This window comes from Bradyrhizobium sp. Unk1, from assembly GCF_059512345.1.
This window is the reverse complement of sequence record NZ_JCAMOP010000005.1, coordinates 1-115,343: the sequence shown is the minus strand read 5'-3', so window position 1 is coordinate 115,343 and position 115,343 is coordinate 1. Positions and strand designations below refer to the sequence as shown.

98 protein-coding genes and 7 pseudogenes (1 of these 105 running past the window's edge) are annotated in these 115,343 nt (G+C 59.6%); 60 read left to right on the top strand and 45 right to left on the bottom strand.

The annotated features are described in order from the left end of the window. Nucleotides 1-467 (top strand): annotated as a pseudogene (gene hemC, locus AC5ZFO_RS08060) (hydroxymethylbilane synthase) (its annotated part extends 497 nt beyond the left edge of the window); the annotation flags it as partial. Nucleotides 468-487: 20 nt separating this feature from the next. On the opposite strand, the gene hemE reads toward hemC (AC5ZFO_RS08060), so the two are convergent. Then, nucleotides 488-1,534: a uroporphyrinogen decarboxylase gene (hemE, locus tag AC5ZFO_RS08055; protein ID WP_496121913.1), complete on the bottom strand. Its 1,047-nt coding sequence runs from the start codon at nt 1,532-1,534 to the stop codon at nt 488-490. 180 nt (nt 1,535-1,714) lie between these two features. Between hemE and AC5ZFO_RS08050 the strand changes: the two genes are divergently transcribed. The 7 genes from AC5ZFO_RS08050 (at nt 1,715) to AC5ZFO_RS08020 (ending at nt 7,201) form a co-directional block, all read left to right on the top strand. Continuing rightward, nucleotides 1,715-2,002: a hypothetical protein gene (locus tag AC5ZFO_RS08050; RefSeq protein ID WP_496121976.1), complete on the top strand. Its 288-nt coding sequence runs from the start codon at nt 1,715-1,717 to the stop codon at nt 2,000-2,002. Between the two features lie 73 nt (nt 2,003-2,075). Then, nucleotides 2,076-2,357, top strand: a complete 282-nt coding sequence (locus AC5ZFO_RS08045) for a hypothetical protein (RefSeq protein ID WP_496121912.1) — start codon at nt 2,076-2,078, stop codon at nt 2,355-2,357. A 105-nt stretch (nt 2,358-2,462) separates the two neighbouring features. Next, nucleotides 2,463-3,227: a DUF3095 family protein gene (locus tag AC5ZFO_RS08040; RefSeq protein WP_496121911.1), complete on the top strand. Its 765-nt coding sequence runs from the start codon at nt 2,463-2,465 to the stop codon at nt 3,225-3,227. Nucleotides 3,228-3,390: 163 nt separating this feature from the next. Next, complete coding sequence (locus tag AC5ZFO_RS08035) at nt 3,391-3,699, top strand: hypothetical protein (protein WP_496121910.1); 309 nt, start codon at nt 3,391-3,393, stop codon at nt 3,697-3,699. Nucleotides 3,700-5,307: 1,608 nt separating this feature from the next. Further along, a complete protein-coding gene (locus AC5ZFO_RS08030; RefSeq protein WP_496121909.1) occupies nt 5,308-5,559 on the top strand; it encodes a hypothetical protein in 252 nt (83 codons plus the stop codon). Continuing rightward, nucleotides 5,556-5,765 (top strand): hypothetical protein, encoded by a 210-nt coding sequence (locus tag AC5ZFO_RS08025; RefSeq protein WP_496121972.1) that lies wholly within the window; start codon nt 5,556-5,558, stop codon nt 5,763-5,765. Before AC5ZFO_RS08030 ends, AC5ZFO_RS08025 begins: the two co-directional genes overlap by 4 nt. A gap of 386 nt (nt 5,766-6,151) precedes the next feature. Continuing rightward, nucleotides 6,152-7,201, top strand: a complete 1,050-nt coding sequence (locus tag AC5ZFO_RS08020; protein WP_496121908.1) for an SAM-dependent methyltransferase — start codon at nt 6,152-6,154, stop codon at nt 7,199-7,201. Nucleotides 7,202-7,247: 46 nt separating this feature from the next. Here the strand turns inward: AC5ZFO_RS08020 and AC5ZFO_RS08015 are convergent, their stop codons facing one another. Continuing rightward, nucleotides 7,248-12,110: a trifunctional serine/threonine-protein kinase/ATP-binding protein/sensor histidine kinase gene (locus AC5ZFO_RS08015; RefSeq protein ID WP_496121907.1), complete on the bottom strand. Its 4,863-nt coding sequence runs from the start codon at nt 12,108-12,110 to the stop codon at nt 7,248-7,250. 644 nt (nt 12,111-12,754) lie between these two features. On the opposite strand from AC5ZFO_RS08015, the gene AC5ZFO_RS08010 reads away from it, so the two are divergent. The 5 genes from AC5ZFO_RS08010 to AC5ZFO_RS07990 all read left to right on the top strand — a co-directional run bounded on the left by AC5ZFO_RS08010 (nt 12,755) and on the right by AC5ZFO_RS07990 (nt 17,599). Then, entirely contained in the window at nt 12,755-13,411 is a 657-nt protein-coding gene (locus AC5ZFO_RS08010; protein ID WP_496121906.1) for a response regulator transcription factor, read from the top strand. A 94-nt stretch (nt 13,412-13,505) separates the two neighbouring features. Continuing rightward, nucleotides 13,506-13,904 carry a response regulator transcription factor gene (locus AC5ZFO_RS08005; RefSeq protein WP_282520735.1) on the top strand — a complete coding sequence of 133 codons (399 nt, stop codon included), beginning with the start codon at nt 13,506-13,508 and terminating at the stop codon, nt 13,902-13,904. 52 nt (nt 13,905-13,956) lie between these two features. Beyond that, a complete protein-coding gene (locus AC5ZFO_RS08000) occupies nt 13,957-15,750 on the top strand; it encodes a GAF domain-containing sensor histidine kinase (protein WP_496121905.1) in 1,794 nt (597 codons plus the stop codon). Between the two features lie 519 nt (nt 15,751-16,269). Then, nucleotides 16,270-16,803: a PAS domain-containing protein gene (locus AC5ZFO_RS07995; RefSeq protein WP_282520737.1), complete on the top strand. Its 534-nt coding sequence runs from the start codon at nt 16,270-16,272 to the stop codon at nt 16,801-16,803. 193 nt (nt 16,804-16,996) lie between these two features. Then, the gene (locus tag AC5ZFO_RS07990) at nt 16,997-17,599 is read left to right on the top strand and encodes a sulfite oxidase-like oxidoreductase (RefSeq protein ID WP_496121904.1); all 603 of its coding nucleotides are present in this window, start codon (nt 16,997-16,999) and stop codon (nt 17,597-17,599) included. Nucleotides 17,600-17,839: 240 nt separating this feature from the next. On the opposite strand, the gene AC5ZFO_RS07985 is transcribed toward AC5ZFO_RS07990, so the two are convergent. From AC5ZFO_RS07985 to AC5ZFO_RS07970, 4 genes are all read right to left on the bottom strand, one after another. Continuing rightward, entirely contained in the window at nt 17,840-18,232 is a 393-nt protein-coding gene (locus AC5ZFO_RS07985; RefSeq protein WP_282520739.1) for a response regulator transcription factor, read from the bottom strand. 355 nt (nt 18,233-18,587) lie between these two features. Next, entirely contained in the window at nt 18,588-19,244 is a 657-nt protein-coding gene (locus AC5ZFO_RS07980) for a response regulator transcription factor (RefSeq protein ID WP_282520882.1), read from the bottom strand. 646 nt (nt 19,245-19,890) lie between these two features. Continuing rightward, complete coding sequence (locus tag AC5ZFO_RS07975) at nt 19,891-21,120, bottom strand: helix-turn-helix domain-containing protein (protein ID WP_496121903.1); 1,230 nt, start codon at nt 21,118-21,120, stop codon at nt 19,891-19,893. 448 nt (nt 21,121-21,568) lie between these two features. Next, on the bottom strand, nt 21,569-21,814 hold the full coding sequence (locus AC5ZFO_RS07970) for a transposase family protein (RefSeq protein ID WP_496121971.1): 246 nt from the start codon (nt 21,812-21,814) through the stop codon (nt 21,569-21,571). A gap of 698 nt (nt 21,815-22,512) precedes the next feature. On the opposite strand from AC5ZFO_RS07970, the gene AC5ZFO_RS07965 reads away from it, so the two are divergent. After that, entirely contained in the window at nt 22,513-23,199 is a 687-nt protein-coding gene (locus AC5ZFO_RS07965; protein WP_496121902.1) for a redoxin domain-containing protein, read from the top strand. On the opposite strand, the gene AC5ZFO_RS07960 is transcribed toward AC5ZFO_RS07965, so the two are convergent. Next, nucleotides 23,183-24,214, bottom strand: a complete 1,032-nt coding sequence (locus tag AC5ZFO_RS07960; protein ID WP_496121901.1) for a LysR family transcriptional regulator — start codon at nt 24,212-24,214, stop codon at nt 23,183-23,185. The two genes, AC5ZFO_RS07965 and AC5ZFO_RS07960, sit on opposite strands and share 17 nt — an antisense overlap. A gap of 478 nt (nt 24,215-24,692) precedes the next feature. Here AC5ZFO_RS07960 and AC5ZFO_RS07955 point away from each other — a divergent pair, with 478 nt between their 5' ends. The 8 genes from AC5ZFO_RS07955 to AC5ZFO_RS07920 all read left to right on the top strand — a co-directional run bounded on the left by AC5ZFO_RS07955 (nt 24,693) and on the right by AC5ZFO_RS07920 (nt 31,814). After that, entirely contained in the window at nt 24,693-25,649 is a 957-nt protein-coding gene (locus tag AC5ZFO_RS07955) for a helix-turn-helix domain-containing protein (protein WP_282520743.1), read from the top strand. Nucleotides 25,650-26,378: 729 nt separating this feature from the next. Continuing rightward, nucleotides 26,379-27,149, top strand: a complete 771-nt coding sequence (locus AC5ZFO_RS07950; protein WP_282520744.1) for a heme ABC transporter permease — start codon at nt 26,379-26,381, stop codon at nt 27,147-27,149. Beyond that, nucleotides 27,052-27,312, top strand: coding sequence for a heme exporter protein CcmD (gene ccmD / locus AC5ZFO_RS07945; RefSeq protein WP_496121900.1), 261 nt, complete (start codon nt 27,052-27,054; stop codon nt 27,310-27,312). The genes AC5ZFO_RS07950 and ccmD overlap by 98 nt, the downstream gene beginning before the upstream one ends. After that, entirely contained in the window at nt 27,309-27,932 is a 624-nt protein-coding gene (locus tag AC5ZFO_RS07940; RefSeq protein WP_282520746.1) for a DsbE family thiol:disulfide interchange protein, read from the top strand. The genes ccmD and AC5ZFO_RS07940 overlap by 4 nt, the downstream gene beginning before the upstream one ends. Nucleotides 27,933-28,147: 215 nt before the next feature. Beyond that, nucleotides 28,148-28,846, top strand: a complete 699-nt coding sequence (gene ccmI / locus AC5ZFO_RS07935; RefSeq protein ID WP_282520747.1) for a c-type cytochrome biogenesis protein CcmI — start codon at nt 28,148-28,150, stop codon at nt 28,844-28,846. A gap of 3 nt (nt 28,847-28,849) precedes the next feature. After that, entirely contained in the window at nt 28,850-29,302 is a 453-nt protein-coding gene (gene ccmE, locus AC5ZFO_RS07930) for a cytochrome c maturation protein CcmE (protein WP_496121899.1), read from the top strand. Between the two features lie 41 nt (nt 29,303-29,343). Next, nucleotides 29,344-31,341, top strand: coding sequence for a heme lyase CcmF/NrfE family subunit (locus AC5ZFO_RS07925; RefSeq protein WP_282520749.1), 1,998 nt, complete (start codon nt 29,344-29,346; stop codon nt 31,339-31,341). Next, nucleotides 31,338-31,814 carry a cytochrome c-type biogenesis protein gene (locus AC5ZFO_RS07920; protein ID WP_282520750.1) on the top strand — a complete coding sequence of 159 codons (477 nt, stop codon included), beginning with the start codon at nt 31,338-31,340 and terminating at the stop codon, nt 31,812-31,814. The genes AC5ZFO_RS07925 and AC5ZFO_RS07920 overlap by 4 nt, the downstream gene beginning before the upstream one ends. 96 nt (nt 31,815-31,910) lie before the next feature. Here the strand turns inward: AC5ZFO_RS07920 and ccmB are convergent, their stop codons facing one another. The 4 genes from ccmB to AC5ZFO_RS07900 all read right to left on the bottom strand — a co-directional run bounded on the left by ccmB (nt 31,911) and on the right by AC5ZFO_RS07900 (nt 35,585). Continuing rightward, nucleotides 31,911-32,573, bottom strand: a complete 663-nt coding sequence (gene ccmB, locus AC5ZFO_RS07915; protein WP_282520751.1) for a heme exporter protein CcmB — start codon at nt 32,571-32,573, stop codon at nt 31,911-31,913. Nucleotides 32,574-32,703: 130 nt separating this feature from the next. Beyond that, the gene (gene ccmA, locus AC5ZFO_RS07910; RefSeq protein WP_282520883.1) at nt 32,704-33,330 is read right to left on the bottom strand and encodes a heme ABC exporter ATP-binding protein CcmA; all 627 of its coding nucleotides are present in this window, start codon (nt 33,328-33,330) and stop codon (nt 32,704-32,706) included. Between the two features lie 467 nt (nt 33,331-33,797). Beyond that, nucleotides 33,798-35,033 carry a 5-aminolevulinate synthase gene (gene hemA, locus AC5ZFO_RS07905; RefSeq protein WP_496121970.1) on the bottom strand — a complete coding sequence of 412 codons (1,236 nt, stop codon included), beginning with the start codon at nt 35,031-35,033 and terminating at the stop codon, nt 33,798-33,800. A gap of 333 nt (nt 35,034-35,366) precedes the next feature. Next, nucleotides 35,367-35,585 (bottom strand): hypothetical protein, encoded by a 219-nt coding sequence (locus AC5ZFO_RS07900; RefSeq protein WP_282520752.1) that lies wholly within the window; start codon nt 35,583-35,585, stop codon nt 35,367-35,369. Nucleotides 35,586-36,209: 624 nt separating this feature from the next. Between AC5ZFO_RS07900 and AC5ZFO_RS07895 the strand changes: the two genes are divergently transcribed. From AC5ZFO_RS07895 to AC5ZFO_RS07870, 6 genes are all read left to right on the top strand, one after another. Continuing rightward, on the top strand, nt 36,210-36,848 hold the full coding sequence (locus AC5ZFO_RS07895; RefSeq protein WP_282520753.1) for a cytochrome P460 family protein: 639 nt from the start codon (nt 36,210-36,212) through the stop codon (nt 36,846-36,848). A gap of 11 nt (nt 36,849-36,859) precedes the next feature. Further along, complete coding sequence (locus AC5ZFO_RS07890; RefSeq protein WP_282520754.1) at nt 36,860-37,423, top strand: cytochrome P460 family protein; 564 nt, start codon at nt 36,860-36,862, stop codon at nt 37,421-37,423. Between the two features lie 71 nt (nt 37,424-37,494). Further along, nucleotides 37,495-38,583 (top strand): hypothetical protein, encoded by a 1,089-nt coding sequence (locus AC5ZFO_RS07885; RefSeq protein ID WP_496121898.1) that lies wholly within the window; start codon nt 37,495-37,497, stop codon nt 38,581-38,583. 815 nt (nt 38,584-39,398) lie between these two features. Further along, entirely contained in the window at nt 39,399-39,677 is a 279-nt protein-coding gene (locus AC5ZFO_RS07880) for a hypothetical protein (protein WP_496121897.1), read from the top strand. Between the two features lie 317 nt (nt 39,678-39,994). Next, the gene (locus AC5ZFO_RS07875) at nt 39,995-40,540 is read left to right on the top strand and encodes a carboxymuconolactone decarboxylase family protein (protein WP_282520757.1); all 546 of its coding nucleotides are present in this window, start codon (nt 39,995-39,997) and stop codon (nt 40,538-40,540) included. A 47-nt stretch (nt 40,541-40,587) separates the two neighbouring features. Further along, nucleotides 40,588-40,998: a DUF488 domain-containing protein gene (locus AC5ZFO_RS07870; protein ID WP_282520758.1), complete on the top strand. Its 411-nt coding sequence runs from the start codon at nt 40,588-40,590 to the stop codon at nt 40,996-40,998. A 177-nt stretch (nt 40,999-41,175) separates the two neighbouring features. Here AC5ZFO_RS07870 and AC5ZFO_RS07865 read toward each other — a convergent pair whose 3' ends face one another. From AC5ZFO_RS07865 to AC5ZFO_RS07835, 7 genes are all read right to left on the bottom strand, one after another. Next, nucleotides 41,176-41,550 (bottom strand): hypothetical protein, encoded by a 375-nt coding sequence (locus AC5ZFO_RS07865; RefSeq protein ID WP_306664321.1) that lies wholly within the window; start codon nt 41,548-41,550, stop codon nt 41,176-41,178. Continuing rightward, nucleotides 41,547-42,434, bottom strand: a complete 888-nt coding sequence (gene hemF, locus AC5ZFO_RS07860; protein WP_496121896.1) for an oxygen-dependent coproporphyrinogen oxidase — start codon at nt 42,432-42,434, stop codon at nt 41,547-41,549. The genes AC5ZFO_RS07865 and hemF overlap by 4 nt, the downstream gene beginning before the upstream one ends. Nucleotides 42,435-42,441: 7 nt before the next feature. After that, on the bottom strand, nt 42,442-42,936 hold the full coding sequence (locus AC5ZFO_RS07855; protein ID WP_496121895.1) for an OsmC family protein: 495 nt from the start codon (nt 42,934-42,936) through the stop codon (nt 42,442-42,444). Nucleotides 42,937-43,376: 440 nt separating this feature from the next. Then, nucleotides 43,377-44,063 (bottom strand): antibiotic biosynthesis monooxygenase family protein, encoded by a 687-nt coding sequence (locus AC5ZFO_RS07850; protein ID WP_496121894.1) that lies wholly within the window; start codon nt 44,061-44,063, stop codon nt 43,377-43,379. A gap of 855 nt (nt 44,064-44,918) precedes the next feature. Beyond that, the gene (locus AC5ZFO_RS07845; protein WP_282520762.1) at nt 44,919-45,233 is read right to left on the bottom strand and encodes a DUF1003 domain-containing protein; all 315 of its coding nucleotides are present in this window, start codon (nt 45,231-45,233) and stop codon (nt 44,919-44,921) included. 439 nt (nt 45,234-45,672) lie between these two features. Further along, nucleotides 45,673-45,936, bottom strand: a complete 264-nt coding sequence (locus tag AC5ZFO_RS07840; protein WP_496121893.1) for a (2Fe-2S)-binding protein — start codon at nt 45,934-45,936, stop codon at nt 45,673-45,675. A 61-nt stretch (nt 45,937-45,997) separates the two neighbouring features. Further along, a complete protein-coding gene (locus tag AC5ZFO_RS07835) occupies nt 45,998-46,771 on the bottom strand; it encodes a caspase family protein (RefSeq protein WP_496121892.1) in 774 nt (257 codons plus the stop codon). A 1,973-nt stretch (nt 46,772-48,744) separates the two neighbouring features. Here AC5ZFO_RS07835 and AC5ZFO_RS07830 point away from each other — a divergent pair. The 5 genes from AC5ZFO_RS07830 (at nt 48,745) to AC5ZFO_RS07810 (ending at nt 52,675) form a co-directional block, all read left to right on the top strand. Continuing rightward, complete coding sequence (locus tag AC5ZFO_RS07830; RefSeq protein WP_496121891.1) at nt 48,745-49,620, top strand: ATP-binding protein; 876 nt, start codon at nt 48,745-48,747, stop codon at nt 49,618-49,620. A gap of 31 nt (nt 49,621-49,651) precedes the next feature. Then, nucleotides 49,652-51,598, top strand: a complete 1,947-nt coding sequence (nhaA, locus tag AC5ZFO_RS07825; protein WP_496121890.1) for a Na+/H+ antiporter NhaA — start codon at nt 49,652-49,654, stop codon at nt 51,596-51,598. A gap of 62 nt (nt 51,599-51,660) precedes the next feature. Further along, nucleotides 51,661-51,894 (top strand): DUF6894 family protein, encoded by a 234-nt coding sequence (locus AC5ZFO_RS07820; protein ID WP_282520768.1) that lies wholly within the window; start codon nt 51,661-51,663, stop codon nt 51,892-51,894. A 339-nt stretch (nt 51,895-52,233) separates the two neighbouring features. Then, entirely contained in the window at nt 52,234-52,443 is a 210-nt protein-coding gene (locus AC5ZFO_RS07815) for a hypothetical protein (protein WP_496121889.1), read from the top strand. After that, nucleotides 52,415-52,675: a hypothetical protein gene (locus AC5ZFO_RS07810; protein WP_496121888.1), complete on the top strand. Its 261-nt coding sequence runs from the start codon at nt 52,415-52,417 to the stop codon at nt 52,673-52,675. Before AC5ZFO_RS07815 ends, AC5ZFO_RS07810 begins: the two co-directional genes overlap by 29 nt. A 331-nt stretch (nt 52,676-53,006) precedes the next feature. Here the strand turns inward: AC5ZFO_RS07810 and hemC (AC5ZFO_RS07805) are convergent, their stop codons facing one another. The 4 genes from hemC (AC5ZFO_RS07805) to AC5ZFO_RS07790 form a co-directional block, all read right to left on the bottom strand. Next, nucleotides 53,007-53,942 carry a hydroxymethylbilane synthase gene (gene hemC / locus AC5ZFO_RS07805; protein WP_496121887.1) on the bottom strand — a complete coding sequence of 312 codons (936 nt, stop codon included), beginning with the start codon at nt 53,940-53,942 and terminating at the stop codon, nt 53,007-53,009. A gap of 117 nt (nt 53,943-54,059) precedes the next feature. Continuing rightward, nucleotides 54,060-54,473: a hypothetical protein gene (locus AC5ZFO_RS07800; protein ID WP_282520772.1), complete on the bottom strand. Its 414-nt coding sequence runs from the start codon at nt 54,471-54,473 to the stop codon at nt 54,060-54,062. 870 nt (nt 54,474-55,343) lie between these two features. Continuing rightward, nucleotides 55,344-55,505 (bottom strand): hypothetical protein, encoded by a 162-nt coding sequence (locus tag AC5ZFO_RS07795; RefSeq protein ID WP_282520773.1) that lies wholly within the window; start codon nt 55,503-55,505, stop codon nt 55,344-55,346. A gap of 1,474 nt (nt 55,506-56,979) precedes the next feature. Then, on the bottom strand, nt 56,980-57,834 hold the full coding sequence (locus AC5ZFO_RS07790) for an SDR family NAD(P)-dependent oxidoreductase (RefSeq protein WP_496121886.1): 855 nt from the start codon (nt 57,832-57,834) through the stop codon (nt 56,980-56,982). 654 nt (nt 57,835-58,488) lie between these two features. Between AC5ZFO_RS07790 and AC5ZFO_RS07785 the strand changes: the two genes are divergently transcribed. After that, entirely contained in the window at nt 58,489-59,037 is a 549-nt protein-coding gene (locus AC5ZFO_RS07785; RefSeq protein WP_496121885.1) for a hypothetical protein, read from the top strand. Between the two features lie 998 nt (nt 59,038-60,035). Beyond that, the gene (locus AC5ZFO_RS07780) at nt 60,036-60,437 is read left to right on the top strand and encodes an SPW repeat domain-containing protein (RefSeq protein ID WP_496121884.1); all 402 of its coding nucleotides are present in this window, start codon (nt 60,036-60,038) and stop codon (nt 60,435-60,437) included. Between the two features lie 288 nt (nt 60,438-60,725). Here AC5ZFO_RS07780 and AC5ZFO_RS07775 read toward each other — a convergent pair whose 3' ends face one another. From AC5ZFO_RS07775 to AC5ZFO_RS07755, 5 genes and pseudogenes are all read right to left on the bottom strand, one after another. After that, the gene (locus AC5ZFO_RS07775) at nt 60,726-61,742 is read right to left on the bottom strand and encodes an AraC family transcriptional regulator (protein WP_496121883.1); all 1,017 of its coding nucleotides are present in this window, start codon (nt 61,740-61,742) and stop codon (nt 60,726-60,728) included. A 389-nt stretch (nt 61,743-62,131) separates the two neighbouring features. Then, nucleotides 62,132-62,425, bottom strand: a pseudogene (locus tag AC5ZFO_RS07770) ((2Fe-2S)-binding protein); the annotation flags it as partial. A 292-nt stretch (nt 62,426-62,717) separates the two neighbouring features. Beyond that, complete coding sequence (locus AC5ZFO_RS07765) at nt 62,718-63,173, bottom strand: DUF3788 domain-containing protein (protein ID WP_496121969.1); 456 nt, start codon at nt 63,171-63,173, stop codon at nt 62,718-62,720. 1,407 nt (nt 63,174-64,580) lie between these two features. Beyond that, nucleotides 64,581-65,957 (bottom strand): site-specific integrase, encoded by a 1,377-nt coding sequence (locus tag AC5ZFO_RS07760; protein WP_496121882.1) that lies wholly within the window; start codon nt 65,955-65,957, stop codon nt 64,581-64,583. A 350-nt stretch (nt 65,958-66,307) separates the two neighbouring features. Next, nucleotides 66,308-66,586: a hypothetical protein gene (locus AC5ZFO_RS07755; RefSeq protein ID WP_028153140.1), complete on the bottom strand. Its 279-nt coding sequence runs from the start codon at nt 66,584-66,586 to the stop codon at nt 66,308-66,310. A 599-nt stretch (nt 66,587-67,185) separates the two neighbouring features. On the opposite strand from AC5ZFO_RS07755, the gene AC5ZFO_RS07750 reads away from it, so the two are divergent. Further along, the gene (locus AC5ZFO_RS07750; RefSeq protein ID WP_496121881.1) at nt 67,186-67,908 is read left to right on the top strand and encodes a c-type cytochrome; all 723 of its coding nucleotides are present in this window, start codon (nt 67,186-67,188) and stop codon (nt 67,906-67,908) included. 38 nt (nt 67,909-67,946) lie between these two features. Here the strand turns inward: AC5ZFO_RS07750 and AC5ZFO_RS07745 are convergent, their stop codons facing one another. Further along, nucleotides 67,947-68,303, bottom strand: a complete 357-nt coding sequence (locus tag AC5ZFO_RS07745) for a c-type cytochrome (RefSeq protein ID WP_038944690.1) — start codon at nt 68,301-68,303, stop codon at nt 67,947-67,949. A gap of 150 nt (nt 68,304-68,453) precedes the next feature. Continuing rightward, a complete protein-coding gene (locus AC5ZFO_RS07740; protein WP_028153137.1) occupies nt 68,454-68,906 on the bottom strand; it encodes a pyridoxamine 5'-phosphate oxidase family protein in 453 nt (150 codons plus the stop codon). A 155-nt stretch (nt 68,907-69,061) separates the two neighbouring features. Here AC5ZFO_RS07740 and AC5ZFO_RS07735 point away from each other — a divergent pair, with 155 nt between their 5' ends. From AC5ZFO_RS07735 to AC5ZFO_RS07725, 3 genes are all read left to right on the top strand, one after another. Continuing rightward, on the top strand, nt 69,062-69,340 hold the full coding sequence (locus AC5ZFO_RS07735; protein WP_354113104.1) for a hypothetical protein: 279 nt from the start codon (nt 69,062-69,064) through the stop codon (nt 69,338-69,340). Between the two features lie 26 nt (nt 69,341-69,366). After that, nucleotides 69,367-69,717 carry a c-type cytochrome gene (locus AC5ZFO_RS07730; protein WP_496121968.1) on the top strand — a complete coding sequence of 117 codons (351 nt, stop codon included), beginning with the start codon at nt 69,367-69,369 and terminating at the stop codon, nt 69,715-69,717. 256 nt (nt 69,718-69,973) lie between these two features. After that, nucleotides 69,974-72,262 carry a heavy metal translocating P-type ATPase gene (locus AC5ZFO_RS07725; protein WP_496121880.1) on the top strand — a complete coding sequence of 763 codons (2,289 nt, stop codon included), beginning with the start codon at nt 69,974-69,976 and terminating at the stop codon, nt 72,260-72,262. 18 nt (nt 72,263-72,280) lie between these two features. Here the strand turns inward: AC5ZFO_RS07725 and AC5ZFO_RS07720 are convergent, their stop codons facing one another. From AC5ZFO_RS07720 to AC5ZFO_RS07705, 4 genes are all read right to left on the bottom strand, one after another. Beyond that, complete coding sequence (locus AC5ZFO_RS07720) at nt 72,281-72,472, bottom strand: DUF3240 family protein (protein WP_496121967.1); 192 nt, start codon at nt 72,470-72,472, stop codon at nt 72,281-72,283. 390 nt (nt 72,473-72,862) lie between these two features. Then, nucleotides 72,863-73,174 (bottom strand): c-type cytochrome, encoded by a 312-nt coding sequence (locus tag AC5ZFO_RS07715; RefSeq protein ID WP_063982735.1) that lies wholly within the window; start codon nt 73,172-73,174, stop codon nt 72,863-72,865. A gap of 209 nt (nt 73,175-73,383) precedes the next feature. Further along, the gene (locus AC5ZFO_RS07710) at nt 73,384-73,680 is read right to left on the bottom strand and encodes a c-type cytochrome (RefSeq protein WP_496121966.1); all 297 of its coding nucleotides are present in this window, start codon (nt 73,678-73,680) and stop codon (nt 73,384-73,386) included. Nucleotides 73,681-73,733: 53 nt separating this feature from the next. Further along, entirely contained in the window at nt 73,734-74,567 is an 834-nt protein-coding gene (locus AC5ZFO_RS07705) for a universal stress protein (protein ID WP_496121879.1), read from the bottom strand. A 123-nt stretch (nt 74,568-74,690) separates the two neighbouring features. On the opposite strand from AC5ZFO_RS07705, the gene phbB reads away from it, so the two are divergent. Continuing rightward, nucleotides 74,691-75,416, top strand: coding sequence for an acetoacetyl-CoA reductase (phbB, locus tag AC5ZFO_RS07700; protein WP_496121878.1), 726 nt, complete (start codon nt 74,691-74,693; stop codon nt 75,414-75,416). 342 nt (nt 75,417-75,758) lie between these two features. Beyond that, a complete protein-coding gene (locus AC5ZFO_RS07695) occupies nt 75,759-77,588 on the top strand; it encodes a PHA/PHB synthase family protein (protein WP_496121877.1) in 1,830 nt (609 codons plus the stop codon). Between the two features lie 9 nt (nt 77,589-77,597). Here AC5ZFO_RS07695 and AC5ZFO_RS07690 read toward each other — a convergent pair whose 3' ends face one another. The 4 genes and pseudogenes from AC5ZFO_RS07690 to AC5ZFO_RS07675 all read right to left on the bottom strand — a co-directional run bounded on the left by AC5ZFO_RS07690 (nt 77,598) and on the right by AC5ZFO_RS07675 (nt 80,015). Then, nucleotides 77,598-78,581 carry a zinc-dependent alcohol dehydrogenase family protein gene (locus AC5ZFO_RS07690; RefSeq protein ID WP_496121876.1) on the bottom strand — a complete coding sequence of 328 codons (984 nt, stop codon included), beginning with the start codon at nt 78,579-78,581 and terminating at the stop codon, nt 77,598-77,600. Between the two features lie 190 nt (nt 78,582-78,771). Continuing rightward, nucleotides 78,772-79,182: pseudogene (locus AC5ZFO_RS07685) on the bottom strand (helix-turn-helix domain-containing protein); the annotation flags it as partial. Nucleotides 79,183-79,494: 312 nt separating this feature from the next. Then, the gene (locus tag AC5ZFO_RS07680) at nt 79,495-79,770 is read right to left on the bottom strand and encodes an Hsp20/alpha crystallin family protein (protein WP_496121965.1); all 276 of its coding nucleotides are present in this window, start codon (nt 79,768-79,770) and stop codon (nt 79,495-79,497) included. Nucleotides 79,771-79,772: 2 nt separating this feature from the next. Continuing rightward, a complete protein-coding gene (locus AC5ZFO_RS07675) occupies nt 79,773-80,015 on the bottom strand; it encodes a hypothetical protein (protein WP_496121875.1) in 243 nt (80 codons plus the stop codon). A 695-nt stretch (nt 80,016-80,710) separates the two neighbouring features. Here AC5ZFO_RS07675 and AC5ZFO_RS07670 point away from each other — a divergent pair. From AC5ZFO_RS07670 to AC5ZFO_RS07655, 4 genes are all read left to right on the top strand, one after another. Beyond that, nucleotides 80,711-80,980, top strand: coding sequence for a DUF2312 domain-containing protein (locus tag AC5ZFO_RS07670; protein ID WP_496121874.1), 270 nt, complete (start codon nt 80,711-80,713; stop codon nt 80,978-80,980). Between the two features lie 766 nt (nt 80,981-81,746). Further along, nucleotides 81,747-82,574 carry a universal stress protein gene (locus AC5ZFO_RS07665; RefSeq protein ID WP_496121873.1) on the top strand — a complete coding sequence of 276 codons (828 nt, stop codon included), beginning with the start codon at nt 81,747-81,749 and terminating at the stop codon, nt 82,572-82,574. Between the two features lie 1,979 nt (nt 82,575-84,553). Beyond that, the gene (locus tag AC5ZFO_RS07660; protein ID WP_496121872.1) at nt 84,554-85,168 is read left to right on the top strand and encodes a tetratricopeptide repeat protein; all 615 of its coding nucleotides are present in this window, start codon (nt 84,554-84,556) and stop codon (nt 85,166-85,168) included. A 594-nt stretch (nt 85,169-85,762) separates the two neighbouring features. Next, complete coding sequence (locus tag AC5ZFO_RS07655) at nt 85,763-88,978, top strand: ATP-binding protein (RefSeq protein WP_496121871.1); 3,216 nt, start codon at nt 85,763-85,765, stop codon at nt 88,976-88,978. Between the two features lie 410 nt (nt 88,979-89,388). On the opposite strand, the gene AC5ZFO_RS07650 is transcribed toward AC5ZFO_RS07655, so the two are convergent. Together AC5ZFO_RS07650 and AC5ZFO_RS07645 are read right to left on the bottom strand one after the other, a co-directional pair. After that, nucleotides 89,389-89,589 carry a DUF6494 family protein gene (locus tag AC5ZFO_RS07650; protein ID WP_028156512.1) on the bottom strand — a complete coding sequence of 67 codons (201 nt, stop codon included), beginning with the start codon at nt 89,587-89,589 and terminating at the stop codon, nt 89,389-89,391. 635 nt (nt 89,590-90,224) lie between these two features. Beyond that, the gene (locus tag AC5ZFO_RS07645; protein WP_496121870.1) at nt 90,225-91,391 is read right to left on the bottom strand and encodes a serine hydrolase domain-containing protein; all 1,167 of its coding nucleotides are present in this window, start codon (nt 91,389-91,391) and stop codon (nt 90,225-90,227) included. A 220-nt stretch (nt 91,392-91,611) separates the two neighbouring features. Between AC5ZFO_RS07645 and AC5ZFO_RS07640 the strand changes: the two genes are divergently transcribed. The 5 genes from AC5ZFO_RS07640 to AC5ZFO_RS07620 all read left to right on the top strand — a co-directional run bounded on the left by AC5ZFO_RS07640 (nt 91,612) and on the right by AC5ZFO_RS07620 (nt 95,887). Next, on the top strand, nt 91,612-91,986 hold the full coding sequence (locus tag AC5ZFO_RS07640) for a hypothetical protein (protein ID WP_496121869.1): 375 nt from the start codon (nt 91,612-91,614) through the stop codon (nt 91,984-91,986). Between the two features lie 81 nt (nt 91,987-92,067). Next, entirely contained in the window at nt 92,068-92,439 is a 372-nt protein-coding gene (locus AC5ZFO_RS07635; RefSeq protein WP_282520858.1) for an amidase family protein, read from the top strand. Nucleotides 92,440-92,968: 529 nt separating this feature from the next. Next, entirely contained in the window at nt 92,969-94,363 is a 1,395-nt protein-coding gene (locus AC5ZFO_RS07630; RefSeq protein ID WP_282520859.1) for an ammonium transporter, read from the top strand. A 74-nt stretch (nt 94,364-94,437) separates the two neighbouring features. Further along, nucleotides 94,438-94,782, top strand: a complete 345-nt coding sequence (locus tag AC5ZFO_RS07625) for a DUF8820 family protein (RefSeq protein WP_282520860.1) — start codon at nt 94,438-94,440, stop codon at nt 94,780-94,782. Then, nucleotides 94,760-95,887: a DUF6745 domain-containing protein gene (locus AC5ZFO_RS07620; RefSeq protein ID WP_496121868.1), complete on the top strand. Its 1,128-nt coding sequence runs from the start codon at nt 94,760-94,762 to the stop codon at nt 95,885-95,887. The genes AC5ZFO_RS07625 and AC5ZFO_RS07620 overlap by 23 nt, the downstream gene beginning before the upstream one ends. A 14-nt stretch (nt 95,888-95,901) precedes the next feature. Here the strand turns inward: AC5ZFO_RS07620 and AC5ZFO_RS07615 are convergent, their stop codons facing one another. Next, entirely contained in the window at nt 95,902-96,432 is a 531-nt protein-coding gene (locus tag AC5ZFO_RS07615; protein ID WP_135178336.1) for a hypothetical protein, read from the bottom strand. Nucleotides 96,433-96,767: 335 nt separating this feature from the next. Here AC5ZFO_RS07615 and AC5ZFO_RS07610 point away from each other — a divergent pair, with 335 nt between their 5' ends. The 4 genes and pseudogenes from AC5ZFO_RS07610 to AC5ZFO_RS07595 all read left to right on the top strand — a co-directional run bounded on the left by AC5ZFO_RS07610 (nt 96,768) and on the right by AC5ZFO_RS07595 (nt 100,299). Beyond that, the gene (locus tag AC5ZFO_RS07610; RefSeq protein WP_282520862.1) at nt 96,768-97,748 is read left to right on the top strand and encodes a catalase family peroxidase; all 981 of its coding nucleotides are present in this window, start codon (nt 96,768-96,770) and stop codon (nt 97,746-97,748) included. A gap of 311 nt (nt 97,749-98,059) precedes the next feature. Beyond that, nucleotides 98,060-98,152: pseudogene (locus tag AC5ZFO_RS07605) on the top strand (CBS domain-containing protein); the annotation flags it as partial. Between the two features lie 69 nt (nt 98,153-98,221). Continuing rightward, nucleotides 98,222-98,440 carry a CBS domain-containing protein gene (locus AC5ZFO_RS07600; RefSeq protein ID WP_496121964.1) on the top strand — a complete coding sequence of 73 codons (219 nt, stop codon included), beginning with the start codon at nt 98,222-98,224 and terminating at the stop codon, nt 98,438-98,440. Nucleotides 98,441-98,733: 293 nt separating this feature from the next. Beyond that, on the top strand, nt 98,734-100,299 hold the full coding sequence (locus AC5ZFO_RS07595; protein WP_496121867.1) for a winged helix-turn-helix domain-containing protein: 1,566 nt from the start codon (nt 98,734-98,736) through the stop codon (nt 100,297-100,299). Nucleotides 100,300-100,674: 375 nt separating this feature from the next. On the opposite strand, the pseudogene AC5ZFO_RS07590 reads toward AC5ZFO_RS07595, so the two are convergent. Beyond that, nucleotides 100,675-101,576: pseudogene (locus tag AC5ZFO_RS07590) on the bottom strand (epoxide hydrolase family protein); the annotation flags it as partial. Between the two features lie 518 nt (nt 101,577-102,094). Here AC5ZFO_RS07590 and AC5ZFO_RS07585 point away from each other — a divergent pair. After that, complete coding sequence (locus AC5ZFO_RS07585) at nt 102,095-104,878, top strand: UPF0182 family membrane protein (RefSeq protein WP_282520865.1); 2,784 nt, start codon at nt 102,095-102,097, stop codon at nt 104,876-104,878. Nucleotides 104,879-105,080: 202 nt separating this feature from the next. Here the strand turns inward: AC5ZFO_RS07585 and AC5ZFO_RS07580 are convergent, their stop codons facing one another. Further along, entirely contained in the window at nt 105,081-105,293 is a 213-nt protein-coding gene (locus tag AC5ZFO_RS07580) for a hypothetical protein (RefSeq protein ID WP_282520866.1), read from the bottom strand. A gap of 310 nt (nt 105,294-105,603) precedes the next feature. On the opposite strand from AC5ZFO_RS07580, the gene AC5ZFO_RS07575 reads away from it, so the two are divergent. Continuing rightward, a complete protein-coding gene (locus AC5ZFO_RS07575; protein ID WP_038945713.1) occupies nt 105,604-105,813 on the top strand; it encodes a cold-shock protein in 210 nt (69 codons plus the stop codon). A 769-nt stretch (nt 105,814-106,582) separates the two neighbouring features. Then, nucleotides 106,583-106,741, top strand: a pseudogene (locus tag AC5ZFO_RS07570) (ATP-binding cassette domain-containing protein); the annotation flags it as partial. Between the two features lie 102 nt (nt 106,742-106,843). Here the strand turns inward: AC5ZFO_RS07570 and AC5ZFO_RS07565 are convergent. The 3 genes and pseudogenes from AC5ZFO_RS07565 to AC5ZFO_RS07555 all read right to left on the bottom strand — a co-directional run bounded on the left by AC5ZFO_RS07565 (nt 106,844) and on the right by AC5ZFO_RS07555 (nt 110,674). Continuing rightward, nucleotides 106,844-107,025 (bottom strand): annotated as a pseudogene (locus AC5ZFO_RS07565) (hypothetical protein). Nucleotides 107,026-108,066: 1,041 nt separating this feature from the next. Then, nucleotides 108,067-110,010, bottom strand: coding sequence for a M48 family metallopeptidase (locus AC5ZFO_RS07560; RefSeq protein ID WP_282520867.1), 1,944 nt, complete (start codon nt 110,008-110,010; stop codon nt 108,067-108,069). 67 nt (nt 110,011-110,077) lie between these two features. Then, nucleotides 110,078-110,674: a LemA family protein gene (locus tag AC5ZFO_RS07555; protein ID WP_404979766.1), complete on the bottom strand. Its 597-nt coding sequence runs from the start codon at nt 110,672-110,674 to the stop codon at nt 110,078-110,080. A gap of 984 nt (nt 110,675-111,658) precedes the next feature. Between AC5ZFO_RS07555 and AC5ZFO_RS07550 the strand changes: the two genes are divergently transcribed. From AC5ZFO_RS07550 to AC5ZFO_RS07540, 3 genes are all read left to right on the top strand, one after another. Next, nucleotides 111,659-112,852 (top strand): aspartate kinase, encoded by a 1,194-nt coding sequence (locus tag AC5ZFO_RS07550; protein ID WP_282520868.1) that lies wholly within the window; start codon nt 111,659-111,661, stop codon nt 112,850-112,852. 26 nt (nt 112,853-112,878) lie between these two features. Continuing rightward, the gene (locus tag AC5ZFO_RS07545) at nt 112,879-113,715 is read left to right on the top strand and encodes a glycosyltransferase (protein ID WP_282520869.1); all 837 of its coding nucleotides are present in this window, start codon (nt 112,879-112,881) and stop codon (nt 113,713-113,715) included. Nucleotides 113,716-114,401: 686 nt separating this feature from the next. Continuing rightward, nucleotides 114,402-114,821, top strand: coding sequence for a hypothetical protein (locus tag AC5ZFO_RS07540; protein ID WP_282520870.1), 420 nt, complete (start codon nt 114,402-114,404; stop codon nt 114,819-114,821). Nucleotides 114,822-115,343: the final 522 nt, after the last annotated feature.

Genomic DNA, 115,343 nt, shown 5'->3' with positions numbered 1-115,343 from the left:
AAAAGCAGCGGCTGCCGGACGGCGGCGCGGTCGGCCCTGCGGATGGACTGATCATGGCGCGCTCGGGACTCGAGAGCGTCGGTCTCGCCGATCGCATCGCCTATGAGTTTTCACCTCAGGAGATGCAGCCCGCGGTGGGGCATGGCATCGTCGCGCGGTCGAATGCGTCGCGCGGGGTTGACCAACGCGGCAGATTCTTGCGCTGATCGACGATCAGACGGCGCACCGATGCGCCAATGCCGAGCGCGAAGTAATCTGGGTGCTCAATGGTCACTGCAAATTCGCTGGTCGCCGGATTTTTCCACTATTGCGGGCGAGCGGATATCAGCGACCGTGCTCGATCATGCGGGTGGTGTGTTCATCGAAGCATAGCGTTCGGACCTGCCGACAGGCCGCGCGAGCTCGGCCGCGCCGTCCGGCTTAAGCTGCTGCAAAAAGGCGCGGCCGACATCATCGAGCGCGGTCGGCGGTTTGATTGTCGCGAAGCTCAGTTCTTGTATGCCCGCACTCGTTTCAGCATCTGCTCGACATGGGCGATCGGCGTCTCCGGCAAGATCCCGTGACCGAGATTGAAGATCAGCCGTCCCTTGGCATAATCTGAAAGCACGTCGTCGACCGCGCGATCGAGCGCCGCGCCGCCGGCGATCAGGACCAGCGGATCGAGATTGCCCTGAATGGCGGCGCGGTTCTGCACGCGCTCACGGATCAATGAGGGCTCTGCGGCCCAGTCAATGCTGGCGGCGTTGACGCCGGTTGCTTCCACATACGAGGGCAACAGTGCGCCGGCGCCGCGGGGAAATCCGATGATCTTGGCGTCCGGTGCCTTCGCCCGCACGCCCGCAATAATGCGGCGCGCCGGTTCGATCGACCAGCGTTCGAATTCCCGAGGCGGCAGCACGCCAGCCCAGGTGTCGAAAATCTGCAAGGCGTCGGCGCCGGCCGCGAGCTGTCCGAGCAGATATTGGATCGAATTCTCGATCAGCACGTCGATGATGCGGGCGAAGGCATCCGGATGCTGATAGGCCATCATCCGCGCCGGCGCCTGGTCGGGCGTACCCTGTCCGGCCACCATATAGGTCGCAACCGTCCACGGTGCGCCGCAAAAGCCGATCAGCGCAGTCGTCGGATCGAGCTCGCGGCGCACCCGCCGCAACGCTTCATAGATCGGCTCGAGTTTCACAAAATCAGCTTGCGCTGAAAGCGCGCGGGCCTTTTCCGGCGTGTCCAAGGGATCGAGCCGTGGACCTTCACGCTCCTCGAAGCGCACCTCGCGGCCGAGCGCGTAGGGGATGACCAGAATATCGGAAAAGATAATCGCGGCGTCGAAATTGAAGCGGCGGATCGGCTGCAGCGTGACCTCAGTGGCATATTCCGGCGTGAAGCAGAGATCGAGAAAACTTCCCGCCTTGGCGCGCAATTGCCGATATTCCGGCAAATAGCGGCCGGCCTGCCGCAACATCCAGATTGGGGGAATTGGTTGTCGTTGTCCGGAAAGGACTTCGATAAAAGGCTTTATGGCAGGGCTTTGGGTCAAAGCGGATCCATGCTGATCAAGAAGCTTGCGGGTGCTTCTGATACACGACGGGCGCGACCTCGCCAAGTGTTGGGAGTGTCAGCCCATGCCACCTGAAGGCGCGCAGTCTGCAATCTCGCCCAGTGCCGCCCGCAACTGTCACCGCTTTTGCTACGGTGGGATGCGGAGAAGCACGAAGTTGTGCAGTACCGCCTGGAACGTGACCTCGGGATTTTCTGCCAAGGCATTGCGCAAGGCCAGCGTTCGGTGCGCCGTCAGTTCGGCGATAGAACCTACCCTGCAACGGCCTTGCCGCGTCCTCTTTATCTTCTTCGGACGGCGGCGCGCGCTGGCACGCGCAACCTCGATTGGTCCAATGGCGGCAACTGGTTTAGACGTCTCCAGATGCAGCTGGTGGCATTCCTCGCCACGTTATCACACGGCGCGGCGGCTATAACGACCTTCTATCGACTCTTTGGCGAGAGGTGATTTCCCTCGCCGGCGTTGCAAGGTCATTCTCGTCGGGCGCTGGATAGTCATCTTTACACGAACAGGAGCTGCCATGAAGATTCAAGTCCGCAGCCTCGCGATTGCGCTCGCAATTGCTGTTCCTATCGCGGTGGCTGCCACGGCCGAATCGTCTGCTGCTCCGATCAATGGCACGTCGATCAAGGCGGCGGTACCAGCCGTTACGACGGACGTGCGCTATCGGGTGCGGCGAGGTTATTCCACCTATAATTTGCACCGGGGCTATCCGACCTATAATTCATATTGGAGCTATCCGACCCATAACTACTCCTATCCCGGCTACGCGTACGGGGGTGGTGACTACGGCTGGTGGTGACGCCAATGTTCGGCGGCGTGCGTTGGAGCAAGCTGAGAAGAACTCGGCGCGAGCGTATGGTTTCTGCCTTATCCTTGCACCAAGCGCAGTGCTGGTTATTCACCGATGTGGGATGTTCAGCTGGCCGAGTGGTCTAAAGAGGCTATCGCAAAGAACCAACGGAAGCTCATCACTGACGGTGACGGCGTGGTAGCTAAGAGCGAAACAGGCTTATTGGTAAGCTCGCGCACGCATATCGATCTCGTTGGCAGGGTTGGGGATAAACAACAAAGGAGCGAGCAAATGACTTCGCCCCAAGATAGCTTGACGGGCAAATCAGCTCATGAACTCGGCTTCTCAAGCACGAACACGGAAAGCGCGAGTACAGAGCATTTCTACGCCGATCTGAAGCCGTTCGATAACTTCTCGCAACTAACGCATTTCGACCGCTATCTTCCCTTGCCGGACGATTGGTTCATCGGAATTGCCGATGTCGTCCAATCGACGACAGCGATCAAGACCGGCCGATACAAAGCCGTCAACACCGTGGGCGCTGCGGTGCTGGTCGCCATAACCAACGCGTTGCCCGAACTCTGCTTTCCCTATGTTTTCGGCGGCGACGAAGCGACCGTAGCGATCCCCGGCAAGTATCTTGACGAAGTGAAGCCGGAAATCGCAGATGCTATCGAGGCTCGGCTGGTTTCGGCCCAGCTCTCTGGCGTTTGTGTAGCGGGCACACATCGTCAGACGAGCGCGCATCTCACCTGTTACGTGCCTTCAAACATCCGGTCAGATCACGTCCACTTCGTTGATGGGGCCGACGGAGGTTATGCCGCGGCATCGGCCAAACTCAAAGCAGGCAGGACGGCTGTCATGGCAGGCGTGGCATGACTTTTGGGGGGAGCCGAAGGCCGATTTTCCTAACTCAGATCATTTTGGGCTGCTGACCGACACCAGATTTCGCCCTCCATCGCCGCATGCTGGCTAATGCAAGTTTTCGGTATGGTCATTTTGAGCAACCGCCTGATCGGGGAACGTTCCGCATGGGCTATCGATGCTGGAGCAGCTTCATTGCAGCATAGACGTCAGCAAGAAGATGGCGGCCGATCAAGCCGTTCTCGACGGGGAGCAACAAAAAGCTCGACGAAATTTTGAGGAGAACATGGCTACTGCACAGCGCGCGGCATCTCGCTCTCAGGAGCCAATCATCGTGCAGGTCCCCCAAGCCGCTCTGGAGCCGGCACTCCCTGAGGCGGCGAGCCATCAAAACAGGTTGCCGGCGTATCTCGACTTCGATTTCGGGCCGCAAGGAAAAGGGCCGCAGGGCGCAAGCGACGACGCGCGAGGTCACGCTGACCTATAACGTTGTGCACACAACGATTGCGCGGTTGAGGACGGCAGAAGCCTGGCCCCTGGGGGCTTAGAGAACCGGGCGTGGACTTTCTATGATCGCTGCATGGGTTTGTGTGCGCCAGTCGATACCCCGAAATACGCCCCTATAGTGATCGACAGTTGTCGATCCTAAAGTTCGATGACCATCTGTCCGGGGACCTCAAGGGCCGTCGGATCGCAGCCCAAACGAAGGAGTGTTGCCCAAGTAGCATGTAGGACGAATTAGGCTTCTCATGATGCAGTTTCGCGTAATGAACCTTGTGCGAAACAAGATGCCGACGAGTGGCGCCCTTGTTGTGCCCGCAGATCTGAATCGAGTCATTCAAGGGGGAATCGAGTCGGTCTCCCGTTCGGCTGAAGGCCGGTCAAAGAAGGAACGAGAGGGTCCTTTCTTGCCGATCGTCTACCTTGAGCGCGAACAGATCGTCGGCGCGCGTCCTGCCCAAGATTGGCGGCCGCGATGGGAATGCTGAGCCGACCAACTACGCCTCAGTGCGACAAGGGTTTGAACCGCGAAGCGACAAATCATCGCAACGCTTGCGATTGCGTGACCGCGATCCCAATCCACAGCGTCACCCGATTGGACATGGATCAATCCTCGCCAACTGTATGCAATCGCAAATGGCATCGTACAAAAGCTTGGGACACCAGTCCTTGCCGTTTCAATTGGTGACGTGTTGTTTTTGATGGCTGCGGCCCCGATGCGGCCGCTATGTTTCGATCTGCGTTCGCTACCTTCTACAATACTTCGAAAATACGAAATTGGACTACGCGGGTAACGACCGAGTTGTTCTTGCACACTCAGGTCTGGTGGTGGCACGAAGCCAACTCCTCCGAGCCCCAACTAGATTCGAGCTCGACCGGACGCGCTACGCCGAGCCTTTTGCCCATAGCGGATTATCAGAGGGACTGCTGGCGACGTCGGCTACTGACCCCATTGCGGAAGTGCTCGGCTTTAAGGGGAGCGCCTTAAACCTTCGTATCGTTCCGTGACACCATTTAGATGACGGGACGACTACTGATGTTCAATTGAGTTGCTGATCGCGATCGTCCTAGGCTGCATGCGTTGGAAAAGCGCACGAAGTCATGAAGTGCGATTGTGAAAAAAAGGATGATCGAAGAATAGCTGCGATAGAGCCAAGAGGAGACTACAATGCCCAACTGCTCCGAAAGTCTTAGATCTGGAAGTGCCGCGCGATGCGCAGTTTGTGATGGCAAGTTTGGTCTCGTCCGGCACTACTCGTGGCGAGCGTCTCTTTGTTCCAAGAAGTGCGTCGATCGCTTCAGATCTCGCAGGGAAAGCGACCGGAATTGGGTGGGCTTGCTCCAGATCACCTTCAACCAGCTGCCAGAGAATCGCGTGAGGGCTTTGTGATGATCCAGATCTCACAACGAGGCAAGGCATGTTTAGAGACGGCACGGACTTTGCTCCGCGTAGCCCAAACCATGACCGACTCAGCGATTGCGGGTCAGCTTAAGGCCCTTGCCGACGACTACGAGCGGCGAGCTGAGAAAGCTTCGCACGTTGATGCGGCCAAAGCATTGGCCCGATCTGCTCCTAGCGCTGAAGGCGAATGGCATGCATGACCGGGTGGGCAGCTTCAACATGTTCCGCGAGTTCTGTACCATTGAAGCGCTGAACCTGCGCCCCGGCTCAAAGGAGCTGGAGGCATTCAACGTCGAGCGTGTGCGCGGCTACCTCGAGTGCAATCTCGGTTGCAAGAAGAAGGAAGTGATCCAAGCGCTCGGCCTGAATCCGCGAACGGTGGCCAAGGCATTCAAGATCATCCGGGCAAATGCTCCTCGCAGCGATGAGGCTCTCCAGTGGTGATCAAGATCATCGCCGTGCTCTGCAATCTCTCCTCTCCGGCAAATTGCCACGAGCAGACCATCACCACCTCGGACCTCGCCGACGTCTCGATGCAGTCGTGCCTGATGGGCGCGCCGCAGGTCGCCGAGTGGATGAACCTGCATCCGGCAGAACGCCTGGCGGGATGGCGCTGCGCGATCGGCAAACAGGACGGCAGGCGAACTTAGGGTGGAAATCCTCGCTACGGCATCACGCGGCGCGGCGGGGATAACGATCTTCTATCGAATCTATGGCGAGAGGTGATGTTCCTCACCGGCGTTGCAAGGTCATTCTCCTCGGGTGGTGGATAGTCTTCTTTTACACGAACAGAAGCTGCCATGAAGATGACCGACAAACGTCGAGGGTGATACCAAGAGGAGGCTACCGTGCCCTACTGCTCCGAGATCCCTAGATCTGACAGAGCCGCGCGATGCGCAGTTTGTGATGGCAAGTTTGGTCTCGTCCGCCACTACTCGTGGCGTACCCAGCTTTGTTCTAGGAAGTGCGTTGATCGCTATGATTCGATAACTGCAATTCGAGTTCGTAGAATGTTTCAGCTATCACAGGAGCAACAGTGAATATTGTTCTAATATCTCAGTTGGCAGCGGCCGTCATCGGTGCATTGTTTCTGGCATACAACTTGTTTCACTATGTACTGTTTCTTTTGGTGACCCGACCGAAGGACGCGAGCAAGATCGGCCACCAACTGAATGAATTCGAACAGCGCCAACTGATTGAGTGGACACCAAAGCCGAGCGACTTTCTCAAACATGACGACGAAAAGCGCACATACGATGACGTGTTCGGCACGTATCGCGACGAGCAATCGAACTACAGCACGTGTGTGTTTCCCCGATTGGCATTTTCGCACCCCTACGAGGCCGAATATGCACTTTTGAAGCCGAGAGACGGGATGCGGTTCCTGGATCTCGGATGCGGCTCCGGCGCAGCAGCCGAATACCTGGCCGGACGGAGCAATATCGAAATTGTGTGCGTGACCAATTCATCTGTTCAGGCGGAGATCTGCCGACGGAAATTTGCGAGACTTGGCGGGCGTGGACAGGTGATAGTCATGGACTTCGACAGCCTCGATCTCCCGAATGAATACTTCGATGGCATTTATGCGCTCGAGTCGATTGGCTACACCAAAGACCTGGACGCGTGGCTAGCAAGGTGCTGGCGGATGCTCAAGCCGGGAGGACGGTTGCTGATCCATTCGCCGGGGTCGCTGGATCATTGTCGCCGTACCACGGATTACCTGAGTGTCACCGCCTTCTTCGAGAATTGGCGCTACAATTTTGTCGGAGCCAATCTTCTCGTCTACAAGATGCGCCGACTTGGCTTCAGTCCAATCCACTATCGGCGACTACCATTCTTGGCCTGGGGAGTAACCTGGAACTTCATTCAACACATGCTGTTGTGGAAGTACCGACTAAAGATGCGCACTTTCGTGGAACTGGAGCGAATCATTTGGCGCACGTCGAAGGTGTTTGTGTTTGGCAATCCTTACAACACGGTGCTGGCCACCAAACCCACGGCACTATCTTGCTCCCAAACTCATACATCGGAAGCGGTGGCCTCATTGGCGATGACAAATGTTCCGCCTATTACACACACCGGGTAGGCAATCTCGCCGGCGGCGGGGGAGAATTTCTGAATAGTAGTGAAGATCACGCCGCCGGACGCGCGGATGCAGTCGCTTGATCGTTGATCGGCACAGTGAATTGCACGGTGATGCCTGGCCCGACGTTCGGGGTGGCCCATATTCGTCCCCCGTGAGCTTCGACAATCGAACGGCAGATTGATAGCCCCATGCCCATGCCGCCGGGCTTTGATGTAATGAAGGCGTCAAAGATGCGGTCGAGGTCCAGTGAGCTCAGACCTGGACCCGAATCCCGCACTTCGACAAGCACGCCGTCCGGCTCACCTTTAGCGGTGGTGATGACTAGTTCTCGTGACCTCTCGCAGACCGAGCTCAGCGCTTCGATCGCGTTGACGATCAGGTTCATGATCACCTGTTGCACCTGGACCCGATCTCCTTGAATGAGCGGCAAGCCCTTCACGAGGTGTGGCCGCACCGAAATGCCATTCTTCACGACTTCGCCACAGGTCAGGGCTATAACCTCAAGGATTGCTCCGTTGATGTCCACGTCTTCTTTCCGGAGAGGTGCTTTTTTGAAGAGCGCGCGCATGCGGTCGATGATCTCGCTGACGCGATTGCCGTTTGCAAAGATCCGGTTGAGAGCCGTTCGAGCTTTCTCCAGATCTGCCGGTTCTTTGCTCAGCCAGTGCAACGCCGCAGAGGCGTTGTTGAGCGTCGCCCCGATCGGCTGGTTGACTTCATGGGCAATCGAAGCCGAGAGCTGCCCCAGTGTTGCGACTCGATTCGCGTGCACGAGCTCCATCTGCACCTCGCTGTAACGCCGCTCGCTTTCGCGAATTTCCTCCTCCGCCCGCTTGCGCTCGGTTAAGTCGACCACGAAGGCCACGCCCTGGTCGTGACGCCCGCCGAACGTCGCTGCCCCAACCAGCACCGGCACGCGGCCGCCGCTTTTCAGGAAGTACTCCTTCTCATAGGGTTGCGTGATTCCGGTCGCCTCCAGATCCGCCACACGTCGGTCGTCAGCATCGCGCCATTCGGTGGGCGTCAGATCCCGCCAGCGCAGTTGACCGGAGACGAGATCGTCGCGGCCGTATCCGACGATGCGGAGAAAAGCTTCATTGGCATCGATGATCCGACCGTCAAGATCCCAGACGAAGATGCCGATGATGTTGGCATCCACTAGCCGTCGGATCCTGGCCTCCCGCTCAGCTAGATCGCGGTACAGGCTGGCGTTCTCTATTGAGATAGCCGCCTGGGAAGCGAGCAGTGTGAGGACCACCATTCGAGCTGGAGTAAACGCGCCAGTCGTAAGGTTGTTCTCCAAGTACAGCATCCCGATCAACCTGGTCTGCTTAAGTATCGGCAGGCAGAGCACTGACCGTGAGCGGTGGTCGCGAATATAGCCATCCGCTGAAAACGAGTTCTGACTGGACGCATCGTGCAGGAGAACGCTTTCTTTTGTCCGAAGGACGTAGTGAAACACAGACTTCGGTAGATCTGCGGCCGTGACGGGTGCCTGTTTCAGGACCACGTTCGCGTTGTCACTGCTGGTTGTGGCCTCTGCTTCTATTAGATATTCGTCGCCTCGGGGAAGAATCAAGAGACCTCGATCGGCGCCCGCATGTTCAATTGCCAAACTCATGAGCGTGTTGATTAGCTTCTCGAAAACGATCTCGCCTGACACTGCTTCCGAGACTCTGATGACGGTAGCTAAATCGAGCCGCTCGATGGGTGTCACTATCGTCGTCGTGGAATCCGGGATCGACTTGTCCACTTTGAGATGCGGATAAAGCCGCTCGAGTTGGCGAACCTTTCCGTCGGCTCCCCAGCGCAGGTAGCAGGCCCGCGCGGCCCGCAAATAGGTCCCCGCGATCTTCTCGTGACCGCGCTCTGCGTAGAAACGCCCGGCAATCTCGTTGGCAATCGCCTGGTTGTGCACGAACCCGTGTTTGTGAGCTTCGTGGATAGCCTTGTCGTACAGCTCCTGAGCGTTCAGTACGCGGCCCTCAATGCGGGCGATCTCGGCACCGACCAAGGCAGCGCGGTTCTCGAAGGTTTCGGGGTCGACCTCCGCCCATACTTGGAGCTGCCGGTGGTGGTCCAGTACAGAATCGAAATGCGTCGGTCTCTGCTCGGGTGTAGCGTGATCCCAGACCGCCGCATGCGCCAGCGCGCCATAGAGTTGATACTCGGCTGACTCGAACATTGCCGCCGACGTCCAAAGGAGCGGTTCTGCGTGCAGCGAGGCGTCGACCGCCGAGGCAAGGTCTCCGGCGAAAAAGTGCGCCTGCAGCTTTCGCGTCCAGTAATAGAACTCGGCGAGCACCAGGTCGGGGCTATTGGCCAAGCGGTGTTCGGTATCAAGTTCGCTGTATCCCTGGTGATCCAGGCACCCGAACGTCGCAGTCAGCCCGCGCAAGGTTAGGATCAGACCGAGTTGTGCTTCGCAGCGCTCGATGACCAGGCCGAAACCCACCCGTCTAGCGAATGCCAGGCCGTTCTCGCATTCCTTTTGCACTTCGGCGAGTGGATCCCCGGCAGCAAGGCAAACTGTGACGGTCAGCAGCTCGCACTCCGCTGTCAGATACTCGATCGAGAAGATGAGCTGGGGATTACGTTCCTTAGTTTCTTCTGCAAGAAGGGTCCTGCCGGCCCTGAGATACGTGAGCGCCGAGTCGTATGCTGTCGAGAGTTTCGCGCGCCGGCCCGCGATCAGATTCAGTTCTGCGACGCGCTCGCGATCCTCGACAGAGGTGATGAGATGGGAGCCCCGGTTGAGTTGATTGACGATCTCAAATATCGCCTCCTCACGTTTTTCGGCGGGCGTGCGCTCGACGAGGAGCAATCCGATGCGCAGGTGAGCCTCGGCACGCAGCTCCGTCGGGATCAGCGAGTAGGCGGCTTCCTGAACGCGATCGTGCAGGAACCTGTAGGAATTGTCCGCACGGAAGATGAGGCCCGATCGCACGGCCTCCCAGAGATGGTCGTGCATGTCCTCGACCGAGCCCTGATACCCCATCCGCAGCATGTCGAACTCTGCACTGTTGCCCATGCAGGCGAACTGCTGGAGTACCTTCCGGGTTTCTGGCGGAAGGCGCTTCAACTTCTCGACCATCAGCTCTATAATATTGTCCGTGAAGCCTTTGGCACGAATGCGGAGTAGGTCCCATACCCAACGCCGCGCGCCGTAATCGAATGTCAGCAGGCGATCGTCCGCCAGAGTAGAAATGAACTGGTTTGCGAAGAACGGGTTGCCCGTGGTCTTTTCGTGAATCAAGTCTGCCAGTGGGGCGGCGCGCTCCACTTGGCAGTGAAGGGAGTCGACAAGCAGTTTACCTAAATCGTCGCGACTAAGTGGTGTGAGAACGATGTCCTGCACTGCCGCGCCGGCCCGACGGATCGCTTCCAGCTTACGTACCAGCGGATGGGTGGCATTGACCTCATTGTCCCGATACGCACCAATGAGCAGTAAGTGCTGCAATTCGTTGTGGGTCAGCAGATCTTCGAGGAGGTCGAGTGTGGCGACATCCAGCCATTGCATGTCATCGAGGAAGAGCGCCAGCGGATGTTCAGGTCGCGCAAATACGCTGATGAACCGTCGAAGTACGATCTGAAAACGTCTCTGCGCTTCCCGCGGCGGCAATTCTGGCACGGGCGGCTGCTCGCCAATGACATGCCTCAATTCCGGGACGAGATCGACGAGGAGCAGCCCGTACGGACCCAGCGCCTCACGAAGTGCGTCCTGCCATTCGCGCAGGTCTTCCTCGTTCTGGCTGAGGAGCCGCCGGATGAGGCTCTGAAACGCCTGGGCCAGCGAGGCATGCGGAATGTCGCGCTTGTACTGGTCGGATTTGCCTGACGCAAACAAGCCGCGTGGCGGCACGAGTGGTTTGTGGAGCTCATTGACGACTGCGGATTTGCCGATCCCGGAGTATCCGGAAACCAGCACCAGTTCCGCCCGGCCACCGCCAACGATGCGGTCGAAGGCGGTGAGCAGAGTGTCAACCTCGCGGTCCCTCCCGTACAGCTTCTCGGGGATCATGAGGCGATCCGGGGTGTCGCGAACGCCAGGAGTGAAGTCATCGATCCACCCTTGGGACTCCCATTCGGACAGGCAGCGCCGAAGGTCGCTCTCAACTCCCACTGCTGTCTGATACCTCTCCTCCGCCGTCTTGGAGAGCAACTTCATCGTAATCGCGGAGACCGAGGCCGGCACGTTTCCCACCCGCTCACTGGGTGCGGCTGGTTGTTTCGCGATGTGACAGTGCACCCATTCCATCGGTTCGGAGGCCGCGAATGGCAGACTCCCGGTCAGCATCTCGTAAAACGTCACTCCAAGTGAGTAAAGGTCGCTCCGAGAATCGATCGAACGGTTCATTCGTCCCGTCTGCTCGGGTGCCATATAGGCGAGCGTCCCCGCGGTGAACTCGGGAGGTTCGTGGGAGTGGCGCTCGCGTGGAAGTTGGGACGCAATCCCGAATCCGGTGAGCCACGCGTTGCCGGCGTCGTCGACGAGTACATTCGCAGGCTTGATATCCTTATGTATGAGGCCCTGCTGATGGACTTGACCGAGTGTTCTTGCCAACCCAATGGCCGTGCTAAGGAAGCGAGTCAGGTTGAGCGGTTGCCCCTGGTCACGCTCAAGAATCCGATCCAGCGGCTGACCGCCAGGGTCCGTGAGTAAAAGGATCGTCCGGCTTTCGTGACGAGTAATGGCCAGAGGCTTGGCAGCCCACGCCGGATCGAGTTCGGCAGCGAACGAGTATTCGTGCATGAGCCGCCTGATACTCTGAGGCGACGGCTGTTCAAAGAGTGCGATCGCTAGGATGGGCGAGGGGTCGTCGTGCTTTCGGCCGCGGTAAAGGGTAAAGTCCGCGCTTTCCCGCAGGGGCACCAGCACGTACCCCGAGAGCCCCGGGATAGGTGACATTCTTGTCGCCACGGCATCACCACTTCGGAGTATTCATTTGGACAGGACGCCAGAAGGATGCTCACAGGAACGAAGTATCAATGGCCAGCCGTAGAGTTGGTTCAATCTTTCTAACGAACTGAAACTTTTTGACGAGAACAAGCCAAGCAGGGTGGCAACGGCCTAATGCTTTGGGAGCCGTCATTCTTAGGATCATTGTTGTATCGACGGCGTTGGGGAGAGCCACGACAAAGATCTTGACACAGACATCATCTCTGACCTGCAGGACTCAGCCGCGCCAATCCCTTGGGAAATTCGCCAAAACGAGCGATCGCGCGGCGCGCGCGGCATGGTCACATGCATTCTCCAAGTCGGCGATGGCGGCGCCGCAACAAATAACCCTCGACGTAATGGAAGTAGAGCTGAGCCATCTTACCGCACCATGATTTGCCCACTATCAGTAGCCTCCATCAAAGCACGTAGTCCCAACGGGCAGGGTCGTCCGTAAAATGGAGCCCGTCATCTAAACTAGCTTGTTCAGTTCTGTCGCAGGTGTAGCGATAGTGCTATATTTTGCAGAAAGGCGCACCGTACGGCCGATGCGCGGTGGGAGCCGAGATGGCTTCTCTTCGCATGAACGCTCAATTGTGAAACGGAACTCGCGTATGAAAGAGGGCGTGCTTAGCAGGGTTCCAGCTTTAGAAGACCCGATCGTATTTGTGATCGATGATGATCCGCTCACTCGTGGATCGCTCAGCAGCTTGTTCCGTTCAGTCGGATTGAGTGTCAAAGCGTTGGCTTCCGCAACCGAGCTGCTTGAAAATCCATTACCCGCCGTTCCGAGCTGCCTCGTCTTGGATGTGAGACTTCCCCAGGTTAGCGGTTTCGAGCTGCAAGCGGAACTCGGCCGCTTAGGCATTGAAATACCCATCATTTTCATTACTGGTCATGCTGATGTTCCGATGTCCGTCAAGGCCATGAAGGACGGCGCGGTTGACTTCCTGACCAAACCGCTTCGCGACCAGGAGATCCTTGATGCGGTCACAGGGGCGCTCGAGCGAGATCGAAGACGGCGCAGCGACGAGAAATCCAAGTTGGACAGGCGAGCCCGATTTGAATCGTTGACGCCCCGCGAGCGCCAGGTCATGTCGCTGGTGACGGCCGGCCTTATGAATAAGCAAGTGGCTGCGCGGATCGGAATAAGTGAAATGACGGTAAGGATTCACCGTGGCCACGTCACGCGAAAAATGGGCGCCAAATCACTGGCCGACTTGGTCCTGATGGCCGAAAGCCTCGGCGTTCGTGGACGACGTGACGACTGACTAGCACACACGTAGTATTTGCGACAAACCCGTTGGGTGGCATTGTGCGGTTAGATCACTGGTTATTTGCTGTATCCAGAGTGGGAATAGACGATTGAAAGAAACTCCGCTCATAGCGATCGTCGACGACGACGATTTGTCTCGGACTGCCGTTGAGTCGCTCGTAAGATCACGCGGATTTACAGCCTGTACATTCGCGTCGGCTGAATCATTTTTGCGGTCACCCTTGGTGAAGAAAACCGAGTGCTTAATTGCAGATGTGCAAATGCCGAACGTGGACGGTCTTCAGTTGCAGCAGCATTTGTTGCTATTGGGCTTAGATACGCCGATCATTTTCTTAACGGCGTATCCGGACGATGCCATTGAGGCGCGGGCGTTGAAGGCAGGTGCTGTCGGTTTCCTGCAAAAGGGGCGCGATATCTGGGGAGGACGCTTTTTCGCCTGTTTACAGAAGGCGTTAGCAAATCGAGGAGTTCCTGCGTCAAACTCGTAATCACTAGGCGAGTACTCAGTTCGATTTAGACCTCTTGTGTGGAGGTGAAATCTTGACCAACCATGCTCAATCGAAAAGCGATGTGGATGCGCCGACACTAGTTGGTGCTGCTCCCCTGGATTCGATACTGTGTACGGAGGAGTTGATTAGGCGCCCATCGCGTCCCATTGATCACGAGAAGGAAAATTCGGCACTCTCGGCGCTGGTTCGTGCACTCGCCGACTCCCCGCACACTATACTGCAGACGTTGGCTGACAAGGTTCTCGAGGTCTTGCAAGCTGATTCCGCCGGCCTAAGTCTGCTGACGAAAGATGAAAAGAGGTTTTACTGGGCGGCTATTTCCGGCGAATGGCGGCCTCACATCGGCGGTGGCACCCCGCGCAATTTCGGCCCATGCGGCGATGTGCTCGACCGCAACATTCCTATGCTATTCACTCATTGGGAGCGGCGTTATCCCTATTTGAGCTCAGCGACGCCGCTTGCTACCGAAGGATTGCTTGTTCCATTTCATGTAAAAGGTAGAGCGGTCGGTACGGTTTGGGTGATCTCTCACGGGAGCAGCCGAAAGTTTGATGCCGAGGATCTGAGGCTGCTCGAAAGCATGGGTCGTTTCGCGTCTGGCGCGTATCACACTGTGCAGTCCATTGAGGATCTCAAAGTCGAAATCGCCGCGCGCGAGAAGGCGGAGGCGGCGGTTCGCGAAATGGCAAGTGGATTGCAAGCCAAGATTCGACGTTTGGTCGACGCCAATATTATTGGTATCTTTATCTGGGCCAGTGACGGTGGGATCATTGATGCCAACGATACCTTTCTCAGTATCGTCGGATACTCCCGCCGGGATCTCGCATCCGGCAGCCTCAACTGGAAGAAATTGACGGCTGCCGAATGGCGTGCTGCCGACGAGAAGCGTGTCCACGAGCTGGAGGTCACAGGAATCGCCCAGCCGTATGAGAAAGAATATCTACACAGGAGCGGCGACCGCGTGCCGGTGTTGGTCGGTGCGGCAAAGTTCGAGGGCGCGACGGACGAAGGCGTTGGGTTCGTGGTTGACCTGACTGATCGCAAAAGGGCGGAAGTGGCCGCTCGTGAGATTGAGCGACGGTATCAAGAGGTGCGTCAGGAGTTGGCGCATGCCAATCGTCTTGCGACAATGGGACAACTGTCGGCCTCGATTGCCCATGAAATCAACCAGCCGATCGGTGCGTCAATCACTTACGCCAATGCCGCTTTGGCCTGGCTGCGCGCTCAACCGCCAGATGTGAAGGAGGTCGGGCAGGCGCTCGACCTCATCGTGGAGAGTGGCCTTCGAGCCGCAAAAGTGATTGACCGCATCCGTGCGCTTGTCAAGAAGGCCCCGCCCCGAATGGAGAACGTCCAAATCAACGAAGCGATTTTAGAGGTAGTAGCACTAGCTCACGGCGAAATTGCCAATAGGGGGGTTTCGGTGGAGACGCAACTTGCGGAGAGGCTGCCGGCTCTCAAGGGAGATCGCGTCCAACTTCAACAAGTGCTTCTTAATCTACTCGTCAACGCCACGGAGGCAATGAGCGGAATGCGCGAGGGCGCTCGAGAATTGCTGATTAGCACAGCAATGAATAACTCGGATCACGTGCTCGTCACCGTGCAGGATACGGGTCCCGGCTTGGCTCCCGAGGGCCCAGATCGACTTTTCGAAGCCTTTTACACAACCAAACCTAACGGTTTGGGAATGGGACTTTCGATCTGCCGCTCAATTGTTGAGGGTCATCAAGGACGGTTGTGGGTAACCGCAAACAAGCCGCAAGGAGCCGTTTTTCAATTCATGTTACCCACACTCGCACGGCGAGAATGGCAACACCCGAGCTGAGTTTGGACGTGCGCCTTCCAAGTGACGACCGCATATATTGTGGAGCAAACATCTGTGATCAGACCATTGCGCATCTAAATCAAATCTTTGCTCGGAACGAAAAACGCAAGAATCCCTCCTGCAACCGTGCTCAGAGTGTTGAGTCTAATCGCTGCCTCGTCATCTCGGTTTGCCCGAGATGTGGGCGGCGCGCAAATCACACTTCCGGGCCCCTTCTTAGGCGATAGGTTGCGCGGCTCAGGTCTTGTCTTTGACGGACCGAAATATCGCTGCCTGTTCGACGATCTAAGAAGGTTCTCTCCCTTAGTGCTCGGTTCGCCAAGCTCAGCAAACTACTGGTGCTGTCTGTCCTGCCCCGCACCCTGCCGACGTCAGGTGATGTGCCGCGGTAAGGACGACCCCTACTTAAACGAAGCGAAAACGAACTATCGTTTTAGTTTAGAAAGATAGAAGAAAACGAGATAGAATTCCGCAAGCCCAGGTCTTATGAACAATGTGGCAATGCAAAGGAGGTTGAAAATGGCAGCGAGCGCAACAAGCACGATGATTTTGGATGGCGACTTCGACAAAATCGACTTCCGAGGAGAACTCGTCGACGGGCACCTCGTCGCAAAAGGAATTCTTGCAGACCAAGCGGCAATGGATTCTATCCCAGTAGGGATATACGTTCTCGAAAAGGATGCCACCGTCGTTAAGTGCAATAAGGCTGCAATCGCGGGTTGGGGACGCACGCCTTCTCTGGGAACCTCGGAAAAGTTTTGCGGGTCACACCTTCTTCGTTACCCCTCAGGAGAAGTGATGCCGCACGAACTTGCACCACCTTCCGTGGTGATCAACAACGGCGGCACCGTTCGGAACGCTGATGTGATTTGCGAGCAGCCCAACGGTAATCGTCTTCTGGCGCTAGTTAATGTCTTTCCAATTCGTGACCACGAGGACGAGGTGATCGGAGCCGTCAACATTTTCCGTCACAATACGAGCAAGACTGTTCCTGGCTTACTCTCCGAGTCTGCAAGTAGTTCTAACTCCAAGATCGGTGAGGGGGAGCAGTGAGGCTCCCCCGTCGTCGCTTCGGGCTGGACTAGCGTCTTGATAGGTCTGTTCTCGGGGTGGGGTACCAGAACCCAATGTTTGGTAATGTCCGCCGCAACCCGGCTGACCGCGTTTCAGGCCCGAAAATTACTACGTGCGCCAACTTGGCCGCGCTATACCTTTGCGCGCGCTATACCTTGCGGTGGAGCTATTTGTGCAATCGAACGAGCGACGCGAACGGGAGCGTGAGATGCGTGCAGCTGGGCGGCTGCCCCCGGGACAGTCGCTGACGCTCAAGTGGCCGGTGCTGCATGTGGGCTCGGTGCCGCTCTTTCGTCCCAGGACGTGGGATTTTCGCGTGTTCGGCCTGGTGGAGGAGCAGCTGCGGCTTTCGTGGGAAGAGCTCTCCAATCTGCCGCAGAGCGAAGTGTTTGCTGACATGCACTGCGTCAACGCCTGGAGCCGGTTCGACAACCATTGGGGAGGATTGCTCGCCATAGAACTGATGAAGCGAGTGAAGTTGCGGCCAGAGGCGCGGCATGTGATCGTCCATGGCGAGAACAACTACACGGCAAATCTGCCAATTTCGGATTTTATGCGCCCGACGACGATTTTCGCCCTTCGACATGACGGCGAACCTCTTACGGCTGAGCATGGCTACCCGCTGCGTCTCGTGGTGCCAAACCTCTATGCGTATAAGAGCGTGAAGTGGGTGCGCGGGATCGAGTTGTTGGATCGCGAAGCGCCAGGCTTATGGGAATTTAACGGATATCACATTTACGGCGACCCGTTCAAAGAGCAACGATCTTCGAGCTGAAGGGGCACGACCCGCGCTCCGCTATTTCGGCGGCTGTCGCGACAGAACGATACCCTCGTCGATGACAATCGCTCGATTGCCTGATCATTATTGCTGCAATTCGAATGTCCTTGCGAAGCTCGTGCCGCCTAGTGAAGGCAGATACGAATCCAGCTGTCCGAAGGCGGCATATTTCACGATCGTGGGGCCCGAACGCGAACCACAAGTCTCCTGGCCGGGCGCCGGCAGCTGATTGAGCGGTCATGACGGATTTTCATCCGATTTGGCGCGCCGCAGAGCCGATTCGACGCATCCGAGCAGAACCTTCTCGTCGATGGGTTTGGTCAGGTAGCCAACGACGCCCTGACCCAGAGCCCGAGCTCGCGCGCTGTCATCGGGGTAAGCGGTAATCAGAATTGTTGGTATCTCATAGCCAGATCCCACCAAGCGGCTATGCAACTCGGTCCCAGTCATGCGTGGCATGTGGACATCAACGATCAAACAGGAGGTATGGCCGAAGTTGGGAGACGCCAAAAAATCCACCGCGGACGGGAAGGCCTCAATCGTGAAACCCATTGCCTCCATGAGACCCGCTAACGCCGCGCGAGATTGCTCATCATCATCGACGATCGAAATTTGAATCTCGCTAGACATATCCCCACCTTGATTACTGGGGATGCGGTCCGCCGCATCTCGCGTTCCGTGTCCATCTCAAGAAGGGCATTGCGCGGCTATCATCGCACCGTAACGACAAGGGTCTGAACTGGCGATTATACGGTGGACGGCCGATGCCATACTTCGGAAGCATCGATGCTATACTTTGGAATAGCTGATGCAGAACTTCTGAATAGTTCAACCCGGTTCGGGTCACGTCCGAACGCCTGCGCTGCTGCCAGGTGGTTGCGCTCGACGCGGCAGCAGGGCCTTCCGGCAACGATTAAAAGCATGAGTTGGTTTGCGCAAGCAACAACCGTCTTCGCTGATGGATCCACGTGCCATCACGAAGCGATCAGGACCGCGGCGACTTTATGCCGAGCGTCTCCGCTATTTTGACAAGCTCGGCTAGAGATTGCGCACCCATCTTTTGCATTACGTGGCCGCGGTGCGCCTTCACAGTGATCTCAGCGACCTTCAGCTGGAAAGCGATCTGCTTGTTCTTTAAGCCAGTGGTTACGAGAGCCAGCACTTCTCGCTCGCGCGGGCTCAAACGGTCGAGACGCGAGTTCAGGTCCGTGAGCCGCTGCTCGGCCTTCCGCCGCGTCCGATCGCGCTCCAGCGCGATCGCCACCGCGTCAAGCATATCTTGATCGCGGAACGGCTTGGTCAGAAAATCCACAGCGCCCGCTTTCATCGCCCTGACCGACATCGGAATGTCGCCGTGGCCGGTCATGAAAATGATGGGAATGGAAGCGTTCCCTTTCGAAAGCTCGGTTTGGAAATCGAGACCGCCCACCCCCGGTAATCTGACGTCAAGTACGAGGCAACCAACCACGTCGGGTAACACTTCGCTTTCGAGCAGCTCCGTGGCCGACCCAAACAACTTGACCTTGAAGCCGACCGAGTTGAACAGATCTCCGAGTGAGTCGCGGAAGGCCTTGTCATCGTCAACGACGACGATAGTTGGCTCCTCGGCTACCGTACGCTTTTGAATAGAATGCTGCGCCACGAGATACACTTCTGTTCCGCGACAATTTGGTGCAAAAATATCACCTTCACGAAGGCCCTTCAACACATGACACCGCGCAAGTTCCAGCGTGGAACGCCTTGGTTCGTGACGGCGAGGAGTTCGCCACTTCGGTGGTCCTCAGCACCCTTGCTGTAGGCCGGCCGATGAAATGTCAGCTCATCCCGTTCACGCTCCATTAGCAGCGACAGATTTGCGCAACGCCCCTAGGATCGCTCTATGGCCTTGCGCCGCTTCAGCTTTCGGTCGCGGTTGCCGAAACTCGCGGCGGGCTTTCTGCCTTCTATTCGCTAAGAGCCTTGCCGCTCGCGGAGCCAAGATGCAAAATCAGTCTTAGCCGGTCGCCGGCGAGCGATGGGAGCACCGAGTTGGCCAGATCTCCGATTTGCCGTGTGTTAATAGGTTCGGCGGCTTAAAGACCGAAATGATCCGTTTACGTGCGATACCGTGCTCACCGCTACGGTTGCGAGAACGGATTCCGCTAGAGCCATCACTTGTAGATGATGTCTTCTTCAGGCTCGCGAGCTGCTTTCTTCGCGGGCATCGAAAGCCTGATCGTCCTCATCGCAATGCGAGGCCGAGATGCCTCCACCTTCTGAATAGCAAAAGTTGGTCGCGACGTCGCAGGTCATTCATATGTCATGAGAGGAGCCACGCTTCGGCGGTAATCCGTGGGGGTAATTCCCGTCGTCTTCCGGAACGCCGTGGCGAACGCGTTAGGACTGCCGAAGCCTACCGCCCGACCGATTTCCGTCATCGAGCCTGCTCGGTTTGCCAGCAGTAACTTGGCGTACTCAACACGACGGTTGGTCTGGTATCGATGTGGCGGCATTCCGAGCGATCGCTTGAATACCCGGCAGAAATGATACGGGCTCAGACGCGCGAGCTTCGCCAGCGTGCAAATCGGTATCCGCTCATTGAGATGTTCCTGGATATAGGCGGTGACGATTCGTTGCTGCCACGGTGCAAGGCCACCTTGGAGTTGAGGTTGAACGCTGGGCATCCCGCAAGTGAAACGCGCAACTTCATGTATGAGCAGAGTACCGAGACTCCCGAAGTAGATCGGGTCTCCCGCGGGGCTCTCGACGAACGTCTTCAGCTTGAGTGCGGTGTGCCACAGCGTTTCGTCTTCGAATAGAAGGCGTGGAGCGTCCGGTAGGTCGGTGATCCCACGCTTAGAAAGAGCATTCAGCTTCTCAGGTTCGAAGTAGAAGTACATGAGCCGCATGTGCGACCCCTGCGGCTCGTGCCAATCGTGAAATTCGCGGCCAGCCGGCACGAATGTCAGCTTCCGCTCAAGGTTCCGGAGCGATGATCGCGGCAAACCTTCCACAAATGTCTCTCCGTCGCGGCGCTCCCCCTTCTCGTACATCACGAGCATATGCATTCGAGCCCGATAATGATGTTGGATTTTGCCTCGGCTGGTGGATCGCACAGATTCGGCGGCCATGCCGTGCCCTGTTACGGTGAGGCGTGCCACAGCCTCGGAAGGAGAGATTTCCACGACGGGATGGATCGCGTTCGCTGCGACGTCACCATTCAATTGGCGAGCTGGATCGAAAGCGGAGGAGTCATGGTCGCCTCCAATGATCGGGGATCGAGTTATCGGAGGCGACACTTGCGATCCCGAAAGTTGCTGCAGATCTTCAGGGCCATGCCGCGAATCGCGTGGCTTCGAAAAATTCTTGCGTAAACGGACTTGCCGGAGCTCGGCTCGCAGCTTGAAGGGCAAAAGTAGTGGGCGGCCTTCTGCCATCGCTTCTCCCGTTCGCTTGAATTGGAGTCGTGCTGTCAACTGATCGTCATCGGCTAGACGCATGGGGTCGAACTCCGGGTTCCTATACAGGATTGCGTTCATCCATTCCGTTGTCGCGATCGTGGTGCCCGTGCTGGGGCTAGTAGGGCCCGCGGCGGGCCAAGCGGCAGCTTCCTTCGCCCGAAAGCTGCTACAAGCGATGCGTGGTGAGCCTGCCCTGCGATACGCAAGTCCTCAATTGCACTCGCATTTGCGCGTCTGACAGGAAGGGCGAAACGGGGTTAGACTTTGGCAGAGCAGGGCTGCGACTTTTGGATATCCCGGTTTCGACTTAGTTGGCGCGGGACGTCACTTCGCCGATTCTGATTTCTGAAACGTCACGCGCGCGGACCCAATTTGATGAGGTCTCCCTCAACGTCGCGTGCATGCTACAACGCGCCTGACAGGCCGGAAGGCTGGTCCTGCCAGTCCTGCCCGCAACGACTGTTCTTCCACCGCCCGTTATTCGGCCTGCAATATTGGTTCTGACGCATTTTTGGTGCAGCTCCGCTTATCCCGTGCCGATTAGTCTGACCTGAAGCAAACGAGTTTTCCGCGCCCGTACATGGAGCCAATACGTCGTCGGCGAAGGGGCGTCGCAGCGGAAGCGCCGGGCAGTGACCACGAGCTGAACATTTCGTCCCCACAGCGGCGGATCAGTCACATGGCGGCGGTAATGGTTGTGCACCCACCAGGGAACCGTGCCGCACGACCGAAATCTCCAAGGGCAGACCGTGATAAATGGCCCGATCGGCATCTTGTTGAGTACTTTCGACAACAAAACCACTCAGCACCAGACTAGAGCGCTTAAACGATTGTTGTATGGCGTTGAGTCTCTCCGAAAATGCACTACGCGAATTCAAACTGCATCAAAGCTGAGTTAAAGCCCAATATTGCCCCCAAAGCTGGGGTCGGCGCCCAAGTTTTGAATGCCGATTGACACGCGCGTTGGGTATCGTCGAAGCGACGGCTGGAGTGGCCCAACAGGGCGGTGTGCGTGTTTTGCTCTGGTGAAGAGCCGGAATCTTCGCGCGGTCCGCAATGCGAATTGTCCGTGATCGATTAGATCGCGCGCATGCGCTATCAGCAACAACAGATGTTCGCCATGATCATGCTGCGGCGACATGCCGCGCATTCTGATCGCTACCACGCCGCTCGTATCAGTTCGTTCCGCTCCATGGTTGGCGTATGCCTCATGCTGTCGCTCGGTACGCGGGTGCACGGGCGTGGTGACTATGAGATGCATCGCTCGCGGTGTCTTCTGCGGAAGCGGCGCCTGGTGCTTCGTTTGCCCGCGGCACATCCCGATATTTGGGGCCGCCGACTATTCCCAACGATTATTCGTCAACGACTAACATTCCAAAGTTGAATTATCGTTTTTTAGAACGCACGGCCACCATGCAAGAAACATAAGCGGACAGGTGGCGCGAGGGGCGCCGTTGGGGGAGAACTAGAATGGACGACGAAGTTTCGAAGGGGCGCCCAGTTAATACGCCGATCAAACCCATCGCGGAGACCTTGAGTGGCTTTCGCATGCTAGACATCCGAACCGACCGGCTGCTTTCATCGTGGCTGCGAGAGGCGGGCGTTCCTGACGCCGCCCTGAAGGCGAACGAACTTGCCCCCGATTTCCTTCTCCCCGAGGTAAATGGAAAGCTCGTTTCATCTATGCAATTGCGGCAAACTGCACCACTGATCGTCACCTTCGTTTACGGGACTTGGTCCCCATTGTGCGCAGCTGGTCTACGCGCTCTTCATGAGGCCACCCCTAGTATCCGCGCTGCCGGCGCCAGAGCAATTGCCATAACGCCCGAGTCTGGAGACTTGCTACGCAATATCAAACGCGATCGCCGACTGGATCTGGAAATCCTTTCAGACCTAGATCTTGGGGTGAGTCTTTCGTTCGGCCTGGTGTCCGTGGTGCCGGCGGAGATAGAGAGCCGTCTCTTGCGGCGCGGCGTTGATCTCTGCGCTTCCCATGGCTTCCCCTTTTCCATGTTGCCAACGCCGGCCACCTATGTCCTCGACCAACGAGGGATCATCCGTCGAGCGTGTGTCGGGCCGGACTCCATCACGGGAGCGAAGACCGAAACCATGCTTGCTGCCCTGTCCGAATTGGATGGGCCTAAGCCTCGCCCTTAGAGTCGCACTGGAAATGAGACGAGTGACGGGGGCCCGTGATTTGGATCAAGGAGCCTGCACCTTGTGCGTCATCGTTGCGAACATTGTCGTTGTTCGAGGCAGGGGCAGACGAGTGGCGGAGTTCGTCCAGCGCACTCGTCCAGTCGCGAACACGAGCAACTTTGATAAAGGCGTCGAGCGCCGGCGAATACTGCCTCCCCGCCACGGCCAAAAGCTGCACCTCTCGCCGGACGGGGTCGCCCTCAATTGGAATAGCGGTGAGCGACGGCAGTCTGGGAGCGTGCTCTGGCGCCAAGATGGCTCCAAAACCAGCGGATGCCATCTGCTGAAGATGCCCTTCCTGATCGCTCCTGTGCACAACTTTAGGGCCCGGATGGTCAGCAAAACAAGCGTGCTTGAATCGGCCTGCGACGTCGCATCCGAGTCTTTCGAGAAATACCACCTCATGCAAGTCTTGGAGCGGGATAACGGTTCGCCCCGCCATCGGATGTTTCCGAGATAGAACGAGCACGCACCGCTCCTCGAAGAGCGGCCAGCGGTCGATACGTTCAGGTAGCTCCACGGCGTCACCGACGAGTGCAGCATTGATCTCGCCATCCAAAAGCATCGCAACGAGCCCGTTGGCATCCGCCTCGCGCAGATCGACCCGAAGGTCCGGCATGATCCTGGCGAGCTCCAGGAGCAATTCCGTAATGAGCGCGGCGGAGACGGACGGCACCAGCCCAATCTTGAGCGGGGCGATTGTCTTCTTTTGATAGCCTCGCGCCTGAAGCCGTACGGCCTCCGCGGCAGCAAATATTTTCTCCAGCGTGGGCAAAATCATCTTGCCCAGCTCGGTGAGCTGGGTGAGGTGACGTTCACGATGAATCAACGCGCCACCGAGTTCTTGCTCGAGCTTTTGTATCGCCTTTGTCAGCGCCGGCTGGGTCACATTGCACTGCTCCGCGGCCCGCGTAAAATTGAGCGTCCTTGCTAGGGCTAGAAAATATCGCACCTGATAAAGCTGGAGTTGCATATTCATACTCGAAAGATTTGCCGCGGTTCGGCGCGTTCCAGTTCGTTGCCATAGTACGCATCGATGGCCAAGCGGTCTGTCGCGGAGCTTCCGCGGAAGCAGATATTGTGCGTCCGCTCGGAATTGTCGACTCGCGTCTTGCAGCAAGTGTTCTCACCGATGGTGTTTGCTATTAACGTCGCGGTTGTAGGCGAGACAGTTAAATGTCAGGGTTCGCATCGGGATCGGCTCTGCCATCTTTTCATCAAGTGTTTTCTGCTCATTTAGGGATCTCCTAACGTCTCGGTTCTGGACGGTTGGAATGGAGGCCGTGGGAAGCGCGGCGCGCTCACGCTTGTAAAAGAGGTTCCCAGCTTCCGCCCAGGCCGCCAGTCATGGCGAGCAAATGCCCACGGTCCTAGCCATGAAGGAGCACCAAGATTTGCAATTGTCCTGTCTCAAGACTAGGACACCAGCTCAACCCGAGGGTCCGAAACACATGTCCGATAGTCCAGATCTTGCATTGCCTCGATCCGATCTCGATGTGCTGATGGCAACCTTGGATGTCGACGTCATTGGGCTCATCGAGTGTTTGATCAGTCCAGGTTGGCGCCTGTCATTCGGGAGTGCGGTCGCGCCGGCTATCCACTACAATCTTTCCGGGACCGGACGAATGGTAGTGGGTGGCTTCTCCGCATTTCCTCTGTTACCTCACACACTTGTCATCACACCGGCCAAGAAGCCGTTTCACATCGAAGTCGATGACCGCACAGCGGCCACGACAGTGAATGTGGTTGAAGCGCAATGGGATCCGCGCTTCGGCGAGCGTATTCAACGATTTGTCGCCGGGGACGTCGACCCAATGGTCATGCTGATCTGCGGGTACTTTCGCGCCACTTTCGGTTCGTCGATCGACCTCTTTGCGGGCCTTTCCACGCCGATTGTCGAGCGCTTCGAACCCGAAGATGAACTGGGGTCAAAGTTGCAGGCTGCGTTGGCAGAAATCAGCGGCCGGCAGGTTGGAATGCAGGCGATGACGACCGCCATCCTGAAGCAGGTGCTCGTCACGCTGGTCCGTCGGAGCCTAAAGTCGACGAGCGTTTGGCTCGAACGCTTTTCTATTCTGAGTGACCGTCAAATCGCTGTTGCGTTTGCCGATATGTTGGCGCGACCATCGGCCGATCACTCCGTCGTGGCCTTGGCGCAGAAGGCCGGCTTGAGCCGATCCGCATTCATGGCGCGCTTTGTGCGCGCGATAGGATGTTCGCCAATGGTCGCGCTCCGGCAAATTCGGATGAAGCGTGCAGCCGATATGCTCGCCGCGAAGACATCTTCTGTCGAGCAGATCGCGCGGGCGGTCGGTTATGGGAGCCGCAGCAGCTTTCTCCGAGCCTTTCGCCAAGTGCATGGATACTGCCCAGCAAAATCCGAGGGTGATGGACAGAACTCAGATTGAAGATACGGCGCATGGTGACGGCATCCGCAGTGGGCAAGGCCGCCGCGATGCGATCGCGTCTGAATTCAGGACTATGATAGATAGTTGTCGGATAGATAGTTACGGGACATTTCCTCTATCCGGCGGCGACGGGATCCTCTGACTAATTCGCAGTATGCGTTTGAGGCTGCTGTGCTTCCTGTGCTGCCCGCGCGCGGCACGGTGGCTCGGCGCAATAGCTTCCATCCTTGTCGAGCGGCCGCGCGTGCTCGGGCGGCCAAATGAACCTCACGATCGGACGCCGCCGACGAAATTAGAAACTCCCTTTGGACATGCATTCTTTCGGTGGACTACGGGATTGTACGCATCGCGCGTGAAGGAGGTTGCTCACGCTGATTGAGGCTAACGCAGAAGGAACCTGCAGATCAGGGTGGAGGACGCTAAACTGCTCGAGCCAACGAGAGAAAGCCTTGCCGACGACCTTCCGTGAGCCGCCGGCGAGCTGTCGTCGAGAGCACCGGCCGCGATGATTGTGTTGTCATCTGCCTCACCACGCGATGGAGATGTCGAAACTCTGGGCGCCCACTGAACATCGAAACGATAACCGACAGTAATTTGTGAGATCGTCTCTGGTGTGATGCAATACTCATCGGCTTGCAGACGCTCCAATGGCAAAGTCCTTCGTCTCGAGCCGCAGTCGGAAGCGAGCTGATTCCCGGCTTTCGGGCTGGCTTCGAGGAGATCGGAAAGTTGAAGTTGAGCGTCACCGCCTACAGCAATCCTGGTAATTTCTTGCGTATCGCCGCAAAGCTGTTGCCTTGGCTTTGGGGGGCGACAGCCTTCGCCTTCGCGCTTGGTCTCTTTGGAACATTCGACGCGCCACCCGACTACCAGCAAGGCGAGACCGCGCGCATCATGTACATCCACGTCCCCGCCGCCTGGACAGCAATGCTTGCCTACACGCTCATGGCGACGTCTGCGCTCGGATCCTTGGTTTGGCGTCACCCACTTGCCGATGCAGCACAAAAGGCGGCTGCGCCGCTTGGCGCAGCTTTCACCTTCATCTGTCTCGTCACGGGCGCCCTGTGGGGCAAACCAATGTGGGGCACATACTGGGTCTGGGACGCTCGTCTCACCTCTGTGTTGGTTCTGTTTCTCATCTATCTCGGTCTGATTGCGCTCTGGCAAACGATCGAGGACCCGAGTAGGGCGGGACGAGCAGTCTCGATCATGACCTTGGTGGGCTTCATCAACATCCCGATCGTGAAGTTCTCGGTTGATTGGTGGAATACTCTCCACCAGCCCGCTTCGGTGTTCCGAATGGAAGGCTCGGCGATCGCTGGCTCGATGTTATGGCCGCTAATCGCTATGGCGCTCGCATACACGCTTTTGTTCGCGACCCTCCACATAATGGCGATCCGTAATGAGATCATGCGACGCCGCGCCCGGCGCCTTGCAATCACGTTGGCGGCCGTGGGCGAATCCGCGATGGCTAGCATGCCGCCTGCCGAAGCGTCCTGAGCAGATCATGGTGCAGCATGGCGGAGTCATCATGGCGGCGTTTCTGGTGACGGGCATCGTTCTGACCGGAATGATCGCGGCGGTCTTCATCGACCATCGCGCTCAGCTCCGCACCTTGCGTCGTCTACTACCTGAACTCTCGGATCGGCGCAGATGCGTATGAGCAAAATCCCAGCCTCGGTTCACTTCCCAGCGAGCGTTGCGGTCCCTCGACGCGCACTGGCGCGCCTGCGAGTGATAATCCCGCTTCTGGTATTCTTTGGAATTGCGGCATTACTCTTGGTGCGGCTTGGCTCCGGAGACCCATCGCTCGTGCCCTCGGCTCTGATCGGCAAGCCAGCACCGCAGTTTGCGCTGGAGCCCCTCGATGGGCTTTCGACGTCCGGTCCACCAGGCTTGTCGAGCGCCGATCTGCGGAGAGGACACGTGACCATCGTGAACGTGTTCGCGTCATGGTGTGCTGAGTGCCGGGAAGAACACGGGGCCCTGATGGCATTGGCGAGCGACCGGACGCTGCAGCGACGGGGGGTGGAGCTTACTGGCATCGTTTACAAGGACGATCCCAGAAACGCGCTAGCCTATCTCACAGCCAACCGGAATCCCTTCGCACAGGTTGGCACTGACCGGTCCGGCCGAACGGGGATCGATTTCGGCGTCTATGGCGTCCCCGAGACTTACGTGATCAAGGGCGATGGCACAATCGCCTACAAGCTGGTTGGTGGCATCTCGGAAGCAAATCGACCTGCTTTGATGACCGCAATTGCCGAAGCAGAGCGTCCATGACGACTGCCTTGCAGGCTCCCCATCCCCGCCCGATGGATGCAAGAAGGTGTTTTATTGCCTCGGCGGCATGGAATTCCATCGACTTAAATAATTCAAGAGTGAGCGATCAGACCATGGAATTGGCACACTCAGGCGCAGTCCGATTGTCAAGGGCGGCGAATGTCCGACGACGTGGTGCGTTACGCAGTGGCAAAAACGGGCGGAGGCCTTGAAACGTGCTTTGGGCGGTCTTTGCAATGATGACGTCCGCGGTCGTGCTGGCGCTGACTCGGTCGCTCTCTGAGCGGTGCGAGGGCCTTGGTGCTCACGATGTCGATGTCGCCTTCTATCGAGGCCTTCTGGCTGAGGCCGATGATGACGTCCGTTGTGGACTGGTAGCACCCGAGGATGCCGTGGCAACGCGTTCCGAGATCGGGCGCCGGCTGCTCGTGTCACTTAACTCGGCGTCGGAGGTGCGGCCGCGTTTGTCGTGGCGCTGGCAGTCAAGACGCATCGTTGCAGCCTTGGCGATCGTCCTAGTGCTGCCACTCGTCGGGCTCGCGTCGTACCTTAAAGTCGGCGCTCCCAGCCAGCCTGACATGCCGATCGCCTCGAGGCGCAGGGGCGGTGACGTCACCCTCGCTGCCGCCGTTCCTGACATCCACGCCGGCCAAACTTGGTCTGACATCGCAGCGCTTGCTCCTGAGCAGCGAAGCGACGCGATCCGCGGGATGGTAGGAGGGCTAGCCGAGAATCTCTCGAAGAATGGCCATGACCTTCAGGGATGGCTGCAACTGATTAGGTCTTACGACGTATTGGGTGAACGCCAAAAGGCCGAGGCGGCCGTCGCAAGCGCACGTTCCCAGTTAGCAGACGATGCGGAAGCGCCGGCACGCATCGACGAACTCGTCAGGCAGCTCGGTTTGAAGGGATAGACCTTGACCAGAAAAGGCGCGCGGCTCGCTATCATCAACGCAGCAGGCTTCACTTTGGCCATCGCGGTCGGGCTCATCCTGTTTGCGTTACGCGAAAGTATCGTTTTCTTCTACGGGCCGACCCAGATGGCCGAAAGGGCGCCGCCGCGAGGAACACATCTGCGTATCGGCGGCCTGGTGAAACGTGGCTCACTTACCCGCGATGGATCGTCGACTGTCGTCTTCGCGGTGACCGACCTGAAGCACGACATCAAGGTCAGCTACACTGGATTGCTGCCGGATCTCTTCCGCGAAGGACAGGGCGTCGTGGCCGAGGGCACGGTGGAGGGACCGGATCTTTTTCATGCTGATACCGTGCTCGCCAAACACGACGAGCGATACATGCCCAAGGACGTAGCCGACAAACTCAAGCAACAAGGCGCTTGGAGCAACGAAAGATCCGCGCGAGCGGAATAGCGCCGCGCTCCACGAAACATTGCTGCCGATGGGACCGAAGGATGATCGTCGAAACCGGACATTACGCGCTTGCTTTGGCTCTCGCAGTCGCGCTGCTTCAGTCAGTTCTGCCGTTCTGGGGGACCCGCAGTGATGATTCTAGAATCGCATCCACTGCAGTCCCTGCCGCAATCACCCAGTTCCTTTTGTTGGGCTATGCCTTCGCGGCACTGACTTACGCCCATGTGGTGTCCGACTTCAGTCTCGTGACAGTCGCCGAGAACTCGCTCACGACCAAACCACTTGTATACAAAATCGCGGGCGTTTGGGGCAATCATGAGGGATCAATGCTGCTTTGGGTTCTGATCCTCGCGGCCTTCGGAGCGACCGTGGCGATTCTCGGGCGCGGCATGGCGAACGAATTGCGAGCTAATACGCTAGCAGTCCAGGGCTGGATCTCCCTTGCGTTCCTCTGCTTCATCCTGTTCACCTCCGATCCCTTCGGGCGACACTTTCCGGCGCCTTTTGAAGGCCAGGACCTCAATCCGCTGCTACAAGACCTGGGCCTCGCGATACACCCGCCGCTCCTTTACCTCGGTTATGTCGGTTTCTCGATCGTGTTCTCGTTCGCGGTGGCGGCGCTGATAAGCGGCCGACTAGACGCCACTTGGGCTCGCTACGTTCGGCCTTGGGTACTGATTGCCTGGATCTTTCTGACGCTTGGCATCGCCATGGGCTCGTACTGGGCCTACTATACTTTAGGCTGGGGCGGGTTCTGGTTCTGGGATCCAGTCGAGAACGCGTCGCTTATGCCCTGGCTTGCGGGTACAGCGCTTCTGCATTCGGCCGCCGTCATGGAGAAGCGCGAAGCCCTCAAGATCTGGACGCTGTTCCTGGCGATAGTTACATTCTCGCTATCGCTGCTCGGCACATTCCTCGTGCGCTCAGGGGTACTGACCTCCGTTCATTCCTTCGCCAGCGACCCGGCGCGCGGCGTCTTCATCTTGGTCATCCTGACTGTGTTCATCGGCGGCTCCCTCGCGCTTTATGCCTGGCGAGCGCCTTCCCTGAGCCAGCGTAGTCTGTTCGCTCCTGTGTCACGCGAGAGCGCGCTCGCCGTTAACAACCTGCTGCTCACCACCTGCTGTGCTACGGTCTTGACCGGCACGCTCTACCCGCTCGCGCTTGAGGCTCTGACCGGGGAGAAGATCTCGGTCGGCGCACCGTTCTTTAATTTAACGCTCGGTCCGCTAGTGGCGCTGATCGTGCTCCTGATACCGCTCGGTCAGTCGCTCGCCTGGAAGCGTGGCGACCTGCTCGGTGCGGCGCAACGGGTGACGGTCGCGGCCTTGGGTGGCCTTGTTGTCGCCCTTGTGCTCGTTGCTATCATCCAAGGCGGCCCTGTCCTCGCCGCGGTCGGTCTCGGTCTCTCCGTCTACCTCATCGTTGGTTCGTTCGCCGATGTAGCGTCGCGTATCTGGGCACGTGGGCAGCCCGCTCGAGTGATGTTCGCCCGCGCGGTCGGGCTACCGCGCTCCGCCTGGGGGGCGGCGATCGTTCACGCTGGCTTTGGCGTGACACTCATGGGCTTGGCGGCGACCGGTTGGGGTGTGGAGCGGATCGCGACCGTCAAGCTAGGCCAGGGGATTGATCTCGGCCCCTATCAAGCCACCATCGAGAATCTTCGATCGCGGCAGGGTCCGAACTATTCCGAAGTCCTAGCCTATACCGTCATCAGCCGGGGCGGCGGCGCCGTGGCTACCGTCGAGCCCGCCAAACGCAGCTTTCCCGCGCGACAGACCACCGTCACGGAGGCAGGCATCGTGACGCTGGGTTTTGGCCAGATCTACATTTCGCTCGGGGACCAGCACGCGGATGGTTCGATCGACGCGCGCATGTTCTGGAAGCCGCTTGTGACAGCCATCTGGATCGGCGCAGTCATTATGGCGTTCGGGGGGATCGTGTCGCTGTCCGATAGACGCTTCAGAATCGGCTTCACGCGCCGCGCGGCTCGCGTCCGCGCCATCGCCAACCCCGCAGCGCCGGAGCCCGCCGAATGACTTCGCTTCGTCGCATTCTCCTGCTTTCGATCGTACTCGCAGGCCTCGCGCCCAGCTTGGCAAGGGCGGTGCAGCCGGACGAGGTCCTGCCCGACCCAAAACTTGAGGCGCGCGCGCGGGCTATTTCAGCCGGGCTGCGCTGCCTGGTGTGCCAAAATCAGTCGATCGACGATTCGAACGCAGAGCTCGCGCGGGATCTCCGACTGCTAGTGCGCGAACGCCTTAATCTCGGCGAGAGCGACGAACAGGTCGGCGCCTTTCTGGTGAAGCGTTACGGGAACTTTATCCTGCTGAAACCACCGCTCGATTTGGATACCGCCTTCCTCTGGGGAATGCCGCCTTTGGTGCTCGTAGCGGGCGGGATCGCTCTCCTGTTCGGTTTGCGCCGCCTGCAGTCCACGCCGGCGACGCCCTTAAGCCAAGCCGAGCGGGATCGGCTCGCGGCTGTATTAGACGCTGATACTCCGCTGTAGGCATTTCCTGATGGTCAAGCGGTCTTAGCTGCGGAGGTGTTCGGAGTCGTTCCAAGGCTGCGCCCCCTGAGCAAACTCTTTCCTCTGCATCTCTCGTCATTCTCCCGCGCCGCGGAGTGCTGCGGCTGCGGCGATTGGTGCGAGGGCGACGGATGCGAGTCCGAGCGCGCAAAGGATCAGGAAGGGCGTCAGAAAGGGCACTGTGCCACTCTGCGCCGCGGAGACACCGAAGATCAGCACCGGTACGGCTAGTGGCACGACGAGGATCGACAACAAGAGACCGCCGCGCCGAAGCGTGACGGTAAGGGCTGCACCGATTGCTCCCAGAAAGGTGAAAGTCGGCGTACCCACCAACAACGTCGCTGGCACCGCCCAGAGCGCCGGGCCGTCCAAGTCCAACATCAGGCCAAACAAAGGCGAGAGCAAAGCGAGGGGCAGCCCCGTGACGGACCAGTGGGCCACGCACTTCAACAGAACAATGAGTTCTAGGGGCGCCGGCGACAGCAACATCTGGTCCAGCGAACCGTCCTCGTGATCCGCCTGGAACAGACGGTCAAGGCCCAATAGAGTCGCGAGGAGCGCCGCTATCCACAGAATGGCTGGACCGATGCGCGACAGCAAGCGCAAGTCAGGTCCGATCGCGAAAGGTACGACCGTCACGAGACTGAGGAAGAAGACCAGACCGAGAACCCCGCCTCCACCGATGCGGCGCGCCAGCATGAGGTCACGAAGAAAAACGAGGAGGAGAATACGGGTCATGGCCCCCATCCAGCGTCGCAATCGCGTCGAGACAGCTCCTTGGAAATCGAAAGAGCGGCATGACCTCTTCTCTCCCGACTTTGAGACAGGCGGCTACGGAGGTGCGCGCCGGACCCCAACGGGACGACCTTCACCTCGCTTCGAGCCTGACTTGGATTGTCCCCGGTAGACCGAGTTGTTCGTGGGTTGCGGCGAGCATCAATCCTCCGCTTCCGATATGGTCGGCGACAACAGCCTTCAGCAAGGCGCGTGCATGTCGGTCGAGTGCGGTTAGCGGTTCGTCGAGCAGCCATAGAGGGCGATCGGTAGTCAGGAGCCGGGCCAATGCGACGCGGCGGCGCTGTCCCGCGGAGAGATAGCCGACAGGCAGATCGAGAACGTGGGCTAACTCCATGCGGTCCAGCGCCTCTAACGGGGTTAGCCGACCTCGCCCTAAAAGTCCCCGGCCGATGTCGAGGTTTTCGCGGGCTGTCAACGCCGATTTCAGCCCGTCGAGATGGCCTACGTAGTGGATGCGCTCCGCCAGAAGCGCCGAATCCGTGGCTTCGGACTCCACCCATGATATACGGCCGGATCCCAGCGGCAAGAAACCGGCGATCGCACGCAAGAGTGTGGATTTGCCTACGCCATTGGGACCCGTCACTTCGGCGATTTCGCCCGAGCCCAGTCGCAAAGACACCCCACCGAAAACCACGCGCTCGCCGCGCGCGACGGACAGATTCTCGAGCAGGAGATAGCACCGCTGCGCAATATCCATTTTCATTTTCGCTCGCCCGTTGTCTCGTTCGGATCGTTTTCGAACGCGCGGTTGGAGTGCTCATCGAAATGAACGATTGTGGATCAGCATGTTCGAGAGAAAGGCGGCGCCGTTGGGGAGAACCGCCCAAGAAGATGAGGCAGTTCAGTTCTTCGGGGCTGCCCACTCGAAGGATGCGAGCCCGATTGTGATCGTCGTCAGCAAGATGCGCCATGCGATGACCCATGCAAACTAGCCGCGTGATAGAACCACTGGATTGAGGCGCATCACATCCTTATGTTGAAAAAGGGGCGGGTATGCCCCCAACGGTTTCGTCGGATGGTCCATAGTCCCAACTTGGCTGCCTCGGCCGTAACCTGGGACACGCGACGGCTTGCCAGCTTGGTCTGCGCCCGCCGGGGTAGCCGACGCGCCTTTCGATGCAGAATCCGGGGGCGGCGGCTGCGATGGGGGCCCAAGCACGCCTCTCAGGCAAGAGAGAGGGTGTCCCAGGTCTCCGCGAGCGCAGCAGCGAGCTCAGCTATGTGGGCATCCCCGTGATATGGCGACGGCGTGATGCGAAGCCGCTCCGTCCCGCGGGGAACGGTCGGATAGTTGATCGGCTGGATATAGATGGCATGGCGCTCTAGAAGGCGATCGGCTGCCGCCCTGCACAATTCCGCGTCGCCAACAATCACAGGCACGATGTGGGTTTCGGTCGAGAGGACCGGAAGCCCGGCGGCTTGGAGCGCCTGCTTCGTTGCAGCGGCTTGCCGTTGGTGTGCTTCGCGCTCGGCAGACGAGTGCTTCAGGTAACGAACTGACGCACGGGCTGCGGCGGCAATTGACGGAGGGAGTGCTGTCGTGAAGATGAATCCAGGCGCGAAGCTGCGCACAGCGTCGCAGATCGATCGCGACGCTGAGATATAGCCGCCAACACAGCCGAATCCTTTGGCGAGGGTACCCTCGATCACGGTCACGCGGTGCATCACGCCATCACGCTCGCTGATCCCGCCCCCGTGAGCGCCGTAGAGGCCCACAGCGTGAACTTCGTCGAGGTAGGTCATCGCGCCATACCGGTCCGCAAGGTCGCAGATGGCGCCGATCGGTGCCACATCGCCATCCATCGAATACACGGACTCGAACACGATTAGCTTGGGGCGGTTTCCCGCCTCGCGCAGCAGCGCCTCAAGGTGACCGAGATCGTTGTGGCGGAAAATCCGCTTTGCGCAATTTGATTGACGGACGCCTTCGATAATCGAATTGTGGTTGGATGCATCAGATAAGACCACGCAGTCCGGGATCAGCTTACCGATCGTCGAGATGCTGGCCTGGTTCGATACGTAGCCGGAGGTGAAGACGAGGCTCGCTTCCTTCCCATGCAGATCAGCGAGCTCGCGCTCTAAATCGACCAAGGGTGAATTATTTCCGGCGATGTTGCGCGTTCCACCCGCTCCCGCGCCGCAGCGGTGAGCCGTTGCGGTCAGCGCGCTCACGACCTCTGGATGCTGTCCCATGCCGAGATAGTCATTCGAGCACCAAACCGTGATCTCCGTAACGGTGCCGTCAGACCGGCGCCATTTGGCGGCTGGGAAGCGGCCGGAGATGCGCTCGATGTCAGTGAAGACGCGATAACGCTGCTCCCCGTGCAGGCGCTCAAGAGAGTCGTGAAAATGACGTTCGTATACTTCGGCCGCGCAATTGCTCTCGTCCGTAGCGAACATCCGGTTGGACGATGTCAAAGCACCTTGTCCCGGCACTACATCCACACACAAATGTCTATTACCTACGCTTCCGTGTCCCGGATGCCTTGCTTGCCACCTTGCCGAGTCCAGACCATCCATCTCAATCTCTCCTGACCATCGCTCGACCGTAGCTCATCACGCAGAGGACTTCGCGCGCGTCTCAGCTATCATTTGCATGACCCCCGGTTATGGCCGGGCGCCGTCTGAGACAGCTCAAATTGGCCTGCGTCTGAGGCCCATTCCGCAAACCTACGCCCGATTCCGATGGAACTATCATCGAGGCGGCTTTGCCGTCCCCTCCATGAGAGTGGCTTAATTGCAGGACTGATAATCGGGCTGCCTTGTGAGGTTCGAATGCAATCCTCTCGACGCTGCGGCTATTTTCATCACAACGATACGGTCCGCCTCTTGCGCGGTGGCGAACCGATGAGCAGTCACGATGGTGGTGCGTTGATCCGCCATGCGATCGAGCGACGGCAGCCCCAGGCGTCCGCTCTCAGCCTCGAGCGCGGAAGTCACGTTACCAAACATCGGCGCCCGTGTACCGAAAGAGCTCCTTCGACGCTGCAGAAATCTGAGAGGCGAGAACATGTCGGTCCGGGTACGACATCAGGCCTTCTCGAAACGAAGTGCCTTTGGACGATGGATCACGCTATCCCGTACTTCGCGGTGAGGTGACAATCGCGCGGATTGGATTGGTCAGCTTCATAGTCTTTCAATCCCATCGGGTGGCGGCCTTGCGCCGATTCCGTACAGAAGCGAGACCCCGACGAGTGGACGAATGACCGATCGAGCGCCGTTACAGAAACGAAGCATCGAAACCAGCATGTGACGCAGCCAGCAAAGCGACGCACGAAGCAGTGTCGATCGGAGGGCGGTTTTCGAGATTGGTATTGCCTGTCCGTGGCGATCGCGGCCGTGAAACTGACGCCGCCTCAATGGGTATAGCCGCGAGGAACCAGAACCTCCTATGACCAAACATCGACAGTTCGAGAAACGTCATTCCCGACCGGCATCAATTGCATGCCCCTTCGTTGCTTCCGCATACAGGCACCCGCGTTTAATCTGACCTGTGCGTAGTTAACGAGACCACCTGCGCACAAATGTCGTCACTGCCTCATTCGGTGACATACAGCTGGTCAGAGGAGAGAGATCATGAGACGAACAGTATTGGCACTTGCCGCCGTCCTCGGCGCTGGCGCTATGGCAACCGCAGTCTTCGCACAGCAACCACAGCTTCCACCGCCTGACGATTGGCACGCCACCGGCCGCTATCTTCCCGAATACACGAAAGATGGCGACCTAGTTCTGCCAAAGAATTTTCACGAGTGGGTTTATGTCGGTTCGCCACTGACGCCCAATTTTTTGAATCCGCCTCAAGCAAACTTCCCTGAATTTCATAACGTATATATCGAGCCTGGTTCTTACGAGATCTACAAGAAAACGGGCGTCTTCCCTGAAGGAACAATCTTCGTGAAAGAACTGCAGCTCATGCAGCCCGCCACTCATCCGGACGGTTCGAAAACCGCACCATCGGGGAAGGGATTCTTCCCGGGCGCCTTCAACGGGGCGGATGTGACTGTCAAGGACACCGTGAGATATAAGGCGACCGATGGCTGGGGCTATTACAACTTCAACCACCATGAACCCAAGGCGGCCACCGCCAAAGTCCGGCCGATCGAGGAATGCGCCTACTGTCACATTGCAAGTGCGAAACGGGATGACGTATGGACACAGTTCTACGCGTTGCTCGACCAGGTGCCGGTGCCGCCCGGCCAAACTGTAAAACAGTAGGAGGAACTGTGATGAAATTCCTCAGAGGTACGGCCGTGGCGTCCTTCATCGTCGCGGCCGTCGGGTGCCTTGCTTCGCAGCCAGTGGATAGCCAGCCCGCACCAGCGCAGGAACAACTTGTTGATGCGGCAGGCAACATGCATATCCCAAAGGACTACCGAACCACCTACGAATTCCTTGGGAGTTGGTCTGTCGCAGGTGACAACGGTGCTAAGGAGATTCACGCCGTCTACGCTTCGCCAGGATCTGCGGTCGCCTATCGCGCGATGGGCAAATTCCCCGAAGGTTCGATCCTGGTGAAGGAGGTTTACGGAGCGGCCACTTCGGAGATGACGACTGGGACGGTCAGCCATCAAGACAGTCTCAAAGGCTGGTTCATGATGGTGAAGGACAGCAAGGACAGTCACCCCAATAATAAGCTGTGGGGCAATGGTTGGGGTTGGTCTTGGTTCGACGCGCGTGACCCGGTGAAAACGACCTCAACGAATTTTCGCTCGGATTGCCTAGGCTGCCACATCCCAGCCAAGGCGACCGACTGGATCTATGTGCAAGGCTATCCCGGTTTGAAGAAATGACGACCAGAGGCAACCCAGGCTTGAATGTTGCGTGGGTGAAACCGGGCGAGATGCGGATAAGAGGTAGGGTCATGAAGCCTAGCAAAAAGTTCAGCAGATGTATTTGTGGATCGATGATGATCTTTGTAGTGTCGTTATGGGCACCTCAAGGGAGTCTAGCGGCCACTGCCGAAAAAAAAATCACGAAGCAGTTCCTTATGTCGGGCCAAGTGGACCTCGTACGAGAGGTGGTGACGCTGCCGCTCCATCGCGGGCGTCTTTCTTCGGGAGAAACTGTTTGGTTCGTTCTCACCGACGTGAGCGATTTTGCTACTTCGAATAAGATGGGGCTCACTTGGGCGCCGAGTCTCAGTAAGGCCAAAGACCTGACGAGCACTCGGGTTGCGGAGATGGACGACTCGGGTAACTTCACGTTCAAATCGGGCCGGATCGATTTCTCACCGCCCCAGACGTTAGTGGCGGGCGAAGCGCCCAATTTGTTCCCTCCTAAAACGGCCCGAGCCGGGTCTGTCGGGGATGCGCACTACAGCCCATTGGTTCGGGTTACGAACAATAAGGACCTTGTCTTTAATGCTCCGGTCATCGCGTTCAATGTCGGACCCGAGAAAATCGCGTTTTGCAACGGTAGTCCTGATTACTCGGTCGTGACGGACTCCGTGGCGAGCATCTGTCCTGATAAGGGCACCGTTGACTTGAAACTCCGGTTTGGCTTCGCGAGCGGCAAACACCTGCGTTATCTTAGTTTTGACGCAAATTCCGAGGAGTCGGCGACCCTCGAGTCCTCCACCTTTGCGCCGGCAGAAAGTGACATTCTTCAGAGTGGCGCGACTGAGGTGATTTATACGATTGTGAACGGCAAGATGGGAGCGAAAGATCCGAACCGGCAGGGGCTCAACAGCGCTCTCAACGGAGAGGGGCCCTCGCTCGACATCCTCGCGAACTTCAAGGAGATCAGCGCGGGATACTCTCCGATGTGGGACGTACGTCCGGCCGAGTGGACTAAGGACGCTATCTCGAAGGATCAACGGAAACTGATCACTGACGGCGACGATCTCGAAGCCAAAAGTGCGTCGGGCTTACTGGTGAGCCCTGCGGGGGGACCGGTGAAGACGACGGGGAATCTCGTGAATTGTCCGGTCGTAGGCTTCACCAATGAATGATCTCCTGGCCGAATAACTGCGCTTCCCCGGTCCATGCGGGGGAGCGCAATCGGTCTCTGAGCCACCGACGCTCCCCCACGTCGATGCGAGTTCGATGAGCGCGCTCGAGCCCAACGCCCTCTCTGTTTGTAGGCGTCGTCGATGATCTGGTGGCCCTCGCAACCGATGCTGCCACGTTGAAGGACAAGGTCGCCGTCCAACCTGGACTCTGCTCCGACGGAAGCTGCGAGCCGATTGGCGATCGCGGTAGCGACGCCGGTAGCGCCGCTGCACTGCCCTGGTCGCCATGCCGATGCCTTCGTCGACAACATCTCTGTACCCGAGAGTATCGTCGGCTTTCGAGGCGATCGTGGGATTTGTCGTGCCGTCGACCGGCTTGAGACGGGTCACCACGCCAAGATCGCCCGCGTCGGCGACCACCGCATAATAACGCGTAGTTGATCCAGCTTCGACGCTCAGGCTGTTTCCACTCGATGCCGTATCAAGCTCTAGCGTGCGGCAGGCGATGCAAATCCGCTTTCTTGTCGCCGCCTCGCGCTCTTCTATGCATTGCGCACGGTTATGGTCATCGGGCCTGCTTTCGAACGAAGCGGATCACCGTGCCGGTATGCCTCGGCAACAGTAACAGAGGCAAGGGCCGACGCGGACGTGCTTCCGAACGCGCATCCGAGCGCAGCGACAGAGACGAGGCCGCCAAGTCGCTAGTCTGCATTGTTCATCCACCCGAACGCGATAGCTTCTACCCGGCCATTGTCTCGAAGAGTGCCTGGTCTTACGTGCACCACAGGGGTGGGCCGCCCGGATTCGACTTCAACTTGCTCAACGACAAGAAGCTCGGCTTCGCGAGCGTCCAAGCAATGGGCAGTGCACCGGAATCGGCAACGCCGGCGCCAACGACCGTGCCGCGCTTGCTGATGAACTACCCGAACCGTTGGCGGCTCAAGCTCTTCGCGCTTGTGGAATTGAGAGAGTTGAAGGACGACGCCGATCTGACGCGGCGGCTGGCTACAAAGCGAAGGTCGAGCGCGTTGTCTTGCTCCGGATTGAATTGCCCGCAGCACATGCCTCGCTTCACCGAGCCCGAATTGGAGTAAACGTTCGAGCCTGACAGGGAGCGCTTCTTAGACCTGGAAAGCGAGATGAGTGAGCTGCCGGTACACGTCGGTCCGCGGGGCGAGTCGGCGCAGTTGGGAACGAAGTCCGGGACACGTGACATCAGTGCGCCGGTCGGTGCTCAAACTATGACCTGCTGTTATCGATTGCATGATCAAGAAACATGATCGCCGCGGCGCGACGTGCCCTAATCTTCGAGGCAGTCCAGTGACCACCACTGGCCGAGATGATTGGCGTCGGTGACGGCCTGCATCGTCACGGACCCGATGAACGTTTGCGAACTGCAGCAGGAGGTCAAGTGCCCCGTATTGCCATTCCGAAGCGCGAGGACGCCCTCGCGGGGTCCAAGCCTATCCTCGACAACATCGACAAGATACTGGGCTTCGTTCCCAACCTGCATCGTCTCATGTCGATCAGCCCGAACGCGATCTCAGGCTGGGCTGCCCTAATGGGATCGCTTGCGAAGACGCTGGACGTCAAAACGAGAGACGGCATCGCACTGGCAGTGTCGGAGGCGGACGGTTGCGACTACTGCCTGGCTGCACACAGCTTCACCGCGGCCAACCTGGCCAAAGTCCCCGTGGACGAAATCGAGCTGAACAGAGAGGGCCGCTCGAGCGATCCCAAGCGCCAGGCTGCGGTTGCCTTCGCGAAAGCACTCATCGAGACGCGCGGTAAAGTTTCGGACGCCCAGTTTGCGGCGGTCAGGGATGCGGGGTGGACGGATGCAAACATCGTCGAGATGATCGCGTTGACTGCCCAGTTCCTGTTGACCAACTTCATGAACAATGCGGTGCAGACCCCGATCGATTTTCCCGAGGTCAGTCCCGCGAAGGCACGCTGAAGCGAGGTCCCCCTCGTTTCTTTGGGGAGGGGCGCCTGGAGAACCCAATGTCTCGACGGCCCCTGCGGCCTAGTGTCAAGCGCGTCTACGAGCCGCCCCAGGCCTCGGACGGCACGAGGGTGCTTGTCGACCGCATCTGGCCACGCGGGCTCACGAAGGAGCAAGCCAGCGTCGACGTGTGGCTGAAGGACATCGCACCGAGCGCCGGCCTCAGGACCTGGTTTGGCCATATCCCGAACCGCTGGCGTGAGTTTCAGAAGCGATACTTCGAGGAGCTCCGCTCCAATCACGCCGCCGTCGATCACCTCACGGAACTTGTATCGGCGGGCAAAGTCACGCTGCTCTTCGGCGCGCACGACGCCGAGCGTAACAACGCCGTGGCACTCGCGGACTATCTCGCGGCAGGCGAGTCGAAGTCGATGCTTGGGATCGGAAGCTCGCTCAGGTCGTCGTCATAGTTTGCCGCGGGCCCGACGCCGACGTTCGTTCGTGCGGATGTCGGCGCTGAGGCCGAGCGTCGACCCGACGGGAAACGTGTTCGCGGCCTGTATTTGGGCGCGCTCCTCGCCCCCAAGGGTTTCTTCGAGCCTTATGGGGCGCCCGAAGGAGTCGCGGCCGCCATCCCGGGCATGACGCTACGACGCGGCTACCGCGACATGGAAAGCGGGATTCTCCGCCTTCGCACCAGCAGCCGTATCGTCATCGCCGTGCACGATCGCACGATCGTCGGACAGTGCGGCGAGGCCGCTTGCCGCGAGCGCGGCAAAGCCGCCTTTGACGGAGGGACGCCGCGCCTCGCCAAGCTTGAGCCGCCACACACGTTCGGCCATCGACCAGAAGTTTCGCGTAAAGGCGAGAATTGCGGATGCGACCTCTCGCGACGAAGACGGTGCCAGCTCGGGCGCAAATTCGCTCGCGACCCTAGGCCATCTCGGCCGGCCATGGGCCGACAGGATGGTGTCCTCCAGATCGGTCAGCATCGCGTGCGGCAGTCTGGTCGTCGGGTTCAAGGCCATTTCACCTCGGGCGGCATCGACGACAGGATCGAATCGATATTGCCGCCGGTTTTTAACCCAAACAGCGTACCGCGGTCATGCAGCAGGTTGAACTCGACATAGCGCCCGCGCCGAATCAGTTGCTCCTCGCGGTCCGCCGCCGTCCAGGGGGTAGCAAGGTTGCGCCGGACCAGTTCCGGAAAGATCTTCAGGAATGCGCGGCCGACGTCCTGCGTGAAGGCGAAGTCGGCGTCCCAATCGCTGGAATCGTAGTAGTCGTAGAAGATGCCGCCGATGCCGCGCGCTTCCTTCCGGTGCGGCAGGTAGAAATAGTCGTCGCACCATTTCTTATATTTGTCGTAGGACCCAACCGCCGCATGCGCGTCGCAGGCCGATTTCATTGCCGCGTGAAAGGCGATCGCATCCGGATCGACCTGGGTGCGGCGGCGATCCAGCACCGGCGTCAGATCCGAGCCGCCGCCGAACCAGGATTTTGTCGTGACGACGAAGCGGGTGTTCATATGCACCGCCGGCACATGTGGGTTGCGCATATGTGCGATCAGGGAAATGCCGGAGGTCCAGAAGCGCGGGTCTTCGGCCGTGCCCTCTATCTGCGCGCGGAGTTCGGGCGAGAGCGCGCCATGCACCGTCGAGCAATGCACGCCGACCTTCTCGAACAGCCTTCCGCGCAGCATCGACATCACCCCACCGCCACCGGCGGCCCCGCTATGGTCGGTGCGCAGCCAGGGCGTGCGCACAAAGCGGCCAGCGCGACCGGGGTAAAGCGAGGCGGGCGCCTCGTCCTCCAGCCGCTCGAACGCCGCGCAAATGTCGTCGCGCAGCGACTCGAACCAGGCCCTGGTCCTCCTTTTGCGCATTTCAGTGACGGACGTGTCCATGCGGGTACTAGTCCGGGTCGATGTTCAGGATCGGAAGCTCGCTCAGGTCGTCGTAATAGCTTGCCGCCGGCCCGACGCCGACGTTATCGGTCGTGCGGATGTCGGCGCTGAGGCCGAGCGTTCGCCCGACGGGACACATGCTCGCGACCTGCATCAGTTGGGCGCGCTCCTCGTCACCAAGGTTTCCTTCGAGTCTAATGGAGCGCTCGAAGGAGTCGCGGCCGCCATCCCCGCCATGGTGATACGACACGGCCACCTCGACGTGGGAAAGTGGGATCTTCCGCCTTCGCGCCTGCAGCCGTATCGTCATCGCCGTGCACGCGGCGAGCGACGCGCTTAGCAATTCGTAGGGGGTCGCCCCCGCGATGCCGGCCCGGCCGTCGGGGCTGCCGATCGAGAACACCGATGCGCCGGCACGGCCGTTAAGCGTGCCAGCGTCGTCAAGGTCGCCGGCCACCACAGCCTGTGGGCGGAAAGCTCCATCATTTTTCGAATTCGTCATCGTGCTTTCCTTTCAAAGTTTGACAGGGCTCTCGGCTGGCCCGTCAGAGGAAGTCATGGCAGTCGATCAGTTGACACGGCATCTTTGGGGGGTCTCCGCGCGCATCGGCGCAGTCTCACGCTCGCTGATAGGATGAGAACGCAATAGCTGATCACCCACTGGACGACAGCGAAGGACGCTTCGAGCGACCGTCCAATCCGAGGCAGCGAGACCGCTATGATGTTTGAGCCGAGCACGAAGAGGGACGAGACGAGCGACTCCGTTAGCAGAACCCAGAAATTCCGCGATGCATCGGCCACTGTGCTCGTCATTTCGGCGGGTCTCCTTGATCGTGTTCGACGCTATCACCTCGCGAGAGCGACCCTCGCTCCTCCAAGGCTCGCGACTTGGCGAGCGCCGGTCGAACTCGCAGCAGGCCGGCGCTTCCCGACGGAGCGGTGTCAGGCGTGGGGGGTCTGGCCGCCCTTTGCGTCTGCGTAGTACTGAGGCGCCTCGCGACGGTCGTATTTCCCGTAGTCGCGTACGATCCGTACTGTCCGGACCCTTACCTTGTCATTCGGCGCGGAAGCGTCCTCGTAGGCCTGCGCAGCGGCGGCGTCCTTCCAGGATATGAGCAGCATCAGGTCGCCGGGCGTAAGTACGGCGTCGAAGATGTCCCAGGACGTGCTGTCGGCGGCCCACGGGTTCAGGCCAAGCCACTCGGCGCAATCGTACGGGTTGTTGGTTTGTTTCCACTCCGCGGGGCGCGTCGCATTGATCAATGTGACCGTCGTTCCATCCCCGAATTCGGTCTCGTCGAGCCTCTGCTCCGTGAGGGCGTACCCCATCGGCACCTGATTGTCGGCGGTGATCTGGCCGATGCGCAGGTGGTAGTCTGCAAGGATTTCATCGCGGCCCTTCTGCTGAACCTCGTGATGGCGCCTGCGGGAACGCCAGCGGACGAGCGACTTCTCGTCCCGCCAGTTCGAAAGTGAAAGGATCCAGCCCGAGCGAATCAGGCTCTTGTATCGGATGTTGTCGACGAAGCCCTCGACCTGCTCCAGCTCGGGGCGCAGCATCTCGGCGTCGTCGAAGTCGTCATCCCAGCTTTCTTTGTTGGGGAAGATCTCGAAAATCACTGAAAACATGCTCGTTTTCCCTCCTAGAGTGCTGTGACGCAGTCGTCTCGATGTCGAAGGGCCCCGGCGATCGAGTAGCTCGAATGGCAGTGTAGCCGCTGGGGCGCACAATCAGCAGCATGTCAACGTGCTCTGCTGCCGTGTAGTCGAACGTTTTGGAAAGGCAAGAAACAGCTCTTAATAGCCGGCGTCCTCGTCGCCACCTCGACAGTCGCGTAGCTCTGCCAGCGTGCCGCCGCGGCAATCGCTTCAGTCAGTAGAGATGCTGCACGACGAGCAGGGCGCCGGCCCCGGTGGTCGCGCGGCGGACCGGGACCATTGCCCTCCCAGTCGTGAGGTCCGCGAGTGGCACGTTGGTGGAGCATCCGTCGTTGGCATGTGTGAGCGCTAGCGGAGTGGGCGCGGTTAATGCCAGCGTCGGCGAGGACGTCGTTGACGGCTACGCCCTCCCAAGCGATGTTGGGTTTAGACAACGAGGTCACGCCGTGGATGTCTCGTGTGATCCCGGTTCGTGGGAGTGCGATGAAGTCAGACCAGCTCCAAGCTTTGACCGGGCAAGGCCCGACCTTCAACATGAAAGTCCAGTCCCGGGGATCGATCCGAGGCGTGGGTCCGGCCGAGTGCACCGGCAAATTGTAGACGAGGTGCTGTCCCCGAGGAATCCGGTCCGATAGTTCTGATCCGGTTTGGCGGCCTATGAAACCGCGAGCGATCATGGCGGCTTTCCTTCCGCGGGTGAAAGGAGCGTCGTCCCGCGCAACACGCTGAACGGTTCTGCGCCGGATGAGCAAGGCACCGCTAAAGCATGCAACTTCGCGCGGCGAATAGAAAATAACGTCATGCCATGAAGTCGATAATCGCGCGTTATGACGGCCGTCCGCTCTCCGTATGGGACTCGCGTGCATCCGACGCCAACTGCCCCAGCAGCTCGGTCAGCATCCTGACGGCCTCCGTTAGCTTGAGGATTTCGCGCTCGCGCGGTTGGTCGATCTGCTGATGCAGCAACTCTATCTCAAGCTCCGCCTTTACGTTGATCCGGTAGTTATTCTCCGCAGCCCTGCGATCGATGTCCTGTCGCCGGTTCTGGCTGATCATGATGGCTGGCGCGGCGTAGGCCGACCGAATGAAAGAGCGAGATTGAGAAGAATGAACGGGTGAGGGAACCCAGCCTTTAATCACGCCCGCCAGGTTTGCCGTTATCCAGACAAACAGGATTGCGCTCTAAACGATAATGAAGCTCCACGATCCCATGACGGTGGCGCCCGCGTCCGCTATCCTATGCCTCGGCGTCAAGCGCGCAACCGCCGCGGGCTCATCACTTGTCCTGAAGCCGAAGGAAGCGGTGCGCTCGTCTGAGTTCGACGAGCAGATCGTGTTCGGTCGCCTCCCTGCTTCTAGGGTCTCCCGCCTACTTTTCGACGCTGGCAGCACGCGTTCCGCTCGATAGCGGCGCCGACGCGGCCAGCCTGTCGCGTTCCGATCGCGTGGGTTAGCCGTGAAGAATCGCGGCGGTCTCCGCGATGGCGCATCTTGGTACAGAGCGCCAGCGAGCTCGTTCTCGCTCGGCTGCCGCGGCGCGTCGCCGTCGACCGTCGTCGCGCCAGCCAATCCAGGGAAGTTAACGCGCTGTGGGCGCGAATTTGGGTTCACCCTGCGCGTCATCGATGATCCGGCGATGCTGGCATCCGGCCCGACAAGCTAGCGCACATTCCCTCTTGGCCTCGTCGATGATCGTCTTGATGGTGCGCGCGCAGTGGCCGCATTCGGTGCTGCAGCCAAGGCAGTCATAGATCTGCTTGGCATTGCGCAGCGCGTCGTCCACCGTGTTAACGGCGTGACGAACATCGTGGTCGCTGAGGACATTGCAGGAACAGACGATCATGAAACGCGAAAAAGACCCTCAGTGATGCGTCATCGATATGGACGGCGCCAGGACTGTTTGATCACTCGCGGCGACGGTTGGCTGCGGAGCCGGCAGAGGAAACGGGAGCGCCGCTCCGTTCCGGCCAAAGATTAACGCTCTCTGTTAGCGTAGATGATACAGCTGGAATCTGTTGGCCCTGGGTAGCAGTCATCACTGCGTTTCGGGTGTTGTTGAAGATGTCCTCGATCCCCTTAGAGAAATCCATCTGCGCAAGAAGGGTGGCAATCAGCTGACTATGTGGTTCATTCGCGTCTTCGACGACCTGCCCAGGCGCTGCTGAGCTCAGGATGAGCGCGTTCTCACTCGTTTGAATAGGTGCAAGTCCGTGTGAGTAAGTCCTGAAGCGTCGCTCGTAAGGATTGCGGCGTGAGGCCTCAATGACTACGAGCCTGACGCGTGCTCCGGAAGTCTTGAGTTGCGAAAGGAGGAGGTCGATGCTTACGCCTTGTCGACGGACATCTTCTTCACTCCAGATCTTCGCATCGACTGGGATTAAATAATTGCGCCCGTCAGATTGGACGCCGTAACCTCCGAAATAGACCAACACAATTGAGTCCAAATGTACTCTTGCCCTGAAATGGTCGATTGCGCGGATCATGTCGGAGCGCGTCGCGTTGTCAACGGTGTCGACCAGAAAACCGCCTTTGCGAAAAGCATTTGTCAAAGCTTCCGCATCTCGTGTCATTTGGGAAAGAGGAGAGCCGGCATCGGGGTAGGTTGAATTGCCAATCACCAGAGCCAGCCGATGAGGATCGAGGGGTGCGGATACATCCGACCAGATAGGCGCGCTCATGGGCCGAGGCTTCTCCAACCGCGCAGTCCCGTCGGAGCCGGTTGAGAGCAAGCCGAGCAGGACTGCAACGCCGACCAGTATTCTGGGAACTGTCATTTCATTGCGGTCTCCAGGCGCCGAGGAAACGCTCCTCTCCGTAAGATGGCTTGCGCCGCCAGAGTTCGAGCTAAAGTCGCACCCGGTCGCGTGCTGCCGTTGCGTCCTTCAATTGCGTTGCGCTGTCCAGTAGCCTCCGCGTCGCGCCGTTCCTGAGTGACCGCTCCCGGTCCCCCGACCGGACGCTGCGAACAATTTGCCCGCACCCGTGGCATATTTGTCTTGGACCGTCACCGAGGCGCGAACCGCGCCGGAGTTTGTGACGTTACCTCGAAATCTCACGAGATTGGGATGCGTGACAATTCCGTTGGTCACATCGACAGTAAAGGTGAAACTGCGAATCGCAGGCCCCTCTTTGCGTCACGAAGACGAGGTCCCAGGAGCCGTCGAAGGTCGAGCGGCCGTATGCTGCCGTTGCAAAGACAATGAAGCAGCTCACTGTCGCGATCAGAAGGGAACGCTTCGTCATGATAGCTCTCCTTGTTATTGGCGGACATCAACTGGGTGACGGCTCAATGTTCCAAAAGTGACGCGCGCGTGATCGAGGAACGTTAAAATCTCTCGAATACATGTTGGATAGCGGCGGCTTGAGGGAGCCGCACGCTGCCAAGCTGTGGCGTCACCACCGGCCAAATCATCGTCAAATCCATTGGATGTCGTCGAAGGTGGTGATCTGCTCGCGGGTCACCCCGGAGGCCGGCGCCGACTTCCTGAGATGCATGCGGCAGCCTTCGGGAGCGCAGAGGATTTTACCAATACGGCGGACACGTCGGCGTGTCGGTCCAGGGCGCTGTCGCAAAGGCGCCGACACGCGGTCCGGGCACGCAAGCTGAGCTGTATTGTCCGTAGCCGTAGGCTCCATAATAAGAACTATAGGTCGGATCGCCCCAATACGATCTATGGGCGGGATAGCCCCAGAACGAATCATAGGTGGGATAGTACGAAGGGTAGGGATGACCCCGCCGGACGATAGCGCACGTCCGTCGTCACGGCTGGTACCGCTGCCTTGATCGACGTGCCATTGATCGGCGCAGCAGACGATTTGGCCGTGGCGGTCACTGCGATAGGAACAGCAATTGCGAGCGCAACCGCGAGGCTGTTGAATCTTCATGGTAGCTCCTGTTCGGTTAAAACCACCACGCGAGAATGACCTTGCAACGTCGACGAGGGAAATCACCTTCCGCCATAGAGTCGATAGACAATCATTATTGTCGCCGCGCCGCCTGATGCCATAGCGAGGAATTCCACCAGCTGCATCTGCAGAGACTCCTAAACCCGTTGTCGCCTTTGGACCAATCGAGGTCGCGCGTGCGACATTCGTGGTGCGGGGATTTTGAAGCAATGTCCGGAGAGTTGGAAATCTATGCGAGCGGTAGCGACCGCACCAATGCTTGTAGAAAGAGTGAAGGCTTGTGCGTACGCCAAGCTCCTTCAGAGTGAGAGGCGTTCCTTCCGACCCGGTAGGGGACCGCGAGTACAGGGGCAGGCTATCCCGCAGTCTTCTGGGGCATGGCTATACTCGCAATTGTGATTGCGACCGCGTGTACGCCGGCGCTTCGGCCTCACGACCGCGCTCGCGGCGTTACTGCCATGGAATCAACTGATCCGCGTCTGCTTGGAGGACAGGCACGTGAACATCTCTTCGCGGTCGCCGAGAGTTTGCGTCGGCGAGGCGGCGCAGAGGGAACCGCGCACTCCCGCCGCAGCCCGCTAAGCGTCTCACAGCCACTCCGATAACGGTCGGCTATCGACTCCATGGCGAGAGGTGATTTTATTTTTGACCGTCATGCACTCAATCTTCGAGCCATCGTCGAGCGCCCTCGTATACGGGCAGAAGCCAGTGTCCCGTTGAACGATCACAGGCCAGGAGGTCCGACATGCAGATCGAAGAGACAATGGATGTTTCATTCCAAAGCTTTGTCGAACGCCCGCTGCTCGAGGATGTCGTCGTTCTCGTGGACAGTGCCGGCGTCGCGCTTGGCGTGCAGCGTGCGTTCAGGGCAAGGGTGAGTGGCTTACGGGATGGCGTTAGCGGCCTCGTCGCGTCCACGAGCCTGGAGATCCCGCTCGCCGGGTCCGACGGCGAGGTCTCGGGGATTTTGTGCCACACCAGCCCGCGGTCCGACACGCGGGGCGTGTCGCTTCGGCGTCAGCTCCTCGACGCTACGCGACCGCGCGCCATGCCGATCGAAAGGTTTGTCGCAAGCATTTGCCTCGCAACGATAGCGGGCACGCTTGACTGGGCGTTGCGTCCGAACATCACGCTCCGCACCGAGATCGTCCCTGACTTATGGGCCTTCAATGTCGACCCGGTTGAACTGTACTTCGCTTTACTGAACCTCTGCCGAAATTCGGCCGATGCTATGCCGGACGGCGCCGTGATCATCGTCACCGCGCGGAACGTCGAACCTTCCTCTGCCGCGGTCCGGGAATTCGTCGAGATCATCATCGACGACGACGGGGAGTGCATGGCCAAGGAGGTTCTCTCGCAGGCCTCCACACCGTACTTTTCGACAAAGGCCACGGGCAGCGGCTCGGGCCTCGGGCTCGCCCCGGTCCAGCACCTCGAAGAGCGAGGCGGCGCGGCTAGTATAGAGAGCAAGCGGGGTGCGGGCGCGCTGGTGCGCCTCTTCCTCCCGCGCGTGCACGCAGCTTTGATGCCTTGCAGTATCGTCGAGATCGCGTACACGCCGCCATCCAACGACCGCGTATTCCACGTCGTCCGCCCAACGGCGGCTGCGTCGACGACGTAGCTGGCGCGAACACCTGGAGACGGGTCCAGCGATGGAACTCATAATCCCATCCGGTCGCCTCGACCGTCCGGTCGACCACGAGACGGACCACGTGCTCGGCCCTGCCGATGCCGAGATCACGCTCGTCGAGTACGGCAGCTACGCGTGTCCGCATTGCAGGGCTGCCAACGAGCGCATCGCACAAGCGCGCGACCAACTCGGCGACCGCGTCTGCTACGCCTTTCGGCACAATCCGCTCATGGACAACCCTCTTGCGTTTCGGGCCGCCGAACTCGCTGAGCTTGCCCAGACGCCTGAAGCGTTCTGGTCCGCGCACATCAAACTGATGACGAGGTCGATGGAGCTCACGGAGAACGACCTCGTGGCGGTGGCCAAGGACCTCGGCGTGAACGCCGACTTCGCGCTCGGCGACAGCGACGTCGTGCGACTCGCAAGGGCGAGAGTGGAGGCGGATGTCGCAAGCTCCCGCGCAAGTGGCGTGAGGTTCACGCCGACCTTCTACATCAACCGCCGGCGCTACGACGGACCTTGGGACGAGAGCTCTCTCGTCGACGCGATGCTTGGCACACTCGGCCACCGCGTCCGCACGGTAGCCCTCGACTTCGCGAGCTGGGGCCCATCCGCCGGCATTCTGCTGGTCCTGGCGACCGTGGTGGCGATCGTCGTGACGAACTCTCCGATCGGACCGGCGTTCGACGCGTTCTGGCGCCAGGAACTCGGCGTGACCTTCGGCGAGGCGACCTTCCGGATGTCCATCCTCCATTGGGTCAACGACGGCCTGCTGACGGTGTTCTTCCTTGTCGTGGGATTGGAAGTGAAGCGCGAGATGACAGTCGGACATCTCGCAAGCCGCCGCTCCGCCGCGCTTCCGATTGCGTCCGCGATCGGCGGCATGGTCGTGCCGGCAATTCTGTATGTGCTGGTCATCCCAGCGGGGCCGTGGTCGCATGGTTGGGGCGTCCCGATGGCGACCGACACGGCGTTCGCGATCGCCTTGATCGCTGTGATGGGGTCGCGCGTCCCCGTGGAGCTGCGCATCTATCTCACCGCGACGGCTATCGTCGACGACATCGGTGCGATCGCGGTCGTCGCTGTGTTCTACTCACGCGAGATTGATCCGGCCTACCTTGCCGCGGCCGCGACGGTTGTGGTTGCGCTGGCGCTACTGAGCCGGTGGAGGGTTTACCTGCTGTCGCCGTACATCCTGTTGGGCGTCACGTTGTGGGCATTCGTCCACGCGAGCGGCCTCCACGCTACGCTGGCCGGCGTAATCCTTGCGCTGTTCATTCCGACGCGGCCGCCCGCCAATTTGGCAGCCTTGATGGCGCAGGTCAGCACTTTAATAGCCTCCGAGGCCCGGCGCGAGGGCGAGGTGCTCAGGCACAGCCCCTCCACGCCGGCACTGCACGCTCTCGACGCGATCTACGACAGAATCGAATCGCCGGCCGACCGGCTGCTACGGCACGCCGGCGCGAGGTCGAGCTACGCTGTCCTTCCGATCTTCGCACTGGCTAATGCGGGCGTGACGATCAACGCCGGCGCCTTCGTTGGGCATGGCTGGCTCATGGCCGCAATCGTCGCTGGCCTCGCCATAGGAAAGCCGGTTGGCGTCTTCCTCGCGGCCGCAGCAGCCGTGCGCACAGGCATGGCCGTCAAGCCGGCAGCGTACACCTGGCGGCAGTTGGTCGGGTCGGGAGCTCTCGCTGGCATCGGCTTCACGATGTCGCTCTTCATCGCCGGGCAGGCCTTTCTGACCTCCGCCGACTTCGCGGCCGCCAAGATTGCCGTGTTCGCCGCGTCGATTCTCTCGGGCGTGGTCGGGACCGCTGTACTCTGGACTGCTTCGCGTCAGAAGCTCTTCGATGAGGCGCCGCAGGGCGCGCATGCAAGCATCATAGTCGGCCGGTGTTTATGCCGGACCGTGAGGAGGAGGTCTAGTGATGATCCTACCTGCCAGTACGACGGTAGCAGTCGCTGACGGCGAGGACGCCGGCAACGCTGAGATATCGTGGCGAACCGTCGCATTTGAGGAGGTTGAACGTGACCCAGGTATATTTCCATTGCTCGAACACGAAGAAGGTTTTCGTGGATCGCCGCGGCGCCGTGGTGGACGACCTTGCTGAGGCCCGCGATCATGCGACACGTGTCGTGCAATCCCTCATCCACGAGGGCAGTCCCGAGGATTGGCGTGACTGGGTCTTGCATGTCAGCGACGACCAAGGTGATGAGCTCTTCGTAGTCCCCTTCACTTTCGTGCTTGGCAAATCGCATTGAAGATCGCCATGCTCCTGGCGATCCTTTTGGGCTAGGGCGCACATGTTCCAGCTAGAAAACAGACGCGGCTGGAGCCTCGAGACTGTCTTCAGCGTCCGCTCCGCAAGGTCGCTGAAAAGCCCGTACGCTGATCGGCAGAAACCGGGTTGGCCGTGTACAGGAGATGGCTGGCAGCGGTGCAAGTGAGAATTCTTCAAGAGATCTCGGCCGACCGAGGTGAGAAGCCTGCCCCTCCAACATGCGGACCGTCACGCGCTTTTTATTCCGTCGTGACCACCTGCGGGAGCTCAAGGTCGGCGTCAACAATCCTACGTCAGCGTAAATTCAATAGGAGAGACTATGGGCGAGATTATCCGATTTGTCTCAAGATCCGAGCGCGAGCGCATCCTGCTCATTCGGGAAGCGCGCGCGATATATGACAGCGTGTTCCCGCCGGTCGATCCCGTCATCGCGCGGCGGGACGAGGGGCCACAATTATGGGGCCCAGTGGCGCGAATGCCCAATGCCGCGAGGCGTTCTCGTGATCAAGATCATTGCCGTGCTCTGTAGTCTGTCTTCTCCGGCGAATTGCCACGAGCAGACCGTCACCACCTCCTTCTTCGCTGACATCTCGATGCAGTCCTGCTTGGTCGGCGCACCACAACTTGCCGAATGGATGAAGCTGCATCCAGCGGAGCGTCTCGCGGCATGGCGCTGCGTCATCGGCAATCAGGATCGCGAGGAGCGTAGGTGGAAAAGCGGATCGCTTCTCGCGGCGGATGTGGTCCACGCACTGGCATAAGCATTCGCGGCGATTTGCCGAAATTTGGATGTTTCGCTCGCACTCTGCTCCTTGTCGCATATCAATTTGCCCTTATCGGAGGCAGACGACACTCCTAGGTGCCTGGCGCCTGGCACTCCGCTCTCTTCGCAGTGATTCTCGCGGTCGGTGCTTTTCGGCCCGAGGCCGGCCGCCTCCTCGCAGGCCTTGTAGGCAACGGCGGGCGTTGAGTCGGATGGGATAGGTTTCGGGCTTTACGACTGGCTTTGCTGAAGTCGCATGAAGCGTTCTGGCGGTTTGCCGGCTGTGCTGGCGTCCCGAGAACATAAAGTCGTCATGCCGGGTAGCGAATTCAGGTTGGCCGTTGCTCTTCCACTGTACGGAGCGCAGCCTTCAACAACTCATCTGCACCTTGCTGGAGAAGTTTGTGCCCGAGACTTCTGCCTATTGCGTCGGCTTGATTAGGCAGACCCACGCTTTCATCGGCAATCTTCGTTTGGCCATCCGGATGAGTCACCTGTCCGCGAAGTATTAAGGTCCCAGCGAGCCATGTGGCAGAGACCCCGACCGGTAGGCTGCAGCCAGCATCGAGACTTCTCATCAATGCGCGCTCTGCATCGACTTCGATGCGCGATTTCCGGTCTTCAATCTTTTGAAGCAGCGCAACGAGTGCGGTATCCTCTTCGCGAGCTTCGGCCGCGAGAGCCCCTTGGCCGACTGCATACGGGAAAACATGGGGGTCCAAAAGTTGTGAGGCCTCATGTAGCAATCCTAGCCGGGACAACCCCGCTGCCGCCAACAGAGTCGCGTCTATTCCCTCTCGGGTTTTTGCCTTGCGCAACCTTGGAGAAACGTTCCCTCGGATAGATCGAATATCCAAACCACTGCATAGAGAGAGAAGTTGAGCTTTGCGACGAATTGATCCAGTGGCGACGCGCAGCCCCGGGCGTAGCTGATCTAGTGTAGCGCCACAAATCGCGTCGCGAGGATCCTCTCTTTTGGGAACGGCCGCCAATACCAAGCCGGGCTGCAATTTTGTCGGAAGATCTTTGAGGGAATGAACGACCAGGTCAACTTCGTTGCGCAGAAGAGTGTCTTCGCTCTCCTTCGTGAATGCTCCGATTGCGCCAATCTGCTGAAACACCGACCGTCGATCTTTATCGCCAACGGAACTAACGAAGACCATTCGTACCTCGGCAGCCGGCTCGACGCTACGAATCAGGCCGGCGACGTGATTGGCTTGCCAGCGGGCCAAATCACTTCGCCTGGTACCGAGCCGAATTTCCACGATAAAACTCCTTGCTTCTTGAGTAGTTGAACGACTTCTAGTGCTGCGCAAGTAGCGATAAAGCTGCGCCTGCTAGTTTGACCCGACAAAACAGCACCGCCACGATGCAGCTGAGGGTCACGAGCCCAGACCACTCACCACCAGCACGTTGCCAAGTATTGGTCCGGAAAGGCGATGATCGCCGGGGCCATCAGCCGTCGCGGCGCAGTGCAGAGATAGCCAGGCGCCGAGAGAATCCAGGCGGTCATCGTATGGGTTATCGTCGCCCCCGGTTTCTTGGCGCGGATCTTCGCAATGTCGGCAGGCGTCACTCAACGGTCCGTGGTTGCGCCATGAGGTGCGCTCGCGATTGATGATATTGGCGATCTGCCGATCAGAGAGTTTGTCAGCGAACGGCGGCCTCTCGACCTTGTATTTCGGGCCGTTGATCGCCTTGCCACTTAGCCAGCGCAGCATGGCAATGATGTGTTCGGCAGGGTGAGTGGCATTAGCGACCTGATCGCCGGCAAGCAGCGGAAATGTGCCAGGCACACCCCTGTCCTGAACACCGTGACGGCGGCGTACTTATCGGCAAATAGCGTGATCCTTCCGCGGCATCAAATGTCTGCGCCTGAGCCACTACCGGCGGGGCCTGTGCCGGCGGCGCTGCCTGCTGCTGCAGTGGCTCGTCGGCGCGCGGTGACGACATCAACCGCACTGATCCGGGCACCACGATTGCCTCACGAGGAGCGCTTGTGCTCGATGATGATATCGGCGATCTGCTGATCGGGCAATTGATCGGCGAACGCTGGCATTTGCGCTTCATATCGGGCCTGGCCTCCTGGCCTCTCGATCCAGCGCTACGAAGCATTCCGCTCGCCGCAGAGCTCTGGGCATCTCACCAATTACACCGTAGGGGAACTCGCACCTGATGATGTATGGCTTCGTCACCTTCGTCATCTGGGTGGGGTCTATGCACTGGTACCGCGCGCCGCGATGCAGGATGACCTTGCTACGCCGGAGAGGGAAATCACCTCTCGCCATAGAGTCGATAGACGGTCGTTATCGCCGCCCCCTGCTTGGCGCCGTCTCGGGGATTGCCACCAGCCGCAGCTGCAGAGATCCCCGTTGCTGTCCTTGGACCAATCGAGGTTGCGCGTGCCGGCGGCGCCGCCGTCCTTGACCATGACGCCGCTCCTAGGAGGATTTGGCGGGCGCACGGTGGCGACCGGGTGCCGGACCGAGTAAGAGAGGGCGAGACATCGAGCCGCGTCGCCTTTGGCCCCAAAGCTGCTGATCGACTTGCTCGGCATTCAGGTCGGCTGTTGAAGGAACACCGGACCCTACTTGCCAAGCCAGGACCGAGAGTGCCCTCGAAGGCCGCCGCGGATCTAGAAGAAAACTGGACCAGTGCGGTCGCCACTAACTACCGCCGTACTGATCTTGATCGTAGGCCTGCAGGATCCGGACAAAATCGGCCATGCTGGATCGATCCCGGTTTTCGGCCATAGCCGCAACCTGAGTGTTGGACGCGGGCTGGCTCCCTTGCCAAAACCGCACGAGGAGATAGGCGATGTTTTTCATAGCATACTCTCCGCGGCTAACTATTGCGGTAGACACCGGAGCGGCAACGAATGGCCCGATCAGGGGGAAAGCCAGCGGGCGCTACGCCGCCGATCTTGTCCTGCAACTGCCTGCTCGTGGGCCAGTTCCGTTGCTTTTCGCTGCATTCAACAGGTAGCACTGAGCACCTGATTGACGCCATTGCGCGCGGGTATGATGTGATCGTACTGAGGTAGGCTCGGGCTAGTGAAACGGTATAAGTCAACGAGACGTCGGCTTAATCCCAAGGCATTTCCAGCTGGCATCGATATCCCTGCGAGGTTGCGCGGCCGCGCAGACGAGGTGATTGAAATAGGGTTGCCGACTCCGGCGATAGCCCATCAGCGTAGTGGTGACTCCTCTGATTGAGGTCCGCTGAGCGGGGGACTAGTGGACAAAAATGCTCACCCTGAGTTCGTCCCATTTTGACAAGTCGAGCAGATATAGTTGCTGTAGCGCGCAACATATCATCGGGGTCAGAGCGCACCGAGCGTCTGAAGGCGCTCGTGCGAAGAGCGCGTTGCCGAGACCCTCAGGTCACGGCGACTTCGAACGATTTTGCACCGACACGGCCCAAAATTGTCGGCGATCTGGATCCCATCTCTATGGCGATCCCGGGGAAGCTCGGCATCGCCGACACCAGACGCAGTCGGCGTTGCTTGTGCAAGTATTCGCCTGGTGATGTCTTTGTCTAGATAGGCCTGTATCTGACACGAAGGCTATTCACGACGATTGCAGCATTCCCGGCGGGTTGAAAAGTAACATGGAGTCTGACTAGGTCGCGTACTCATTAAGCGGCGCCCGATGTCCGCTCAAACCCCAACAGCGGCCGAAAAGCGGACGTCGTCCGAGGTCGCCGAAGGCCAGAAGGTGACTAATCAAGCGGTGCGCCAAGGCCGCCCGGCAGTATGACCGTGATAACGTTCTGTCCTTCCTCGGGGTGCCGCGAGATGTGTCCTTTCCCGTGCGTGTCCTCGACGAGAACAGCTTTTCCGGCCGGAAGGCGTCTCACCTCTCCATCGCTTGTTTCAAATTCACGTGGCCATCGAGCCATATTGCGAGGAGTCGATCCGGCGGCCTGTGAAAGCCCGCTTCGCGCACACCGGCGGGGACATGAGCAAAACGGATGCGTGACGCTGGGTAGTAAGCCGAAAGTTCAAACGGCGCTTCGTTAGGAAACGCCGGCGTCATCGTCATCGCGATGTCGACCTCTCCAAAATGGGACTCCCCGTCAGGCGTTGCATATATGCGCAGGCACCTCATTCCCTGCCTCCTATCATTCCATCCAGCTTTAAGTATGATGGCCTCTGCGTGTCCAATGCAATGTCGGTCGGTCAAAGGCTGACCTCGACAGCTGGCATGATCTTCGTCGCTTCATCCTCCGGAAACAGTCCTCCACGGCGCTCCGCGCTCAGATCGGTGGCGGGCCACAAGCGGCTGTGAGCAGATGCGAGAGCTAGCGTCGCGGCGTTCGTCCGCGTATGCGGTCGAAGCCCTGCTTGATCGCTGCGAAGCGCTCATCGATGAACGGTTCGTGCTCAGTATCGGTGAAAATATAGGGCCAGTCGTTTTCGATGGCCTCGCGAACCAGTTCGCCCACATAGAGCGGATCAATGCCGTTGTTGATCCGTTCCAGCAATGCCTTGATGAACTCGGCGCGGGGTCCCTCTGTCGGCGGAGGGTTGCCGACAGCCCCAGCAAATCGCTGCGGCACGTTGCGCCGAGAGTTCATTATCTGCGTGCGGATGACGCCCGGACACAGAACGGATACCCCAATCTTCCTCGGCGCGAGCACGTTACGCATCCCCTCGGACAGCGCCACCACTCCATATTTGCTAACATCGTACGCCAGACTTGGGCCCGCTATCAGTCCGGCGACGGACGCCGTCGAAACAATCTGCCCTCCTTCGCCGTGCGCTTCGATCAGCGGACCGAAAATCTCGAAGCCCCAGATCACCGACATCAGGTTGACGCCGAGGACCCAATTCCAGCCTGCATCAGTCCACTCACCATAGGTGCCGCCGCCACCCACGCCCGCATTGCTGACCAATATGTGGATTCTGCCATACCGCGCGACGGTCGCGTCCGCCGCCGCCTGAAGTTCGCCTTTGAGCGAGACGTCAGCTTTCACGCCATCGACATCGACGTTGGTCCGTGTCTTCAGGTCCGCGACCGCCGTTTTCAGCGCCTCATCCTCGATATCGCAGAGCATGACCTTCACCCCCGCCTGTGACAGCGCGGTCGCGATCCCCAGTCCAATCCCCGAGGCAGCGCCTGTCACGAATGCGGTCTGTCCGGCCAGGTCTCTCATGCGCTTTCCACCTTGCTTTCACTCAAAATTCGCCCGCCACGCTGCGCAGCAGAGTGCCGCGATGAACGCGCGTCGTCCGATGTACCGCGCCCCCGCGCAAAGCCTAGAAATGACCGATCGCTAGTTTAAACTAGCACATTGGAAATCGGCTGGATAACGAGGAATAACGAGGGACAGGGTCGGTTTTCGAATGACGGGTCAGCAATCAAACCTGCGCTTTTGACCCGATGTGGAAAGTGTGGCTTTAGGTGCGAGCGCCATAAACCTTTCGTATCGTTCCGTGCCCCCCTTTAGATGTCCGACGGTTACCTACGTTCAATTGAGCCGTTGATCCCGGTCGTCTTGTATGCGTTTGGAAAGCGCAAAGCCCGTGAAGTGCGACAGTACAAAAGACGACGATCGAGGAAAGTGAGCATCTTACCAAGAGGAGACTCCAATGCCGGGCTGCTCCGAAAGTCTTAAATCTGGCAGAGCCGCGCGATGCGCAGTTTGTGATGGCAAGTTTGGTCTCATCCGGCACTACTCGTGGCGAACGCCTCTTTGTTCCAAGAAGTGCGTCGATCGCTTCAGGTCTCGTAGGAAAGGCGACCGCGATTGGGTGGGCTGGCTCCAGATCGCCTTCAATCAGCCGTCCGAAAACCGCGCGAGGGATTCATGACATTGCAGATTTCACGACGAAGAAAGCAATATCTTGAAACGGCACAGACTTTGCTCCGCGCTGCACGAACCATGGCGGACTCGGCGATTGCGTATCAGCTCAAGGCCCTTGCCGACGACCACCTGCGGCGAGCTGAGAAAGCTTCGCATGTTGATGCGGATTTCCTGACTGCAGAGAGAGAATCCGAGATTTGGTGTAAGATGAGTAATCACATGTGGCATGCAACGCTTGTTGTACTCGCTGTCATGGCGCTCGGTCGCGCCCACGCCCACGATTATCAGCACCCTGAGTTGAACGGTTGGTATGAGAGCTTGCGCAGCGGCAAAGGGCCCTGCTGCGATGGCAGCGATGCGAAGCGCGTTGATGACGCCGATTGGGAAACTAAGGATGGTCACTATCGCGTACGCGTTGATGGTGAGTGGGTTGATGTTCCGAACGACGCTGTCGTGGATGGACCGAACCGCGCTGGCCGCACGATGCTTTATGCCGGGCAGCATGGGCTGATCGCGAGCGCAGGTCGATCAGTAGTTGTTGCGGCCTACTAGCTCCCAACTTGTCGCGCCTCATCAAGCCCGTCTCTGGAAAAGCCATGCAAGAGAAGTACGGCCGGTCCGGCGCCACCTTCGCGCACGAAAATCCCTCCACGTTTGCTCTCTAGTAAGCGGGTGCTGAAGCCCGTGATGTTAACAGTGTCGTCCATAGGGGGCAAAAACGGCGATGACGGGTCATCGGTTCCGTGGTGCAAAGCTCGCGCTGCAGCTAAAATATCAATGAGTTATAGCATGTTCGTTGCGTTGGGCGGCGCGGCTTCCCTTGGTCAGATCGCAACTTGAATCGAATATCGTATCGATGGTTGCGCCTCCATGATTTGAACCTGCGGCGGTACCATCGGTCGAGGGCAGGGAGGAAGGGGCGGTCTTCTGTTTTGTCATTGGTTGGGTGACACTGTCTCCAGCTTGACATTGGCTGCTGGAACTAGCTCAAACTTGCTCATGGTGGATTGGGCCGATTCATACGCACGCCCGGAAGCCGAGTTGCCCAACGCGCCGGACTGCAGAAGGATCCTTGCCCAATCGAGTAACCGGTCGAACCACGGCCTTCCTTGCCACCGGAGATGACTTCAGATCGTACATCAGTTCGCGCGTCTCCCGAGCCAATCGTAAGCGTCGGGGGAGAGCATGCGGCGCATGCGTTCACTGCGGCAGGTTCAAAAACCACCCAAATGCGCTACGCATGAAGCGAACAATGCTGTCCTCCTAAGCCTTCCCTGACCTCGACAGCCGGACACTGAAGCACCGCCCTTGGACCGGCGGTCGACCCGCCAAACTAACCCGCTTCCATGGCGCCCGGCGGGTGGAATGGAAACGATAACGACCCGGCATTTCTAATGGTTGGCGTGCCGGCGTACCCTTACTGCTCGTCTAACCGGGTTGGCCCGTGACGGAGTGCTTGCCGGCACAGGATGGCGTATCGCCCTCTTGGGTGGATGCACTTTCCACAGTCGCAAGGACCCGCTCGAGTGAACCAAGCAGAGGGGTCTCCGATGTCGTTTCGCTTCGTCACCAAGTCTATGCACGCCTACTTGATCGACTATCCTGTCGCGATCGTCTTGATCGCAGCGCCGTTCGTGCTGAAGCTCGGTCAGAGCGGACCGGCAGCAATGTGGCTTTCGGTTGTCGCCGGTGTGGCCGCGCTGCTCTTGGCCGCGCTGACCGACCATCCCACCGGGCTCGTCCGTATCATTCCCTACTGGCTGCACCTTTGGGTCGATCGCGCCGTCGGCGTAGTCTTTATCATCGCACCTTTTGCCTTTAAATTCGCCGGGCTCGAAGCCTGGTACTACTGGGTTCTCGCTGCGGCTGTCCTGCTCACGACGTCAGTCCTGAACGCGCCTGAGGAGCCAGTCGCGATGCGTCCGGAATTGGGCAGGCGCGCAGCTGGTTGAAAGCGGCGATGGCGTCGTCGAGGGGCGAGACGTCGCCGATGCTCGTCTGCAGCCGTCCGTCACGAACCCGCGCGCTTGGGGCTGGGGCCGGGATCATTCTTGATAGCGCCGATGGTGGAGGGCTAAATACGGCGCAAGCCTTCGCCGGATCGGGCAGCTGATATTTAAGGGGCTTAAGATGAATTACGGGCTGAGAAGCACCTGAGTCTGAGCGCTGCTCTGCATGACGCAAAGCGGAAGGCGCCGTGGTGGGCGGCCCCCTTCTTGCTTTGGGATCGCACCTTGTTCTCAGATATCCTTCTGGGCTTTGCCATCCTTGGCTATCCGCCGATAGTCACTCGGATCTCGATTGTACGCCTTTCGAAAAGCTCGCACAAAACTTGAACGGCTCTCGTACCCCGCATTAAGAGCAACGACGTCGATCGACATCGTCGTTGTCGTCAGATCGATCGCAGCCTGGCGCATTCTCAAGTCTCGCAGGATGGCCATCGGGGGTTGTCCAAAGATGTCCGAGAAACGCGCCATGATCGCCGAACGGCTCAACCCTGCACTGTGCGCCAAACTCTGAACGGAATGGGCGGCTCCCGGCCGCGCCACCATATCTGCAAAAGCACGCGTGACCTGCCTATCGGCAAGTATCGAAAATCGTTCAGTCCACCGCTGGGATGACTTGAGGGACCGTCGTACCAACGAGACAATGATCTGCTTGAGCAGAGACGCGGTCATGGCTCCAACGCCGACCTCTTGCTGCAGCAACTCGTCCATAGCCTCGCGAAGCTTCAGATCGATCCTGTCGGCCGGCTCGAATTGCTCGATCACCGGTTCGCGGAGTTCTCCGAACAGCCTCACAGACTGACCAAAGGATGCGTTGAAAAAGCCGCATATCTGGACGATTTCGGGCGGCTCGTTCGGCACTGCGACGCGGAGGATGCCGTCTTCACGAGTCCAGCAGTCTCTCGAAATGAGCTTCGGTGGGCCACTTCCGCCGTCGACCTCGATCATGAACGGAGTGTTTGGCGGCACGATGATGAGCAAATGAGGGCTCAACGGTATCGTCGGTCCGCCGTTGATCGATATGCGCCCCACGCCGCTTAAGTTGTAGTGGATCCCGGGTACGTCAATCGTCCCAAATTCGACTCGATGGCCGTGCGGCACCAAAATCTCAGTCAACGCGATGACATCGATGTCGAGCGCATGCATCAAGTTGTTGAGGTCTGTTGTAGACAATTTGACAGTGCCGCCCGCGGGCGGCGAAACGTTCTGCCCGACGAGAACCTGCTTTGGAACCGGCTTCGAAGTGGGCATGACTGTGGTGGCCTTTACTGCCGGCTACCGGCACCGATAGTGCTCCGAACCTGTTCTCCAAGGATCAGCGGGGGCGTCGCCATGCTCGTTCGTACCACTAAACCTCGTCTCTCGCCATTAGACGAAATTGGGACCCGCGAAGAACGCGAACGTTCCCATAGTCATTATGCTCCGGGGCCTTTAGTTCCCGACCGTCATCCTATCCGCGCTACGACGCGCGGGATGACGGGCAACGACTAAGACGACGACTTCAGCGAATTTATTTGTATCGATCGGCAGGCTGCGCACACGGCTGCCGGTTGCGGCGAAGATAGCATTGGTTACTGCAGCACTGACAATGGCTGTCGGAGCTTCACCAACGCCACAGCCTCGAGCCCCTTCTTCGCCGCACACTGCACCACCTCCAGCTCTAGCCACGCCTTCTGCAAGGCCGCGCCCTGCGGCGCCTGTCCGATCGCCTCGATCGTGGTGACCGCGCTGTCGCCGACGCTATCGATCGTTGTCTGGCACGAGCGCACCGCCTGGCCGTCGACATGCACGGTGCAGGCGCCGCACAGCGCCTGGCCGCAACCGAACTTGGTCCCGGTCATGCCGAGCACGTCACGCAGCACCCACAGCAACGGAATGTCGCCGTCGACATTGACCTCATGGAGTGATCCGTTGATCTTCAATGTGAAAGCCATAAATGCCTCTTGATCGCGTTGGGAGTGAGCGGTCAGCCAATCAACGTCACTCATGAAATCCGCGAAAGTGGTACGGATTGATCGCAGCACGAGGCGAAGCTTTCCAATAGCCGGCATGTATAGTTTCTATAGCAACGAGGAATGCAGCCAACGACGCTCCGCTGGGGCGCAAGGTGCTGCATTCTCCGTTGCCCTGCGAACTATATATTCTGGCTACTGGATAGCTTCGTCTTGCGCTTCCGAAAGTCTAGCGTTGCCGACTCGGTCGCGAAACTTAGGACTTCCGCGACATTCAACCGCGCGACGGTGGAGGGCGCTTCATAGTCAAAAGCTCCGTCACATCATGCCGATCATCTGCAGATGAGATCGCAACTGTTAGGAATTTCCCGTCCGGGTATGATTTGGCTTCATCGTAAAGCTTGACCAACTGCGAGCGCCATACATAACGCCGCTCCTCAAATTTTTCTCGTTCCGCTCCCCCCAAGACCACGACGGCCGAAAACCGCTTGTATTCGGGCAGGAAGGTGCAGAACGCCTTTGTCTTCTTGTAGCGCAGGGACCAGCCGCGCTTCTTGCCGCCATAGAGCCATTCCGGCGCGAAAACACCGGGGTAGAATTCCTCAATCCAGTTCTGCAGGCGGGCCCAATTCTTGAACGCACCCGGTCCGATCCAGTCGCGGACAGTGCTGTCATCGGGCAAAGCTGACTTGTCGGTGATCCTGTCGCCGACCTGGGGGGACTGTTCCATGCCGATTTCCTTCCACGACGACTTAGCGGCCCGACCTTGAGCTTGCGCGAAAGGTGTGTCGCCATGTTCCTGAGGGTTGAATCTGTGTTGTGCCTGATATTTCTTCCGTCGCAGAATCGGACGCTCTGTCACGGACCTCTCTCCGCCATTGGGGCATCGGCGAGTTGCCCGTCAAAGCGGAAATCTGGCGCGCGGATTTGCGGGCACGTATTCTGGACTTCTGGTCCATCCTTGGAGGACAGGACTGTGCTCCTTGACAAGCATTTGAGCCTCGTCTGTTCAGCGAGACGCGTGCGACATACATCGCTCGGCTTGCGGAGGCGCCGGCGCTCGCACCGCAGTTCGCTCCCGGCTACGTCTTAGTTGAGAAAGCCCTGCATTAGCTTGCTTCTGCCGGGTCTGAAGCATCCTGGTAGGCCCCGCGCGCCGAAACGACCTCGCGCAAATTCACGAACGCCGATACCTACTTCACGGAAATTGCGAGCGGAGGGGGTCTGTGGGAGCACCTTCGTCCAGGATTAAAACCTACGTAGGGACCTTTTCGAGCCGGCGACAAATAGCGCATGAACGACGGCTTTTGACGAGCTACAAAGGGTCCGAATTGCGAGTTAGGCTGCTCTCCAGTAAGAAAGCAGCGCTTGCGAAATAGTGGGTCTAGCGCTGTAGCGGTCCAGTGACTCGAACCCCCGAGGGCTCGATTGGCCTAGTAGGACGCACGTTTTCTTGCCGTAAGCTATTGATCTGCAATGTTCGGATCTTGGCTCAGTTGGAAAAGTTCGCTTGAGAAATCAATCAGAGTGGTGTGCTCTTAATCAGCGGGTCTTCGGCTTTTCATCGGAATGAGGACGTCAAAGCTGACCACCGATTGACCACCGCAATCCCGTGAACAAATGGCGATAAAAGTGGTCAATCGGGACCATCTGCTATTTACGTTCGGGACTCAGGCGGCGCAGGTCGTTGGCTTACCTTGTTGCGATTTACAATTCCTCCGTAACCTATTGATCCGATTAGGTTCCATGAGGCCTCCCTTTACACTCAACCGATTGATTTTGCTTGAAGAGTGGCTGACTCTTAATCAGCGGGTCCCAGGTTCGAGCCCTGGTGCGCCCACCACCCTTAAGAGATTGGCCCGCAAGGGCTTTTTTCATTTCCCCGACAGAACAAATCGAGTCTCGTGCGACGCCTTTGGTCGTCGCACGTCGCACGCCGTGCGACGTGTCAGATATTTGGGGCGTTATTCATCGCACCGAGCGCAGACGGTCATTGTTTGCGGACGGCGTGGGCAGAGATGGGAGCGTACGCCTCGCCGGTGGAAGGCGGAAAGCGTGGCGGGATTGATTGCGCGACACACCGCCTCCTGGCGAGCTTAAGGCGCAACCGGGGAAACGAAATTCTGCCGCTGTCCGTTCAGCCCTTCATCCCTTCCTTTCGAACCTGCAGTTCGAGCCTGTCGATGCCGGAGTCAGCGCGAGCCGCATTTCGGGCCCGGTAGTGCTTCACGATGGTCTGCGCACTTCGATATGAATGCCCAGTGATGTCGCAGATCGTCAGTAAGTCGCAGCCAGCCCGATCGAGCAGCATGACGCAGGTATCCCGCAGGTCTTGATCGTGCTTCTGGTCGAGGTCGCCGGCGCCGTTGACGAACATCAGAGCGGGGCAGGGCTTTAGACGCCATGCGGTCTCATCGCCATTGCTGTCCCGTGCGGCCTGCGCATCCAGCCATTCTGACAAGACGCGCTTACGCTGATCAACCGCCCGAGCGCGCTGTGCCTTGTTCTCTTCATCGAGAGGAAATGGAGCGAATAGCTTGTCGGAGATCTTGATCAGTTCGGCATTCAGTCGCTCCGCGCGGACAATCGTTTGGCGCGCGCTGTCGCGCGCGAGAAAGCCGAAGACGGCGACGGCTCGGGCGGTCGACACCCAATGCCGATAAGTGCTCTCGTCATAAGGCTCACCATTGTCCTCGTTGACCACGAGCTCAAGAGGCACCTTATCCAATTGAAGCCGGAGCTTGAGCTCCTTTACGCGTGCACGCGAGGCATTCAGCCGTGCGCTGAGTTGGGGCGCCTCTTTGATGTCGACGAGCTCGCCTGTCTTGCTCTGGCGGAACATGTGGCGGTCTTCGATGTCGCTCTCATTCCGCATGATCAGACGGTCAGTCTGGCGCTGCCCAGTGAACAACGCCAGATGAAAGCTGTCGCCGATCGAAGGCCGATCAATTGCATCAGCTGCAGCGACCCAAGCGGCAAATTCGGGCATCGCAACCTGGACGATCCGCCCGTCCGGATGATCGAACTCCATGCCTTCCCGCGGGTTGGGCCCTAGACGCCACAGGATGCTTTCCTGCCCCCAAGTGAACGCCGCCGAGAGCGTCGCTATCATCGAAAGCGCCATATGATGACCGCGAGCCGATTTCGCATAATTATAGAAGGCTCGGAACTCGGGTTTGCCGATCGATGTCGGCGTAGCAGTCGCAATCGCCTCAAGTTCTCGTGCCGGCTCGGCTACGCCGAGCAGCTTGGCGGCGCGGATTTCGGCACGTAACTTCGCTGCGGATTCGCGCGAATGCGGTCGGTACAGAATGGCAGAAATGCATTTACGATACGAAGCCTGTGAGGCGGAGGCTAACGCCCTGAACTCAACCGACTTGCTCCAATCGTCGAGAAGATCCTCGATTGTAGAACGCTTCCGGATCGTCATTTTCTTTGGCAGCTTGCCGGCACGGCGCGCCGCCTCGATTTCCGACTTCCGTTTGTCTGAAAAGTCCGAGGCTTCCTGAAGCATGCCCACTGCTACCTGGGGTTCTTCCTCAGATGCTCCGCCACCATGTCGCGCAGGCGTCTCCAATCGCTATTGGACAGCGTCTTGATTTTGTCTTTGCGATAGACGTTGCAGGAGAACATGCAGCGGAGTCTACTGGAGCGGCTTTCTTGTTCGTTCTCGCCTGTACCGCACTGGCGATCCGGCTGGTTGCGGCCACGGTTTGCGCGGAACCCTCCGACTCGATCCCACTTTGTTGTTCGCTGGGATGGGCGGCGCGGGCGAGCAGATGGAATTGCGAAGCGCGAACAGGTCTGTTGGATCGTCCGGCACCGTGGTGAGTGAAGACCGCGAGTCAAGTCCGGGCCGTGTCTTCAGGTGCCGGGATCTCTCCGATCGCACTCCGGGCATCGGCCATCTGTGGCGGCGCCGAGTTGACGGCCGAATTCTTCCCTGAGGACGTCCGATGCCCAGAACTCGCCATCGCTCTTGATGATTCTTTTTGCCCGCTCAAAGGCATGGCTCTCGGCGGCATCGTCGCCGACGCGGATGATAACCCGATCGTGGAAAGGACAGACAATCGTGGCACGGGTGGTTTCGAGCGCGTAGCGCACAACCGCGGTCAGATCGTCGGCGTGAATTTTGCTGGACATCGTGGCTCTCCTGTCGACGTCGCGGAGCGAAATGCAAATCAACCCCGGGCTTCTGAAGAGGAGGTCGGCATGCTTACAAACCCCAATTCCTCGGGTCCGCATTGATCCAGCTCAACAACGGATGTCGCATGCTCCAATCGCCGTAAGGGGGCTCTATGATCATCCGCAATTTCGCCGAGGCGCAACTCAAAGGTCGCCTCCACGTCAGCTGCCGGAAGAACGAGCAAATCGTTGATCTAGATCATTTCGCCATACTGCCAAGATCGCATGCTGCGCATCGGACACGAGGGAGGTTCTATATGGCACCGGTCTCAACACCGCATGATGAAAAATGCCCTCGCTGTGGTTCCAGGTTAGTACACCTCGAGTGGCACGAACGCGTCAATGCTCAGGAGGCGCAAGAGCTCTGGCGCTGCTGGATCTGCAAGAGCGAATTTGTCACCCCCGTCGCTTCTGATGGGACAGAGTCGTCAGTCGCTGGGATCACCGAACCATTCTTTACGAACCTGCTCGTCTGATCAGTTCCGCTTGAGCGGATCGACAAGGAAATCGTTCGATGTCCTTGGTTAATGCATCGCCTCATCATCTCGAGCGCTGGCATGAAGTTTCGGACGCTGATGGTCGCCGCGATTGTCGCCATGCTCCCGCAATTTAATGCGGGAGCACAGGTGAACTTGTCGGCTGGCAGCACGTCGTCCCAACTGTCCGACCTTATGATCGCGATACAATTCCAACACATCAAATTATGGTTGGCCGGAAAGCTAGGCAAGTGGGACTTGGCGAATTATGAGCTTCGACAAATCCAGGCAAGCTTGCGGAAGGCAACGCCGACTCCCTCCGAAGGCCTGCGCTCGTCCCAAACTACCGAACAGCTGCAAGCTCTGGATCGCGCGATTCAACAGAAGGATGGTGCAGCTTTCGCCAAGGCTTACTCGGATCTAACGATCGGATGCAATGCCTGCCACCGCGCCAGCGGATACAGTTCGATCACCATCCAGGTGCCGGTTAACTCGCCGTTCAGCGATCAGCTGTTCGCGGATCAGATCGCGCAGGGTCGCGCGCTCGCTCGCGGGACCTGCGGCCTCTGTCACATTGTCTCAGATGCTTCAAGCGAAACACCAGCCTTTCGCGTCCCCGCGCCAAGCTTCAGCGAAATTGCCAGCCGGCCATCTTTTTCAGCCAACTATCTCCGAGAGCTATTGACGTCAAACCACCGTCGCGTAGGACCGAACCAGGCAATGCTTAAGCCAAAGCTCGTCGAATACCGGATCGATGCGATCGTTGCGTTCTTCGAGACCGTGCAAGCCGACCGGGCTCGCTAAGATCTGAGCTTAGGGTCATGGTCGCGCCGATCAGCGTTCTAGTCTTGAGTCTTTAGGCTAAGGATGTAATTCGCGAGAGCGTCGGCCTGATCGGGCGCGATGACGAGGTTCGGCATGTTCTGGTGGCTGGTCTTCAGGAACACTTTCAGCGAAAGTGCTGTCGTTCCATACCTGTTTGCGATTGACGCGAAGCCCGGTGCCTGATCCGACATTCCCGGCATGTGCGGTTCGATTGCATGACACGGCTTGCACCATGCTTCCGCGAGGCGACGTCCTTCAAACGCGCTGTCTGCAGCAAGTTTAGATCCGTCCGCCTTGTGCACGCGGACGAGAAACAACGCTAATAGCGCGATCAGGATCACGAGGCTGATGTTGACTCGCATGCTGCGGAACATGTTCCGTCTCAACTCGCGGTTGGGGCACTCACAGCAACCGCGCGAGCGCCAGCGGGCATCTCATCGCCAAAACCGCCTGCCGATCAGCCGTTCTGGCGAAAGAAAGCAGAATGACCGAGCGCACCCGCCCTTAGCGCAGGATGCGGCGCTTTAGCACGCGATCAGGTCGGTATGTCCAAATCCCTTTGAGTAGTCGAGCAGGGAGACAATCGTGGGTGTCAGGCGGAAGACGCAGACCTCCGAAGTGTTCGGCATGGGGAGATCAAGGCTCTTCTGGTTCGGATACCGCGAGATCAGGAGGCGCAAGGCTTTTTCGAATTCGGCGGGATTCGTTACGAGCTTCGCGCGTGCCGCCATCGATAGGCCCACGATGTCCATCACTTGCGTGGGATCGTCATCCACCGTTAGCGAGACCCGATCGTCCTTCGCCAGGTTAGCTGCCTTCTGGCTGTCCGCTCCGCAAAGGAAATAGATGACGAGCCCATCATTGGCGTAGCCGACAGTGGTCACCTGGGGCCAGCCGTCAGATCGTAGGGTAGCGATCCTCGTCGTCCGGTGCTGATCCAGAAGCCGAAGGATTTTCCGCCTGAACGTTTCGTCCATTGGTCGCCTCCGATTTAGACCAGTTTAGCCCCGAACTAGCGTGTACGTTTTGAGGCAGGTCAAGTATCGAGGAAGCCGGCCGCCAAGCGTAGGCGCAGTGGGCTTGCCATACGCCTGAGCGCAATTGCGCCAATCGCTCTCGGAGGGAGCGCTGTTTGGCAGTTATGCTTGTCGCTATAGCGGGCCCCATCGCCAACCGACCTCATGCTTTGAGCTGCATCAAGCTGGCTTTGAACGGCGGTGACATCGTGTGGACTGGGAGGGCTGCTTCGATGCGCCGATTTGCCTTGAAAGCCCTATTCACGGCTCTCGCTTTCAGAAGAGCCGAGAAGGAGCGAGTCGATTGGGATCGAAATATCTTGATCTTCTCGACGGTGGTGACCGTCGGGCTGGTTGCGCTCTATGTCTACGGCAAGGCAACCTCGCGTTGGTGAACTGTTTCGCGGGAACGACTGCGATGATGCGATGCTTGCTGAGACTTTCGACAATAGGTCTCGGGTCGAGCACCTGCGCCCATGCGCGCGATGAGGAGCAGCAACATGGCAAAGAGCTGTTGCAACAATTGTGCGCCCGCTGTCACTCAGTTGGTAGGACCGGCGCGAGTCCCAACAGGCAAGCGCCGCCCTTTCGCAGCTTCAGCGAAACCAAACTCTATGACAGCGACTTCCTGCAACGACTACAGGATGGCTATAGCAGCATTCATCCCTCCATGCCGACCTTCCGCTTCAACAGGGACGATGCAGAGGCTGTCCTAAACTACATGAAGTCAATTCAGGAACCAACTAAGCCGAAACAATCTCCGCCGCGATGAGGTCTGAGGATCTCCAGGAGACCAAAATATTCGTTCAAGGACAATAGACAGCATCTTTGGGTGAAACCGGAGACCCAGTGGTCGTCCTCTTGAGAGCATCTGCCAGAACCCTCGGAAAGATTTTGACCTAGCTCATCGGCGCCTTGCGAATGGCTGCGTTCGTTGGAGGCGAGTGTTCGGGACTTGTCATTGATTCTGCTCAAGCAACGGAGCTTGTTTCGGAAGAGAATGATGCAGGTAGTGTTGGAATGAGATCATGTCGTTTGAGCGGGTTCTACGATGGACTCTGGTTGCAATCGCAATCGCGGGATTAACCGCGGGTATCTTTGCGCGAGCTGCCGGCCGTCCTGATCTGGCCGATTTCGCATGGGCAATCGGCACGGCACCCGTGATAGGTGGACTGGCGGTCTCGATCGTCAGGGACTTGCTGGGCGGCCGACTGGGAGTGGACGCGATTGCGCTCCTGTCGATGAGCGCGGCATTGGCGCTCGGCCAGCCGCTTGCCGGCGCCGTGGTGGCGCTGATGTATTCCGGTGGCAACGTACTGGAGGATATCGCGATCGCGCGGGCTGAGCACGACCTGCGGTCACTGGTCGATCGTGCGCCGCGCCGGGCACATCGCAAGACTGGCGAGCGGATCGAAGAGGTTCCGATCGAGGCGGTCTTGGTCAGCGAAGAGCTCCTGGTACGGGCCGGCGAGATCGTGCCAGTCGACGGCATCGTCCGTTCGGCCATGGCGACCATCGACGAGTCCGCGGTTACGGGCGAGCCGATCCCGGTCGAGAAGACACGCGGCAGCGCCGTTCTTTCCGGTTCGCTGAATGCGGGTGAGACCTTCGAGTTGACCGTTACCGCACCGGCTGGCGAGAGTACCTACGCTGGTATTGTGCGCATGGTGACGGCGGCGCAAACTGCGAAGGCCCCCTTTGTGCGGTTGGCCGATCGCTATGCGCTGATCTTTCTTCCCGTGACGCTCGTCACCGCCTTCCTGGCGTGGTGGATATCCGGTGATTTGACCCGCAGCCTCGCTGTGCTGGTGGCGGCAACGCCTTGCCCCCTGATTCTGGCCGCACCTGTCGCCTTCATCGCCGGCGTAGCGCAAGCGGCCCGTCGCGGCATCTTAGTCAAGGGAGGAGGGGCACTGGAGGCGCTGGCTCGTGCGCGCACCGTGCTCTTCGACAAAACCGGCACTCTCACGGTTGGAGGTGCGCGGTTGCTTTCGGTTGAAGTCGCTCCGGGGGAAAATCCGGATGAGGTCCTCACGCTTGGGGCCTCGCTTGAGCAGGCCTCGCATCACGTCCTCGCCAAGACCGTCGTCTCTGCGGCCGTCGATCGCGGCCTCAAGCTCAAAGCGCCCGAACAGGTCAGAGAAACCATGGGCACCGGTTTGTCCGGTCTGATCGACGGCCGCCGGGTAACCGCGGGCTCGCGAGAGTTGCTTCGCTCGCATGCCGAGCTGTCGCCGTGGGGGCTGCGGGCAATCCGGCGCGCATCGTGGCGCTCGGCGCTGATCGTCTTTGTCGCCGTGGACGGCCTTCCGATCGGTGCGCTGCTGCTGGCCGACGAGCTGCGGGCTGATACGCCGCGAGCGATCCGGCTGCTGCGCGATGCGGGCATCGTGCGAATGGTGATGGTCACAGGCGATCGTGCCGCAGCGGCGCAGGCAATCGGAGCAGCGCTCGACCTCGATGCCGTGCTGGCTGACCGCGTTCCCTCGGACAAGGTCGAGGCGGTGCGCACTGAACAGCGGCTGCATCCGGCCATCATGGTCGGTGATGGCATCAATGACGCCCCGGCACTGGCCGTGGCCGATATCGGGGTCGCACTCGGCGCACGCGGCGCGAGCGCCTCGTCCGAGGCGGCGGATGTGGTCATCCTTGCCGATCGGCTTGATCGCGTCGGCGAAGCGATCATAATTGCGCAGCGGGCACGGCGTATCGCTCTCCAAAGCGTCATTATTGGCATGGGATTGTCGATAGCTGCCATGGTGGCCGCCACCGTTGGCTGGCTGGATCCCGTGCCGGCGGCGATCGTGCAGGAGGTGATCGATGTTGCCGTCATCCTGAACGCGCTGCGGGCGCTCACTCCAGCTCATGGGAGCGCCAGTCGCCGGATATCCGCAGAGCAGGGCCTAGCTCTGCATCACGACCATCAGGCGCTGTTCGGGGACCTCGACCGACTGCGCAAGATCGTCGATGCGATCGACGATGTGCCGCCAGACGCCGCTGCGGCCTTGATCGAAGAGGCTGATCGCCTCGTTCAGGGCAGCGTAGTGAAGCACGAACGCGAGGACGAGGGCAGCGTCTATCCGAAGATTGCGGAGGTGCTGCGCGAACGCCACGGCCTCTCTGCCATGAGCCGCGCGCATCGTGAGATCCTGCACCTTGCGCGGCTGCTCGCACGGATCGCGGCCGACCTGCCGTCAGAAAAGATCGACCGCTATCTTATTCGAGATGCCCAGCGTGTGATCGAGGCGATCGAAACGCTGGTGCGCATGCATACGGCCCAAGAGGACGATATTTACGAAGCCGTGGCGGCGGACTGAGCAGCTTGGCGATGTCGGTTAGTCGATCGTGCCGAATTCCGCCACGGGCAGGATCCAATAGACGAGGTTGGTGCCGGTGAGCGAAGCCCGAACCCGGTCGAGCAGGCGCGCGGCATCGTTCCGTGGCAGGACAATCCATACGATGACCTGATTGGCGTGGAAAACCGCGGCCGCTTGATGATCGACAGGAAGCTTGGTGCCGAGGGGCAGGGTGCCGGCACGTCCTGGATATCCTGTTTTTCAACGGCTTCGCGGCGACGCAAACGAGCGTCGGTAAGCTCGAGGCGCCGGGCTGGGATCAGGCTTCGCAGACGAAGGCGCGGGCCGCGCTCGAAACCTTCGGATCCTTGGGCGGGACGGTCAACCGCTTCGGCAGGAAGGACGAGGTCGATCCCACGATCACCTGATCGGGACCGCGATTGGCTGGGGCGGCAACCCGAGGAGCGCGGCCGACTATCAAAGTTACTACCCGTCGAAGAACGGCACCTGAGCGCGCTCGCGCCGCTCGGCACGCTTTCGACTCTATCCGTGCATCGGAAGTTCCGCGTTGACCCATCTCAACCCGGGCTTCGAACCTTGGCGGCGGCGGTGGGCCGTGCACTACTTGAGTGTGCGGACGTAGTCCGCGAGATCCGCGATTTCCGTCCGGTTCAGCGATAGCGTCGGCATGTTCGGATGCGGTGCGAGTAGAAGGAAAGCGAGCTTGTTCTGGTCGAAATCGGGCATCTTCGCGAAGGTGGAGAACGGCGGCGCCTGGTCGGAGGCTTTCGTCTGGCCACTTTCGACGAGATGGCACGCGGCGCACCAACGCTTTGCGATGTCCTTGCCGTGATCCGCGTCCGCCGCTGCGGCCGGTGTCACGATCGCAAGCGCGCAAATCGTGGCGGACGACAATCTGAATGCTTTCGACATGCGAGGGTCCCCAAGGATCGAGCGTTATTGTCGGCGGACAATCTGACCGGTGACGTCTTCCACGTGAAGCAGCAGAAAGATAAGCGGCCCCCCGTCGTCGTGGACCGGCGTGTTGATCGATCGCTCGCCGCGCGTTACGGCAAGGCAGCCCGGGACGATGTCCGACCAATTTTGACCAAGGCTTCTCTCGATCGCGCACGTCTGATAGCTCATTGCTCCAACGTCTTCAGGAACGCCATGAAATCGCCGACTTGGTCGGAATCGAATTGAAATTCCGGCATCGCCGGATGCCCAGTGACGATGCCCTCGGCCAAGGCCTCCTGCAGCATCTCGATCGGATATCGCTCGTGTAACGTCCTGAACGGTGGAGCAATCTTGAGGGGGCTTGGGCTGACCTTGTCGGTCGAGTGGCACTTCGCACAATACAGCAGCGCAAGACGTCGGCCTTGCTCGACGCTCGAAGCTGCGGTTGGGTTAGCGGAGAAAAACAAACCCGCAACGAGCATGGCGCCTGCCACGGCACGTCCAGTTCCGAGATGCGTCCTCACGTAGTGCTCCATCAGTGCGACATCATGACTGGAACTGTCATACTGCGGAACATTTCCTGCGTGACCCCGCCGAATACCGTTTCCTGAAGTCGAGAGTGGCCGTAACCGCCCATGATCAGCAGGTCGAGGCTTTCATCCGCAGCGATCGACAGGATGCTCGCTTGCAGATCGCTACGGTCGGCCTGAAGCGATACGGCCTTCGCCGGCAAGCCCTTCCGCGCGAGATGTGTCAGGAGGCGTTCGGGCGATGCATCGGGCGGTACCTCGGATGCATTGAGGGTGATGGTCGTCAGAGCGGCTGCGTCGGTGATAAATGGCATCGCGTCCCGCAAGGCGCGGGCGGCAAGGCGGCTGCCGTCCCAGCAGATGCCGACGCGTGCCGCCTTGAACGCACCCCGGAAAGTATAGGGAATGAACAGCAGGGGCCCACCCGCCTGCAAGAGCAGTTCCTTCGGAAGCCGGTTGTCAAACGTGTCGCCCTCGGGGTCGCCTTGTGACACGATCGTCAGATCATAGAGGCGCGCCGCTGCACCAGCTTTCGCAACCGCGTCGGCGAGAGTTCCGTTCAGTGCGTACCTTCCATAGTTGATCCGGGCGTTCTTCGCCTCGACCTCGAAGACGCGCAGCGCTGCCTCGGCTCGCTCCAGCGCACGTTCATACTCGAATTGCAGGGACGATGCGATGGCTGCGCCGCCTTCCGCAAGAAACGGCACGTTCGTCGAAGCATATCCTGTTGCAATTGCATCCAGATGTGCCGAAGCACTCATTGCAAGCGAAACAGAAGCGTCGATGGCAGGTCGCGGTGAGCGCTCCGTAGGAATATGCACCAGTAAGTCCTTGAACATGCGTGCCTCCCGTTCCGATCGGGCTGAAGAGCAGCACAGGTCGACATCGAGAGCCTTGACGCACGTCAAAGCGGTAGCCGGCGCCCCGGGTATCGTTTTGACCATAGGGCGGGAGTTCTAGATATGGCGCGGGTGGCATTGGTAACTGGCGGTACCAGAGGCATTGGCGCCGCCATATCTCAAGCGCTTCAGGCCGAGGGTTGCCTCGTAGCGGCGACCTACGCCGGAAATGCCGAGGCCGCCAAAGCCTTCGCGAGCCGAACAGGCATCTCAGCCCATCAATGGGATATCGGTGATTTCGACGCTTGCGCTACCGGAGTGAAGGCCGTTGAGGCGTCAGTCGGGCCAATCGACATTCTTGTCAACAATGCCGGCATCGTTCGTGACGCCACGTTTCATAAGATGACCCAGCCGCAATGGGATGCCGTGATCCGCACCAATCTCGACGGTGTGTTCAACATGTGTCGACAGGTGATCGACGGCATGCGCGCAAGACGGTATGGCCGAATCATCAATGTCTCGTCGATCAACGGACAGAAAGGCCAGTTCGGCCAGACAAACTACTCCGCGGCCAAAGCCGGCGAGCTTGGATTCACCAAGGCGCTGGCGCTGGAAACGGCGCGTATCGGAATCACGGTAAACGCCGTCTGCCCCGGCTATATCCATACCGAGATGCTGGATGCCGTGCCGCAGGATATTCTGGAGAAGAGCATCCTGCCGCAGATTCCGGTCGGCCGTCTCGGCCGACCGGAAGAGATTGCGCGCGCTGTCCTGTTTTTGGCAGCAGAAGAGGCGGGATTCATCACCGGGTCGACGCTGTCGATCAATGGCGGCCAGTACATGATTTGAGCGTGGACAGGTCACTGACCGTCAACGCTTCCAACTCACCCGAGCCGTTCACCTCCGGGTCTTACGGACTTGAAACCGCCAGGCCCTTGGCAATCTCCGCCGAGACAAAATAAGCGACCGCGATAGCAATTATCGTCGCCAACATTGCCGCCGACGGTGCGATGAAGCCGAACAGGCCACCCCCAAAGCCTTAGTCCCGCTAGGCTGCTCGATCATCGAAGGGCTCGCCGGCCTGTTGATCACTTGGCCAGGAAGGTAAGAGGCAGCTCGATCTCGGGGTTGATGCAGCTCAATTCGGTCTCGGACAACGTGGTTAGGTTGCGGGGGCCAAAGGAGTTCACCATGTCGCCTCCAGCATCCGTCAGCCGCATTCCCATAGCTTCGAATTCTGACCAGGTCCCCGTCGAGCCCCCGGTTGCTGAGGCAATGGTGCCAGCGCAGCCGTCCGGGTCCGATGCAGCCGTCGATGCCATCGACCGATCCTTCCACGCGGCGCTGGCGCGCTTTACGGGCGGCATCTCGCCGGCAGCGCTGGCCCTGGCTTTTGCCGACTGGCAACTGCACCTCCTGGCCTCACCCGGTAAGCAGGCCAGTCTTGCCGGCCGGGCGATCCAGAATGCGTCTGATCTTGTCGATGCTATGGTGCCGAGGCATGCGATATTCCAGCCTTGGTCAGTGATCAGGCCGCCGGAGAACGACCGTCGTTTCACTGGCTCAGATTGGGAGCTGCCGTCCTTCAATCTCCTGGCCCAGGCTTTCCTGCTGACCCAACAATGGTGGCATTCGACGACGATCGGTATTCACGGACTGGCCCATTCGAACGCGGCAATCGCCGACTTCGCGCTTCGCCAATGCCTGGATACGGTGGCTCCGACGAACTTCGCCATTAGCAATCCCGAGGTTCTGCGCAAGATCATGGAGACCGGCGGGGGCAATTTCGTCTACGGCCTGCACAATTTTGCCGAGGATTGGCAGGCTCTGCTCGCCGGTGCAAGGCTGAGGAGCGATCAGACTTACGTCGCGGGTAAGGATGTTGCGATCACACCCGGCAAAGTCGTCTATCGCAACGAGCTGATCGAGCTAATCCAATATTCTCCGACGACGCCGACCGTGCGGCCCGAACCCGTTCTGATCGTGCCTGCCTGGATCATGAAGTACTACATTCTCGATCTGTCGCCGCGCAATTCTCTCGTCCGCTATCTGGTCGAAAGCGGTTTCACCGTCTTCATGATCTCTTGGAAGAACCCAACGCCTGAGTATCGCAATTTCAGCCTCGAAGACTACCGCGAGTTCGGCGTGGATGCTGCCATCGCCGCCATCAACTCGCTTCGGCCTGGACAGGCCATTCACGCCGCGGGGTATTGCCTCGGCGGCACGCTGTTGTCGATTGCGGCAGCCAGACTGGCTCGCGAGCGACCCGACTGCCTGCGAACAGCGACACTGCTCGCGGCGCAGACCGATTTCACTGAAGCTGGCGAGCTCACCTTGTTCATCAATGAAAGCCAGGTCTCGTTCCTTGAGGATATGATGTGGCGGCAGGGGCTGCTCGGAACGGCACAGATGGCCGGGGCCTTTCAGATGTTGCGGACCAACGACCTGCTCTGGTCGCGCGTCGTGCGGGATTATCTGGTCGGAGAGCGCGCCGCACCGAGCGAGCTGATGTCGTGGAATTCCGACGCCACGCGCATGCCTTATCAAATGCATTCCGACTATCTGCGGCGTCTGTTCCTCAACAATGATCTCGCCGAGGGGCGCTACCAGGTCAACGGCAGGCCGGTCGCTCTCTCGGATCTCCATATGCCGATGTTTGTCGTCGGTACGTTGCGCGACCATGTCGCGCCCTGGAAATCGACCTACAAGATCAATTTCCTTGCCGATGCAGACATCACCTACGTCCTGACGGGTGGCGGCCACAATGCCGGCATCGTCGCGCCACCAAGCGAGGAAGGGCATAGCTACCAGGTGCTCGCCAGGAAGGCCCATGATCCCTATCTCGGCCCGGACGAATGGATCAAGCGCGCGCCGTCTCACGAGGGATCATGGTGGACCGAGTGGACGCGATTTCTCGCCGCGCATTCCGGTCAGCCCGTTCCGGCCTCCTTGCCGGCGGGCGCGGCAGAAAAAAGCGCGCCTTTGGATGACGCGCCGGGCTCTTACGTGCTTGAGCAGTAGACGCGGCGGTCAGGGACGCAAAACGGCTGCGCCAACGAGCTTGCCTTCCCTCAGACAGGCGAGCGCTTCATTGGCCTGCGAGAGCGGAAATACCGTCGTGTAGGTCTGAATGTTGGTCCTCGCCGCGGCGGCGAGAAAATCGATGCCGTCCTTTCGGGTCAGGTTAGCAACTGATACGATCTGCCGTTCACCCCAGAGAATATAGTAGGGGAACGTCGGAACGTCGGACATGTGAATGCCGGCGCACACAACGCGCCCGCCCTTGCGCACCGAGCGCAAGGCAAGCGGCACTAATGCCCCGACCGGTGCGTAGATGATGGCGGCATCGAGCTCGGTCGGCGGAATGTCCTCCGAGGCGCCGGCCCAGTCTGTGCCGAGGGAAAGCGCAAGTCGCTGTGCGTCCTGGTCGTCGCCACGGGTGAAGGCGTAGACGGTCCGCCCCTGTGCACGCGCCACCTGCGCCACGATATGGCCGGCAGCGCCGAAGCCATAGATGCCGAGCGTCTTGCCATCGCCTGCCATTGCCAAGGATCGCCAGCCGATTAGTCCGGCGCAGAGTAGAGGCGAAAGGGCTGCGTCATCGCCGCGCTCGCCAAGCGGAAAGCAAAATCTGGCATCGGCAACGACATGACTAGCAAAGCCGCCGTCGCGGGTGTAGCCGGTGAATTTGGGACGATCGCAGAGATTTTCCTTGTCCGCGCGGCAATAGAAACATTGGCCGCAGGTGTGGCCGAGCCAGGGAACACCTACACGCATGCCCAGCTTCAGCTCGTCTACGCCCGCGCCTATCGCATCGATTCGGCCGACGACTTCATGCCCCGGGATGATTGGATAGGGAATTCCGGGAAGCTCGCCATCCACTACGTGCAGGTCGGTCCTGCATACGCCGCAGGCACTGACCTTGACGCGGACCTCGCGGGGGGCGGGGATCGGGTCGGGTCGTTGCTGGAATGTCAACGGCGCGCCGCGGGCGGAGAGAACCATCGCGTACATGTCGCATTTCCGTTACGGCTTGTAATGCATCGTGCAGTCGTACCTGGCGGATTTAGTGCCAGTGTGCGCCGTCCGCTAAGGGGGCGCAACAGGCGGCTTCCGCAGGCTCTAGACGCGATCGCAACCAGTGGCGTGAGAAGCGGCAACAGGCCGCTCAGCGGATAATGGACCGCGCCCGTAACTTGAGCGATCAGGCATCGAGAGTCCGCAAGCGCTGGCGGTTGCGCAGCACGATCTGGCAGGCACGGGAAAAGCCGAGAATGCCCTGGACGTGAAGCTGCGACAGCGCACGCGACACGGTCTCGAGCGTGAGGCCGAGATAGTCGCCGATGTCGCGGCGGCACGTCGGCAGCGCCATCATGCGGGGCGACGGCGAGGCGCCGATCCATCTCCAGCAGGGAGATGGCGACGCGCTCCATCGCAGTCTTGCGCCGGAGCAGCAGCATGTGATTATCAGCGTGGCGCAGCTCGGAGGCGGTCATCGTCCAGAGCTTGCGGGCAACCTGGATGCCGGTGCCGGTGGCCTTCTCGAGGCTCGCGCACTTCACCAGGCGCACCGTGGTGTCGATGATGGGGCCTCGACGGCAAGCCGATCCGTTGCGCTGAAGGCTTTGAGGCGTCAACTCTGCACTCCGTCGCGGGAGGCTTGGTCGAAAGACTTACGCGCTGGCTCGGTGTGGGCCGGGACGTCCGTGAAATACGCAATCTCGACCACCCCTGCTCGGGCTCGTCAATCGAGTGAACTGGCTTTTCATCGGAGCTCTCGTCGTATCGTAGAAGCGCAGCAGGCGGCTCTTTCAGACCGACAGCGCAGCCCGCCGCGGATCTCATCACGGCATCGGAAGAACGGGAATGACAAACCCCGGAGACCGCATGGTCCGGCTCTCCGGTTTGTTACGAAGACTGTACAGGACTAGGCAGCCTTGCCGGGCGCCGTGGCCTTATCCGATACTGGGTTCGCGCTCGGTGGAGCTCCTGTCTTGATATCGATGGTCTTGGTGGTCTTCACGGCCTTGGCGGGCTTGTTGATAGCGAGATGCAGCACGCCCTTGTCGAAATGAGCTTCGACGGCTCCGTCTTCCGGCTCGAAAGGCAGAGACATCGATCGATAGAAGGAGCCGTAGCTGCGCTCCTCGACATGCCAGTTCTTTTCGTCTTTCTTGCTCTCCGCCTTTTTCTCGCCGGAGATGACTAGCTGGTTGCCGTCCAGGCTGATACCTTGATATCTTTCTCGTCCACGCCGGGAAGTTCGGCGGTCACTTCGAAGGCCTCCTTCGTTTCAGCCACATTGATTGCCGGCTCGCCTGCCCCAATACTGGGAGAGGACGAACCCTGATTGAAAGCGCGAAGCGCGTCTTCCACTTCGCGTCGCATGGCCCTGAACGGGTCGAACGCAGGTTCCTGGCTGGTGGTCCACAATCTCGGAAGGCTCATCTGCTCTCTCCCACAGGTTGAAGAAATATCGGAAATTGTGCTCCGCCCGCTCGCGCCGGCCTTGACGTAGCGCAAAAATGGCTGAGTTATTTGGAGGCGGAAAGGCTGGTCATGATGAGGCAGCCCGCAAGCAAAGGGTGCGCGTCAGCGAGGTTGACCTAATAAGGCAGGAGCGTACCCAGTGAGCTTGCATCGCTTCACAAGCTCGATGTCTTGGTCTTTGCAGCTACAGCGAGCATGCTGATGGCGACGGACAGGAGCTCTTCGAGACCGCAGTACGGTTGAACTTCGAAGGTATCGTCTCCAAGCGCGTTGATACAACGTACCGATCGGAGCGGACTGAAGCCCGGTGGAGGGTGAAGACGGTCCAGCGAGGGAAATTTCCCGTGGTCGGCTTCGTCAAAGATCCCTGAGATATCGCGCGGGTCGGTCGCAAACGGGACCGTCTATATTGAAAACGAGGCGATGAGGCAGAGGTCTTGCGAATTGTAGGCAACGGCCTGACCTAGATCCGGTCCGAGGCTCGGTAGATCACCGAACCGGGCGGAGTTCGCAGGCTACCGCGAGGAGGGGCGCGCGATAGGGTTCCCGAGCTGATCAATACCCTGACTAGCTGCTTTCGAACCGACCCAGGTTAAGAGATTGGTTATCTCTTTGCTCTCATTTTCACGGCCTCATTCAGGCAAGGAGGCACCATGTCAGACATCACCATTCCCGGCGGAAAAATTCGTTCCTTCGTCGAGCGGATCGAGAACCTGGACACCGAGCTGCAGGAGTTGAACGAGCAGAAGAAGGAAGTCTTTTCGGAAGCCAAAGGCGAGGGCTTCGACGTCAAGATCCTCAAGGAGATCATCAAGCTGCGCAAGCAGGACCAGGACGAGCGCGACGAGCGCGAGTCACTGCTCGATCTCTACATGCGCGCCATGAACACCGCCCCGGCAGACAAAGCCGCGAAGGCGGCGTGAGACCCTGCAAGAATTCAGGGACCGCATCGCATGGAATTCTTCCGTGCGATGCGCGCAAACCTGTGCCGTCCAATCATGGGATTGGAGCGAGAGTTCAAGTTTTTCAATCGGTTCAAGGCGGCGTGTGCATGACGTGTGCACCGGGAGAAACATCTTCGGCGCCGATCGTCTGGAAGGTGTTGCCAAGCTTTCTGCGATTCATCGGGCCGCGCCTGCTGGTCTGATGCGTTCAACGACGTATTGATGACTGCGATGATGTTCGTGCAGTTGCGTGACCTGACCGAGCGCAGCGTACGCATCGCGCGCCAACGCACCAGCCCGGTTTTCAATCCCACCGGAGCATGAGGAGGCCCCGCGAGGCGATCGCAGTGGAGCGGGGCGGCATGTCCGGTCATGGCGCCAATTCCGGACTCATGCGCCGCAACAAACAAACCCTTTGGAAAGCTAGGACGGCAGTCCCGGCGGCCGCGCCTTCAGTATTCGATCCCGGGTTACAGCAGATCGCATCGGAATGCTTGTATGGAGTGAGAGGCATGAAATTCGGGCTGCAGACTCTCGATAGATACTGGTAGGTCCAGTGCGGTCAGCGCCTCGCGCTACCCAGTGAAGTTCTGCTTTTGTGTAGGCGGCGCTCAAAAATCGCACCGATTGCTGGCATAGACTTCGCCGCAGGCGACCATATACACGAAGTCGGGCAAGGGTTGACCTGCGTCAAATAGGCGACATTGGGATCAGCTAGAATACGGCTATTCTCGGAGAAGCGCTAATGGCTATCAAGGATATGCTTTTGCCGCTCATTGGGAACCCAAGCCCAAGATTAATTGCAGCGATCGCGAAATGCGTTAATGTGGCGGCGAGTTTCGACGCCGAGATCACTGCGCTGGTTGTCGAAGAGGATGTCTCTGTTCGGCCGCAAGTCATGATCTCTGCCGATTTCCCCGATGAGGTCAGAAGCACTGCGGATGCGCAAGGCTTATTGAAAGCGTTCGATACCGCCGTCGCCGAGGTCGGGGTACGCAACGTACAGAGGGTTGCGCATTTGAGAGCGGGGGATGCCCCGAAACACCTTGCGCTATGCGCACGCCCGAAGGATTTGTCGATTGTTCCGGTCAAGCCGGACGATGACCAAGCGGAAAGGGTCATCGAGGGATTGATTTTTCAATCAGGTCGACCGATTTTGTTGTGCCCGGAAGAACTCGCCGCCGAGCTGCCTGTCAACTTCGACCGGATTATCGTTGCCTGGGACCATAGCGCGCCGGCTGCAAGAGTCGTTGGCGATGCCCTGTCGATGCTGCGCCGTGCTCGCGATGTGCAGATCATCACAGCGACCGACGGCAACACCCTGGCGGAGCAGCAGTCGGGTGCGGCAGTGGTCCGCCATCTGGCCGAACATGGCATTAGCGCAAGCTTCGAAACGGTACGGATTGATGGCAGTTCCGTCGGAAAGATACTCGAGGCGGAGGTCAAAGTTAGAGGCGCGGATCTCTTGGTCATGGGGGCCTACGGTCATTATCGGTTGAGCGAATGGGTCTGGGGCGGCGCGACCAAGACTATCATCGGGCGGCCACCTTGCTGGGTGATAATGTCGCATTGAAACGCTCGTCTCGGGCCGAGCAAGGGCGAAGCTCGATGTGGGACACGGCTGTGAATGGGCAGCCCGGACCTTCCGGGACCGCGACTTCGGGTCTCAAGCGTCGTGTTCTGCAATAACGGCTGTCCGTCAACTTCTGCGATGCCTTGTTCGCAACCGAGATTGCGTGGCGCTGCAATATGTCGCGAAGGGCCACAAGCGGACTCATGCGGCGCAGTAGGATCGATAGGGGACGCGCGTTTCATCGCGCGCGCCCCGCACAGAACCGTACTGGCGCGGATGCAGGATCGCGAGATCAGCGGGCCGGCAGCATCAAATGCTCGTATTGCGTGCCAGGCCACATCACATAGGGCCTCGTTGGGTCGGCCTTCGCGTCGCGTGGATAACCTCCGGCGGTTTCCGGTGCCGTGAACGACGGAAGAGGATACCCGGAAAACGAGGCCCGCCTCTCGGATATCGCGCTCGAATGGATCGTCCACGCAGCAAGGAACGAACCTGACGGACGGGACAACCTCGGACGGTTACGGTATCAAGGTCGACGAGTGATATCTGAAGCTCAAGCCGGATCCTCTCGGCCAAAGCACAACGAGCGCGAACCAGGATGGTTCGGCAATCGTTTTCAAATGGGCTGAAGGCCTACGGAAAGTCCAGCCGGAGGCGATTTTGTATTCCAGCGTCCTCAAACCGTTCGCGGCGGAAGCTGGCGTGCGGCACTACTATGAGATTGCGCCATACCCGCCCAGGAACCTCAGCGCCCACCTCAAGCTGATGGCCCACTACACCGCGCCGCCGCCATCCGGAGGAGCCGCATTAGCGGCGGCATGGTCCTCTCATTCGACGGCAGAGGGACTCGTTCTTATCTGCAATGGACTCATCTTCCGCTGCAATACGCACAGGCGGAGGGTTAGCATTGATCCTTCAGGGGCGGGTTCTACCGTTGGATTGATCGGGCAGTGCGCTGAGTGGGAAGGCCAGTGCCAAAATCGAATCCGGCCACTGCCAAATTCCAACGTGGAGCACAACGCTCCTGCTCGGCTTCGAGTTCTTCGAGTGCCCGGTTCGCATAAGGTCAAGCACGCGAAGGTCCACCGCGGAAATGCGCATAGAATGCGCCGTAAGGATTTGAAAAGACTTCCAGAAAATGGATCGCACTGTGTTTTACCTGCATGATGCTAGTAAAATGCCGTCATTAAGTGCCGGCGTGCAGCGGGGCCGGGTTCCTACAGCTGCGTAGAACCCACCGCAATTTCGTCGAGCCCCCTCGTCCATGAGCGATCCTCATTTTTGCTAGTGCAGCAAAAAGCCCACCGAGTCGGTGGGCTTTCGCTCTTCTGCGGCGGCTCACTCCGAATGGACATTCGAAACTGAGCGCAATGGACACAATGGTATGCGTGGTGGGCAACTTTCGCCGACCCCACACAAAAGAGGACCCAGTTGTGGGGCCGCACCTGTTGCACTTTGTGCAGAGGCCGTTTCGCAACAGCTCGAAACCGGCGGCCAACAGTGACCGGGCTGATGCTCGAACCGTTGCGCTGAAAGGTACTTGAGCGGAGGAAATGCACCTTTGTCGAAGTGCCTTCTGGTAAATCATTGAAATTACGCAAAATGCGAACGCCCTCCGAGCGCACCATAAATCCACGCGGCGATATGCCGTCGCAACGGGCTTACACTGGCAGGGATTGGGCTCGGAAAGATCTTTGCTACCACAGCACTTGAGACGCACGCCGCTGATGCGTCTGAGCAAAGCCAGAAAGGGATCGGCAGCCATATGTCCGCTTATCGCGCGAGAAGAGACAGCGGACTCCTGCTCCGGCACCATCAGCTTTTGACCCGCTGCGGACATTGACCGGCTCATAAGACAACATTGCTGTCACACCAAATCTCGTTCTTCTAAATATCATTCCAGGAATGTTTGAGATAAGCCGGAGTTAACATGTTCGGCTGGAGTGGGAGCTCGAAGGCGTAGCTTGCAGGAGGCTTCTATGACCAACTTGATGATCAGGATTGCGACGCTGGCAAAGTGTTCGATTGCGCTGATCGTTGCGTTCTCGGTCACTTCGGCTGTTGCGGCCCCGGGCACTGAGCCAGGTGGCAGTGACGCAGACTATAGCGGGATGGGGCAACGCTCCGTTTATCCACCTTCGTCATACCCGAAGCGGTCGGGTGCCAAGGCCACTCACGCGCCCAAGGCCAAAAAAGCCAAGCAGTCCCTGTTCGACGCCCCCGCCTTTGCTCATGGGTATCGCGCAGCTTATTCGGCGATCTACGACCGCACTGACTATGCCTCTGCGATTGAGCAATTGAAAACGCTCGGCCACGACGACAATCCAAACGTCGCCAACCTCATCGGCTACTCCTACCGCAAGCTCGGTGACTACGAGCAGTCGCAGGTCTGGTACGAGCGCGCGCTCAAGGCCGATCCGAACCACGTGCTGACGTGGCAGTATTATGGACTGTGGCAGCTCGAGCGGGGCAACCGCGAGCAAGCGCTCTATAATCTCGGCCGGATTGCATCCATTTGCGGGACTGGCTGCGAGGAGTACCGGTCGTTGGCCGCCGCGCTAGAGAAGCCGCCCGGCACTAGCCTGGTTTATTAGGACAGCAGCGGTCAGAGCTCGGCGTTAACGCGACAGGTGAGGCCACGTCTGTTCGTGGCCCTTAGCCGCACAAGACCGAGGCTATTGTGATGTCGACTATCGGCGGCGGACGGACGCGGGGCCGCGCTTGCCTCGACCGCCGCTTGTGACCCGAAGCCGAGGTCGGCGAGCACAAGGTAGTGCGCTATTTGGTCGGTCCTCCCGGTGGTCGAATGAGGACATCAGATGGTGGACGTCTGCGTTTTGGGCCGATCGAAAAGCTTTCTTCAGGAATCGCTTGTGGGGGATCCGCACCCGCGCACGCAACAAGGCGGCGATGACGTCGTGTTCGATTTCTCCAAAAGGGTACGGCACGCCGTCTCGTCGGATGCCGTCGGGGACGCTTCGCGGCCATGGACCCGTCCTAAAGTGCGCCCAGGAGGCACTGGCATTTCAAGAGTTTGACGCAGAATGCGCTGTACGACTGCGAGCACATGGTATTCAATCCCTGGAACTGTCTGCCTGGGCACGGGCCGCTCGGCAGCGTCAACTGGATGCGGCTCGCCGTCTATCTTGCCTCGCGGCGGGTACGGCGGAAAGTGAACTTGGTGGGTCATGAGCAGCGAGCCGAAGCCCGATCGTTTGGGCGGACTTCAGCGGACACAGGGGCCGCCGAATGTCGAGAATGAGGCTCCGCATGCCGAACGCCGCCAGCTCACCGTGACATTTATCGACATTGTCGGTTCGACACCCCTCAGCGAGCGGATCGATCCCGAGGAGTTCTTCGCGATTATCAGAACTTACCGCGATATCTGCGACGAGCAGATTCGCCGCTACGGCGGTCATATCGCCAGAATGATTGGTGACGGGTTGCTCGCATTTTTTGGCGTCCCGCAAGCCCATGAAAATGATCCTGAGCGCGCGGTCCGCGCCTCTCTGGCGATTGCCGCGGCGATCAAGGAACACAAGTTTCTGCTGTCGGACGGCAGCTTCGTTCGCCTGGGCGTGCGCATCGGGGTCAACACCGGGGTCGTCGTCGTCGGCAGCGTGCCCGGCGAGCCCCCCGATCGACGGGAAGTGTTCGGCAGTACGGCGCATGTCGCTGCCCGCCTGCAAGGACTCGCGAGTGAGAACGGCATCGTAGTCGGCTCGCGCACTTACGATCTGACCCGCAGAACCTTCAGCTATGCGCCGCTTGGCCGACAAGCTCTCAAGGGCGTAGAGGAGCCGGTCGAGGCTTGGCGTGCAGAGGCACTTGGGTCAAACGAAAGCAGGTTCGACCGAGCGCGGAGGTCGCCTCTTGCCCCGATGATAAACCGAACCAGCGAAAGTGCGTTACTTGCCGAGATGTGGCAGCAGACTCTCGCCGGCTCGGGACAAGTTGGCGTCATCTCCGGCGAGCCCGGCATCGGCAAGTCACGTTTGATCCGCCAGTTCCGCAGTTCGCTCGGTGCGTCTCCGCGTGATGTTCTGTCGCTGCAATGTTCACCGTTCCACATCAACACGCCGCTTGCCCCGGAAATCGAGCGCCTCATACGCGCGACTGGCATCCACGAGACCGACAACGCGGAACTCGCGCTGGCAAAACTACAAGCGTTGTTGGCGAGCGCCGTCACCGATCTCAAGCAGGCGCTTCGTTACTACGGGGCGGTGCTATCGATTCCCGCATGCGCGGGATACGAGCCCGCGGATTTCGGATCTCCCCTGGAGCGCGAGCGCGCGTTTCAGGTGTTCGTCGACGCTCTTGTCGCCGCCTCGCGCAAGCAGCCGATCCTCGGGATCGTCGAGGACGTCCAGTGGATGGACCCGACCACCATCGAACTGCTGGTACGCGTGATGGCTCGCTGTCCTGGCGAGCGGATCATGGTCCTGATCACGCATCGCGATGATTACAAGGCCGACTGGTTGTCAAGCACGGCAATTAGACGGATCCCCCTCCGGAAGCTGGCAGCGCATGAATGCGAGCAGATGGTCGCAGCCGTCGCGGGCAGCGATTTCGTGCCGCGCCAGATTACCAGCCAGATCGTGGAAAGGACCGACGGCGTGCCACTCTTTGTCGAGGAGTTCACGCGGGCCGTCGTCGATGCCGGTGCGGTCCCGCCGGCCGCCGAAAGCCCTGTGCCGAAGTTGCCGGAACCCCTGGTGCCGTCAAGTATTCACGATTCCCTGATGGAGCGCCTTGATCGTCTCGGTCCTGCCAAGCGCGTCGCCCAGATCGCCTCCGTTTTCGGAAGGCGTTTCGACTATGAAGGCATTTTCAACGTGTTTCCGGATAAGAGCCAAACGCTGCCACAGGCGTTGCGAGCTCTCGAGAGAGCGGGGATCGTGTATCGCAGCAAGGAACCTCAAGGCGAGGTCTTCACGTTCAAACATGCGATGATACAGGAAGTCGCGTACTCCTCGTTGCTCATGGAGGAAAGGCGTGAACTCCATGCGCGCGTGGCATCGTGGCTGCTCCAGGAAGTCTCCATTGAAGAAAGCGGCCAGCCGGCGGTATTAGGCTATCATTATGCGCGCGCAGGCAACATTCCGGAGGCGATCGAGGCCTGGCTCCAGGCTGGAAAATCCGCGCTGCGCAGATCTGCCACCAAGGAAGCCGTGGCTCACCTTCGCGAAGGCCTCTCGCTGATATCCAAGATGCCGGCGACGCCACGGCGCTTCGAGGCTGAAATCGGACTGCAATCCAATCTGGCGATGGCGTACACGGCCAACGCCGGATGGTCCGACCCGAACGTCTATGGCCCCTACAGTCGTGCACTCGAGCTTTGCGCGAGCCATGGCACCATTCGCGAGAAGGCGACGGTGCTGTGGGGAGGTACCATAGCCAAGCTGGTCAACTGCGAGCTCACCACGGGCCTCGAACACGCGGAAAATTTCGTCCGGCGGGCAGAAGAGTGGCGCAACGACGAGGCCGCCCTCATGGCCTACACCGCCGCCGTGATCGCCAATTTCTTCCTAGGTCGTTTGCAGCAGGCGAGTGAGCTCGCGGCTCTGGTCAGCGCTCGCTACAATCCGCGCGGGCACGGCAAGCTGGTCCAGATCTATCAGCATGATCCATTAATTGTATCGCTCGTCTATTCCGGACACATTGAATGGCTGTTGGGCCGGCCCGCCCGGGCCAGAGAGTGCTGCGTGACGGCGCGGCAGCTTGCGAACGAGATCGGACATCCGTTCATGGTGGCTTTTGCCTCCATTCTCGGCGTCGCCGATCACTGGTATGAGGGTGACCTTGCGGAGAACCTTGCCAGCGTGAAGCGTGGTCTGAAGGTCGCTGACGAGTATGGCTATCCGATGTACCGGGTCATCGGTCCATTGTGGGCAACCGCAGCGTTGGCGGCACGAGGCCCCGCGCCGGACGTGCTCGAGAAGCTATGCGGCCTGCTCGATAAACTGCCCGCCGAGAACCGGTGCATCCAGATGCCGCTCTATCGAATTCTGCTTGCCACGGAATTCGGACGGATCGGGCAGATGGGCAGGGCTCGAAACTTCGCTGCCTCGGCTGAGGCCCTGGTGAAGCAAACCGGCGAGCGCTGGGCAGCTCCCGAGATCTACCGGATCCACGGCTCGCTGCTGTGTCGCGATCCATCGCGGGACGACCGGGCCGCCATGCGCTTGTTCAAGCGCTCGCTTGCCTCTGCCAGGAAGTTCGGGGCGGTCGGTTGGGAATTGCGCACGGCGATCAGCATCGCGCGCCTGGTCAGCGCAGGCGAGAGCGCATCCGGACGCACTGAGGCACGAGACCTGCTAATATCGACCCGGGCGAAATTCGCATCCGCGGAAACTTCCCGCGATCTGCGCGAGGCTGATGATCTGGTGAGAGTGTTGAACTAGTATTGGCGCCTGAGATCGGACCGTTGGAGCCGGTGATGCGCGGCCTGGAGGCCAAGATTCAGCCCAATCGCAGGACATAGCCTCGAACTTGGCGCCGACGCACAAAGTTAGCCGAATGAAGCGCCGCGCAATTCGAATCGAATTGCAAGGTTCGACTCCCGATGGTACTCGCGCGCACTGATAAAGTGATCGGCTGAGTGCGTATCTTGTTGCGCTGCATGAGTCCGGATGTGACCCCTTCGCGGACCTGAACCGCGGGTCCGGTGATGTCCGCTCACAGTGGCAGAGCAGACCATCTACCATGGACCCGCCGACTTCCGAGCTTGACCCGAAGGCGACGTTCGGCCGGCGACCGCAATGGTAGCCTTCGTGAGGATCAGGGCCATGGCTTCCCACAGCCGGGACAATCGTCAGAGCGCGACTGTTTCCTCGACCACATGGTTCAGCGGCGTCCCCTCCGCGGACAAGGTCATTCGCAGTTTGAGCTTGCCACCCTTCACCTCTCCGCTACGCACTAGGTTCTCAATTTCACGCTGCGATGTAACTCCGACATGCTTCAGAAATTTACGGATAGCCATATTGAAGCGGTCTTCATCGAACTCGGCGGTCATGGCTGTTCTCCCTGATCGGGCAGGCAAAGTCTAGCACGAGGCGAGCAATGACGAAACATCGAGGCCTCGCTCGCGTCGCCACCGACTTCCTCCTCAACCTGATTGCCTGCAACCTCGGCCCGAAGCTGAAGACTACACCTGGAAGCGAAATCTCACTCAGTGGAGTGCTTCCGCTTCTGGCCCTTCGCGGACCTGAACCGCGGATCCGGTGATGTCCGCTCACAGTGGCAGAGCGGACCATCTACCATGGACCCGCCGACTTCCGAGCTTGACCCACAGCCGACGTCGAAGGGCTGACCTAGTGCATCTTACAGGTCGGATTTGCGGGGACTTTGCGCGAAATCGAGGAACAAACTGTCGTGCGTCCTCTTCGCACCTTTATTCGCCTCTTCAGGCCCAAACAGGAGTGCTTCTAGCGACCCAGTTCGGTACCGAGGTGGCGCGCCGGAGGACCGACGGGTTGGTTGGCGCGTAATGGCCTCATGCGACGGGAAGCACGGCACGTCATGGATGAGTTGCGGCAGGCGATTCAGCTCTGCCTGAGAGCGAGGCCGGATCATCGAAATCATAGACGTTCAGGCCCTTCGCAGGATTGTCCGTCACACTGTCGTCGAAAGCACAGGCCCGGACTTAGGTCAACTCGACGACAAACCAGCCTCGACCTCGGCGTTCAGAAGAGTGGACATAATTTTCTGTCCCACTGGCGAAGCGAGGGCGCCAGCGGACAGAACCACTACGCCATTGCACGACGGAGCGTTTGCGCCGTTCTGAACCCAGCTCTCAAACCCCATCCACGAGCTGAAGCCTGGTACGCCCCCATCTTTCGACAGGACACGTCCCGCGGCACCGGCGATATTCGGAAAGAACCATCCAATTCCGACCGTGGGGCCCTGCGCCTGCACGCTGCAGGTGCCCGTCGTACCGCATTGGCCACGGGCCGAGCCGGTCTGCTGCTGCGTCTGCAGGATGGCGAATTCCGTTGGCGAAGGCTGCAGTTGGCCCATATTGTAGAGCAACCATTGAAGCATGTCCGAGGCGCTACTGACGATCGATCCGCTCCCGAACACCATCGGTGGGCACGGCAGGTAGCTCTGGTTTACGGTGAAAGCCGTCGTCCCGTCATATCCACACGCCATGCTGGGAACTTGGTTCGTATTGAACAACGCGGTGTTGCCCATGCCCAGATCCGCGCACAGCTCCGCGAGTTGCCCGTTGTACGCATTATAGACGTCGACGTAGGGGTTCTGCGGGTTGAGGCCGACGATAGCCAGGAGGGACCAGGCAAGGTTTGAATACGTGTAGCACTGGCCCGCGGGGCAGATCCAAGCCGAGTTCTGTCCGCTGTTGAACCAATCGACGAGCTTGGCGAAGGTCTGCAAGTTACTGGCCGGGCAGAATTGTCCACGCGGATCGGGAGGCAGGCCATTGTCCTGCGGAAACCCCGAAGCATAAGTGACGATGTCGGCAACCGGAATCCCGCTGATTGCTGCAGGCAGGGAAATCGAGGGCATGCAGGACCCAACCGTATTTCCATCATATGTGCCTTGAAGACCGTAAAAAATTCTGGATGTGAAAACTTTTGAAATGGATCCGATTTCGAACAGAGTATTTGGCAGGTTCGCAGCGCTCACGAAACTATGGCTTGAGTCCCAAACCTCAATCTTAGAGGGAGAGAAGAACTTTGCAGAGGGGACGCCGGAGCCGTCAAAATCCGTAAAGACGTATACTGCCATCGCCATGTAATCGCTGACAGCAGCGTCTATGATGCTTTGGATCGCCGAGCTTGGGTCCGATAAAGCCATGAGCGCCTCTCCCCATTACACGCTGGATCGCAAGCAAACTTTAGCGCCTTTCGTTTCGGTTGTCTTTATTATAATAGAACCGTAGAGGTTGATTATAAATGCGTGGTGAAGAGCGTCCTAAGTCCCGTGTAGGCGCTGTGTCTGGGTTTGGCCCGTCCGAGACATGCCAACTGCACTGAGCGATGTCCGCATTCAGGGATATCCCGGAAGGCATGTGCTCATGTGGGCCGCCGAAGCGGAACCGGCAATTGCGCGGGGCGAGCGCGCGCTGCGGCTGTCTCCGTTCGATTCCTGGTCGTTCGCGGCGTTTGGCTCGCAGGCGCTCGGACACTTTCTTTTGGAGCGACCGGATGAGGCGGCAAAGGCGGCTTACCGGGCGGTGCAGTCCAATCCAGGGCACAGCATCAACTATGTCATCCTGATCGGGCCCCTGGTCACGCTCCGCCGGTTCGACGAGGCGAAGGCAGCCGCTGCGCGCGTAATTGAATTGCAGCCCAATTTTAGGATCAGTCAGCAGTTTGGCGGTATTGACTGCGCGCCGGCGCTCGCCACGAAGCTCGGCGCGGCATTGCAGACGGCCGGATTGCCCGAGTAGTTAGCCAACCTTGCATACTCGAGCATGTCTGCAGTTGGCCCATTGCTTCAGTTGGCGTAGTGCCACGCAATGGGCGGTTAAGTGAAGAACCCGTACGCGCCGGCGCTGATGGATGATCGCGGCATCCCGGTCGTGCCGCCGGGCGGATCGAGCGCGGGCTCGGCTGTCGCGGTGGCGGCCGGCCTGTGCGCAGCCTCGATCGGCATCGAGACGTCGGGCTCGCTGCTGTATCCCGCGAGCCAAAACGGCCTCGTCACCGTGAAGCCTACCGTTGGGCTGGTCAGCCGGGCCGGGATCGCGCCGATCGCGCACAGCCAGGACACTGCAGGGCCGATGACGCGGACGGTGCGCGACGCGGCGATGCTATTGAACGTGCTGGCGGCCAAAGACCCGCTCGACCCGGCGACGGAGCGGCAGCGGCGGTCGGTGACTACACCTATGGCGGCGGGCTGATCTACGACGCGCTCGGTTCCTACAACATGGCCTGGCGCATCGGCGTGGCGGTGGGGCTCGCCGCCGGCATCGTCGAGATCGCGTTTGCGCTGATCAAGCCGACCGCGCCGCCCTTGATGCGAACCGCATAGGCATCGTCAGCCACTGCTCATTCGTTGGGCGATGGGCTGCTGCGTGAAGCAGCGCGTGGCGCGGTTGCCGCAAAGCAGCAAACTGGAATCGAAGCGCATTCAGTAGCTTGAATGAATCGTGTCGATGGTGCGAATCTTGCACGTCCTTTGACCAAGAATTGGAACCGTCTCTGACGCTTTCCGATCTGGCGACAAGGGAAAGGCCGATAAGCCATGAGGCTGGTCGGTGCCAGTCTCCAGCCATCGACGCTCGACGACCTCATCGCGCCGAGCTGCGCTCATTGTGTCCCGAAAATCCGAGCTGATCTCGCTGGCGTCGTCGCGCCGGCGCGCATGATCATCTCTGCGGTTCCACTCAAACAGGGCCCAGAAGACATCTCTTGCGACTTGGGAGGACGATGATGGAATCAAAAACATCCACCCGCCAAAGGCTCGTGACATTGGTGGTCGCGTTGCTGGGAATTGCACTGCTCTACCTCGCCCTCGGCGACGTTGCGCTCGCGGAGGATGCGGGCCCGCCAGCCTGCGGCGGCAAGATCCTCGAGAAGTGCACGCCCAATCCCGGCGACACCGCCTGGATGCTCACCTCCGTTGCGCTGGTGCTGATGATGACGGTCCCGGGGCTCGGGCTGTTCTATGGCGGTATGGTGCGCAAGAAGAACGTGGGCGACACCGTGATGACGAGTTTTGCGGTGACTTGCCTAGTTACGATTCTGTTCGCGATCCTGACCTATAGCCTGGCCTTCCGCGCCGGCACGCCGTTCATCGGCGGGCTGGACCGCATGTTCCTGAAGGACATCCTCAGCGACATCGGCAAGGGCGGGATCGGCAACCCCAATCCGCTCGCGGCGACGATCCCCGAAAGCGTCTACATCTGCTTCCAGATGACGTTCGCGATCATCACGCCCGCGCTGATTGCAGGGGCCTTCGCCGAGCGGATGAAGTTCTCCGCGATGCTCTGGTTCATCGGCCTGTGGGCGATCTTCGTCTACGCGCCGGTCGCGCATTGGGTGTGGGGCCCTGACGGCATCTTCGCCTCCGGCAACGACGCCGCCTGGGTCAAGGTGCTCGACTTCGCCGGCGGGACTGTCGTGCATATCAATGCCGGCGTGGCAGGCCTGATGTGCGCCATCATGCTCGGCAAGCGCAAGGAGGCGGGACCGGCCCACAACATGGTGCTGACCTTCATCGGCGCCTCGCTGCTGTGGGTCGGCTGGTTCGGCTTCAACGCGGGCTCCGCGGTGACGGCAGGCATGCAGGCCGGCATGGCGATGCTGGTGACGCAGATCGCGACCGCGGTCGCCGGCTTCACCTGGATGCTGGTCGAGTGGTCGCTCAAGGGCAAGCCGACGGTCGTCGGCATCTGCTCGGGCGCGGTGGCAGGCCTCGTCGCCATCACGCCCGCGTCGGGTTTCGTCGGCCCGATCGGCGCCTTCGTGATCGGCATCGCGGCCGGCGTCCTCTGCTACTGGGGATGCACCGGGCTCAAGAACATGTTCAGCTATGACGACGCGCTCGATTGCTTCGGCGTCCACGCCGTCGGCGGCATCGTCGGCGCATTGCTCACCGGCGTCTTCGCCGTCGAGCAATATGGCGGCACCGCGGGGGCTCTGGAGGGAAACCCGGGCCAGTTCATCAACCAGTGCATCGGCGTCGCCACGGTCTTTGTCTACGATGCCGTCGTCAGCCTGATCATCCTGTACGTGATCAAGCTGTTTATCGGTTTGCGGGTGTCGGAGGATATGGAGCGCGACGGTCTCGACCTCGCACTGCATGGCGAGGTCGTGCACTAGATCGCCGACGGCAATGTTGAACGAATCCGGCCATCCGCGTTCCCCGCGGATGCGCCGGCACGGGAGAAGGCACGATGACCGAGATTTTTGCGCAAGGTGACCTGCTGATCGAGCGGGTACCCGATGTAGCGCCATCGGGAACGCTCGCCGAAATCGCCGAAGGTGCGCCTCTGGTCCTGCTGGAGGGCGAGGCCACGGGACATTGTCATGCGATCCGCGAGCGCGTGACGCTGTTTCACGACGACGATCTGGCGCGCGACATTCCGGCCGGGCTCTATCTCGGGCATCTCCAGATCGCCTCGGCCTATGCGCGGGTGACGCATCAGGAGCATGCGCCGCTGACGCTGCCGCGAGGGACCTATCGGGTGCGCCGCCAGCGTGAACTGGGGCCTCGGGATGCGCGCGTCCTCGCCGACTGAGCAGGCGCTGTCTGCGGGGCAGATGGCGGCGTTGGGCGATTACCGCGCGCGGTGGATAGCCATCCGACGCTCGACGGCGCCTGCCGATCGCGACACCGCGGAGCAGGGCGTGCGTCTTGCCTATGAGGCCGCAGGACTGGAGCCGCCGGCCCGCATCGTATGGTGCGACAGCCCGCTGGCGCTGTCCGGGCTTGCCGGCCGGATGTCGCAGGGCGACGGCGGCAATGTGCGCTTTCGTCTCCTCGATCGCCTGCGCCGGCGCATAGCTTCGCAGGTTGAAGCGCGGGTTCACCGGAAGGTGCTTGCCGCGGTCGACAGCGCAGTCAATCACGCCGACCTGCTGGTCGCCGCTGCAGCCGACGCGGTGATACGCAGCGTGCCGGAGCAAAATCTGCCCATGCTGGGCCAGCTGCGCCGAACCGGCCTGTCGTTCTCCGGCGTGTTACAGGCGCTCGCTGCTCCGCGGGGCTTTTCGACCTGCGCAGCGGGGCCGCACGATCTTTCGTGGCTTGGCGCTTATGACTATCTCCGCGAGGTCCTTGGTCTGCACGCAGAGACGGAGCCGCTGCGCGGCCTGATGCAGCTCGCGACGAGCGTGGGCTGGCTACAGCCGCACGAGCACACCTGCTGGCTCGCGGAGCGACCGAACCTCATGTGCGGTGACGCGCGCGACCGGCTGCATCACGCCAGCGGTCCGGCACTGCGTTATCCCGACGGCTGGTCGATCTGGGCCTGGCGCGGGGTGGAGGTGCCCCGCTGGATCATCGAACATCGGGACCGGATCACGCTCGCTGCGATCGACGAGCAAGTCGACGTCCAGGTCCGCCGCTGCATGATCGAGATCATGACGCCGGAACGTTACGTCGCGCTCGGCGGCGCTACCTGTGTGGCCGAGGACGAGACCGGAATCCTGTGGCGCCGCAACTGGCTCGCCGCGGACGCCTGGGCGGCCGTGGAGGTCGTCAACGCCACGCCCGAGCCGGACGGCACGCGCAGGCATTTCTTCCTCCAGGTGCCGGCCAATCTGCGCACGGCGCGCGAAGCGGTCGCATGGACCTACGGCATGAGGGCAGAGGCCTACGCACACCTCGTGCTGAGGACGTGATGCATGCGTGGTCGCTAGCTGCGGTAGTAGCGCCACATCCGCAGGAAGGTGCGATGGATCATGTCCGGCGGCTGATCGAACGGCTCGACATTGATCCGCACCATGTTGGTGTGGCTCATCCGCCAGGGCAGGCGCATCAACCAGCGCCAGAACGGCTGCTTGCGCCAGTCGGCCACCAGCGCGCTGGTGAGCGGTGCGTTCAGCACGATCTGGAGTTCATGCACCGTCATGGCGCGCTCGGCGATCTCGACAAGATCGATGCGCTCGATGGCGCGCCACCGAATCAGGCCGAAGGCCTGGATGAAGATGCCGTATTGGTTCGCGCCGATCGTGGGCCGGCCGGTCTCGAGCAGCGGAATGTTGTAGTAGGTAAACCCGGCCGCGAGCGCCGCGAGCGCAAGCCAGTAGAGCGCGCCGGTGAGAAGCGCGGCCGTGCAGAAGATCGCGGCCAGCGCCGCCGTGACGTAGACCGGGAAATAAGTATCGTCGCGGCCATAAGCGACCGAATAGCCACCGACATGTCCCTCGTCCAAGGCTGCGATCATGGACGTGGAGGCTACGACCATCGGCCGCAAATAAAAACGGGGTCGCGAGGGCCCCGTCAGTGCTGCAGGTGGCCTAGGGGGTTGTCCTTATGTGCGGCCGCTTGGGAGTCTAGAGCGGACGTCGCGCTGCCTGGTCGTGATGGGCCGCTTCTGACCCATTGCGGACCTACGGGTCTCGGTCGCAACCGTCCGCTTCCGGAGAGCGGACTCGCCAACCTGTCGAGGGGCAGGCATGAGCGGGGAGTTACCGCGCGTCCGCCGTGAACGTCACGAAAGTCGCTCATGCGTCAATTTATGCTGCTATGCTGCGATGCTCATGACAGGAGGAGCCGCTGATGATGAACCGCAAGCTCGTTGCTGTGCTGGTCGCATTTGGCCTGACCTTGCCCGCCGTCACCCGCGCGCAGGACGCGCCGGTCGAGGAGCAGATCGTCAACCAAATGAACAAGGTGTTCGGTGTCCACGCCGGATTCCGCGCCAATCACGCAAAGGGCGTCGTGGCCGAGGGGAAGTTCAAGGCCTCTCCAGAAGCCGCCGGCTTGAGCAAGGCGGTGCTGTTCGGTGGCACTGAGGTTCCGGCGACGGTGCGGTTCTCGGACTCCACGGGAGTGCCGAATCTGCCCGACGGCTCCGACGACGCTAATCCGCATGGGATGGCGGTGAAGTTTCACCTGCCCGACGGCAGCGACATGGACATCGTTATAAATTCGCTGAAATTCTTTCCCGTCTCGACCAGCGAGGAGTTTCGCGACCTGCTCGTCGCGATCGCGCAGAGCCCGCCGGACGCGGCCAAGCCGACGAAGTTCGAGCAGTTCGTGGCAAGCCACTCCACCATCCCGGCTGCCTTCGCCACGGTCGCTACGCCGGACAGTTTTGCCAACGAGGCCTATTTCGGCATCAATGCGTTCGTGTTCGTCAACAAGGCGGGTGAGCGACAGGCCGTCCGTTACCAGATGATCCCCGAGAAGGTCGTGCACCTGGACAAGGCGGAGGCCGCGAAGAAGACGCCGGACTTCCTGATGGAGGAGCTGCCCGCACGATTGAAGCAGGGGCCGGTGACCTTCCGCTTCAAGGCGCAACTCGCTGCCGCCGGTGACTCCACCAAGGATCCATCAAAGCCCTGGCCTGATGATCGCAAGCTGGTCGAGCTTGGCGTGCTGACGATCGACAAGGTTGTGACGAATAGTGACGAGGCGCAGAAGAAGCTCCTGTTCCTGCCGGGCCAACTCACCGACGGGATCGAGCAGTCCGACGATCCGATGATCGATGTCCGCAACGGCGCCTATGCCATCTCGTTCTCGCGGCGCAATCCCTGACGGTCACGGTTAGTCACCAGGTTATCTCAGAATCCTAAGTTGGTTTGGCCGCGAACACTGAAAACGGCAGGGATTTGGGGGAGGGAATTTGACGGAGTCGGACCTTCGCTACCAAAAATTCTCACGTACCGGCGTGACAGCAGATGCCGACTGATCTGGCCGACAGCAGGTTGCCATTGCTGATTTGCTGCAGCGTGCTGCTTACTGTGGAGGCGGGCACCAAGCGGGAGCCCAGAGGTCCGCTTGCGATCTGAAACCAGACCTGGCGCCGCGGGTTAGCACCGGACCGCTTTTGAGCCGTAGCAGCCGGCGACATGGTCATCGAAGCCTTGCGCCAGATGCGCGACAACCGGGTTCGGTCGGTGCTGGTCATCGACGATGACGTGCTGGTCGGTATCGTGACCCAGGGTGACTGCGCCATCAAAGTGCTGCTGCCCGGGCTCGATGCGAAGCAGACGCCGGTGGGCCAAGTGATGACGGGCAACCCCGTGACGGTCAAGCCGGACGATCAGCTAGAGGGCTGCATGGCAATGATGGCTCAGCGCACTTTTCGCCATCTGCCAGTGCTGCACGCGGGCAAGGTCGTGGGCGTGATCTCGATCGGAGACGTAGTCAAGAACATCATCCGGGATTTGGAGCACAACGTGGATGACCTGATGGGCTACATCATGAAGGACGGCCCCGGGGGCTAACAAACGAACCGCGCGGTGCCGTCGCCCCCGCGCATGTCTGCTTGTGGCCCATCAGCGAAGTGGCGACACCCCTCACTGAGGTCAGCTTAGTGGGGCGTAGCGGACGAGATTTGCTCACGCTGAGTTCTTCGCCCTTTAACCCATACCGGAAGTCGGGCTCCACTGCATCAGATGAGATACCACGGCTCAAAACCCGCCCAACCATTGGCTTACATTTTTTATACCAGCGGCTTATTCTTTGGGTGTGCGAAGATGCCTTTCTGCGATGGGAGGCTACGTGAGGGGCTGGCAACTTGCGCTATCGCTTCGAGGAGTTCGCATTTGACACCGACCGGCGCGAACTGCATCGCGGGGCAGAGGTCGTTTCCATTACACCACAGGTGTTCGATCTGCTCGAATACCTAATCCGAAACAGGGAGCGCGTCGTCAGCAAGGACGATCTCATCTATGCCGTTTGGAATGGGCGCAGCGTTTCGGATGCAGCACTGTCTACCCGGCTGAATGCCGCTCGTAGCGCAGTCGGCGACACGGGCGAGAAGCAGTGCTTAATCAAAACATTGCCGAGGAAAGGCTTCCGCTTCGTCGGTGCGGTGCGTGAAGAGGATGGACCTTCTAGCGCCGCCGTCGCCTCGGAAAGTCATGTGGAGTTGTCAAAGCCCGCACTGGCGCTGCCCGACAAGCCCTCGATTGCGGTATTGCCGTTCCAGAACATGAGCGGCGACCCCGAGCAGGAGTATTTCGCGGACGGGATGGTTGAGGAAATCATCACGGCGCTCTCGCGGTTCAAGTGGTTGTTCGTGATCGCTCGCAATTCGAGCTTTACGTTCGAAGGTAAGGCCGTCGATGTAAAGCGGGTCGGACGCGAGCTTGGGGTGCGCTACGTTCTTGAAGGGTCAGTGCGCAAGGCAGCGGGGAAGGTTCGCATCGCAGGCCAGTTGATTGATGCGGTGACGGGTGCGCACATTTGGGCGGACAGGTTCGAGCGTGACCTGACGGATGTTTTTGCACTTCAGGACGAAGTGACGGTCGCCGTTGTCTCAGCTATTCAGCCAAAGTTGCTTCAAACGGAAATTGAGATAGCGACGCGGCGGCGACCGGAGAACCTCACCGCATATGATTGTTATCTCCGAGCCCTGCAACAGTATTACCTACCGACCCGCGAAGGGGTGGCTGAGGCGATAAGGCTGGCTCATCGCGCCCTGGAGTTGGACCCTGGGTTTGGCCTTGCCGCGGCTCTGGAAGGTGCCGGCCACGGGCACAACGTCCTTCTCGGCTACGCCATCGATCCTCAACGCGACCGCAACGAAGCAGTTCGGCTTCTTCGCTTGGCATTGAGCCTCGACGATAACGATCCAGAAACGTTAGCATGGGCTTGCCTAATCTCGGCGTACCACGTCGGCGACTGTGAAAGCGCGATCGAAATGGCTGACCGGGCGGTCGCGCTCAACTCCAATTCATATTGGGCATGGAACTGCAGAGGCAATGTCTATAGAATTGCGGGGCTGTCGGAGGAAGCGATCCGGAGCTTTGAACACGCCCTTCGCGTGAGCCCGGTAGACCCGCGCCTACACCGAGCGCTTTCTGGGATGGGCGTCGCCTTTATCGAGCTTTGTCGCTTTGACGAGGCAATCGCCGCAGGGAAGAAAGCCCAACGTCAGAGCCCCTCCTATTCGCCAGCTTACCGCTGTCTCGCATCCGCCTTCGCCCATCTCGGACGCGACGTTGAGGCCCGTGAGGCGGCGGCGCGTCTGCTTGAGATCGATCCTGCATTTACAATATCTTCGTGGATCGCTCGGGGCGGACAATCAAACGCGAAGCTGATGACTGAGGGCCTTCGGAAAGCGGGGTTGCCCGAATGAACCCGGTGTGCCGCCTCGTTCCCTGTGGCGGACACGCGGCCCTGTGAACCTCGGCGGCAGCTTGTGGCCCTTAGCGGACTTGATTGACGCTATGGCGGACTTCCGCTTTGCCGGAGATGGCCGACATTATCGCCAAAGTAGAGACTGCTTCCGTCAGTCCCTCTCCGTCGGCCGGGGAGGCGAGGATCGTGGGTGCACTGTCGCATCCACTGTTCAGCAGGCGAGCTGCCGGACACCCTTACGACTGTGCACGAACGAAAAGTGGACGTTTCTGGTGCGGCCGTCGCGGTGCGGGCAACGAAGATCAAGCAAGATACTGATATTCTTGGTGGGCCCGGCAGGACTCGAACCTGCAACCAGACCGTTATGAGTGGTCGGGCTACTGGCTCGCCAATGCGTCAACCGCGGCCGCGTCGCCATCATGGCGGCGTAGGCAAAATGCTTGGCGCGAAAATCCTTCACCTGGTCGAAGGCGTGTTGCTCATCGGCCGAGAGACCGGAGGGGGCCTCACCACTCTGCAGCGCCTTGGTGATCTCCGGCGGAATCGTGCCGCGGAAGTTGGTGTGGATGCCCAGCAGTTCCGGCGGCGCCTGTTCAGCCATCGCATTGGAAATGAGGGCACCGATGTCGCCGCCTTGCGCGGCAAGGCGCGCGTAGCCAAGGCGTTTCATCAGCTCGATCCATGCGCGCGCGACGCGGGCAGGGCCCCGGCCGCTGGTGGCCGGTTTGCCCGAAAACCCGTAGCCGGGAACCGACGGGATCACGACATGGAAAGCGTCCGATGCGCTCGCGCCGTACGCTGTGGGATTGGTGAGGGGATCGATGATCTTCAACTGCTCGATGATCGAACCGGGCCATCCATGCGTGACGATGAGCGGCAGCGCATTTTCGTATTTCGAACGAACGTGAATGAAATAAATGTCCAGCCCATCGATCTCGGTGATGAACTGCGGCAGAGCGTTCAGCTTTGCCTCGATCTTCCGCCAGTCGTAGTCCGTCGCCCAATAGCGAGCGAGGTCCTGAAGGGTCGCAAGCTGCACGCCCTGCGATTCATCGGTCACGGTTTCTCGCTCCGGCCACCTCGCCTGCGCAGATCGAGAAGCGCCTCTTCTGGAACGTTGATCCGGAAGGGGCGGATTTCGTTACCTGTATCCGCCGGCGCCGGGTGCGCGGGAAAAAGACCCGCGGCAGCCGCCGCGGCAATTCCCATCGTGGCGGAGCGCAAGAGCCGGCGCCGGTCCGAGTTGATGGCTTCCGAAACTGCTTGCACACGCATTGGGAAACTCCCTCACTCGTTGAATGGGTGACGTCGTGGCCTCGGCTCAGGCCGGCTACCTTTCGCTGGCGCCACGCGACCTCGAGAAGAGGCGGCTCTTGGGCGCAAAGCGGACCGGACCGTCCGCGTGGACGTCATGCTGAGTTCGCGCGGAATCACCTCGTATTGGATGTTTTCAGAGGCTAGGTATTTCTGGAGCGTGGGAGCAATGGGCCATGACATCACCTCCGGTGCAAAAATGCAAACCATCCACCGTGAAGGCCTTCCCTGCGGACTCTCGCCAATGGGCGGCAGCCTGATTATAGACCCGAGATCGTCGGGATACGAGCTGTCGGCGGTAGAGTAGGCGAGCGCCGCAAAGGCGCTTCTAGCGCCGGCTGCATCAACCGACCTCGCCACTTTGCGCTGTTCCGCGATCCTGGCGACCCAGGTTCGAGCACCCGTGCCCCCGCCTTGAGGCGCTATTCCGACCGCGAAATCGAGCGGCGGGCGTCCCTCATTTCCGCTATGATCAAGCCATGACGATCGGGATCACCGGACCCGAACGGAAGGTACCAAGGCAGAGTGCCGTGGTCGGGCTCACTGTTGCGGCCGCTGTCATTGGGGTTTGCCTGATCCTGCTCTGGCTCGCGAGCGACCTCCTCGTCGACTGGCTGTGGTTTTCCTCGATCAGTTATCCGCAGGTTTTTTGGACGACAATCGGTGCGAAAACCGTCATCTTTCTTGCGGTTTGGACCGGAACCGCCATCATCCTTTGGGTGAACGGATGGTTCGCACTGCGCTTTGCCCGACGGCGGTCGACACAGCTTGTCACCGCTTCGGTGTGGAACTTCGCGGGCAACGCGCCGCCAGATTTACTTGCGCTTTTACGCGATCGACTGCCGTGGTCCCGGTTGATCGTAGGTGGGGCAGCTTTGCTCGCTCTGCTCGTCGCCGCCGCAGAAGTCGGCAACTGGGGTGTCTTCCTGCGGTTTGTCTATCAGGTGCCATATGGTGCAGACGATCCGCTCTACAACAAGGACATCGGCTTCTATCTCTTCTCGCTGCCCGCCTATATCCTCATCAAAAACGGGATGATGCTCGCGCTCGTTCTGAGCGCGCTTTTCGCCGCGGCGATCTACTGGGTGCACGGCGATATCGAATACGACCTTCATCGCCGATCAATGTCGTCGATGGCGATTGCCCACGGCTCGGTGCTGCTCGGTCTTTTCTTTGCGGTGAAGGCCTGGTCCTATGGTCTTGATCGCTATCTGCTGCTCTACGGCGACAACGGTGTAGTCGTCGGCGCAAGCTACACCGATGTCCACGTGAGGCTACCGGCCTTGTGGTTGATGATCGGACTTTCGGTCATCGCGGCGTTCGCCACGTGGGCAAATTTGCGGGTGCGCACCTACCGGCTTCCTGCCGCCGCGTTCCTGCTTGTCGTGATCGGGTCTTTCGTGCTGTCCAGCGTGATTCCCGTGCTGTTCCGGGAGTTCTTCGTCAAACCAAGCGAATTGGAGCTGGAAAGGCCCTACATCGAACGCAACATTGCGCTCACCCGGCAGGCATACAATCTCGATCAGATCGCAGCCAAGCCGTTTGCGGCGGAACAGAAGCTTAGCTTCAAGACGCTCGACGCCAACAAGGCGACAATCGACAATATCAGGCTGTGGGACTGGCTGCCCTTGTCGGACACCTACGCGCAGCTGCAAGAGATCCGCACTTACTACAAATTCCATGATCTTGATGTTGATCGCTACTGGCTCGATGGCTCCTACCAAAGCGTAATGCTCTCGGCTCGCGAATTGCAGCCCTCCCTGCTGCCGCCGAATGCCCAGACATGGGTCAACCGCCACGTGCTGTTTACTCACGGCAATGGCGCGGTGATGAGCCCGGTCACGCGCAAAAGCACCGAGGGGCTACCGCTGCTCTATTTGCGGGATATCCCTCCGGTTGCGGATGGAGGCCCCAAAATCCACGAGCCGCGCCTCTACTACGGCGAACGGAGCGACAACTACGTCATCGTCAAGGGGAGCACGCCGGAGTTCGACTATCCGAAGGGAAAGGACAATGTCTACGCGGCTTATGACGGTACGGGCGGCGTTCCGATAGGAGCGATGGTGTGGAGAGGCCTGTTCGCTTACTACTTCAACGACCCGAACCTACTGCTCTCAAGCTACATCACGACCGACAGCCGTATCATGATCCGGCGCAATATCGGGGAAAGAGTACGAACGATCGCCCCGTTCCTCAGGCTCGATCACGATCCTTATCTGGTCATCAGCAATGGGCGGATGTTCTGGATGCAGGACGCCTACACGGTGAGTTCCTACTTCCCCTCCGCGCAGCCGGCGCAAGACGAGGATATCAACTACATTCGCAATTCAGTGAAGGTCATCGTGGATGCCTATAACGGGACCGTCGACTTTTACCTGATGGACACCGGCGATCCGATTGCAGCGACCTATAGGCGCATCTTTCCGAGCCTGTTCAAGCCATTCTCGGCCATGCCTGCGGATATGCAGAGGCACATTCGCTATCCGGAGGACCTGTTCCTGATTCAGGCGCAGCTCTATCAGAGCTATCACATGGAGGCGGCTGACGTTTTCTATAACCGCGAGGATCTCTGGCAGTTCCCGCGCCAGCCGGGCGGCGGCGGCATTGCGACGATGGCCCCATATTACATCATCATGCGACTGCCCGGCGAGCCCCAGGCCGAGTTTTTCCTCATGCTTCCCATGGTGCCAAGCCGCCGCGACAATATGATCGCGTGGCTCGCCGCGCGTTGCGACGCGCCCGACTACGGCAAGCTGATTGTCTACGAGTTTCCAAAGGAGAAGCTCGTCTACGGGCCGTTCCAGATCGAAGCGCGGATCAATCAGAGCACCGATATATCGCAGCAGATCACGCTGTGGAATCAGATGGGCTCGCGGGTGATACGCGGTGCGAACCTGCTTGTGATCCCGATCGAAAACTCGATCCTCTATGTAACGCCGCTCTATTTGCGAGCGGAGCACGGACACCTGCCGGAGCTGAAACGCGTGATCGCAGCCTATGGTGAACATGTGGTGATGAAGGAGACGCTCGACGAGGCCTTGTCAGCACTGTTTATCGAGCCTGGCGCGGTGCGGCCGGTCTCGAGCGCGAAGGAGGAAATGCCTGTCGCACGCCCGTCGGCAAGTCAAGCACGGGAGGCGCTCGACCGCTACAATCATGCCGTTGAACGATTGAAGTCCGGCGACTGGAAAGGCTTTGGCACGCAGTTCGACGCAATGCGCGAGCTTCTGGAGGAAATGAACCGGCACGCCACGGGCCACTAGCGTCGCGGCTCCTTTGGCGCTCATTGGGAACACAGGGGCTGCATAGTTCGGGCTGAGCACGCAACGAAGAGAGGCGTTGAGCTTGATCCGATACAGGCGGTGTTTGCACTCGCGGTACGAATGCCACTGAGACGCGAGGAGGACCGCAAGCAGGTCGAGCTGGATCTCCCCTGTGGACCAACCGACAGGCCCACTGTCGCGCCTACTGCCGTGGCCACTGACTGAGTTCATCCTCAGTTACAACACGCTCGAAATTCTCGGTTTTGCTTTTGATGCGGTATCGAATGCGGCCGCCCGCCTCAATCGGGAGGCATGCAACAATAGTGTAGACGGTCCGTCCGCCATTGTCGGCGCGGCCCTGCGGTCGCTGGGCTTGATGATGAACGTCGTCGTTGATCGAGAAGATGTAGGGCATTGTGTTCCTTACAGCATTTGTGGCGCGTGCGCAGCACAGAGAAGCCCGCCGACCTGCTGATTGCAATCAAGGTTTTGCGGGCCGTGAACAGTCCCTTCGAGAAGGCCGCGGAACCCAAGGCCAGCCGCGGCGCCTCTCATCTCATTCCCGTGGCAACCCATGCCACCGGTGGTATGGTGAAGGGGTTCGACCTATTGAATGACTTGATGGCCGCGCCCCGAGGGGGCCTTTCCAAGACATCGCTGGATCGAATTTGCTCGCACGGATTGTGGGTAACGAACTCTTTCGTGGGTATTGTTGGAGACGGATAATGGCAACGGGTGTCGTGAAGTGGTTCAACGGCCAGAAGGGCTTTGGCTTTATTCAGCCGGACAATGGTGGGCCGGATGTATTTGTTCACATTAGCGCCGTAGAGCGTGCGGGCCTTCATGGACTAGCCGAAGGGCAGAAGGTCTCCTTCGAGGAGAAGACCGATCCGAGGCGCGGAAAGACGAGCGCTGAAAATCTGAAGACCCTGTAACATCGGTCGACGCTTCGGTTCCACGAATATACTGAGAAGCAGGCTACAGGGGGGATATCATCGCCGACCTGCGGCGATGCCCGCACGATTGTTCGCTAAGTTTTATCGTTCATCCGCTGGGTCGTGAACTTAGCACCAGCGGCACCGTCCCCAGCGTGCGCAGCAGCCGCCGCAACCCCCGCAGCCACCGCAACCACGCACAGCTCGGCACCCACGGCAGCCACGGCAACCACCGCAACCTCGGCGAACAACAACGGCGGCTAGCTGCACGTCGCTTCCAGCATTTTCCTTATCGAAGAGATAGAACGTGGCGAGACTGACGTCGGCCATTTCCTCTTCGCCAAGAACGAAGCGCTGATTGGGCGAGATGTTGTCAGAATGCGGGATATGAGCAGTGGGTATCGTGTGCGCGGATGCGCTCCCCGCCAGCGAGAGACCCAGTCCGGCCGTACCGAGTGCCGTGACGGCGGCGGCTTTGGTTGCGCGTACGTGCTTCGCAGCATGCTTCACCCGTGGCATGGTCGCCATCCTTTCGGAAGTTGTCGTGAAAGGGTCAGCTTGACGTAGCAAGTGTGCCTGTACGTCTAGAAATGCGACCTAGCGCATTCGGTTCCCCTTCGCGCGCGGGTCTTTTTGAGTTGCAACTGGTGGCGGACCCGACTGACTGTCTGACGATGTCCGTTAACAGGGGCAGAGCGGAAGTTGGACTTCGCGGCGGTCAATGCGGATTTTGCACCGAAGCCGACAGGTTCGAACAGCTGGCGCTTTCCGCAAGGCTCCAGCCAGCGAGGCGACTGCGCAAGTGCTGCTGCTGGAGGCGGCTGAGATCCTCGGCATCGGCGAGTTGCTACAGCGCAGGCCACGCCAGCTCTCGGGCGGCCAGCGCCAGCGCGTGGCGTTGGGCCGTGCTATCGTGCGCCACCCCCGCGAAGCGTGGAGAGGGCGCGGGAGGCGGTTTCCAAAGTCAGGACAAGACGCACGATGCGTACCGGAATTCATAAAGTCCGCTGACGTATCGCGCGTTTTGTAGTTAGCGCCTGTGCCCCAGCGGCATACTGAGCGCCATCGCTTTTTGACGAAGAGACGCTTCAGTTCTCTTCATCGCTTTTGCGATCTTCGCCACAGGCGTCCTAGCTTCGAATGAGCGCGCAATTCCTTGACGTCGGCCGCAGTGTATTCGCGACGAACGATCTTCTTTAATTTTTTAGCCATTGCCGCTCCATTTGTTGAGCGGCGCCTCTACCCCCTACGTTGGCTGAAGAACAGCCCCTTAGACCGATGTCCGCTTTTATTGCAGCCCGGCGATGTCGACCCCTCCGAAGGAGGCAGGTTGCGACAGCTGATACTTAACGACGTACGACATGGATCAAGCCGCTGTCGTCCAGCGGCGTGCATGTGATCGTGCGAAATCCATGGCAAAGCGAAACTTGTAACTTTCGTGAAGCCCAAACCAAACAGAACCGCGCCCGGAGGACCGGTCATTCATCTTCGATCACGAAAACAGAAAGGTCCCAATCAGCAGGCCCGCAGCGAAAGCGAGAAGCCCCAAAGTGCAGGCTGAAACGATACGGACGAGGATGCGAACTTGCTCCTCGTACTCCTCTTCCGCGGTCTTGTGGGACTGAGCCGTCATTGCAACTGCCCTGCCAGCGCCCAGATTGGGCAAATGTAAACTCGAAATCATGGTCAACGCGAGGCATCTTAGCCCCGCCGTGATGCCCTGTTCGATTTGGCGCGCATCTCTTCAACGGGAGGATCATCGAAGTCTCCCTTGAGGTCCGTTCAATGGGGCTTAGCGGAGTGAATTTGCTCTCGTTGAGTTTTTCGCGTTTTGACCCTTAACCGGAACATACGGTTGAAGTTGCGCTGTTCTGGTCGAAGGCAGTTGCTACCCGTTCAACAAGCGCTCTGTTCGCTGCTATTCCCGCAGCATCACTGTATCGCTGCAAAATGGATTCACGATGAAGCGTGTCAGCCCTCCGTAGGTTTCGGGATAGCGCTCGACATACGGCAGCAAGATTCGCAGGGCATCCGCTGCCACCTGCGCCGTTTCGTGATACCGCCTGAGCGCATCCAACACATTGGAATGCGCGCCAAGGCTTTGGACTAGGTTCTATACTCAACTGACTCTGGCACAAATCAGTGGAGAGTGGTTCAAGTCCTCCGCTGGGGGCTTGATGTGCTACGAGCTGACGCATTTCGAGTGGAGCGTCATCGAGTGCTGCGACATAGACAGCCTTGCTGTGATGTCGTTCATCGTCTTTCCGCTTCCCCCGCGACGAGCGGCGGCAGCGGGCAGTCGAGCGTATCGCAAATGGCGCGGAGCAGCTCCGTTTCGCGGAGGGTGACCTGCTGGTTCGCCAGGATGCAGGTCGCGCAGGCGACGACGATCCGGCGCTTGATGGCCGGGACGGATTGATTGAGCGTTTGCAGTGCCGCGTCGAACTCGGCGAGGGAGCATTCCGCGCGGGGCGGCAAGCGTTGGGTGTAGTCGCCGCCGATGTAGCCGCGCATGCCCGTATCGAAAGCCCGGGCGGCCTGGTTGGGTTTCGGCTGGCCTTCCCAAGCCAATAGCGCCAACACCGTCGCGACCGGGTGCGCCAGTTTTTGCGGCGAGCTGTGCACTGGACGCGTCTGACGCTGCGGCAGGAACTGGGCGTCGAGATGGCGATGCAGCACACAGCGGAGGGTGTACTCGAACAGGCTCAGCCGCGGGTCGGCGATCATGAGGACCTCGACCTGCGCGCGGAAAGTCCGGTGCTGGCGGGGCGACATCTGCCGCAGGGCTGGCATGGCCAGGTCCAGAAGAGGCAGCCGGTGCGTGTCCGGCAGGGCCTGGACAGGGGCGACCAGCCGCAAGGTTTCGGCGAAGTCCTGCGGCTCAGCGCCGGCCTTCAGCTGGGTCAGCTGGAGGTCCCGCAGGTCCGGCCGCGGGTCCAGGAGAAGGGCGTAGACAAGGGCGCGAGCACTGAACGGCTCTTGGGCGGCGACCCGGAGCACGTCGGGCATGCCGTCGTGCAGCGCCTGGGCGTGGCTAATTTCTCGCGGATCGACGTGGCCGACCCGGGACGCCGCTTCGTCGGCGAACCCCAAGGCCGGTAACGGCACCTGCGGCAGCCCCGGTAACCTCGGCATTTTGGCGAACGGCGGGACGCGGCGGGGGCCTTCGGGTTCTTCCCGATCGAAGCTGACCGCCCGCACCTCCGGGAACTGGCCGTTGAACTGGGGATCGAGCCGGCGGATGCGCTTGACGAGGGGCGGGTGGGTGGCCAGCAGTCCGGCGAACCCCTCGCCGGCGAAGGCGTTGGCGAAAAACATGTGACCGGCCTCGGCGGCCTGGGGGTTGTCGATGCGCGACCCCTCGGCCAGCCCACCGATCTTCTTGAGCGCCCCGCCAATGCCGTCGGGGTTACGCGTGAACTGGACGGCGCTAGCGTCGGCCAGGTACTCGCGCTGCCGAGACACCGCCGCCATGATCAGCCGACCGAACAACGCTCCCACCAGGCCCAGCACAAACACGCCCAGGCCCAGCAGCACGAGGCCGCCACGGGAATCATTCCTTCCCGAAGAGCGGCCGCCGGACGCGAACATGAGCATGCGGCCCATGATGGACAGCGCCATGATCCCGAAGATCAGGCCGATCAGCCGGATGTTGAGCCGCATGTCGCCATTGAGAATGTGGCTGAACTCGTGGGCCACCACGCCCTGCAGCTCGTCGCGGGTCAAGTAGTCGAGGCAGCCCTGGGAGACGGCCACTACGGCATCGCCCGGCGCGTAGCCGGCCGCGAAGGCATTGATGCCGGGCTCCGCCAGAACATAGACGGGGGGCACCGGCACGCCCGCGGCCAGCGCCATCTCCTCGACGACGTTGAGCAGCCGCTTCTCGCGCGGGTCGGTGGTCGTGCCGGGCACCTCCTCACCACCCAGCATCAGGGCGACGGCTTGGCCGCCGGACGAGAGCTGGGCCACCTTGAACGCGCTGGCACCCCCGACCACAAGGCCCACCCCCGGCGCCGCGAGCAGGAGCAGCTCCGGCTGCCACCAGGACACCGGCTCGGGGCCGCTAGACATGCTGAGCGTCAGCAATAGCCCGTACACCAGGGCAATCAGAATCAGGATCGCCAAGACGAAATAGACCACCAGCTGGAGGGTCTTGCGTCGAGCCGAATCCTGCTGCTGAAAGAAATTTGTGGCCATGGTCAGAGGCGGATTTGAGAGCGTGAAACCGGAAGCATGGGACGCGCGGAGCGGTAATTGTTCCGTGTTAGAACGACACCTTGGGCGCTGCGCGCTCGGTCTCTGGGGCTTCGAGCAGCGCCGCCTCCTTGAAGCCGAACATGCCGGCCACTGTGTTGGCCGGGAAGACCTCGCGCCGGATGTTGTAGGTGGCGGCGGCGTCGTTGAACGCTTGCCGGGCGAAGGCGATCCTGTTCTCGGTCGAGCTCAGCTCCTCTTGCAGGGCGAGCATGTTCTGGTTGGCCTTGAGGTCCGGGTACGCCTCGGACAGGGCAAAGAGCCGGCCCAGGATGCTGCCCAGCTGGGCCTCGGCTTGGTTAAGCTCCCTCATGGCCGCCGGGTCGCTGGGGTTGGCGGCGACTTTTTGCTCGGCCGCCGTCGCGCTGTTGCGCGCCTTGATGACAGCATCGAGCGTCTCTCTCTCATGGGCCATGTAGCCCTTGACGGCTTCGACGAGGTTCGGAATCAGCTCGTAGCGGCGTTTGAGCTGCACGTCGATCTGGGCGAAGGCGTTCTTGAAGCGGTTCGCGGCGACCACCAGTCCGTTGTAGATGCCCATGAGCCAGAGTGCGAGCAGCAGCACGACGCCCAGGAGCACGAGCAGCGCAATTGTGACGGGACTCATGAGCCGTGACCTCCGACGAGAGGACTGTTGGTCTGGTCCATCGCACGACCGGCGCCAGACCGGCGGAACATTTGTCCGACGGAATCCGGCCGAAAACTTGGCAAAATCCCACGGGCGACTGGTTGAGGACGGTACTATCTTTGTCGTGTGCCGCCCACGAACCTGTGGTCCTTCCCGCTCCGCACGCAGCTCTTATGGAGGGCTACTTTCCAGGACGGGACGTCAGCCTCGGAAGACGCACCGAGGCGCTGCCCGAGGGCGGGCCGTTCTGATGCGCGAGTTCTCAGAGCGCGGGCGGCGCTACTTGCTACGCTTTCGGGCAGCCGGAGTGCTCATTTTTGAGTCCGGCGATGGCCGGACCTTAGCCGAACATCGCTTGAACCCTTGTCATGTCGGTTGTCAGTGGCAAACCTGACGTCAGTCCAACGTTGGCATTTGCCGCTGCTTTTGGCCAACCGAGACATCAATCCCGCTCGTGGGGGCGGTCAAAACTCTAGCGAATGATTTCTGCGGACCGGTCTCCCTGGTTCACGCGCAACATCCGGGAATTAAATACTAAAAGCCACTGGTCGAGTCGCTGATATTGGCAGGGGTGGGGGTAGTCAATTCCTCAGAGCCTCTCGCCTTGCGGACCGGCCCCACTCTCACTCAGGGCTTTTTTTCGGGGCGGCAGAACTTTTAGCGTTACCCAGCCTATCTTGTCGTGACCGCCAATCTTCCGCCAAGAAAAACGATTGTTGTATCGAATATTGGAGAGCTGTGAACGGCGATGAGCGGAGAGGTACGTGGGCAACCACGTGCACTGGCCCAACTATTTTCAGAACCTCAGAGACGCGCCGGCGCGGAAAAAACGTCGCGAAATTCGATAGGGGCGGTCCAATTTTTGCGCGGACCGCAAGCAGTTCTGGAGCTCGATGCATGAAACCGTCCGGCGGAGCGAAGCGAACATCCAGCCACCGCTCATACAGTCACCGTCGCAAGTAAATGCGCAACAATCCGACCATCGTGCAGAAATACGGCGGCGTCTGTTTAGAAACGCCGGAGAAAATCCGCGCGGTTGCGAGGAGTCTCGCCGATTTGCACAACCGTGGTCATCGCGTCGTGGCGATCGTTTCAGCGATGGGTAAGACGACCGACGAACTAATTAAGGCGGCTTATCAAGTAAGCCCGCATCCCAACCGCCGCGAACTGGATATGTTGTTAACAACCGGTGAGCGCATCAGCATGTCGTTGATGAGCATGGCTCTGTCTGATCTCGGTGCGCCAGCCATTAGTTTTACCGGAAGTCAGGCCGGTGTAATGACAGACGAATCTCATTCTTCCGCGCGCATTTTAGATGTGCGGCCTGCGCGCGTGCTCGAAGAACTCAGTCGCGGACGCATCGTGGTTTTAGCGGGCTTTCAAGGCGTGAATCCGCGAACCAAAGAAATCACCACCCTAGGCAGGGGCGGCAGCGACACCACTGCAGTCGCCATGGCTGCGGCGCTAAGGGCCGAGCGCTGTGAAATTATCAAAGAGGTCGACGGAATTTGCTCGGCCGATCCGCACATCGTGGCGAACGCAAAACCATTGCGCCGGCTGGATTTTGCATCGTTGTCCGAAATGTGTTTTTGGGGCGCCAAGGTTTTGCATTTTCGCAGCGTGGAGCTGGCACAAAGCCAAAATATCCCTTTGTTTTTACGAAAATGGGGCAATTCCGAACACAGCACGCGAGTGATGAAAGAGGTTATCGGAATGGAAAACGGAAAAGTTTTGGCCGTCAACTCGATGGCTCGTATTGAGCATGTGGAGATCGCTTCGACGAATCTCAGTCGCGGTTTTGAGATATTTGCGCAGCATCTCAAGCAAAACGGCCTGTCTTGGCCGCAAGTCCTCGCCTCGGCTTTCACCGCAGGAAAGACGCGCATCATGATGACTTGCGAGTCGGAATCGCTCGACACTCTGCTGCGCACGCTGGAAAGGAGCAAAGACTTGCGCAAAGAGCGTGAGACTTTAAGTTCGGTGAGCCTCACTTGCTTCGGCGGCGTTTCTTCAGACTTGCCATTTCAGGCGATACAAATTCTGCAATCCCACGGGATTGTCGTTGACAAATACGTTCTATCATCACATTCGATAAATCTGTTCGTTCCTGTGGAGACCCGCGAGGCTGCGGTCACGGCGTTGCATTCGCTGATCTAACAACCCCTTTGAGAGGATGCCACGAAATGCCTGGCCCCATGGGGTGGCTACTTCGCGATGGCGAACGAATCATTGCCTGCAACACAGGCTTATTAGGTCACAAGCACCGTCTAATCGGCATCGCCCGCCTTCGTAACGAAGCGCTTATTCTCAGAGACACACTGGACTACGTGGCCAAGCAGGTCGATGCGATTGTCGCTTATGATGACGCGAGCACGGATCGTACGCTGGAGATACTATGCGAACACCCGAAAGTCGCTCTGATTGTGACAAATCGATCGTGGGAAGCTGACATCGAGGCGCGCCGGATTGCTGAGGGTCGGCATCGCGGCCTCTTGTTGCAGACGGCGCGCGAGCATTTCCAGTTCGACTGGATGTTTTGCTTCGATGCGGATGAGCGCGTTACCGGGGATTTACGCGGATTCATAGAAGGAACGCATTCTAGCGAATGCGACGGCGTGCGGGTCCAACTGTTCGATGCCTACATGACTCCTGGAGATCACGCACCCTATCAGGCCGATCGCGAACTGCTGGACTTTCGTCGTTTCTTCGGTCCGGAAAGGCGAGACATTCTGATGTTGTGGCGAAACCGGTTGGAGGTCACCTTCGCAGAGCACCATGCGCGCGAGCCGGGTGGCGTTGAACGCGTGGCGACTGGCCTCTATTGCCAGCACTACGGCAAATCGTTGTCGGTCGATCATTGGGAAGAGACCTGCGACTACTACATGCGACACTTTCCGTTCGATACCTACGGACGAAAATGGCGTGAGCGCAAAGGTCGAGCAATTCACACCCAGTCTGACTTCATGCGGCCGTTGTACGAGTGGGGTGACAGGCTCTTCGCGGCTGCGGTCAAGATGTGATTGTTCGACAACCGAGCCGCCCGGTACCTATGCGGCCGCTTCGAAGTCGGCCACGGGCCCACTTCTCCCATAACATCTCATTTGCGAATCCAAACTTGGATCGCGATATTTGCGTCTTGATCCATGCGCTCTCGCCGGTGTGTCCGTTTCAGGAGAATAAGCGACCGGGCACAACGACCCCGGGCTCAAATTACTTCCTGCCTTCCAATCTCTTTACGCGAACTTCGTGTGGGCTGTCTCGGTGTCTGGTCTACGGAGTCGATCGCAAAGGATCGGTCTGTTGCGGCGCGCTGCGTGGTGGCGCGCCCGACTTTACCGCAAAGCCGCCAACGATATGACTGGTCGAGCCGTCGCAAAGTCGAAAAGCCCGAGTCACGGCTGACGTAAGATAGTTGTACTGCCAAATGTGCACGTTTCACGCGATGGGCGCGAAGCTGCTTCGCGAGGTACCGACGTTGCGATCACTCCCGTTGTGTTTTGAAGCATCGCAGGAGTGAACCACTGACGCGAGAACGTGGCGAGGTTCATGGTCGAGCTCCTCGCAACTTTGTACTTCATTTGACCAGTTCACCGCGATATATCGTCCGCTGGAGAGCATGGTGATGTTTCGAACACGGAAGAGCAAATCTCGCGCACGTGACGCGCAACTTGCAGAGCAAGGACGCGAGCGCAATAAGAGTTCCCGCATGGACATCCAGGCGTCTATCGCTGAGTTGAGAAGCGTGCCGCGGGACAAGCTCGCGGATGCGGTGTTCCTGCTCTCGATGGCGGCAAAGCAGCAAAGCAATCAGATACGACGATCGATCAATGAACGCGCGGGGGCCGAGTTCGAGTTTGAGCCGCCACTGAACGGAGACCTGGCTGACTATCTCGCGGCGGAGGCAGTCTCGGTTTTGCGCCATCATAAGGCTGATGTGCCGACGCTCATGGATATCTTGGCTCAGCGATCGCCTGACGTCGACTTCACCGTCCATCTAAGAGATGCCGCTGCAATGCTTGCCTCGACGATCCAGGAACAACGGCTCGAAGGCATTCTGGAAGGTCTCAGACTTGTCGGCCTCCTGAACGAGTCCTCAAAGGATCGTCATGCCGCTTTTGGCTCATAGACGCGAAGCGATTTAACAGAACCTTTGGCCGTAGCAGATTGCGCGAGCGTGGCCCGGGGGGGCAAATTTCGGCAATTGGGGGCCGGTCCGGCTGGACTTGCGCTCGTGCGGCCAGATGTCGAAGCGTGGGGGAAGTCTGCGGCTTTCAGGAAGAAGCTCAGCGCTCGGTGCAGACAAACGGCGCCAGCGCCTCTTCGATGAGAGAGAAGGGGGCGACTACAGTTCTGACTATCTGAGTGCCCGGGTGGAAAGCCGATGAACGTCTGGGCTTAACTAGGACGAGCAGGCTTGCTGCTCTGCTACGCGGACACGAGAAGATTGGCGAAGTGGAAACTTTTCATTTTCTGCTTGAAGTCAGGTGAGTGAGCGTCTATGCGTTTTCGAGCGTTGCCCGTCTGTCGGGCGCTCTCTTTGGCCTAGATGCCAAGGGAAGCATGCACGCTCTTGATGCTCCTCACCTTGTTGAGTGACACAACAGTCGACGTAAGTCGATTGGAGTTCATTCATCGTCGGTAAGGGTGT

Coding starts and splice junctions, on each gene's coding strand:
- AC5ZFO_RS08045 (WP_496121912.1), top strand. CDS start 2,076: ATGAAGATTCAAGTCCGCAGCCTCGCGATTGCGCTCGCAATTGCTGTT.
- AC5ZFO_RS08040 (WP_496121911.1), top strand. CDS start 2,463: ATGTGGGATGTTCAGCTGGCCGAGTGGTCTAAAGAGGCTATCGCAAAG.
- AC5ZFO_RS08035 (WP_496121910.1), top strand. CDS start 3,391: ATGCTGGAGCAGCTTCATTGCAGCATAGACGTCAGCAAGAAGATGGCG.
- AC5ZFO_RS08030 (WP_496121909.1), top strand. CDS start 5,308: ATGCATGACCGGGTGGGCAGCTTCAACATGTTCCGCGAGTTCTGTACC.
- AC5ZFO_RS08015 (WP_496121907.1), bottom strand. CDS start 12,110: ATGTCACCTATCCCGGGGCTCTCGGGGTACGTGCTGGTGCCCCTGCGG.
- AC5ZFO_RS08010 (WP_496121906.1), top strand. CDS start 12,755: ATGAAAGAGGGCGTGCTTAGCAGGGTTCCAGCTTTAGAAGACCCGATC.
- AC5ZFO_RS07995 (WP_282520737.1), top strand. CDS start 16,270: ATGGCAGCGAGCGCAACAAGCACGATGATTTTGGATGGCGACTTCGAC.
- AC5ZFO_RS07985 (WP_282520739.1), bottom strand. CDS start 18,232: ATGTCTAGCGAGATTCAAATTTCGATCGTCGATGATGATGAGCAATCT.
- AC5ZFO_RS07975 (WP_496121903.1), bottom strand. CDS start 21,120: ATGAACGCAATCCTGTATAGGAACCCGGAGTTCGACCCCATGCGTCTA.
- AC5ZFO_RS07970 (WP_496121971.1), bottom strand. CDS start 21,814: ATGCCGATCGGGCCATTTATCACGGTCTGCCCTTGGAGATTTCGGTCG.
- AC5ZFO_RS07965 (WP_496121902.1), top strand. CDS start 22,513: ATGGACGACGAAGTTTCGAAGGGGCGCCCAGTTAATACGCCGATCAAA.
- AC5ZFO_RS07960 (WP_496121901.1), bottom strand. CDS start 24,214: ATGCAACTCCAGCTTTATCAGGTGCGATATTTTCTAGCCCTAGCAAGG.
- AC5ZFO_RS07955 (WP_282520743.1), top strand. CDS start 24,693: ATGTCCGATAGTCCAGATCTTGCATTGCCTCGATCCGATCTCGATGTG.
- ccmD (WP_496121900.1), top strand. CDS start 27,052: ATGAGATCATGCGACGCCGCGCCCGGCGCCTTGCAATCACGTTGGCGG.
- AC5ZFO_RS07940 (WP_282520746.1), top strand. CDS start 27,309: ATGAGCAAAATCCCAGCCTCGGTTCACTTCCCAGCGAGCGTTGCGGTC.
- AC5ZFO_RS07925 (WP_282520749.1), top strand. CDS start 29,344: ATGATCGTCGAAACCGGACATTACGCGCTTGCTTTGGCTCTCGCAGTC.
- AC5ZFO_RS07920 (WP_282520750.1), top strand. CDS start 31,338: ATGACTTCGCTTCGTCGCATTCTCCTGCTTTCGATCGTACTCGCAGGC.
- ccmB (WP_282520751.1), bottom strand. CDS start 32,573: ATGACCCGTATTCTCCTCCTCGTTTTTCTTCGTGACCTCATGCTGGCG.
- ccmA (WP_282520883.1), bottom strand. CDS start 33,330: ATGGATATTGCGCAGCGGTGCTATCTCCTGCTCGAGAATCTGTCCGTC.
- hemA (WP_496121970.1), bottom strand. CDS start 35,033: ATGTTCGCTACGGACGAGAGCAATTGCGCGGCCGAAGTATACGAACGT.
- AC5ZFO_RS07900 (WP_282520752.1), bottom strand. CDS start 35,585: ATGTTTGGTAACGTGACTTCCGCGCTCGAGGCTGAGAGCGGACGCCTG.
- AC5ZFO_RS07895 (WP_282520753.1), top strand. CDS start 36,210: ATGAGACGAACAGTATTGGCACTTGCCGCCGTCCTCGGCGCTGGCGCT.
- AC5ZFO_RS07890 (WP_282520754.1), top strand. CDS start 36,860: ATGAAATTCCTCAGAGGTACGGCCGTGGCGTCCTTCATCGTCGCGGCC.
- AC5ZFO_RS07885 (WP_496121898.1), top strand. CDS start 37,495: ATGAAGCCTAGCAAAAAGTTCAGCAGATGTATTTGTGGATCGATGATG.
- AC5ZFO_RS07870 (WP_282520758.1), top strand. CDS start 40,588: ATGTCTCGACGGCCCCTGCGGCCTAGTGTCAAGCGCGTCTACGAGCCG.
- hemF (WP_496121896.1), bottom strand. CDS start 42,434: ATGGACACGTCCGTCACTGAAATGCGCAAAAGGAGGACCAGGGCCTGG.
- AC5ZFO_RS07855 (WP_496121895.1), bottom strand. CDS start 42,936: ATGACGAATTCGAAAAATGATGGAGCTTTCCGCCCACAGGCTGTGGTG.
- AC5ZFO_RS07850 (WP_496121894.1), bottom strand. CDS start 44,063: ATGTTTTCAGTGATTTTCGAGATCTTCCCCAACAAAGAAAGCTGGGAT.
- AC5ZFO_RS07840 (WP_496121893.1), bottom strand. CDS start 45,936: ATGATCGTCTGTTCCTGCAATGTCCTCAGCGACCACGATGTTCGTCAC.
- AC5ZFO_RS07835 (WP_496121892.1), bottom strand. CDS start 46,771: ATGAGCGCGCCTATCTGGTCGGATGTATCCGCACCCCTCGATCCTCAT.
- AC5ZFO_RS07830 (WP_496121891.1), top strand. CDS start 48,745: ATGCAGATCGAAGAGACAATGGATGTTTCATTCCAAAGCTTTGTCGAA.
- nhaA (WP_496121890.1), top strand. CDS start 49,652: ATGGAACTCATAATCCCATCCGGTCGCCTCGACCGTCCGGTCGACCAC.
- AC5ZFO_RS07815 (WP_496121889.1), top strand. CDS start 52,234: ATGGGCGAGATTATCCGATTTGTCTCAAGATCCGAGCGCGAGCGCATC.
- AC5ZFO_RS07795 (WP_282520773.1), bottom strand. CDS start 55,505: ATGAAAAACATCGCCTATCTCCTCGTGCGGTTTTGGCAAGGGAGCCAG.
- AC5ZFO_RS07790 (WP_496121886.1), bottom strand. CDS start 57,834: ATGAGAGACCTGGCCGGACAGACCGCATTCGTGACAGGCGCTGCCTCG.
- AC5ZFO_RS07785 (WP_496121885.1), top strand. CDS start 58,489: ATGACATTGCAGATTTCACGACGAAGAAAGCAATATCTTGAAACGGCA.
- AC5ZFO_RS07780 (WP_496121884.1), top strand. CDS start 60,036: ATGTCGTTTCGCTTCGTCACCAAGTCTATGCACGCCTACTTGATCGAC.
- AC5ZFO_RS07775 (WP_496121883.1), bottom strand. CDS start 61,742: ATGCCCACTTCGAAGCCGGTTCCAAAGCAGGTTCTCGTCGGGCAGAAC.
- AC5ZFO_RS07765 (WP_496121969.1), bottom strand. CDS start 63,173: ATGGAACAGTCCCCCCAGGTCGGCGACAGGATCACCGACAAGTCAGCT.
- AC5ZFO_RS07760 (WP_496121882.1), bottom strand. CDS start 65,957: ATGCTTCAGGAAGCCTCGGACTTTTCAGACAAACGGAAGTCGGAAATC.
- AC5ZFO_RS07755 (WP_028153140.1), bottom strand. CDS start 66,586: ATGTCCAGCAAAATTCACGCCGACGATCTGACCGCGGTTGTGCGCTAC.
- AC5ZFO_RS07750 (WP_496121881.1), top strand. CDS start 67,186: ATGAAGTTTCGGACGCTGATGGTCGCCGCGATTGTCGCCATGCTCCCG.
- AC5ZFO_RS07745 (WP_038944690.1), bottom strand. CDS start 68,303: ATGTTCCGCAGCATGCGAGTCAACATCAGCCTCGTGATCCTGATCGCG.
- AC5ZFO_RS07740 (WP_028153137.1), bottom strand. CDS start 68,906: ATGGACGAAACGTTCAGGCGGAAAATCCTTCGGCTTCTGGATCAGCAC.
- AC5ZFO_RS07730 (WP_496121968.1), top strand. CDS start 69,367: ATGCGATGCTTGCTGAGACTTTCGACAATAGGTCTCGGGTCGAGCACC.
- AC5ZFO_RS07725 (WP_496121880.1), top strand. CDS start 69,974: ATGTCGTTTGAGCGGGTTCTACGATGGACTCTGGTTGCAATCGCAATC.
- AC5ZFO_RS07715 (WP_063982735.1), bottom strand. CDS start 73,174: ATGTCGAAAGCATTCAGATTGTCGTCCGCCACGATTTGCGCGCTTGCG.
- AC5ZFO_RS07710 (WP_496121966.1), bottom strand. CDS start 73,680: ATGCTCGTTGCGGGTTTGTTTTTCTCCGCTAACCCAACCGCAGCTTCG.
- AC5ZFO_RS07705 (WP_496121879.1), bottom strand. CDS start 74,567: ATGTTCAAGGACTTACTGGTGCATATTCCTACGGAGCGCTCACCGCGA.
- phbB (WP_496121878.1), top strand. CDS start 74,691: ATGGCGCGGGTGGCATTGGTAACTGGCGGTACCAGAGGCATTGGCGCC.
- AC5ZFO_RS07695 (WP_496121877.1), top strand. CDS start 75,759: ATGTCGCCTCCAGCATCCGTCAGCCGCATTCCCATAGCTTCGAATTCT.
- AC5ZFO_RS07690 (WP_496121876.1), bottom strand. CDS start 78,581: ATGTACGCGATGGTTCTCTCCGCCCGCGGCGCGCCGTTGACATTCCAG.
- AC5ZFO_RS07675 (WP_496121875.1), bottom strand. CDS start 80,015: ATGAGCCTTCCGAGATTGTGGACCACCAGCCAGGAACCTGCGTTCGAC.
- AC5ZFO_RS07670 (WP_496121874.1), top strand. CDS start 80,711: ATGTCAGACATCACCATTCCCGGCGGAAAAATTCGTTCCTTCGTCGAG.
- AC5ZFO_RS07665 (WP_496121873.1), top strand. CDS start 81,747: ATGGCTATCAAGGATATGCTTTTGCCGCTCATTGGGAACCCAAGCCCA.
- AC5ZFO_RS07660 (WP_496121872.1), top strand. CDS start 84,554: ATGACCAACTTGATGATCAGGATTGCGACGCTGGCAAAGTGTTCGATT.
- AC5ZFO_RS07655 (WP_496121871.1), top strand. CDS start 85,763: ATGAGCAGCGAGCCGAAGCCCGATCGTTTGGGCGGACTTCAGCGGACA.
- AC5ZFO_RS07650 (WP_028156512.1), bottom strand. CDS start 89,589: ATGACCGCCGAGTTCGATGAAGACCGCTTCAATATGGCTATCCGTAAA.
- AC5ZFO_RS07645 (WP_496121870.1), bottom strand. CDS start 91,391: ATGGCTTTATCGGACCCAAGCTCGGCGATCCAAAGCATCATAGACGCT.
- AC5ZFO_RS07640 (WP_496121869.1), top strand. CDS start 91,612: ATGTGGGCCGCCGAAGCGGAACCGGCAATTGCGCGGGGCGAGCGCGCG.
- AC5ZFO_RS07630 (WP_282520859.1), top strand. CDS start 92,969: ATGATGGAATCAAAAACATCCACCCGCCAAAGGCTCGTGACATTGGTG.
- AC5ZFO_RS07625 (WP_282520860.1), top strand. CDS start 94,438: ATGACCGAGATTTTTGCGCAAGGTGACCTGCTGATCGAGCGGGTACCC.
- AC5ZFO_RS07620 (WP_496121868.1), top strand. CDS start 94,760: ATGCGCGCGTCCTCGCCGACTGAGCAGGCGCTGTCTGCGGGGCAGATG.
- AC5ZFO_RS07615 (WP_135178336.1), bottom strand. CDS start 96,432: ATGATCGCAGCCTTGGACGAGGGACATGTCGGTGGCTATTCGGTCGCT.
- AC5ZFO_RS07610 (WP_282520862.1), top strand. CDS start 96,768: ATGATGAACCGCAAGCTCGTTGCTGTGCTGGTCGCATTTGGCCTGACC.
- AC5ZFO_RS07600 (WP_496121964.1), top strand. CDS start 98,222: ATGACGGGCAACCCCGTGACGGTCAAGCCGGACGATCAGCTAGAGGGC.
- AC5ZFO_RS07585 (WP_282520865.1), top strand. CDS start 102,095: ATGACGATCGGGATCACCGGACCCGAACGGAAGGTACCAAGGCAGAGT.
- AC5ZFO_RS07580 (WP_282520866.1), bottom strand. CDS start 105,293: ATGCCCTACATCTTCTCGATCAACGACGACGTTCATCATCAAGCCCAG.
- AC5ZFO_RS07575 (WP_038945713.1), top strand. CDS start 105,604: ATGGCAACGGGTGTCGTGAAGTGGTTCAACGGCCAGAAGGGCTTTGGC.
- AC5ZFO_RS07560 (WP_282520867.1), bottom strand. CDS start 110,010: ATGGCCACAAATTTCTTTCAGCAGCAGGATTCGGCTCGACGCAAGACC.
- AC5ZFO_RS07555 (WP_404979766.1), bottom strand. CDS start 110,674: ATGAGTCCCGTCACAATTGCGCTGCTCGTGCTCCTGGGCGTCGTGCTG.
- AC5ZFO_RS07550 (WP_282520868.1), top strand. CDS start 111,659: ATGCGCAACAATCCGACCATCGTGCAGAAATACGGCGGCGTCTGTTTA.
- AC5ZFO_RS07545 (WP_282520869.1), top strand. CDS start 112,879: ATGCCTGGCCCCATGGGGTGGCTACTTCGCGATGGCGAACGAATCATT.
- AC5ZFO_RS07540 (WP_282520870.1), top strand. CDS start 114,402: ATGGACATCCAGGCGTCTATCGCTGAGTTGAGAAGCGTGCCGCGGGAC.